Origin of the sequence: Halomonas sp. DQ26W (genome assembly GCF_003339685.1) — a bacterium.
In the GTDB taxonomy this organism is placed as follows: domain Bacteria; phylum Pseudomonadota; class Gammaproteobacteria; order Pseudomonadales; family Halomonadaceae; genus Halomonas.
Genome location: NZ_QPKI01000010.1, coordinates 1 through 112,116 on the forward strand (window position 1 = coordinate 1; position 112,116 = coordinate 112,116).

The following is a 112,116-nucleotide window of genomic DNA, read 5'->3' on the forward strand; positions in this document are numbered from 1 at the left end:
TCTACCACCAAGTCCAGGCCAGCGGTCATGACTGCGAGGTAGTGGCTCCGTCCTTGATCCCCCAGCGTGCCGGGGATCGCGTCAAGACCGACTGGCGAGACGCGAAGATGTTGGCACGCCTATCGAGTTCCGGTGAGCTGACACCGGTGTGGGTACCCTCCCTGGAGCAGGAGGCAGTTCGCGACCTGACACGGGCCCGTGAGGACATGAAGGCTGTCGAGCTTAAGGCCCGGCAACGCCTGGGCGCCTTCCTGTTGCGTCATGGCCAGCCTGAGTGATTTTCTCGAGAATTCACTTCGGCTCACGGTCAATCGCACCAAGAGCGCGGTGGACCGGCCCTGGCACCGTGGGTAACTGGGCTACACACTGACCCGGCACAAGCTGCCAAAGCTGACACTGGCCAAGGCTAGTCTGCAGCGCTTGCTGCAGCGTGTCCGTGAGATCCTCAGGCGCGAAAGAGGGCGCCACATACGGCGAGTTATCGACGAGCTGATCCCGGTCCTGCGGGGCTGGGCCAGCGACTTCGCCCTCGTTGATGTAAAGCGCCCGCTGGAAGCGCTGGATCAATGGATGCGCCGCCGACTGCGCTATGTAATCTGGCGGCAATGGAAACGTCCAGCGACTCGGCACCGCAAGTTGAGGGCGCTGGGCCTGGACGCATACCGTGCTTGGAAATCAGCGGGGAATGGACGAGGGGCCTGGTGGAATGCGGGTGCCTCGCACATGAATCAGGACCTGCCGCGGAAGTGGTTTGATCAGTTAGGTCTGATCTCGGTACTCGATACGGTAAGAAGGCTTACCCGTTCTTTATGAACCGCCGTGGTACGGAACCGTATGCCCGGTGGTGTGGGAGGGCGCCGGGGGTGACCCCGGCCCCTACCCGATTTCAGCCAACGCTGGCGATGTGCGATGAGAGTGTGATTTCAGCCCGCTATCAGCTCCTTCTTGCGTGCCTGCATCTTTTCACCAAGCTCTTCGAACTCACTCTCCGACATGGTCTTGCGCGCCAGGGGGAACATTTCCTCTTCTTCCCCAGCGTGGTGCTCGATCAGTTTCTTGAGCACCTTGGTATGGTCTTTCTTGAGCAACTCGAGAGCATTTATGATGTTACCTCCCGTAGACATCGGGTGTTCGCCAGCTCAGCATAGGCCGGAAGGTATCGGTGTCAAACTCTCGGTTGGTCTGGATATGCTGGTATTTGTTACGACATGTCTGAAGCGACTCTTCGGGCTTCGGCTCATGTCGCAGTGGGGGTGCAAAATGCCCGACGAGCTACTCTGGTCAAAGGTGTATGGTCAAGACGTGACGGCAGGTGTTGGCCAAGCACTGTTGATGGTTCAGGCTGAAGGATTGCCTCGGATCGAGTGATTGTTGACAAATATGGCCAGGTGCTTGGGAAAGCCTTGGCGCATGGGGTAACATGCTGTTATTGATTTGAGCCCAGTGTGTCGGCCCTTGGCCCACTGCTCAAGGAACCGGAGGAGAATCCATGGCGTTTGCCCAGAAATTCATCGTTGCTGATGATCATCCGCTGTTCCGTGCAGCCCTGACCCAGGCGCTGCGCCAACTGGCGCCCCAGGCCGAGATCGTCGAGTCAGACACCATGGCGGCAACCAACGAGGTGGTGACGCGCCACCCTGATGCCGATCTGATTCTACTGGACTTGCATATGCCTGGCGCTCATGGTTTCTCGGGACTGATCCAATTGCGCGGACAGACTCCCGATATCCCGGTGGCAGTGGTATCCGGCAGCGACGAACCCTACGTGGTGCGTCGCGCCATAGACTACGGCGCTTCCGGCTTCATCCCCAAATCATCCTCCCTGGCGCTGATCGCAGAGGCGGTGAGTGAGATTCTTGACGGCGAAGTGTGGCTGCCCAAGGACCTGGCCGATGCCATGGGCGATTCCAACGAAGAGGAGACGCGTTTCGCCGAGGCCATCGCTTCACTGACGCCGCAGCAGTTCCGGGTTCTCAACATGCTTACCGAGGGCCTGCTCAACAAGCAGATCGCCTATGAGCTGAGCGTCTCCGAGGCGACTATCAAGGCCCATGTCACGGCCATTCTGCGCAAACTTGGTGTTCATTCACGTACCCAGGCCGTCATTGCCGCCCAGAAGCTCGAGGTGGAGCCGCCCAAGGTCGAGTCCTGAGCGACCCGCGCCAAACGTCGATGCAAAACAAAACCGCCGGATGGCAACATCAAGCGGTTTTTTGTGTTCGGGAGGTCTTGCTGACCATGGCCGGGGAGGGCGAAACGGAGGTCATTCGCCATTGATGGCGAATGTGGCGCCCAGGGATTGGTTTACAGCGCCTCTGTGGAGCCTCCTCCGGTCATGGTAATTGCGCCATGACTAACTCTCCTGCCGGGCGGCACGGCTGGCCTGCAGGGTGCGAGTCAGCAGGGCGCGCAGGGCGGCAGGGCGCACTGGCTTTTGCAACAGGTGATAGCCCGAGCGGCGGATCACTTCGGCCACCTCTTCGGTGCGATCGGCGGTGATCACGATTCCCGGCACAGCGCCCTCGAGGCGTTCGCTCAATGCTTCCAGTGCCATCAGACCGGTGACTTCATTATCCAGGTGGTAATCCGCCAGAATGGCATCCGGCTCGCCGTCTAGATTACGCAGGACCGACTTGGCACCGCTGATGCTGGTTGCGGTGAGCACGTCACAGCCCCAACCTGATAGCATCGCCTTCATGCCTTCCAGAATGAGTGTCTCGTTGTCGATACACAGGATTCGAGTACCTGCGAGCTTATTGCCTGCACGCCGCGCTACGGCCTGCTCCGATATTGCCTCCAGAGGGCGTGCCTCCACCATCGGAACACTGACGGAGAAGACCGTGCCGTGGCCCTCCCGTGAGCGGACCCGTATCGGGTGATCAAGCACCCGGCTCATGCGGTCGGCAATGGAGAGACCAAGTCCTAGTCCCTTCTCGCTTTCCTTGTGTCGGGTGGTCTGGTCGAGGCGACGAAACTCCTGGAAAATTTCCGACTGTTTGGACTCGGGGATGCCGGGGCCGCTGTCCCACACTTCGATGGAGAGTCGATCTCCCTGACGCCGGCAGCCGAGTAGTACCCGACCCTCCTGAGTGTAGCGAATGGCATTCGACAGGAAATTCTGGACGATGCGTCGCAGCATCTGAGGATCGCTGTCGACCCAGAGGTTCGTCGGTACCATCAAAAGGTCGAGGCCGCGGTCCTCGGCCATGACCGCGAACTCGGCATAAAGCGGCTGGACGATATCGGCCAGAGCAAAGTGGCTGCGGCGAGGCGTCAGCGCGCCGGCATCGAGCTTTGAAATATCCAGCAGGGTACCCAGCAGTTCTTCGGCTGCTTGTAGTGAGTTGTCGATATGACCGATGGTGCGGCGCATGTCCTCGGCCACGTCCTCCTGGGATAGCGCCGAGGTGAACAGGCGGGCGGCATTCAGAGGCTGCAGCAGGTCATGGCTGGCCGCTGCCAGGAAGCGTGTCTTGGAGGCGTTGGCGTCTTCGGCTACCTGTTTGGCCTGACGCAAAGCCAGTTCGGCCTCGGCGCGTACCCGGTTTTCCTGACGCAGGGCGGCATTGGCTTCCGACAGTGCCTGGGTACGTTCGCGGACCCGCTCCTCGAGTGTTTCGTTGGTCTCCTTTAGAGCGATTTCCGCTACTCGGCGCTCGGTGATGTCCTGGTAGAGGGCGAAGAAACCGAGTATCGAGCCGCTGTCGCCGAAGTGTGGTGTATAGGTGACCAGCATATAGCGGATGCCGCCGTTTCCTTGCATCGATACCTCGAAGCTGACCCGCTCCCCGGCCAGTGCCCGGCGAATCCAGGGTGCTCGCTCGCGTGCCATATCGTCGGTGATCACCGTGTCCACCGGTTGTCCGATGACCTCATTGCGGTCGATGCCGAAGGCTTGCTCGTAGGCGCGGTTGGTAAAGAGGTAGCGGCACTCCTTGTCGAAGTAGGCGATCAGTGCCGGAACGTTATCGGTATAGATACGGATATTGTTTTCGGAGCGAATCAGCGCTTCCTCGATACGCTTTTGCTGAGTGATGTCCTGATAGGTGTAGACGAAGCCGCCCCCCGGCATGGGGTTGCCCTGTACCTCCAGTACACTGCCGTCCTGCCGGTAGCGGACGTAGCGATGGGGTTGGCCTTCGCGGATGTTGTCGATCAGCAGTTGGACGTGCTCTTCCGGGTCGCCGGGCCCGTATTCGCCGTTGTGGGCGTTGTAGCGGAAGATCTTGTCGATGGGGGCGCCGACCCGTATCAGGTGGTCGGGGAAGCGGAACAGCTCAAGGTAGCGCTGATTCCAGACCACCAGGCGCAGGTTCTGGTCGACCACGCTGATACCCTGGTTGATGTTCTCGATGGTGGCCTGAAGCAGGGCTCGGTTGAATTCGAGTACTTGAGACGCTTCATCGACGATGGAAATTACATCCGAAATGCCGATACCGCGTCCCTGAAGCGCCGAATTGACCACGATTCGCGCCGACGATGCTCCGAGCACCGACGCAAGTAAGCGCTCAGTGAACTGGATCACGTCGATGGAGGCCCGTGAGCTATCTTCCAGCGGCTTATTGCTACGCCGGGCATAATCATCGAAAGCTCGTTGTACCTGCTTGGCGCCGAGGAAGCGTTCGCACAGGACCTTGAGATCACCTATGGTGGTGGCGCCGGTCCAGGGGCGGTTGACCGAGGTCTGGCGGGTCTCGACGCTGTCGACGAACAGCGAAGCCTGGATCCGTTCGACCACACGCTGTGAGGTGACCTGTGAGATGAAGATATAACAGAACAGGTTGACCCCGAGCGATAGCATCACGCCGTGTGTGAAGGCGTCACCGAAGTTGAGTCCGAACAGCGCGGTTGGCGTCAACCAGGCGTGTCCGAAGGGGCCGCCATCGATCCAGTGGGCCGGCAGCACGCCGCCCTGAATCATGGCAGGCATCAACAGGCTGTAGGCCCAGATGGCGAAGCCAGCATTCATGCCTACGACAACCCCTAGCCGGTTGCCGCGTTTCCAGTAGAGGCCACCGAGCAGGGCGGGGGCGAACTGGCCTGCGGCGGCAAAGGAGAGCATGCCGATCGAGGCCAGAGAGCTGAACTCACCGATCAGGTGATAGAAGCCATAGGCCAGCGCCAGGATCACGCAGATGGTAATGCGCCGGGCCTGGAGTACCAGGCGGCCGTAGTCTCTGGGCCGTGCGTCCAGCCAGCGCAGCCTGAACAACAGCGGAATCACGATTTCGTTGGAGATCATGATCGATACCGCCACCGTGGCCACGATGACCATCCCGGTGGCCGCCGAGAAGCCACCGATATAGGTAAGCAGGGTCAGCCACTGGTTGTCTGCGGCCATGGGTAGCGCCAGCACGAAGGTGTCGGGTTCCACTGAACCGTCTGGGAACATGGCCAGGCCGGCGGCGGCGATCGGCAGGATGAAGAAAGCGAAGGCCACCAGGTAGAGCGGAAACAACCAGCGTGCCTTGGAGGCGTCGTCTGGGTGGGTGTTCTCCACCACCGCGACATGGAATTGCCGGGGCAGGCAGAAAATCGCCAGCATCGCCAGTAGAGTCTGTGCCCAGAAGCTTCGGCCGAAGTCCTGGTCGGCCAACTGGCGCTGCAGCTCCATCTGGTCGTCGGCCCGGCTGAGCAGGTCACCGAGGCCGCCGAACATCCCCCAGGTCACGTAGGCGCCAAGAATCAGGAACGCCAGCAGTTTGACCAGGGACTCGAAGGCCACAGCATGGATCAGGCCTTCGTGGTGCTCCGTGGCGTCGGTATGCCGGGTGCCGAAAAGAATGGCGAAGGCCGCCATGACGATAGCCACGAAGAAGGCCGTATCGGCGAACAGCGGGGTATGCGTAATGTCCGTGGCATCGGTCAGGACGGCAAAGGAGGTGGAGACCGCCTTCAGCTGCAGGGCGATATAGGGCAGTGTGCCGACCAGGGCCACCAGGCTGGCGAAGGCGGCCAGCGACTGTGCCTTGCCGTAGCGCGAGGCGATGAAGTCGGCGATAGACGTGATGTTCTGTCGCTTGGCGACACGGATCATCTTGGCCAGCACCGGCCAGAACAGCAGGAAGGTCAGTATCGGTCCGACATAGATGCTGGCGAAGGACCAGCCTGCCGTGGCGGCCTGACCGACCGCCCCATAGAAGCTCCACGAGGTGCAGTAAATGGCCAGCGCCAGGATGTAGATGATGGGCCTGCGTCGGCTCGCACCATGCTTGCGAGCATGGCGGTCTCCGCGCCAGGCGATGGCGAATAGTATCGCGATATAGAGCAGTGAAACGGCAATCAGTAGCCAACCGGCGAACATGCAATCTCTCCCTCGGATCTGGACCCATTCTATGGCAATGGTGGCCGGTAGGGCAGTCGGTCGATGGACGAGGCGTGGACAGGTGTCGATCGGCAAGGCGGAGGCGGCCGGTTGCACAAAGGCAAACCGGCGCAAGATAGGTTATCGTCAAGCAGGTTCAGGTGTTGCCACATACCGCCTGGTACAGAGCAGAGTCGCTATCGACGCTGCGCAGGGCAGACAGGCGGGGCTGGCGCTCTTCACCAACGAGCGGCAGCTGCTCTTGTGTCGTGCAATTCATCAGGAACGCCTGGTGCGTCAAGCGGTCCACATAATCCTTTTCAAAGCGATAGAGGATGAACTCGACCAACTGTTGGCCGTCGGCCTCGCTAGGTACCATGCTGTTGCCATCGACCACACTGAAGGCCGTAGTCATGGGAAAGAAATAGGTCCAAGGGCGCCAGAATGCCTCCCCTTCCTCGGTAGCGACCACCTGAGTCGTGGCCGGCAGTTGGCTCTGCTTGTGATCGATCCAGGAGTACTCGTAGTGAATCTGGTAACCCAGCATGCCCAGTCCTGCACAGGCCGGAACGATCCAGCGTGGCAGTCGCTTGCCGCTGATCACCCGCAGTAACAGGCCAATTCCTGCGGCCCCCAGGCCGGCAAATATTGCTGCAACCAGATGCCATATCATAATGTTGCCTTCTGAAAGCAGTCGGGCTTCCCGATGGAAGCCCGACTGGGTTTTGATTCCACAACAGCCTTGCTGTGTCAGGAATCCATTATGGCTTAGTGGTCAACCGCACCGCCAGCGCCTTTGGGGAAGCGAACGCTTTCCACCAGGTCCTGGATTTCCTGCGGAGGCTCTTCGGTTGCAGAAGAGACCGCGAAGGCAACGGCGAAGTTGAATATCGCCCCGATCGCCCCGAAGGAGAGCGGCGAGATGCCCATGATCCAGTTGTCCGGCGTATTGGCCAGCATGTTGGTGCCGGGAATGAACAGCCAGCCCAGGTAGGTGAAGATGTACAGCAGGGTGGAGATCAGGCCCGCCAGCATGCCGGCTACGGCGCCCTTGCTGTTGATCCGCTTGGAGAAGATACCCATCATCAGTGCTGGGAAGAGCGAGGCGCCGGCAATACCGAAGGCCAATGCCACCGTCTGTGCCGCGAATCCTGGCGGATTCAGGCCGAGGTAGGTGGCCAGCAGTATGGCGCCGCCCATGGAGATCCGCGCCGCCAGCATTTCGCCTTTTTCGCTGATGTTGGGGTTGATGGTCTTCTTGATAAGGTCGTGGCTGATGGCAGAAGAGATTGCCAGCAGCAGGCCCGCTGCGGTGGAAAGCGCCGCCGCGATGCCGCCGGCCGCGACCAGACCGATGACCCAGCCCGGCAGGTTGGCGATTTCGGGGTTGGCCAGTACCAGGATGTCGTTGTTGACCTGCAACTCGTTGCCCGCCCAGCCACGCTCTGCGGCCGTATCGGCGAAGTCGGGGTTGGCGTCGTTGTAGAACTGGATGCGACCGTCATCGTTCAAGTCGTTGAAGGTGATCAGGCCAGTATCTTCCCAGGTGCGGAACCACTCGGGACGATTCTCGTAGAGAATCGGTTCGGCCATTGCCTCTTCATAGTTCTCGACCTGGCCGGCTGCTTCCGGGTAGACGGTGGTCAGCAGGTTGAGACGTGCCATGGAGGCCACGGCCGGAGCGGTCAGGTAGAGCAAGGCGATGAAGACCAGTGCCCAGCCGGCCGACCAGCGTGCATCGGCAACTTTCGGTACGGTGAAGAAGCGGATGATGACGTGGGGCAGACCGGCGGTACCGATCATCAGCGACAGGGTAAACAGCACCATGTTCAGCTTGTTGTCCACGTCAGCGGTGTAGTCCCGGAAGCCTAGTTCCACCAGCACCTCGCTCAGCTTGGCCAGCAGCGGAACGCCAGATTCACTGTGTGTGCTGAACATGCCGAACATGGGAATCGGGTTGCCGGTCAACTGCATGGCGATGAACACGGCCGGAATGGTATAGGCGATGATCAGCACCACATACTGCGCCACCTGGGTGTAGGTGATGCCCTTCATGCCGCCGAATACGGCATACAGGAAGACGATGGTGGCGGCGATCCAGATGCCCCAGGTGTTGCTGACCTCCAGAAAGCGGGAGAAGGCGACGCCGGCGCCGGTCATCTGCCCGATAACGTAGGTCACCGAGGCCACGACCAGGCAGACGACAGCCACCAGGCGCGCGGTACTGCTGTAGAAACGATCGCCGATAAAGTCGGGAACGGTGAACTTGCCGAACTTGCGCAGATAAGGTGCCAGCAGCATGGCCAGAATGACGTAGCCACCGGTCCAGCCCATCAGGAATGATGAGTTGGCGTAGCCGCCGCTGGCCAGCAGGCCGGCCATAGAGATGAAGGACGCGGCCGACATCCAGTCTGCGGCCGTCGCCATGCCGTTGGTGATCGGGTGGACACCGCCGCCGGCGACATAGAAGTCCTTTGTCGAGCCGGCCCGTGACCAGATCGCAATGCCGATATAGAGGGCAAACGAGCCACCCACGAATAAGAGGTTGATTGCAAATTGACTCATGCCGACTTACTCCCCAAGGCCGTATTTTTCATCAAGCCTGTTCATTTTCCACGCATAGAAGAAAATGAGCACGATGAAGGTCAACATGGAGCCCTGCTGGGCAAACCAGAAACCGAGGTCCGTGCCGCCGATAGGAATGCCAGACAGCAGGGGGCGCAGGAGGATGGCAAAGCCATAGGAGACCAAGGCCCATACAAACAGGCACCCGGCAATCAGGCGAACGTTCGCTTTCCAGTACGCAGCAGCATTGGATTTATCATCTGCCATAGTGTTGCTCTCCACTTGTTTTTGAGGTTGGGAAGTTGCACAGAGAGATTTCAGGGTTCATCAGGTTCGTTCCACGAGGCCTATCTTTCGTTGATTACCGCGACAACAGTGCCGGCTAGCACCTCATTTATCGTTACCCTGCGCAGCCAAGCCAGTCTTCCCACTATTCTTCCCACTATGTCTCTTGCCGGTTGTCGAAGTACTTTGCCGACATGGAATTACCTTGCATGACTCATCGGCAATACTGGTCAAGAAATGAGAAAAATAAAATCCCAGACTTTGGTATCATGAGTAAACTGTGATTGAACGATGCGGTATCTTGTCGTTTTATATCAGTCTGTTGAGGGATTATTATGCTTCGCCATCGAAAGTGTGTCCCATGGGCATAGGACGATTGTCTAGTCTCGAGGTGTATGACCTTTTGTCTAGTTTTTTACCCAATAGACTATTGTCTAAGGCGTGCGCCCTGGATTGTTTCGACCAGTAGGACGATGGTCTAGGTTATGCCTGAAAAGATCTTGTTGTTATTCTGCCTGGAGACCTCTTCACGTCGAGGGTGGCCATAGTCCCAATTCATACTGAGAATAACGGCCGCAAAACGAGGGCAGCTGCATGGTCGATGTCGATCTCTCCCAACCCCCTTTTTCCTTTCTTGATGACGAGGGACGCGAGCGCGTTCGCAACGGCATTGACCTGGCCTATTTCGATCGCGATGAAATTATTCTCGAGACCGGTCAGCCTGGTGAATACGTCTTCATCATTCACAAGGGTGAAGTTGCCGAATTGGACACGACCCTGCCCGGTGCTCGTGAACGTATCGGCCATTACACAGCCGGCGATCTCTTCGGCGCCATCAGTATCCTCAACGGCAAGAGCCGCTATCGTTTTCGCGCCGAGCAGGAGAGCCTGTGCTACCTGCTACCCAAGTCACTATTCCTGCAGCTGTGCGACGAATTCTCGCCCTTCGCCGAATTCTTCCGCCAGACTTTGTCTCACAAGGCACGCCTACTGACCGAACAGCGTGCAGAAGGCGGCGTGACCATGGCCGGCTTCATGCTCGCCAAGGTCAGCGAATGTATGCGCACGCCGCTCTGCGTGAGTCGTGAATCGACCATCGCCGATGCGGTGGCCACCTTGCACGACAGCCATGCCGACAGCCTGCTGGTCGAGGGTGACCAGGGAGCCGGCATGGTGACCAAGACCGATCTCCTCAATGCCCTGGTATTGGAGGGACGTGAGAAGGCTAGCCCTGTACGTGAGGTCGCCAGCTTCGAACTGGTCACGGTCAGGCCCGACCAGTACCTGTTCGAAGTGCTGGTCAAGATGACACGGTTCAAGGTGGAGCGGGTCGTGGTCACCGAAGCAGAGGCACCGGTTGGCGTGGTGGAACTGACGGATGTGCTCAGCTACTTCTCTAGTCGCAGCTATGTGGTCAGCCTCCAAGTGGAGCAGGCTGACAGCCTAGATACGCTATTTCGTGCCAGCCGCCGCACGCCGGAACTGGTCAAGGCGTTGATGGCTCAGGGAGTCAAACTCCGCTTCGCCATGGGCCTGCTGTCGGCTCTCAACGGACGCATCATGTCCAAGGCCTGGAGCTTCCTCATCGATGAGTGCTACCACGAGGGCAGCTGCCTGATGGTGATGGGTAGCGAAGGGCGTGGCGAGCAGATACTCAAGACCGACCAGGACAACGGCCTGATACTCGCCGATGATTTCGACTGGCCGGATGTCCATGACCAGATGCAGCGCCTCACGGAGACCCTGATCGAACTGGGCTATCCGCCATGTCCCGGCAACATCATGGTCTCCAATCCCGAATGGGTGGGCAGCGTATCCCAATGGCGTGAGCGCATTGCTCATTGGGCCCGGGTCCGCGATGGCGACAGTCTGATGAAACTTGCCATCATGCTCGATTCCCATGCCGTGGCAGGCAACCCGGCGCTCCTCGACAGAGTCCGCGACTCGCTGTTCGAGGCGTGCTCCCGGGACGAGATATTTCTCTCCTACTTCGCTCGCACCGCGCTGCGCTTCTCTACACCGTTGACGCTGTTCGGTTCACTGAAGAAGCCCCAGCATGGCATCGACATCAAGAAGGGGGGGATTTTCCCCATCGTTCATGGCGTGCGGACCATGGCGCTGGAACGGCGAATCAAGCCGACTTCGACCCTGGAGCGCTTGGAGGCGCTGGCTGCCGATGGGCGTCTGGAAGAGCGCGTCGCCGAAGACCTGTCGGAAGCGCTCTCTCTGTTTACCGAACTGCGCCTCAAGCAGCAGCTTGAGCGTCTGGACGGGAGTGCCAGCGAAGCAAGCCCGGACCGGGTCATCGTTCAGCAGCTCTCCTCACTCGAGCGAGACCTGATGAGAGAGGCATTGCATATCGTCAAGGACTTCAAGCAAAGCCTGTCACAACGCTATCACCTAGAATACTCCTGAGGGTTTGCAGGAGCATCGGGGGCGCGGGCCAATAACAGGTCAATAGCCGGTTAATAACAACAGGAGGTTACATGCTTCGAGCATTGAGACGGGTCAAGGATCGTCGCCGTCACGCCAACGGCGAGTATGGCTGGCTGTTCCACCCCTATACCGGCGACGAGCTGGTTGCTATCGATTGTGAAACCACTGGCGTCGATACCCGCACGGCTGAACCGGTTTCCATCGCAGCGGTAAAAGTGCGTGGCGACCGGGTGCTGGCTAGCGAGTCGCTGGACCTGCGACTTTGTCGTCCCGCCTCCCTAACAGGGGACTCCATTCGGATTCATGGCCTGCGCGGCATCGACCTGGATGGCGGCGAGTGCCTCGACGAGGCGCTGGCGAAACTACTGGATTTTATTGGCAACCGGCCGTTGCTGGGCTGGCACCTCGATTTTGACCTTGCCATTATCAATCGCCAGCTACGCCCACGGTTCGGTTTCGAGTTGCCCAATAGTGGTATTGATGTGGCTCAGCTTTACCATCGCCTACTGCGCCGCAGTGCCATGGAGCCGGATCCGACGACGATCCGTTTCGATACGGTGGCACAGATGCTGGATGTCCCGGTGATGGGACGTCACACCGCGCTGGGAGATGCCGTGACCACGGCGCTGATGTACCTGAAGCTGGAGCGCGGGACCATACAGGCCAGGCAGGAGGCATGACCGGGTCGCTCGGGCTGGGCGTCGCCAGTCGCGGGTGGCAATGGTAGGATGTGCCCCGATATCCACCACACGCTCTGGCAGCGCCGTGACCATGCAAGATGCCGTGACATTCGACCCGATCACCTTGGAGGGCCGCAATAAGCCTTCCCGTTCTTCGGCGACACAGCCCCATTCTCCGCTGGACGGCCTGGACGCCAAGGCCCGGCGGGAATTCAACAAGCTGCAAAAGCGCCTGCGTCGCCAGGCAGGTAATGCCATCATCGACTACGGCATGATCCATGAGGGCGACCGTGTGATGGTCTGCCTTTCCGGTGGCAAGGATAGCTACACGCTACTGGAGATATTGCGTAACTTGCAGCGCAACGCGCCGGTGAACTTCTCCCTGGTGGCGGTCAACCTCGACCAGAAGCAGCCCGGCTTTCCTGAGCATGTATTGCCGCGTTATCTGGACGCTATTGGTGTCGACTACCATATCCTGGAGCGTGATACCTATTCGGTGGTCAAGGAAAAAACGCCGGAGGGAAAGACCACTTGTGCGCTGTGCTCGCGGCTTCGGCGCGGTTCGCTCTACGGCTTCGCTGAGCGGATCGGTGCCACCAAGGTCGCTCTGGGGCATCATCGTGAGGACATACTCGAGACGCTGTTTCTCAACCTCTTCTTCGGTGGCAGCCTCAAGGCCATGCCGCCGAAGTTGCTCTCCGATGATGGCAAGAATATCCTCATTCGCCCGCTGGCCTATTGCCGCGAGGCCGATATTGCCGAGTTTGCCCGGCTGATGCAGTTTCCTATCATTCCCTGCAGCCTGTGTGGCTCACAGCCCAATCTTCAGCGCCAGGTAGTCAAGGAGATGCTCGCCGAATGGGAGGTCCAGCATCCAGGTCGGCTAGAAAGCATGTTTAAGGCCGTGACCAATGTGGCGCCTTCACAGCTTGCGGATCGCGATCTGTTCGATTTTTCCGGTCTCGAGGAGGAGCAGGCGAAGCGCCAGGCGGATCGCATCGATGCCTTCGAGTTGACCCACGAAGTCTGAGCGATTCCGGCCCCTTCCGTCCAGGTCGTAACCGTTATCCCACAGATAGGGGGTGAAGCGAGAAGGCCCGATAAAGGTACGGCCCGTCGATTTTCATGACGGGCCGTTCTTGTTACAAAGGCGCAGCGAGCTTTCTGCCAGGCCGTGGTGTTAGGCCCTGGTGTCAGTGTTCTTCCTGGGCCTGGGTGACCAGGGCTTCCAGGTTGAGGATATTCACCTCGCGGCCGGAGACTTCAACCAGCCCCTGCTGCTGGAAACGACCGAGAATGCGGCTGACAGTTTCCACAGCCAGGCCCAGATAGTTGCCGATATCGGCCCGCGACATGGAGAGCCGAAAGCTGTGGGGCGAATAACCGCGACGGCGAAAACGGTCAGACAGGCTGGAGAAGAAGCTGGCCAGGCGCTGGTCGGCTGTCTTGCGCGACAGCAGGCGCATCATGCGACGGTCGTCTCTCAGCTCTTTGCTCATGCTGCGGTAGAGCTGGCCACGCAGCTCGGGCAAAATCTCGGAGAGTGAATCGAGGCGATCAAAAGGGATTTCGCAGACCGTGGTGGTTTCGAGTGCAATCACGCTGCCGGGGTAGGCCTGCTCGTCGATACCGTCGAGCCCGACTAGCTCGCTGGGGAGATAGAAGTTGGTAACCTGGTCGTCGCCGGAACCTTCCGTGGTGATCTGCTTCAGGCTGCCGGAGCGCACCGCATAAACACTGTTGAATGCGTTGCCCTGCCGGAACAGCGACTCGCCCTTCTTGAGGGGCGCTCGGCGGCGAATGATGGCGTCGAACTGCTCCATGTCCTCGACCTCGAGCGCCAACGGCAGGCACAGGGAACTCAGGCTGCAGTTCTGGCAGCGTGTCTCGTGCAGCAAAGAGCGCCGCTTGTCGACCGCATTGGCCGCATGGACAGCCATGGTCACCTCCTTGATCGTGATCATGGCTGCATTATGTCGCATTCTTTGGCTCGGGAAAATGCCCGTTGTGACGATTGGCCGCAGCCCACTGATAATCAGAGCCCGTGCGATGACGTAATTGCCTGTGTCAAGGCGATATCAGGTATGGCGTGAATCCGGATGGTGAGGCAGGCGTGCAGCGAAGGCCGTGGCGAGATGATGAATCAGTAGCCGTCCGATCGGTGTGGCCACGAGACGGTCTTTCTGCCAGACCAGCAACCCATCCCGCTCCGGCGCTTGCAGACGGGCCAGGGTATCCGCCAGATAACGCGGTGCGTCGATTCCGAACATTTCCCCCAACTGGCCCAGGTCCAGCTGCATGTCGCATATCAGCCGCTCGATGGCGTGGTGGCGAATCCGGTCATCGAAGGTCTGGCGTATGCCGCGCGCCGTAGCCAGATGGCTGGCATCCAGGGCCGCCTCGTAAGCGCCAAGGCTGTCGGGGTTCTGGGCGTAGACGCCATCCACATGGGAAATGGCCGATACGCCAAGCCCCACCAGGTCACAGCGACCGTGGCTGGAATAGCCCTGTAAGTTGTGCTGCAGCGTCCCCTTGCGCTGAGCTATGGCCAGGCTGTCCCCGGGGCGGGCGAAGTGTCCCATGCCGATGTGCACGTAGCCGGCCTCGGTCAGCATGACCAGCGAGTTTCGCAGGATGGCCAGTTTCTCTTCCGGGCCGGGAAGGTCCTCGTGACGGATGCGTCGCTGTGAGATGAAGCGGCTGGGCTTGTGGGCGTAGTTGAAAATCGATAATCGGGCCGGCGCCATGGCGATGACCTGCTCCAGGGTGGCGGCGAAGCTGTCGCGGGTCTGGAAGGGTAGGCCATATACAAGGTTCAGCTTCAGCGAACGAAAGCCCAGTCGGTCTGCCTCATCAAGCAGTACTTCGGTCAGAATGCGGGGTTGTACGCGATCGATCGCACGCTGTACCTGGGGGTCGAGATCCTGGACGCCGAGGCTCAGGCGATTGAAACCCAGTGCCTGCAGGTGGCGTAGAGTCAAGACATCGGCCTCGCGCGGGTCGATCTCGATGGCGTAGTCGCGCTCCCGAGAGCTGGAGAGCCCGAAGCGCGCATCGAGCCGGTCGATGAGGTCGCTCAGCTGGTCAAGGCTGAAGAACGTCGGCGTGCCGCCTCCCCAGTGCATCTGGGTGACTTCCCTGCGCGTATCCAGATGCGATCTTACCAAGACCATTTCACGGTCAAGCCGGGAAATATAAGGCTCGGTGACTCGCGTGGCCGTGGTGATGATCCTGTTGCGCACACAGTAGTGGCAGGCCTTGCGGCAGAACGGAAGATGAATATAAAGCGATAGCGGACGCCCGCTGTCATTACTGTTTGCCAGGGCGTTCTGGTACGCCTCTTCGCCGATATCGTCCTGGAAAGAGCTCGAGGTCGGGTACGAGGCGAAATGAGGGCCACGGATATCATACCGGCGCAGTAGAGCATCGTCCCAGGCGAAGGGATCGGTCATCATTCCATGTAGGGCCATCGCGGGGACGGACATGAGGGCGCTCCGGCGTCTCGTGAGATGTCCTTATGCTAGCGGCACTGCATCTGTCGCGGTTTGAGCTGTGTCAAGCGAAACCACAATGAACTGTGGAGTTGCTCGTTTCAGTGCAACATGTCGGGGGCAAGTAGCGATATGAGTTGCCACAGGGCGAAGGCGATGATCGATAGCGCAGCCAGGGTGCGAGTGGCGCGATGGCGAATCAATGCGCCTAACTGGCGCGCGGCGAAGCCGGTGACGAGTAGCGCCGGCAGTGTGCCGAACCCGAAGGCAGCCATCAGCAGTGCGCCATGAACCGGGTCGGCGATGGCCAGGCTCCAGGCGAGCATCGAGTAGACCAGGCCGCAGGGAAGCCAGCCCCAGACCGCACCGAGGCCCACCGCCTGGGGAAGCCTGACCACGGGCATGAGACGTTTGCCAATGGGCTCGAGGTGTCGCCACAGCCGCTTGCCCACGGCCTCCACCCTGAGCAGGCCCTTCCACCAGTTGGCGATGTACAGCGCCATCAGGATCAGCATCACGGCGGCAAACAGCTGCAGGATCACCCGAGCCGTGTTCGATAGGGCGATCACGGTACCCAGTGAGGCTACCAGGGCGCCAGCCGTCATGTAGCTGAGAATTCGTCCCAGGTTGTAGCCGAGCAGGAGTCCGGTGAGTCGCGCTGGGCTACGCATGCTGGGGGGGACCGCGAAGGTCAGGGCACTCATGATTCCGCCACACATACCGATGCAGTGAGCGCCGCCGAGCAGGCCAAAGACGAAGGCTGCCAGCAGAGGTGGCAGGCCAAGCCCGGTAGGATCCATCAGCGGTCTGAGTGCTCGTCGCTGTCGGAATCATGGGGTCTGCGCTCGGCTGCCCTGCGGCGCTGCTTCCGTGCTTCCGGCGTCATGTCGTTCTCATCGTCATCAAACAGGATGCGATGCGCTGGGCCCTCCAGGTCCTCGAACTGATCGTTTTTCACGGCCCAGAAGAAAGCCCAGACCGCTAGCCCGAGCAAGACAAGTGATAGCGGTATGAGCAGGTAGAGAATGGTCATGCGTTCACCAGGCGAGCGGGGTTGGCCGGGTCGGGCGGCGACGCGGTGCGGTAGCGGCTCAGGCGAAGGGCGTTGCCCACCACCACCAGTGAGCTGGCCGACATCCCCAGGGCGGCCACCCAGGGTGGCACGATGCCGATGGCGGCGAGGGGGAGCGCAGAAAAGTTGTAGCATACCGACCAGATCATGTTCTGGCGCATGACGCGTCGTGTGGCGTTGGCGATCTCGATGGATTCGACGATACGCATCAGTCGGGGGCTCAGCAACACGGCATCGGCGCTGGTGCGTGCCAGGTCGGTAGCGCCGTTCATGGCAAGCGATACGTCGGCACCGGCGAGCACCGGCACGTCGTTTACGCCGTCACCGATCATCGCTACTTTCTCGCCTCTCTCCTGGCACTTACGGATGTGGGCCAGCTTGTCCTCGGGGCTGGCACCGGCCCGCCAGGACACGATGCCGAGGGCGTGGGCGAGACTTTCCACGGCGCCGGCATTGTCGCCGGAGAGCAGTTCCACCGACAGCCCGCGTGCCTTGAGTGCTGCCACGGTAGCGGCGGCGTCTTCGCGAATCCGGTCATGCAGTGCGAACCAGGCGCGGGGCTCTCCGCCTTCGGCGAGCAGCAACCACTGGCCCGGCCCCGGGAGCGCGGGGGTCTGCCCGGGTGCGGCGAACTCTGGACGGCCCAGACGCCAGGGCTGGCCATCGATAGTGCCCTCGACGCCCTGTCCGGTTCGACTCGTGCGCTGGTTGGCATCGACGGTGGCCTGACGCCAGGGGCGAAAGGCGCGGGCAATGGGGTGTTCGGAGTGAGCCTCCAGGGCCGCGGCGACGATACGGGCTCGCTGCGCAGAAATGTCGCCGAGCGGGCGGGTCTCGAACAATTGCATTTCGCCGCTGGTCAAGGTGCCAGTCTTGTCGAAGATCACTCGGTCGACCTGGGACAGTGACTCGATGGCGTCGGCGCGGGTGATCAGCACGCCGCGACGACGCAACTGGCCATGTCCGGCGGTCAGTGCCGTAGGTGTGGCCAGTGCCAGGGCGCAGGGACAGGTGACCACCAGCACCGAAAGGGTGACCCACAGCACCCGGGAGGGGTCGATGAACCACCAGGCAATGGCGACACAGGTAGTCACCAGCAGCAGCCGCAGTACGAACAGGTGGGACATGCGGGCGGCCATCTGGGCCAGGCGGGGTCGGCTGGCGAAGGCGCGGTCGGTGAGGTCGACGATGCCCGCCACGCGCGCCTGCTTGCCGGCATGGGTAACTCTAACCGTCAATGGGCTCTCGATGTTCTGGCTGCCGCCGACGACGCTGTCGCCCACGCGGCGGGTCACCGGCAGGTACTCCCCGGTGAGCATCGATTCATCGAGGCTGGATTCGCCCTCCTCGATCACGCCATCGGCGGGAACGCCATGTCCGGGCTTGATCAAGATCCGGTCGCCGGTGGTGAGTTCGCTGGCCGGAAGGATGCGTTCGTCGCCATCAGCGGTGAGTCGCGTCGCTGACAACGGCAAGGCGCCGGCCATGGCATTGCCGGTATGCCCGCTGCGTCGCCGGGCACGGGCCTCGACGTAGCGGCCAAACAGCAGGAAAAAGGTGAACATGGCCACCGAGTCGAAATAGACCTCGCCGGTATCGGTGATCACCGCATAGCCGCTGGCCAGGTAGGCGCCGCCAATGGCGATGGAGACCGGTACGTCCATGCCCAATACGCGGGTGCGTAAATCGCGCACGGCATTGCGGAAGAACGGCATGGCCGAAAAGAATACCACCGGCGTGGCCAGGGCAAAGGAGAGCCAGTGAAACAGGGCGTAGAAGTCCTCGCTGATCTCGCCGGGGCTGGTCATATAGATGGGAATCGAGAACATCATCACCTGCGCCATGCCCACCGCGGCCACGATCAGCCGGCGGATGTTCATGCGCTCCTCGAACTGTAGTCGCTGTTGGGCGGCGTCAGGCTCGTAGGGCTGGGCACCATAGCCGATGGCGGCCATTTCGGCGAGGATGCGTGACAGATTGAGTCGGGCCGGATCCCAGGTCACGCGGACCCGGTGGTGGCTGAGGTTGACGGCGCTGACGCCGACGCCTTCCAGCGCATTGAGCCGATGCTCGATCAGCCAGGCACAGGCTGCACAGGTGATGCCGTCCACTGCCAGGGTGGCGTGCACCAGGTCGCTATCGGCTTCGGGGTGGACGAATTCCCGCTGCAGCCCCGGGTCGTCGAAGACGGCCCAGGTCTCGGCCTTGATCTTCTGGCGATCGTCCGGGCGCTCGGGCAGCTCGGTACGAAAGCGGTAGTAGCTCTCGAGCCCGCCGTTGACGATGGCGTGCGCCACGGCCTCGCAGCCGGGGCAGCAGAGCGGGTGTGCCTGGTCGTCGAGGGTAATCGACCAGGGCGCTCCCGCCGAAACCTGGCTGCCGCAGTGATAGCAGTCTGGCGTCGCGAATTCAGCCGTGGCGGCGTGCTGATTCATGGCCGCTCGGTTGAGTATGTCGATACGCAAGCCATCAGCCGCGGTCCGCGATGCCAGGCGTCAGGTCGAATTCGTCCTCGCTGGGAAAGCTGCCTTCGCCCACCAGGCGCCAGGCTGGTTCGATCTCGCTGGGGTGAAGCTGCATATACCAGCGATAGCGCAGGTTGTCGGGTGCCTGGCCGAGATAACGTCCATCGCGCACGTGCTCCAGAACGATATCCTGGTCGCGGCCGCCCACGGTAGGGAAGATTAGCGTCAGATAGAGCCGCTCGGGGCGTTCTCCACCTTCGAGCTGAACGATGATATCGCTGGTGATGGGATCGATGCGCAGATCGGCAGCCAGGTCGAGTTCATGGGCCCGCTGTTGTTTCGCCAGCACCATGTTGATGGCACGTCCGTGCTCATAATAGTCCTGCTGTACCAGGCCGTCGGCGGTTCGCACGGCCATGACGGCCAGGGTCGAGCTGCCGAAGATAGAGGTAAACAGCAGACCGAGCAGGAACCAGGGCCAGAATTGCTTGTACCAGGGGGTGGGGGTCGTCATGGTCATCTCCGGGCTGCGCCGATGAAGCGGGCTTCACGTTCAAGGACGATGCGTTCGTTCTGTTGGGATTGCACGTGCAACTGAATCGGGTGGCTAGGCATATCCAGCACCTCCGGGTCGGCGGTGACCTGTACCGCGAACCTGCGCGAGGCTCCGGCAGGGACCCGCAGCGTGTCGGTATCGAACTCCAACCCGGGCAAGCCGCTCACTTCAAGGCGAAACTCATGGTCCTCGCGATCCTGGTTACGCAGGGTCAGGGTAAAGACATTGCTGATGCGTCCTTCGCGGGTCATCTGATAGAGCTGGCCGCGTTCTCGCTCGACTTCGAAATCCAGCGGCATGCGGTCGCTCAGAGCCCAGACGAATAGGCCGATCATCACCAGTAGTGCCGCCAGGTAGCCCATCAGTCGAGGCCGCAGGATATGCGACGGCTTGCCTTCCAGGGCGTTCTCCGTGGTGTAGCGGATCAGCCCCCGCGGATAGTTCATCTTGTCCATCACGCTGTCGCAGGCATCAATGCAGGCGGCGCAGGTGATGCATTCGTATTGTAGGCCGTCGCGGATATCTATGCCGGTGGGGCAGACCTGCACGCAAAGGTCGCAGTCGATGCAGTCGCCGTAACCGGCCTCCCGTGCCGTTTCATGGCTGAGACTTCGCTTGCGGGCGCCGCGAGGCTCTCCCCGATCAGCGTCGTAAGAAACGATCAGGGTATCTGCATCGAACATCACCCCCTGGAAGCGGGCGTAGGGGCACATGTAAATGCACACCTGCTCGCGCAGCCAGCCGGCATTGAGATAGGTGAATACCAAAAAGAAGCCGGACCAGAAGTACGCCCAGCCGTGGGCCTGGAGGGTAGCCAGCTCCACTACCAGTTCCCGAATCGGCGTGAAGAACCCGACGAACGTGACTCCAGTGGTCAGGGCGATCACGAGCCAGATGAGGTGTTTGGACCCCTTGCGCCATGCCTTGTCCAGGCTCATGGGTTGCTTGTCGAGTTTTATGCGCCGGTTACGGGGGCCCTCCAGGCGATGCTCGACCCAGATATAGAGAAAGGTCCAGACGCTCTGAGGACAGGTATAGCCACACCACACGCGTCCCGCAAAGACGGTGATGAAGAACAAGCCGAAAGCGCAGATGATCAGCACCCACGACAGTAGGATAAACTCCTGTGGGTAGAAGGTGGCGGCGAAGATATGAAACTCCCGCCCCGGCAGGTCGAACCAGATCATCGGGCGGCCGTCCCATTGGACCCAGGGCAGGATGAAGAAGGCCAGCATCAGTAGCCAGTTGGCAAGGCGACGCAGGCGCTGGAAAAACCCCTTGATCTCACGGACATAGATGTGTCGCCGACTGGCGTACATCTCCTGTTGGACGGTAACTCGCGGTTGGTGGTGGCCCACGGGGTCCGGGGTCACGTCGCGGGCGGGTATCTTCTCACTCATGGCGGACTCGTGGCGGGCAGGGATGACCGCAGAAGGGAGGCAGCGAAACGGGTTCATTGTATCGAGGCCTCGTCACCAAGCGAAAGGGTGCGACCCCAGGCCGCACCCTTGTCGTGCCGCTCAATTTCATCCTCAGTCGCGAAAGCGCAGGCTGTAGACGTAGGCGGCAACCAGGTGGACGCGTTCCTCGCCGATGTAGGCTGCCTGTGCGGGCATATGACCATTGCGGCCGTTGCGCAGGGTCTGACGAACCGAGTCGGCAACGCTCTGGCCGGGCGCCTGGTAGAGCCAGATGTCGTTGGTCAGGTTCGGTGCGCCCAGCGCCTGATTGCCGGTGCCGTCCGGCATGTGGCAGGCCGCGCAGACCGAGGCATAGACCGAGGCCCCCTGCTCGGCACGTTCGGTCTCATGCTCGAGATCCGACAAAGACAACACGTACTGTGTCACGTTTTCGATGTTGTTCGCGCCGAGGGTCTGGAACGAGGGCATCAGCCCATTACGCCCTCTGACCAGGGACGTCATGATCTGCTCCGGCTCACCGCCGTAGAGCCAGTCGTCGTTGGTCAGGTCGGGGAAGCCGTAGCCACCCTGGGCGTTGGCGCCGTGACACACCGCACAGTTGTTCTGGTAGATACGGTCGGCGACCTGCATGGCCTCCTCGTCCCGGGCGAGTTCGGGGATCGGGATCTCCTGGTACTGGGCGAAGATCGGCGTGAATCGCTCCTCGGCCCGGGCCACTTCCTCTTCCCACTGCCCTTCCTGGGTCCAGCCGAGCAGGCCGGCGAAGTTGCCCAGGCCCGGATAGAGCAGCAGGTAGCCCAGCGAGAACACCACAGTCGCTACATATAGCTGAAACCACCAGCGCGGCAGCGGGTTGTCGTACTCCTCGATCTCGTCGGCGGCGTGACCGGTGGTTTCGACGTTGCCATCGGCGTCCGGCACCTTGTCGGTCTTGCGGTTGGCGTAGAGGATCCAGAAGGCGAAGGCAATGGAGCCCAGCGTGAGGACGATGATCCAGGCGCTCCAGAACCCGGAAAGGGAGTCATCCCAAAGATTGTTCATGCGTTTCTGTCTCCCTGGTTCGTACGGGAATCGCCGTTGCTGTCCTGCTCTCGGCTCGAGCGGGGCGAGGCGCTGCTGTCACGTGTTGTCTGCTCATCGTCATCGACGAAGGGCAGGTTGGCCGCCTCGTCGAAGTCCGGCTTGCGCCGCCGGGAGTAGGCCCACCAGGTGATGCCGAGGAAGGCGACGATCAGCAGAAAGGTGATGATGCCGCGAAAGGTTCCGGTATCCATGGTCAACGCGTGCCCTCTAGCACGGTGCCCAGCTGCTGAAGATAGGCGACCAGTGCGGTGATCTCCTGCTGGCCGCGCACCTCGCGGGTGGCGTTCTCGATGTCTTCGTCGGTGTAGGGCACGCCCAGGGTGCGCAGCGCCCGCATCTTGCGCGGCGTATCGTTGCCGTCGAGGGTGCGCTCGAACAACCACGGATAGGCCGGCATGATCGATCCCGGGACCACGTCACGCGGGTTGTACATGTGGGCACGGTGCCAGTCGTCGCTGTAGCGGCCGCCGACGCGGGCCAGGTCAGGGCCGGTGCGCTTGGAACCCCACAGGAAGTTGTGCTCGTAGATGAACTCGCCGGCCACACTGTAGTGGCCATAGCGCTCGGTCTCGGCGCGGAAGGGGCGGATCATCTGGGAGTGACAGCCGACGCAGCCCTCACGACGATAGATGTCCCGTCCCTCCAGCTCCAGGGCGGAGAGCGGGCGCAGGCCTTCGACCGGCTCTGTGGTCTGTTTCTGGAAGAACAGCGGCACGATCTCGGCCAGGCCGCCGAAGCTGATCACCACCAGGATCAACACGGCGAGCAGGCCTACGTTCTTTTCGACAATCTCGTGTTTCATTGGTGTCGGTATCCCCGGTTGCTCAGGCGGTCTGCGGAATCGGATGTTGCACGGCTTCGCTGCGCTGGATTGTCTTGAAGACGTTATAAGCCATGATCAGCATGCCGATGATCCAGAACAGGCCGCCGATCAGGCGTACGATATAGCCTGGGCCGCTGGCCTCGACGGACTCCATGAAGGTGTACATCAGGGTGCCGTCGGGATTGATCGCGCGCCACATCAGGCCTTGCAGGATGCCATTGACCCACATGGAGGCGATGTAGAGCACCGTGCCGATGGTGGCCAGCCAGAAGTGCACCGCGATCATGCCCACGGAGTACATTTCGGTCTGACCGAACAGGCGCGGAATCAGGTGGTACATGGAGCCGATGGTGATCATGGCCACCCAGCCGAGCGCGCCGGCATGGACGTGGCCGATGGTCCAGTCGGTGTAGTGTGACAGAGCGTTGACAGTCTTGATCGCCATCATCGGCCCTTCGAAGGTGGACATGCCGTAGAATGACAGGGCAACCACCAGGAAGCGCAGGGTCGGGTCGGTACGCAGCTTATGCCAGGCGCCGGAGAGCGTCATCATGCCGTTGATCATGCCACCCCAGGAGGGCGCCAGCAGGATGATCGACATGACCATGCCCAGCGACTGGGCCCAGTCGGGCAGGGCGGTGTAATGCAGGTGGTGCGGGCCGGCCCACATGTAGATCATGATCAGCGCCCAGAAGTGGACGATGGACAGCCGATAGGAATAGATCGGGCGTTCGGCCTGCTTGGGCACGAAGTAGTACATCATGCCCAGGAAGCCGGCGGTGAGGAAGAAACCGACCGCGTTGTGCCCGTACCACCACTGAACCATGGCGTCGATGGTGCCGGAATAGATGGAGATCGAGTACATTGCGGTGACCGGGATCGCTGCATTGTTGACGATATGCAGCACGGCCACGGTCAGGATGAAGGCGGCGAAGAACCAGTTGGCCACGTAGATGTGGGAGGTCTTGCGCTGCTTGATGGTCATCAGGAAGACGATGGCATAGCTGACCCAGACCACGGCGATCAGGATGTTGATCGGCCACTCCAGCTCGGCGTATTCCTTGGTGGTGGTGTAGCCCAACGGCAGGGTAATCACCGCCGACACGATCACCGCCTGCCAGCCCCAGAACGTGAACGCCGCGAGCTTGTCAGAGAATAAGCGTGCCTGACAGGTACGCTGGACGACATAGTAGGAGGTCGCCATCAGGGCCGAGCCACCGAAGGCGAAGACCACGGCATTGGTGTGTAGCGGCCGCAGGCGGCCGAAGCTGGTCCAAGGCAGGTCGAGATTGAGTTGCGGCCAAACCAGCTGTGCGGCAAGGATGACACCGAGGAGCATGCCCACGATGCCCCACACGACCGTCATGATCGCGAACTGCCGAACTACCTTGTAATTGTAGGTCGGGTGCTCTAGTGCTGTGCTCATGTCAGGTTCCCATCGAACGCGTATCGAGAGCCGGCTGTGACGGATACTGCGGCCGACGCTCACGGTTGGGTGAAGCAGGTCAGAAAACAGCATGGATTCTATCGCAGCAGCATCGCAGACTGAAACACGCCCAAGGGCGAAACTCACACAGGAGCTTGACCGGTGTCGTACTTTGCACGACTTGATCGGGTAGCAATTTCTTCGGTACGCCTTCGTGAGCGCCTTCTCGCAGGGGAAGTGGGCCGATGGCGTGTCGAAGGGCTGGGGCCGCTGGAAGTCGAAGGCGACGGGAGTGCCGGTCGGCTGCTGATCGCCCATGGGGCGGGGGCTGGGCAGGGGTCGCCATTCATGAGCCAGCTGCGTGCCGGCCTGGCGGAGCATGGGGTGCAGACCTTGGCTGTCGAGTTCGCCTACATGCAGCGTATGCAGAAAGAGGCCAAGCGTTTTCCGCCCCCACGTATCGATCGGCTGGTAGAAGAATTGAGCGCCTGGTGCGACATTCTGACACACCCTGAGCTGGGTGGTTTCTGGCTGGGTGGAAAGTCGATGGGTGGACGAGCGGCGAGTCTGCTGGCGGCCCGTGATCAGGCCGCCGGCCTGATACTTTGCGGCTACCCCTTCCATCCGCCGGGCAAGCCGGAAAGCCTGCGGTTGTCTCACTGGCCGCTGCTCGCCTGTCCTACCCTGGTGCTGCAGGGCAGTCGCGACCCTTTCGGTAACGCCGAGGAGATCGAAGGCTATCGGCTGGGCGATAACGTCGCGGTGCATCTGCTGGAAGATGGCGATCACGATTGGAAGCCGCGTCGTGCCTCTGGGCTCACCCAGGAGGGGCTGATCGCGCAAGCGGCAGGTGCGATTGCCGCCTTCATGCTGCGGCACCCTCAAAGTCATTGACAACCAAACGGATCCCTGTAGAATTCAGCGCCACGTGACCGGGGGTGGTTAGCTCAGTTGGGAGAGCACCAGCCTTACAAGCTGGGGGTCACAGGTTCGAACCCTGTACCACCCACCATTGCTCGCCAGAGCGATACCGATCATGTAGGAAGCACGCAGCGGACCGGTAGTTCAGTTGGTTAGAATGCCGGCCTGTCACGCCGGAGGTCGCGGGTTCGAGTCCCGTCCGGTCCGCCAACTGTTTCTGATGTCATGTCGTCTTGTGGACCGGTAGTTCAGTTGGTTAGAATGCCGGCCTGTCACGCCGGAGGTCGCGGGTTCGAGTCCCGTCCGGTCCGCCACGATGACTGGCGCGCTGTATTGAGTAGAAGCTGTGAAGCTGTATTGAGTAGAAGAAATGCGGTATCCGTGGGTGATTAGCTCAGTTGGTTAGAGCACCAGCCTCACATGCTGGGGGTCACTGGTTCGAATCCGGTATCACCCACCACACGGACCGGTAGTTCAGTTGGTTAGAATGCCGGCCTGTCACGCCGGAGGTCGCGGGTTCGAGTCCCGTCCGGTCCGCCAACACGATATTCCAGACCCTGAGCCGAATGGCTTGGGGTCTTTCGTATGTGCTTGGTTTCCCTCCCCTTTCTCTTTCCCTCTCCCGTTGGTCTATGCGGCTTTCGCCACATGGTGCATCATTCTCTTTGCGCATCTTGACCGGCTATCATACAGTTGTTTGAAACCTTGATCCGTAGGAGGAGTTCGGCGTGCGCTACCCTCATCTCTTTCGTCCGCTCGACGTGGGCCACTTGACGTTGCCCAACCGGGTGCTGATGGGCTCCATGCACACCAACCTTGAGGAGGCGCCCAACGGCTTTGTCCGTTTGGCGGCCTTCTATGCCGAACGGGCCCGTGAAGGAGTTGGGCTGATCGTCACGGGCGGTATCGCTCCCAACCCCGAAGGTGCTGTGTTCCAGGGTGCCGCCACGCTGGAGCGTAACGAACAGGTGGCGAACCATCGTGGCGTGGTCGAGGCGGTTCATGCCGAGGGCGGTCATATCTGCATGCAGATCCTGCATGCCGGCCGTTACGCCTACTCACCGGAGTTGGTGGCGCCGTCACCGATCCAGGCACCCATCAACCCGTTTGCCCCCCGGGAACTCACCGGTGACGAAGTCGAGAGACAGATCGCCGACTACGTGCGCTGCGCCAACCTAGCCCGTGAAGCCGGGTACGACGGCGTCGAGGTGATGGGGTCAGAAGGCTACCTGATCAACCAGTTTCTCTGCCTGCGTACCAACCAGCGCAGCGACGAGTGGGGCGGTGCGTTCGAGAATCGCATGCGCTTTGCCGTCGATATCGTCAAGGGGATCCGCGAGGCGGTGGGCGAGGACTTTCTCATCATCTTCCGCTTGTCGATGATCGACCTGGTGGAGGAGGGCAGCACCTGGGAAGAAGTCGTCACCCTGGGGCGTGCCCTCGAGACCGCTGGTGTCAATCTGATCAATACCGGTATCGGCTGGCACGAGGCGCGTGTGCCGACCATCGTCACTAGCGTGCCGCGGGCGGCCTTCACCGAAGTGACACGCCGCATGAAGGCTGAGCTCAACGTGCCGCTGATCACCACCAATCGCATCAATATGCCCGAGGTGGCCGAACGGGTGCTGGCGGATGGCCACGCGGACATGGTTTCCATGGCGCGGCCCTTCCTCGCCGACCCGGCCTGGATCACCAAGGCGGCGGAAGGGCGTAGCGAGGAGATCAATACCTGTATCGCCTGCAACCAGGCGTGCCTCGATCACACCTTCCAGGGCAAGCTGACCTCCTGTCTGGTCAACCCCCAGGCCTGCCACGAAACCGAGCTGGAGATCCTTCCGGCAAAGACAGCGCGCGACATCGCCGTGGTAGGTGGCGGGCCGGCGGGCCTGTCGGCCGCTGTCACCGCGGCAAGGCGGGGGCATCGCGTGGTGCTGTTCGAGCGGACCGGCGAACTGGGCGGACAGTTCAATCTGGCTCGCAAGATCCCCGGCAAGGAGGAGTTCGACGAGACCCTGCGCTACTTCAAGGTCATGCTCGACAAGCACGGTGTCTCGGTGCGGCTCAACTGTGAGGCTGATATCCAGGCGCTGAAGGGCTTCGATGCCGTGGTCCTGGCCAGCGGTGTCCAGCCTCGCCAGCTGACGCTGCCGGGTCATGACCACCCCAAGGTGCTGAGTTACCCCATGGCCATTCATCATCCCGAGCGCGTGGGGCGTCGGGTGGCGATCATCGGCGCTGGGGGGATCGGCTTCGATGTGGCTGAGCTGCTCACCCACGTGGGACATCCCGCCATGGATCGAGAGGCCTGGTGCGCCGAATGGGGGGTGGATCTCAATGTCTCCGAACGGGGCGGCATCGTCCCGCCTCAGCGACCGGATTCACCGCGGCAGGTCTTTCTGCTGCAGCGCAAGTCCTCCAAACCGGGCAAGGGGCTAGGCAAGACCACTGGCTGGGTCCACCGTGCCTCGCTGAAGCATCGGGGTGTCGAATCCCTGTCAGGCTGCGAATACATGGGCATCGATGATGATGGACTCCACATCCGCCAGGATGGCGAGCCCAGGCTGCTCGAGGTGGACAGTGTCGTCGTCTGCGCCGGGCAGAACCCGGTGCGCGAAATGCTCGAACCGCTGCAGGCGTCTGGCGTCGAGGTCCACATGATCGGCGGTGCCGACGAGGCGGCTGAGCTGGACGCCAAGCGCGCCATCGAGCAGGGCACTCGGGTCTCGGCCAGTCTGTAAACGACAGTGCCCCTCGGGGCCGGCCACACTTGCGTTGAATGGAAGGTTCAAGACTTTCTGTTGTCTCAACCAGAGGGCACTCTGGCCAGACACTATGTGACTTGAGAGCATTGCGTCCATGCATCGTTAAATCAGCATATATTTCCGTATCGAACCCTCTGCGGCCCCTGCGTTCTCATGGGTAGTCATTCACTGCGTTGACAGTTCCCCGGCCGCCCTGTCGGAAGCTGACTAGGCTGATGGTTAACCCGATGAGGTCATCGGCTGTGTCGATGGCCGGCGGGGTGGGCAAACAGGAGGCTTCGATGAGTATCTTCGATCATGTGCAGAACCGCTTCTCTCGCGTCCAGCAGGAAGAGATGTCCCTGCAGGAATACCTTGAGCTGTGTCGCGAAGACCCCATGGGTTATGCCAGTGCTGCTGAGCGCATGTTGCAGGCAATCGGCGAACCCGAGGTGATCGACACCGCCAAGGATTCAAGGCTCTCGAGGATATTCTCCAACAAGGTGATTCGCCGCTATCCTGCCTTTGCCGAATTCTACGGCATGGAAGAGGCGATCGAGCAGATCGTTGCCTACTTCCGCCATGCGGCGCAGGGGCTCGAGGAGCGCAAGCAGATTCTCTATCTGCTGGGGCCAGTGGGGGGCGGTAAATCATCGCTTGCCGAGCGCCTCAAGCTGCTGATGGAACACATCCCCTTCTATGCCATCAAGGGCTCGCCGGTGTTCGAGTCGCCCCTGGGGTTGTTTTCGCCCGAGGAGGACGGCGAGCTGCTTGAGAAGGAGTACGGCATTCCCCGGCGCTATGTGAAGAGCGTGATGTCGCCCTGGGCCTCCAAGCGGCTCCGGGAGTATGGCGGCGACATCTCCGAATTCAAGGTGGTCAGGCTCTACCCATCGCGGCTCAACCAGATCGCCATCTCCAAGACCGAACCCGGCGACGAGAACAACCAGGACATCTCCTCGCTGGTGGGTAAGGTGGATATTCGTCAGCTTGAGCTCTACTCCCAGGACGACCCGGATGCGTACAGCTTTTCCGGTGGCCTGTGCAAGGCCAACCAGGGGCTGATGGAGTTCATCGAGATGTTCAAGGCACCGATCAAGGTGCTGCACCCGCTGCTGACCGCCACCCAGGAAGGCAACTACAACCCCACCGAGGGCATGGGGGCAATTCCCTTTGAAGGTGTCGTGCTGGCCCACTCCAACGAAAGCGAGTGGACGGCCTTCCGCAACAACCGCAATAACGAGGCCTTCCTCGACCGGGTCTACATCGTCAAGGTTCCCTACTGTCTTCGCGTTACCGAAGAGATCAATATCTACAAGAAGCTACTCGAGCATTCGTCGCTCGACCAGGCGCCCTGTGCACCGGATACCCTGCGCATGCTGGCGCAGTTCTCGGTGCTTTCGCGGCTCAAGGAGCCGGAGAATTCCAGCGTCTATTCCAAGATGCGGGTCTACGACGGTGAGAACCTCAAGGACACAGACCCCAAGGCCAAGTCGATCCAGGAGTACCGCGATTCGGCGGGTGTCGACGAAGGCATGGATGGGCTTTCCACGCGCTTTGCTTTCAAGATCCTCTCCAAGGTATTCAACTTCGACAACCATGAGATCGCCGCCAACCCTGTGCACCTGCTGTACGTGCTCGAACAGCGCCTCGAGCAGGAGCAGTTGCCCAAGGAGACCTTCGAGCGCTATCTGAGGTTCATCAAGGAGTTCCTGGCGCCGCGCTACGTGGATTTCATCGGCAAGGAGATCCAGACCGCCTACCTGGAGTCCTACTCCGAGTATGGTCAGAACATCTTCGACCGCTACGTGACCTACGCCGACTTCTGGATTCAGGACCAGGAGTATCGCGACCCGGAGACCGGAGAGCTCTTCAATCGGCAGTCACTCAACGAGGAGCTCGAGAAGATCGAGAAGCCGGCGGGTATCTCCAACCCCAAGGACTTTCGCCACGAGGTGGTCAACTTCGTGCTGCGCGCGCGGGCCCAGAACAACGGTATGAATCCCAGCTGGCAGTCCTACGAGAAACTCAGAGGTGTCATCGAGCACAAGATGTTCGCCAACACCGAGGAGCTGTTGCCTGTGATCTCCTTCAATGCCAAGGCGTCCACGGCAGATCAGAAGAAACATGAGGACTTCGTCGAACGCATGAAGGATCGCGGTTATACCGAGAAGCAGGTGAGGCTGCTTTCAGAGTGGTATCTGCGCGTGCGTAAATCGCAGTAACCGGCGCTGGCCTGGGAGGTCACCATGACCTATTTCATTGATCGACGCGCCAATGCCAAGCACAAGAGTGCGGTCAATCGGCAACGTTTTCTCGACCGCTACCGGACGCATATCAAGCGTTCGGTGGAAGAGGCGGTCAATCGCCGCTCGATCACCGATATGGAGCGCGGCGAAAAGGTGTCAATTCCCGCTCGTGACATTTCCGAGCCGGTTTTCCAGCACGGGCCGGGCGGCAAGCGAACGATCGTCAGCCCCGGCAACAAGGAGTTCGTCGAAGGCGACCGCTTACGTCGTCCCGGTGGCGGCGGTGGCGGCAGCGGGGCCGGCGAAGGGGGCGCCTCCAACCAGGGTGAGGGCATGGATGAATTCGCCTTTACCCTGAGCCGAGAGGAGTTCCTGGACTTCGTCTTCGATGGCTTGGAGTTGCCGCATCTGGAGCGCAAGGCGCTGGTAGACCTTGATGAAGTGCGACCGGTGCGTGCAGGTGTATCCCGAGATGGCGTGCCGGCACGAATGAATATCGTGCGTTCCATGCGCGAGGCTTATGCCCGGCGGATTGCCATGCGTGCGCCTATCCGACGGGCGCTGCGTGAGGCACGCGAAGCGCTTGACATGGAGGAGGCCAAGGATCCGGTGCTGCGCAACCCGGCGCGCATCGCTGAGCTTCGCGCCGAGATCAAGCGCCTGGAGAAGCGTCTGGAGTCGGTGCCGTTCATCGACACCTACGACCTGCGCTACAACAACCTGGTCAATCAGCCCCAACCTTCGAGCAAGGCGGTGATGTTCTGCGTCATGGATGTCTCGGGCTCCATGACGCAGGCCCACAAAGACATCGCCAAACGCTTCTTCCTGCTGCTGTATCTGTTCCTGGAGCGCAACTACGAGAAGGTCGAGCTGGTCTTCGTGCGTCACCACACCGCCGCCAAGGAGGTCGACGAGGAGGAGTTCTTTTATTCGCGAGAAACCGGCGGCACCATCGTGTCGAGCGCCCTGACGCTGGTCGACGAGATCATTACCGACCGCTATCCGCCGGGCCAGTGGAATCTCTATGTTGCCCAGGCTTCGGATGGTGACAACTGGGACGACGACTCCGTCAACTGTCGGGAGCAGCTGGTGAAGTCCCTCATGCCGCGGCTGCAATATTACACCTATGTGGAAATCACGCCCCATGCCCACCAGGCTCTGTGGGAGGAGTACGAAGCGGTGGCCGACGCGTTCCCCGATCGCTTTGCCATGCGCCAGATCGTCGAGGCCGGCGATATCTACCCGGTTTTCCGCGAGTTGTTCAAGCGCCGCGCCGCCCACTGATGCGGACAGGAGGCACCATGACCCGACGCAAGCCCATTGCTACCGGCTCCGATTGGAACTTCGAGGTGTTGGAAGCCTATGAGCGGGAGCTGGCGCGTCTGGCCGATGAATATCGGCTGGACACCTACCCCAATCAGATCGAGATCATCACCACGGAACAGATGATGGATGCCTATGCCAGCGTGGGTATGCCGGTGGGCTATCATCACTGGTCGTTCGGCAAGCAGTTCCTGGCGGTGGAGCAGGCCTATCGGCGCGGTCAGATGGGGCTGGCCTATGAACTGGTGATTAACTCCGACCCTTGCATCGCCTATCTGATGGAGGAGAACACCCTGATGATGCAGGTGCTGGTCATGGCCCACGCCTGCTACGGCCACAACTCCTTCTTCAAGGGTAACTACCTGTTCCGGACCTGGACCGATGCCAGCTCGATCGTCGACTATCTGGTGTTTGCCCGCAAGTACGTGGCCGAGTGCGAGCAGCGTCACGGTGTCACCGCAGTGGAGCAACTTCTGGACGCCTGCCATGCGCTGCAGAACTATGGCGTTGATCGCTACAAGCGCCCCTCGCCGATCTCCGCCGAAGAGGAGGCCCGCCGCCAGACCGAACGCGAGGAGTATCTGCAGGCCCAGGTCAACACGCTCTGGCGTACCATTCCAGAGCGCCCAGCCGGGGAGGCCCTGCCTGGCTTGCTGCTCGACGGCGAGGATCCGCTGGGCCTGCGGGGAGGGGGCCGTTACCCACCGGAACCCCAGGAGAACCTGCTCTACTTCATCGAGAAGAATGCGCCGCTGCTGGCTCCCTGGCAGCGCGAAATCGTGCGCATCGTGCGCAAGCTGGCCCAGTACTTCTATCCCCAGCGCCAGACCCAGGTAATGAACGAAGGCTGGGCATCATTCTGGCACTACACATTGATGAATCGCCTTTACGACGATGGCTTGGTGGATGAAGGCTTGATACTGGAGTTCCTGCAGTCGCATACGGCGGTGGTCAACCAGCCGGCATTCGACAGTCCGTTCTACAGTGGCATCAACCCCTATGCACTGGGATTCGCCATGTTCAGTGACATCAAGCGCATGTGCGAGGCACCCACCGACGAGGATCGCGAGTGGTTTCCCGATACAGCGGGTGCGAATTGGCTGGATACCGTGCATTTCGCCATGCGCAACTTCAAGGACGAATCCTTCATCCAGCAGTTCTTATCACCCAAGGTCATTCGCGACCTCAAACTCTTCACCATCATCGATGACGACCAGGACGAGATGCTGGAAGTGGCGGCGATACACGATGAGCGTGGCTATCGGCGCGTGAGGGACGCCCTGGCCACTCAGTATGCGCTCTCGGTTCGCGAGCCAAACATACAGGTCTATGCTGCGGATATTCGCGGCGATCGCTCGTTGACACTTCATCATGTGCAGGATAGCCGCCGCCCGCTGGGGCGCAGCGTCTACCCGGTACTACGCCATCTGCATCAACTATGGGGATTTCCCGTGCGAATGGAGTCCATCATGGATGACGACTCCTTGGGGCGCCGCATTCAATGGCCGCTTCCGGACGAGGAGACGAAGTGACGGCGGCTCAGCCCATCGGCGCCCAGGATTGGCACCAGCCCCGGGGCTCGACACTGTTCTGCGGAAACAGCTGACAGCCTTCGGTAGCCGGTTCATAGAACATGCAGTTGTCGCAGTATTCGTCCGCCTCGTAGGCTGGGTGGTCGCTGGCCTCTTCTGCTACTTCAACGTAATTCAGCGCCTGGGCCTGTTCGTTGTTGGGGTCCAGGCGGGGAAGTGTCTGGGCAAAGGCCTGTTTCGACAGGATCCCAGCGCCCAGCGGCAGGGCGGCGACGCCGAGCAGGCTGTTGCGCATGAAGTCACGACGGCTTTGATGGGGCATGGGGTCTCCTTTTCGTCATGGTCCGGATGTTGCGGATCTGGCAATGATATGACTGTCTGCCGAGCATCTTGCCACCTCACTAAGGGGTGGACCAAGTGGTCGTCAACTTAGAGTTCCGACAGGATCGAGTCCGCCGAGTTCGCTATGATCATACAGTCTGCACGCCTTTCATGACCGACCGAGGGAATGCCATGCCGATCTTTACCCGATTCTCCTCGCCCATGGGCGATATTCTGATGGAAGCCGACGAGCAGCACGCGGTCAGCCGCCTGGTTCTGGGGGGCGAAGATGAACCCGATCCGGAGGCGGCGCGACGGGATGACACGGCGCTGGAAGAGGCCCGCAGGCAGGTCGAGGGGTATCTGGCCGGCCGTCGGCGCAGCTTCAGTCTCCCCCTGGCGCCGGGGGGCAGCGATTTTCAGCGGGACGTCTGGTCGGCGCTGCTGCGCATTCCCTATGGCGAAAGCCGCACCTATGGCGAACTGGCGCACCGGTTGAGGCATGAGGGTGCGGCGCGGGCGGTGTCGGCGGCGGCGCTTGCCAATCCCGTCCCGCTGCTCATTCCTTGCCACCGGGTCGTGGCAGCCGACGGGCTTGGCAGCTACAGCGGTGGACAGGCACTCAAGGACTCGCTGTTATCGATAGAGCACTCGGCGATGGTGGATTCTTCTTCCTGCCGTAGGTAGGGTGAAGTGGGCAATGCAACTGCAAGGATGCTGTCATGCCGTGGATAAAGATCCTGCATATCGCCACTCTGCTCTGCTGGTGTGGCGCACTGCTTTACCTGCCGGCACTGCTGCTTGGCAGCGTCAAGCCTCGAGGGGCCTCGTCCTTCCATGTTTCCGCGCCGGTTATTCTGCGTTTCCTCTTTACTCATGTCGCAACGCCATTCGCCCTTCTGGCGATCATGAGCGGAACGCTGCTGTTCATTGTCGGGCAGCTCACCGGAGGCTGGCTGGTGCTCAAGCTCGCCGCGGTGACGGGCATGGTTTTCTGTCACGTCTTGTGCGGTGGGTTGATCGTGCGCCTTGAGCAGGAGCGCCTGCGAGGACTGGTCCCGGCAAGTGCGCTGGTGGCAGTCGTGGCGGCATCACTGATGCTTGCCGTGCTGGTGCTTGTTCTCGGCAAGCCATTCGATTGAGGCATGACAAGGAGTGTCACGATGCGCCATTCGACCCGCCATGCACGATCTGCATCATTTATCGTCGATTTCGACGCCCACCGCTTCGTCGTAGACGAGCATGCCGCCGAGGATGCCGGCCAGGGCGATCAGCGCTGCCGTCAGCAATGTCAGCGCCACGGCCCAGGGCAGCAGGTCGACTGGGTCCTTGAAGCGCCACAGCCAGTTGAGCGACGCCAGCGACAGCATCATTACCGCCAGGATGGCGTGGCACCAGCCGAGGACCATCTGGCGTATACGCCTCACCGTGACCAGGTCGATCAGGCCGGCAATGCTGGCGATCCAGCCACCCAGCGCCCCGACTCCGGCCAGCCACAGGCTGACACGAGCCCAGAACAGGTCTGCCGTATAGAGGAAAGCGCCATCGCTGGCTACGACCAGCATCAGGCAGGCGATGGGGAAGTGGATCATGACCGGGTGCAGGGGGTGCCCCGCGATGGCGGCTCGGCTCTTGATCGAGCGTTTCGGGTTGTCAGCCATGTTCGCGTCCTTTGCGATCGATTCAGTTCTCTCTCTGGCATTCAACGCCTTGGGCGCCATCGGGTCAACCGCTCCCGCCGACCCTCATGGTGCGGCTTGCCGCTGCCGTTGCCGTTGTTGGGGCTGCTGGCAGGCTGTGCCGGCGAGATGTCGATCATGGATCCGGCCGGGCCGGCGGCAAGTCACCAGTTCTGGGTGTGGTGGGCCATGCTGTTCTTCAGCGTGGTGGTTGCCCTCGTAGTTTTCGCACTTTGGCTTTATACCTTCCGGCGCCGCGAGCAGCCGCAGCGAACGCCGCGTGAGGAGCAACGCATCATGCTGCGCTGGGTGCTCGGTGGCGGCGTCTTGCTGCCTGTGGTCAGCATCGTAGCACTCCTCGTATTTGCTGCGCCGACCGGTCGCGGCATGCTGCCCTTGCCGCTGCCCGAGGGTGAGGCCGAACGCATCGAGGTGGTCGGCCACCAGTGGTGGTGGGAGATACGCTACCCCGGCGAGGAGGACGAGCCCGATGTGGTCACCGCCAATCGACTGGTGATGCCGGCCGGCGAGCCCGTCGACTTTCGCCTTACCAGCGCGGATGTGATCCACTCCTTCTGGATCCCCCGTCTCGGCGGCAAGCGCGACATGGTGCCGGGGCGTCACTCCACCATACGGCTCGAAGCCAGTGAACCCGGGGTCTTCGGGGCCCAGTGTGCCGAATTCTGCGGCGCCCAGCACACCGGCATGCTACTGCATGTCGAGGCGCTGGAGCGCGACGACTACGATGCCTGGCTGGCCGAGCGGCGTTCACCGCCCGAGCCGATCGGTGATGAAGCCGATGCGGTTCGCGCCTTCGGCGAGCACTGTGCGGCCTGTCATACGGTTGCAGGTTTCCCCGAGGCGCTCGTCGACGATGGCGTGGCTCACGACATCGTTGGTCCCGACCTGACCGACATCGGTTCCCGCCCCACCCTGGGGGCCGGTGTGTTGCCCATGGAGGAGGGTGCCATCGCTTACTGGCTGCAGCACCACCAGACACTCAAGCCCGGCAACCGGATGCCGCCTCATAACCATATCGATACCGAGACACTTCAGGATATCGGAGCCTGGCTGGAGACGATGGAACCATGAGCGATATCAAGGATGCGACCCTGACGCCTGAGGTCCAGCGGTTACACAAGGGAATGCAGGAGGTCTGGGGTAACCCGAAAGGGCTCAGGGCGCTGACCGTGGTGAACCACACTACCGTTGGCCTGCGTTTCATGGTGACCGGGGCGATCTTCTTCTTGATTGGTGGCCTGCTGGCCATGCTGATTCGTACTCAGTTGGCCTTCCCCGACAACAATTTCATGTCGCCCGAGGTTTATAACCAGGTCTTCACCATGCACGGCACGGTGATGATGTTCCTTTTCGCCATCCCCATCCTCGAGGGGCTGGCGATCTACATGATCCCCAAGATGCTCGGCGCCCGCGACCTGGTCTGTCCTCGCCTGACCGCCTTTGGCTATTTCTGCTACCTGTTCGGCGGCATCATCCTGTTTTCCAGTCTGATTCTGGAGATGGCGCCGGCCAGCGGCTGGTTCATGTATACCCCGCTTAGCAGCGGCGAATACTCGCCCGGGCCGGGTTCGGATTTCTGGTTGCTGGGCATCACCTTCGTCGAGATATCGGCGCTCTCCGCCGGGGTGGAGTTGGTGGTATCGATCTTGCGTACCCGCACCCAGGGCATGGCATTGCACAAGATGCCGCTGTTTGCCTGGTACATCCTGGCCATGGCGCTGATGATCGTGGTCGGTTTCCCACCGCTGATTCTTGGCAGCATCCTGCTAGAGCTGGAGCGCGCCACCGGGATGCCATTTTTCGATGTGGCCGGCGGGGGCGATCCGGTGCTCTGGGCGCACCTGTTCTGGCTGTTCGGCCATCCCGAGGTCTATATCATTTTCCTGCCTGGGGCGGGCATCGTCTCGACATTGATTCCGGTTTTCGCCGGTCGCCCCATCGTCGGCTACGGCTGGGTAGTGGCGGCGATCATCATCATGGGCTTCGTTAGCTTCGGCCTGTGGGTGCACCACATGTTTACCCTGGGCATCCCTCAGCTGGCGTTGGCCTTCTTCTCGGCGGCAAGCATGCTGGTGGCGATTCCCACCGCCATACAGATATTCGTCTGGCTTTCCACGCTGTGGCTGGGCAGGCCGAGAATGACGCTGCCCATGCTATGGATCGTCGGCTTCCTGGTGATCTTCGTACTGGGCGGGCTGACCGGGGTGATGCTGGCCCTGGTGCCGTTCAACTGGCAGGTACACGATACGCATTTCGTGGTGGCCCACATGCACTACGTGCTGGTGGGGGGCATGCTGTTCCCGTTGATGGCTGGTCTCTATTACTGGCTACCCCAGGTATCGGGGCGCATGCCTTCGGAGCGACTGGGCAAGTGGAGCTTCTGGCTGATCTTTCTCGGCTTCAATGTCACGTTCCTAGTCATGCACTGGACCGGGCTGCTGGGCATGCGGCGGCGTGTCTTCACTTATGACACGGCCATGGGCTGGGATATCTACAACCTGATTTCCTCGGTGGGCGGGTTCATCATGTCCGCCGGGGTGGCGCTGCTGATCCTGGATATCGCGCTGCACTTCCGCTTCGGCAAGAAGGCGCCGCAGAACCCATGGGGCGCCGACACCCTGGAGTGGGCCATGCCGAAACCGCCCACACCCTACAACTTCGTCAGCCTGCCCAAGGTCGAGACGCGTCATCCGCTATGGGAGGAGCCTGAGCTTTCGCGCACCATTTATGAAGGGCAGCATGGCTTGGCGAATATCGAGCATGGCCGGCGCGAGACCTGGGGCAGCGATGCGCTGACCGGCAAGCTGCGCGAGACCATCCATCTCCCCAGCAACTCCTGGTGGCCGTTGTTCTCTTCACTGGCTCTGGCGGTGGTGTGCATCAGCCTGCTGGTGCGGGTCTATTGGGTTGCAGCATTGGCGGCTCTGGTGGCCGTCGTGCTGTTGCTGCGCTGGTCGTGGGAAAACGGCGCGCATCCCAAGGTGGCGCCCGATGCTACGTTGGAGCCCAGTGAGCCGCCGTTGCACTTTCACACCATGAACGGGCCTGGCGTATGGACCATGTCGGTTTCCCATCTGGCCAATGGCTCTCTTTATCTCTCATTGCTGTTCGGCTGGTTCTATCTGTGGACCGTGGCTCCGGAGTGGCAGATGCCGGAATCATCGCCGCTCTCGATGCCGCTGCTGGTACTGGCGGGCGCGGCCCTGACCCTGGGGGCGTTCGTGCTCTCGAAGCTGGTGCGGCGATTGCGTCGACGCAACGATGTGGGGCTCGGCGGTGGTATGTATCTGATCGGCGTACTCGGGGTGCTGCAATCGGCACTGATCGGTATTGTGATCTGGCAGGCGGAGTTGGCTCCCATCGAGAGTGCTCACGACGCCACGCTGCTGGTGGCGCTGGTCTACGTTCTGATCCATGCGTTGCTTGGCGCCATCCTGTGCCTGTTGCAAGGGCTGCGGGTCGGCTATGGTTTCGTCAGCGCCGAGATGCCCATGGAGCCGGTCGTGGTGCTGCGCCTGTGGCACTACAATCTGGTGGTCTACTGGACCCTGTTCGTGGCCATCTGGGTCATGCCGACCCTGCTGGGAGGGGCGTCATGAAGCACTTGCTGAGTCTGACCCACCCCATTCAGCTGGTAGGCGGCCTGACCATCTGGAGCATCTGGTTCGTGGCAATCTATGGCGGGCTGTCGGTGGCCTGCGCGGTGGCGCCCCCCGACCCCTTGCGCGACATGTGGACCGGCATCAACCTCGCAGTGGGATTGGCGACGCTAGGCGCCATGGCTTTACTACTATTGTTGAGCTGGGCCGCGGTGTTGGCAGCGCGCAGGACATCGGTTCGGCGTGAGTGCTACTTCGGTAATGTCTCCGCGGGCATCTACCTGTTCTCGGCAGGCGCCACGCTGTTCGTTGGCTATCCGGTGATATTCCTGCCCCCCTGTCTGTGAGCGGGCATGGCGTTCGATGCCTGCGCCGATTCTGTCGACACCGCTAGCCTGCTATACTCGCGCCAGGTCGCGGCGATGCGCTTGCCGCAGGACGTTCCAGTTCCAGGGGGAGTTCCCGATGCAGAATGCCGTGATCCTGATCAACACCGACAAGGGCCAGGTCAAGGCGGTGGCAGAGCGTCTTGCCGATGTCGAGGGTATCAGCGAGGTCTATTCGACCTGCGGCCGCTATGATCTGGTGGCAATCGCCCGTACGCGCGATTTCGAAAGCCTGGCGGAGCTGGTCACCGAGCGCCTCAATGCCGTCGAAGGCATTCGCGATACGGAAACCCTCAATGCCATGCAGGTTCATTCCCGGCACGATCTCGAAACGATGTTTTCGCTGGGCTGGTAACCCGGGATCGCCCTCCTGCTGCGCGAACACCCAAGTAACTGAACACCCAAGTACCTGAACACTAAGTGCCGGTGCCGATGCGTGCCGGCAGTGGCACCTTTCGGATCGACTCATGGCCCTAGCACGTTCCCGCAGGCGGCGCCGCTCGTCGTTGTCAGGTTGGCGTTCACGCACCCGCCAGTTTGGTATTACGCTTGTCTTCGTGCTGGTTGGCAGCGGACTCTGGTACAGCCAGGAGCAGGGATACCGCGACCAGCTGAGCTGGATGGGTGTGCCCACCTGGGAAAGCCTCACCCCCTTGACCGTCCATCGTGTCCTGCGCAACGACGGCTTTCTCGTCGGTTGGTCCGACATCCGGGTCAATCCGCTGTGGGTAAGCTACCTGCTGCATGAGATGGACGACCCGCTCGCCGGCCCCAGGCCCGGTTTCCGTCGCGACTGGCGCACGCTCTGGCCGGTTGCTGCGAATAGTTACTCCGGCAGCGGCTACGACCGGGGGCACCTGGCACCCAACCATGCCATTGCAGTGGTGCATGGTCGCGACGCGCAACAGCAGTCCTTCCTGATGAGTAATATTTCGCCCCAGAGGCCGGACCTCAATCGTCGTCTCTGGCAACGCCTGGAAGAGGTGGTGATCGATCACTTTGTGCCGCGCTTCGGTGTCGTGCAGGTGATCACCGGACCGGTATTCCCTGAGCGATTTCTCGACAACGTGACCAACCGGGTCGGTCTGGTGGAAATTCCCGAGGCGTTTTACAAGATCATCGTGGTGCCGGCAGAGGAGCCACGGGCACTGGCCTTCATCATGCCCCAGGAGGTGCGCGGCGACGAGCCGCTGGACGATTACCTGGTGAGTATCGACGAGGTAGAGGTGCGCACCGGTCTGAACTTCTTCCCACGCCTGCCCGAAGAGGTCGCCGAGGTGCTGGAGGGGGAGGTGGTGGCCGAGGGATGGGCGTTGGAAGAGGTGGCGCGGCTGCCGGGGCGGTTCCAGTAAGCCGGCAGTGATTGGCAGGCACAAAAAAACCGCGATTCGTCGCGGTCTCTTGGGTCACTCTCGTGCATCGTTCTCGATAACGATGCAACCTGCATGACGCGGCGTGCTTGTGAAAAGCAGTGGTGCCCAGGAGAGGACTTGAACCTCCACATCCTTACGGATACTAGCACCTGAAGCTAGCGCGTCTACCAATTCCGCCACCTGGGCGCATCATGCTGTCGTCGTGTTCGCGAGCCCTGGGATGGTGCCCAGGAGAGGACTTGAACCTCCACATCCTTACGGATACTAGCACCTGAAGCTAGCGCGTCTACCAATTCCGCCACCTGGGCGAACACGGGACTTTTGAAGTGACAAACAGCTTGGGCGCCTACCCGACCACATTCTCCGGAGATAGCGATGGTGCCCAGAAGAGGACTTGAACCTCCACGTCCTTACGGACACTAGCACCTGAAGCTAGCGCGTCTACCAATTCCGCCATCTGGGCAGGCGAGGCGTATCTTACCCAAACTGTGGCTCAATGCAAGAGTAGCGGTCAAATTTTCGCCCGGCGCCTGGGGGGGGGCATGAACGGCGTCTGTGGTGGCTGCCGGTGCCGATCCCTAGTCAGCCGAGGCGCCAACAATGATATGGATCAGGCCGCGGGGCTTTATAAGCACAAAGTATTAATCAGGCGGCGTGCCATATAGCGGTTTAATCAGGCAGGATGAATTCAACTTATGCGCTGATACTCCCACGGTTACCAGAGGGGCTCAATGTGCTCAAGTACGCCCTCAGCCTGACAGGCATCATGGCCGTTATCTGGTTGCTTCTCTCCGGGCAGTTGACCCATGCCATTCTGGTCCCGCTGGGCGCTGTATCCGTTGCCCTCACGGTGTACCTGGCATATCGCATGCGCATACTGGATCGGGAGGGGCATCCCATCCATCTGATGATTCCCATCGTCAAGTACCTGCCCTGGCTGCTGAAGGAGGTGGTGAAGGCCAATCTGGTGGTGGCCCGTCACATTGTCCTGGGCCGCAAGAGCCTGAGCCCTCGAATCTGTCGCCTGGACACCACTCAGGAAACCGATCTGGGCAGGGTGTTCCTCGCAAACTCCATCACGCTGACACCTGGCACGGTGGCCGTCTATGTCCGCGAGCGGGAGGTCTGGTTCTACGCCTTGACCGAAGAGCTGGAGCAGGGCGTTCTGAGCGGTGAAATGGACCGGCGGGTGACGCGGCTCGAGGGGGACCCCTGATGCTGGTTGCCATCGCACTGGCCGTTCTCTTCAGCCTGGGCTGTGCGCTGATCCGCGCCTACATCGGACCGACGCTCTTCGACCGGCTGCTTGCGGTGAACGTCGTCGGCAGCCTTACGGTGCTGCTCATTGCCCTGCTTGGCTTCATCGTCGGTCGTCCCGAGTTTATCGACATTGCCATTGTCTATGCGCTGCTTAACTACATCGGCGTCGTGGCTGTCCTGCGGTTCTTCGAGTCCGGTCGTTTCGGTGCGTCGCGCAGACACGGAGAGGAGGAGCCGCCATGAGCCTGGTCCTGGACCTGATTAGCGGACTGATGCTGCTCTGTGGCGCCATACTGGTGGTGATAAGCGGCGTTGGCCTGCTGCGCTTTCCCGATTTCTACTCCCGCATCCAGGCGGCCGGGATGACCGATACCCTCTGCATGATCCTGATTCTCGGCGGCCTGATGCTGCAAGCTGATTCCTTTGGGGTGGTCGCCAAGCTGCTGTTCACCCTGGTGTTTTTGTTCTTCACGGCGCCTGCCGCCAGCCATGCACTGACCAAGACAGCGCGCCAATGCAAGTTATCCCCCTGGCGGTCCGACAAGGAGGGTGACTCATCGAAGCCCTGATCGACCTCTTGCTGCTTGCCTTCATGGCCCTGGTGGCGATTGCCGTGGTGAGGATTCGCAACCTCTTCGCGGCGATCATGCTTACTGGCATTTACAGTCTGCTGGCGGCTTCGCTGTTCGTGATGCTCGACGCCGTTGATGTTGCTCTGACGGAAGCGGCCGTCGGAGCCGGGATCATGATAATTCTCATGTTGGCCACTCTGGCGTTGACCACCAGTGAAGAAAAAGTCCGCATTACGCGCCAGAACTTGCTGGCTCTGGTGGTAGTGGTGATCACGGGTGGGGCTCTCATCTACGGCACCCTGGACATGCCAAAGGTCGGTGATCCGCGGGCTCCCGCTCATACCTACCTGGCGCCGCATTTCACCCAGTACTCGGTGGAGGAAATTGGCATCCCCAATATGGTGACCTCCGTGCTGGCCAGCTATCGGGGTCTGGACACCCTGGGCGAAGCCGTGGTCGTGCTCACCGCCGCCGTGGCGGTGATCCTGGTAATCGGCAGCGGCCGGGCCCGACAGCGCAAGCGACGCCAGAAGAACCCCAGCAGCAGGGAGAGCCGTTCGTGAAACATCACATCGTGCTGCGGGTCGTTACCAAGATCATGATTCCGCTGATCGTGATCTACGCGCTGTATATCCAGTTTCATGGCGAGTACGGCCCTGGAGGCGGCTTCCAGGCAGGCATCATCTTCTCCGCAGGCTTCATCATCTTCAGCCTCATATTCGGTCTGGATGTGGCGCAGGAGGCCATACCGCCTGAAGCAACTCGCCTTCTGGCCGCTTTCGGCGTGCTGCTCTATATCGGTATCGGTCTGGCCTGCATCCTGCTGGGCGGGCAGTTCCTGGAATACAAGGTCTTGCTGGCGAACGATCAGGCGGGCGAAACCCTTGGGATCATCGGTATCGAACTGGGCGTGGGCATTACCGTTGCTGCCGTTGCCCTCACCCTGTTTTACGCCTTTGCCGGCCGGGAGCGGGAATAATGGAGTGGATCGGCTTCTATAATTACTGGGTGGTTGTGGTTCTCATGATGGTGGGATTCTACATCGTCATTGCCCAGGGCAACCTGATCAAGAAGATCGTTGGGCTGAATATCTTCCAGACCTCTGTGTTCATCTTCTTCATCAGTCTGGCCAAGCTGGATGGCGGTACCGCACCGATTTATGTTGAGGGCGTAAGCGACTATTCCAACCCTCTGCCGCATGTGCTCATCCTGACCGCCATCGTGGTCGGCGTGGCCCTGACCGCCGTAGGCCTCGCCTTGGTGGTGCGCATTCAAGAGCTCTACGGCACCATCGAAGAAGACGAGATCCACGCACAGGACGAGGCCGAGTGATGGGGCTGGTTCAGCTTCATCTGCCGGCTTTTCAGGTCATTTTGCCCATGCTGGCGGCACCGCTGGTGATGCTCATGGCGCGCTCGCCACGCGCTGCCTGGGCAACTGCTACCCTGGTCAGCTGGCTCAGTCTGGCCATTTCTCTGATGCTATTGGTCCGCGTCCAGGCGGAAGGAGTCGTGACCTACCACATGGGCGGCTGGCTGCCGCCGGTGGGGATCGAATACAGGGTGGACTCGGTCAATATTCTGGTGCTGCTGGTGATCAGCTTCATCAGCGCGGTGGTCATGCCCTTTGCACGGCAGAGCGTGGCGAGCGAGGTCCGGGAAGACAAGCATGGCTACTTCTATGCCGCCTTCCTGCTGGCCAATTGCGGGCTGCTGGGGATCGCCATCACCGGTGACGCCTTCAATATTTTCGTCTTCTTCGAGATTGCCGCTCTGGCATCCTACTCGCTCATCGCCACGGGTCGCGAGCGACAGGCCGTGATGGCTTCCTATCAGTATTTGATGATGGGGACGATCGGGACGACCTTCCTGCTCATCGGCATCGGCTTTCTCTACATCATGACCGGCACCCTGAACCTGATGGACCTGGCCGCGAGGCTGCCGGAAGTCAACGACACCAGGACGGTGCGTGCTGCGCTGGCCTTTATCGTGGTGGGCATCTCGTTGAAGCTGGCACTCTTTCCCCTGCACCTGTGGCTGCCCAATGCCTATGCCTATGCGCCATCCATGGTCACCGTGTTCCTTTCCGCCACGGCAACCAAGGTGGCCATCTATGTGCTGATGCGCTTCATCTTCGGCGTGTTTGGCCATGAGCTGAGCTTCAATGAGCTCGAAATGAATCTGCTGCTGATGCCGCTGGCGATGCTTGGCATCCTGATTCCCTCCATCGTGGCCATCTTCCACACCAATATAAAGCGCATGTTCGCCTACTCCAGCGTGGCCCAGGTGGGTTACATCATCCTGGGCATCAGCTTTGCCAGCACCCTGGGGCTGATGGCATCGGTATTGCATCTTTTCAATCATGCGATCACCAAGGCGGCGCTGTTCATGGCGCTGGGCTGCATCGCCTATCGGCTCGGCGGTGTGTCGCTGATTCACATGACGGGGGCCGGGCAGCGGATGCCGTGGACCATGACGGCATTTGTCATTGCCGGGCTGTCGCTGATCGGTGTACCGCTGACAGCGGGCTTCGTCACCAAGTGGCATCTGATTCTTGCGGCCCTGGACGGCGGGCTATGGCCGATAGCCGTGTTCCTGCTGGGGACCTCGGTGCTGGCGCTGCTCTACGTCTGGCGGGTGGTGGAAGTGGCTTTTTTCCGCCCTCCGCTCAGGCGCATCAAGGTTCGTGAAGCGCCTCTGTCGCTTCTTCTTCCCACCTGGTTTCTCACGCTGGCCTGCCTTTACTTCGGTATCGAGACATCCCTGCCGGTGGGCCTGGCCGAGCGTGCCGCCGAGGCATTGATGGGAGGTTACCCGTGAGTCCGTTCCCGCTCATGGAAGCCGCAGTGGCCATTCCGCTCACCCTGGCCATCCCGGCCCTGGGGGCAGTGCTGATTGCGCTGTGCGGCCGCCGCCCGAATCTTCGTGATGGCTTGATGGTGGCCATCGCCGCGCTGCTTTTCATCACGGTGCTGCAGATATTGCCGGCCGTGCTGGCGGGCGAGCGACCCGCCATTACGCTGATCGAGCTGCTGCCGGGCCTGAGCATGGCCTTCGAGGTCGAGCCCCTCGGCATGATCTTCGCTCTGGTGGCCTCCAGTCTCTGGATCATCACCTCGCTGTACGCCATCGGTTACATGCGTGGCGCCAACGAGAGCAAGCAGACGCGCTTTCATGCCTGTTTCGCTGTGGCCCTGTTCTCGGTAATGGGCGTTGCCTTTGCCGAGAACATGTTCACGCTTTTCATTTTCTACGAGGTGCTGACGCTTTCCACCTATCCGCTGGTAGCCCACAAGGGCAATCGCGAAGCCCAGCAAGGGGCGCGCACCTATCTGGGCCTGCTGCTGGGCACGTCCATTGGTTTCCAGCTGGTGGCCATCGTCGCTACCTGGTGGCTGACCGGCTCCTTGAGCTTTTCCGAAGGCGGGATCATGGAAGGTCACGTCGGCCATGGCCTGGGGGGGCTGCTGCTGCTGCTCTATGTCTACGGTATCGGCAAGGCTGCCTTGATGCCGTTTCATCGCTGGCTGCCTGCCGCCATGGTGGCGCCGACGCCCGTGTCCGCCTTGCTGCACGCCGTGGCGGTGGTCAAGGCCGGGGTTTTCACCATACTCAAGGTGAGCACCTACATCTTCGGGCAGGATTACCTCCGCGAGCTCTGGAGTGCGGATCTGCTGATGTATATCGCTGCCTTCTCCCTGCTGGCGGCGTCTCTGGTGGCGATCCAGAAGGACAATCTCAAGGCCCGGCTGGCTTACTCCACGGTCAGTCAGCTCTCCTATATCACGCTCGGTGCGATGCTGGCCCATGAGTTTGCGGCCATCGGGGGCGGCATGCATATCGTCATGCACGCCTTTGGCAAGATCACCCTGTTCTTCTGTGCCGGCGCGATTTATGTGGCCAGCAAGAAGACCAATGTCAGCGAGATGGACGGCCTCGGGCGACGCATGCCTTTCACCATGGGCGCCTTCCTGCTCGGGGCGCTGGCGGTAATCGGCGCACCTCCCATGGGCGGGCTGTGGAGCAAATGGCATCTGGTGCTGGGGGCGGCCGACAGTGGGCAGCTCCTCATGGTCCTGGTGATCATGCTGAGTACGCTGCTCAATATCGCCTATCTCTTGAGGCCGGTAGTGAGGGCGTTTCTGATGCCCCCAAAGGATGCGATCGCGGGGCAGGGCGGCATCCGGGAGGCACCATTGCTGTGCGTGGTGTCTCTGTGCATCACGGCGCTGGGCTGCATGGCGCTGTTCCTGGCGGCGGACCCGCTTCGCGCCATGCTGGGCAACCTTTTCGTCAACTGATACGGATCCACAGGGGGGACACATGCTTGTCAAACTGCTCGACCTGCTGGTGCGCCATGCCAGATGGCTGAAAAGGGTGGTACTGGCCGCCATGGCGGGGCTGGTTATCGCCGACCTGCTTTCCCCTGCCGGCTATGACCGCTTTGTCTGGGAGTCCTGGGGGGGGGGCGGCGCCCTGTTCGGGGTGCTGGCATGCCTGAGTCTCATCGGCCTGGCCAAGGCACTGGGCCTGGGGCTGGTCTATCGCCGGGAGGCGTATTACGACGACGAGCTGGCGCCCTACCGGGCGCTCGAAGATGCTGCTGAGGAACGCAGTAGATCCGACCTCTCTTGAGCCGACCTCTCTTGAGCCGAGCTGGATTTAGCCAACCATTGAGGGAGCAGCTGTCATGCATGAGTGGTTCGTGATCAACTGGCCTTTCATCGAGTGGCTACCCCCCTCCCTGGTGCTGATCCTGGGTGGCTTGCTGGTGTCGTTTCTACGTGGGGTGGTGCAGAAGCTGATGCTGCTTGCCGCGCCCACGCTGGCCCTCGTCGCAGTGCTCGGCAGCGCTCCAGGAGCCTATGCCAGCTTTGAATTCCTGAACATGCAGATGACCCTGGGGCGGGTGGACCCGCTGAGCCTGGTCTTTGCCCATGTATTCGCCATCATGGCCCTGGTCGGTGCCATCTATGCTCTGCATGTGCGCGACACCATCCAGCACGTGGCCGCCTTGATCTATGCCGGCTCGGCTATGGGAGTCGTGTTTGCCGGCGACCTGGTCACCCTGTATGTCTTCTGGGAGCTGATGATGCTCTCCTCGGTCTGGCTGATCTGGCGCAACCGCCGGGCCGCTTCGCTGGCGGCCGGCTTTCGCTACCTGCTGGTGCACGCGGTGAGCGGAGTGCTGCTGCTGGCCGGCATTGTGATTTATTACACTCAGACCGGGAGCCTGAGTTTCGACGCCATCGAGACCGGGAGCCCCGCATTCTGGCTGATTCTGCTTGGCTTCATGATCAACGCCGCCGTGCCGCCCCTGCACGCCTGGCTCACCGATGCCTATCCGGAGGCCACGGTGACCGGAGCGGTGTTCCTGTGTGCTTTTACCACCAAGACGGCGGTCTACACCCTGATACGGGGGTTTCCCGAAGCCGAAGTGCTGGTCTGGCTGGGGACGCTCATGACCCTATGGGGGGTAACCTATGCGGTGCTGGCCAACAACATCCGTCGGCTGCTCGCCTACCACATTGTCAGCCAGGTCGGTTTCATGGTGGCCGGCATCGGCCTTGGCACCGCCATGGCCCTCAACGGCTCCGCGGCCCATGCCTTCACCCATATTCTTTACAAGGCGCTGCTGTTCATGAGTGCCGGGGCCATCATCCAGATGACCGGACGCGCGAAGCTGACCGAGTTGGGCGGGCTGTATCGCCACATGCCGCTGACCTTCGTCTTCTACATGATCGCGGCATTCTCGATTTCTGCGCTGCCGCTGACCAGCGGCTTCGTCAGCAAGACGATGATCCTCGAGGCCTATGCCGACCATCAGGCGGCATTTGTCTGGCTGGTACTCTCGCTGGCATCGGCAGGCACCTTCCTGAGCGTGGGCCTCAAGCTGCCCTGGTTCGTCTTCATGGGGCGCGACAGTGGGCTGCGCCCCCGTGAAGCGCCGGCCAACATGCTGGTTGCCATGGGGATCGTGGCTTTCTTCTGCATTTTCATCGGCGTGTATCCGCAGTGGCTGTACCAGATGCTGCCGCATCAGCCGGTCGGCTATAACGCCTATACGCTAGCCCATGTGTTCTGGGATCTGCAGCTGCTCTCCTTCGTCGGCCTGGTCTTTTTCGTCCTGCTGAAATTCATGGCGCCCAAGGACAAGATCACCCTCGACACGGACTGGTTCTATCGTGTGGCAGCCCCGCACGCCGTCGGGTTAATCCACCGCCACGGCACGAGCGCATGGCGCAACCTGCTAGCTGCCATGCGTTGGCCGCTGGGCCGCATCTTCGCCCAGGCGTTGCGCTATCACGGCCCCAAGGGCATTCTGGCGCGCACCTCGCCTACCGGTAGCATGGTGCTCTGGGTGGCCGTATTGCTTACCGCTACGCTGCTGCTCTACTACATCTGACCCGTATGAAACCATCTGCGATTGCGTCGCGGGTTTCCGATGTATGACCGGATCGCACCACCATGGTTGGGTAGTTACCTCGCCGGCGCTATACTGCGCGCATGACAATAGACCCTAATAGCAACACCCTACACCCGCGGCGCATTGCCTGCGCCCTCTCGAGAACGCCGTCCCCGACGTTGCCAAGGATGCCCCACGCATGAATCACTGGACGCTCAGCGACGACCCGCACGCCAGCCGCGAGGCCCATAAGTACGACAACCCCGCACCCAGTCGCGAATACCTGCTGGCCAGAATGGAAGAGCACGGCAAGCCGGTCACCCATGAAACCATGAGCCGCATGCTGGGCCTCGACGACGAGGATCTCCAGGAGGCGGTGCGACGTCGGCTGGCCGCCATGGAGCGCGACGGCCAGTTGCTGCGCAACCGTGCCGGTGCCTATGCGCTGATAGACAAGCTGGACCTGATCAAGGGTAAGGTGCTTGGCCACCGTGACGGCTTCGGCTTTCTGCTGCGCGACGACGGCAAGAAGCCGGACCTGGTGCTGCCGCCCCGACAGATGCGTCGTGTATTTCATGGTGACGCCGTGTTGGCAAGGGTCAGTGGTCGCGACCGTCGAGGGCGCGACGAGGCGACGATCGCAGAGGTGCTCTCCCGCAACACTCAGACCATCGTCGGCGTCTACCGCGCCAATACCACTGAGTTCGGCGTGTTGATTCCGGAGAACCCGCGCATCACCCAGGAAGTGATCATCCCCCACAGCGCCTGCGGCGGCGCCAAGGATGGTCAGGTGATCTCGGCGAAGATCGTCCAGCAGCCCGAGACCCGGGTGCAGCCGGTCGGTGAGGTGGTCGAGGTGCTCGGTGAGCGCATGGATCCGGGGATGGAGATCGATATCGCCATCCGCAGTTACGAGATCCCCTCGGAGTTCCCGCCGGACGTGCAGGACCAGATCGCCGGAATGTCGGCCGAGGTGGTAGACGCCGACAAGCAGCATCGCATCGACCTGCGCGACGTACCGTTCGTTACCATCGACGACGAGTCAGCCAAGGATTTCGACGACGCCGTCTGTGCCTGGAAGACCAAGTCGGGCAGTTGGAAGCTGCTCGTCGCCATTGCCGACGTGTCCCACTACGTGCGCCCCGGCAGCGCCCTGGACGAGGAGGCGATTACCCGTGGCAACTCGGTCTATTTCCCCGGCCAGGTCGTGCCCATGCTGCCTGAGCTGCTCTCCAACGGCCTCTGCTCGCTGAATCCCAGCGTCGATCGGCTGGCGCTGGTCTGCGAAATGAATATCTCCCAGTCCGGCGCCATCAGTCGCTATCGGTTCTACGAGGCGGTCTTCCAGTCGCATGCACGGCTGACCTATAACAAGGTCGCCGCCATCCTCGACGAGGAGAACGACGACGGAGATGCGCTGCGCGAAGAGTACCGCGCCCTGGTGCCCTCGCTGCAGAACCTGCATTCGCTCTATCGGCTGCTGCGTGAAGCCCGCGTGGCCCGTGGCGCCATCGATTTCGAGACCACCGAGACGGCGATACTCTTCAACGATGAGCGCAAGATCGAGAAGATCGTGCCGCGTTCGCGCAACGATGCCCACAAGATCATTGAGGAGTGCATGCTGGCGGCCAACGTGGCCACCGCCCGTTTCCTCGACAAGCATGATCTGCCGGCGCTGTACCGTATCCACGAGAAGCCCTCGCCGGAGCGCCTGGACAAGCTGCGCCTGTTCCTTAACGAACTGGGGCTCTCTCTGGGCGGCGGAGACGACCCGAGCCCCGAGGATTACCGCGACCTGGCCGAGGTGATCAAGGATCGCCCCGATTCCGACGTAATCCAGACCGTGATGCTGCGCTCTATGAGCCGGGCGGTTTATTCGCCTCACAATGAAGGCCACTTTGGCCTGGCCTATCCGGCCTATGCCCACTTCACCTCACCAATCCGCCGCTATCCGGACCTGCTGGTCCACCGGGCCATCCGCTCGGTGATTCGCGGGCCGCGCCAGACCGCCACGGTGCTGCGCGCCGAAGGCGGCAAGGTGGAGCCGCCCAGCAAGTGGTGTCCCTATACCTTTGAGCAGATGCTGGGGTTGGGGGAACACTGCTCCATGACCGAGCGTCGCGCCGATGACGCCACCCGCGACGTCGAGGACTGGCTAAAGTGCGAGTTCATGTCCGACAAGCTGGGCGAGGTCTATGAGGGAACCATCGCCTCGGTGACCCAGTTCGGCATTTTTGTGCGTCTCGATGAGGTGTATGTGGAAGGCCTGGTGCACGTCACCTCGCTGCCCTCTGATTATTACCACTACGAGCCGGAAAAGCACCGCCTCAAGGGCGAGCGTACCGGCATGAGCTACCGGCTCGGCGATGGCGTCACCGTGCAGGTGGCACGTGTCGACCTTGATGATCGCAAGATCGATTTCGCCCTGGAGGACGAAAAGCCGCGCCCCAAGCGACAGCCGCGCAAGCGGCGGGGTGCCAGCGAGCCGGACAGCGCCACAGCGTCGGCTGGCGGCAGCGGTAAAGGTGATGTCAAGATTGGCAAGGATGATGCCAAGGGCGGCAAGGGCAAAGGCGGTAAGCGTCGCCGCGGTCCGCGCAAGCCCAAGGCGCGTAGCTGATGGGCAGGCGCCAGGGCTCTCGACAAGAGGGCAGGGGGTGGCGCCCCGATACCCGGGAGCGCCACGGCAGCAAGCGGCCTGCTCAGCGTGGGGGTGGGGTGCCGGGTGGCCTCGATGCCGTCTTTGGTGTGCATGCGGTTCGGGCGCTGCTTGACCGCGGTGAGACGCCCAGAGAGCTCTGGGTGCAGGAGGGTGATGCCGAACAGCGCCTGGCCGAGCTTGTCGAGTTGGCTCGCCGGGGAGGCGCACGCGTCATGGTGCGGCCTCGCGATGACTTCGAGCGCCTGGCGCAGGGCGCGGCTCATCAGGGGTTCGTCGCGTTCTGTCCACCGCTGAGTGCCGAGAGCGAAGCCTCGCTGTGGTTCAAGCTGGAAGCCTGGCCGCTAGAGGAGCCGCCGCTGCTGTTGGTGCTGGACGGGGTGACCGATGTGCACAACTTCGGTGCCTGCCTGCGCAGTGCCGATGCCGCTGGCGCTCACGGCGTGATCGTGCCCAAGGACAAGTCGGCGCCCCTGAACGCCACGGTACGCAAGGTTGCCAGCGGCGCGGCGGAAAGTGTCCCGGTCTACCAGGTAACCAACCTGGCACGCGCCCTGGCTAAGCTCAAGGTGCTTGGTGTCTGGGTATTGGGCACCGCTGGCGAGGCTGAAACGGGACTGTTCGATGTCGATTTCACCGGCCCGGTTGCGCTGGTCATGGGGGCCGAGGGAAAAGGCATGCGTCGTCTGACCCGAGAAGCCTGCGATGCGTTGATCAAGTTGCCCATGGCCGGTAGCGTTTCAAGTCTGAACGTCTCCGTGGCGGCGGGGATCGGCTTGTTCGAAGCCGTGCGTCAGCGACGTGGCAGCCGGGCCTGAGCGCATCCTGGCAGTAGCGTCCTTGCAAGTGGCGCTGTAGCTCTCTAGAATGCATGCGCCCGTTCCTGTGTGAGCGGGCGCTTCCATTTGACTATCACTCCTTGCTTCCCCTGAAGGCCTGAAGTTGCCTCACGCGGAAGCTGCCAACCCGCAAGGAGACCCCATGCGTCATTACGAAATCGTGGTTATGGTCCATCCGGATCAAAGCGAGCAAGTGCCGTCCATGGTCGAGCGCTACTCCAGCATCGTCACCGAAAGTGGTGGCACTGTGCATCGTCTGGAGGACTGGGGCCGTCGTCACCTGGCCTACCCGATCAACAAGATCCACAAGGCTCACTACGTGCTGATGAACGTCGAGTGCAGCGGCGAGACCCTCGATGAGATCGAGAACATCTTCCGTTTCAACGACGCCATCATTCGCAGCCTGGTGGTGCGCTGCAAGGAAGCCATCACTGAAGCTTCGCCAATGATGAAACCGGCAGACGACAAGCGTGTTCGTCGTGACGATAGGTCACGTGACACCGAAGAAACTGCCGAAGCTAACTGATCCGCACCGTCTGAAGGAGTCTTTACATGGCACGCTTTTTCCGCCGTCGCAAGTTTTGCCGTTTCACCGCCGAAGGTGTGAAGCAGATCGATTACAAGGATCTGGACACGCTCAAGGCCTATGTCACCGAGACCGGCAAGATCGTTCCCAGCCGGATTACTGGCACCAAGGCCCGCTATCAGCGCCAGCTGGCGACTGCCATCAAGCGCTCGCGTTACCTGGCACTGCTGCCTTTCACCGATAGCCACCAGTAAGTCACGTAACCGATGCTACCGATTGCTCGCTGGTTGATGCGCGCCACGCCCTATGCCGCTGGCGGGGCTGCCTTGGCCGCTATCATTCCCTGGCTGTTCTGGTTCAGTGGCGCCATCGTGGCGCTGGCGACCCTGCGCGGGGGGCTCGTTCCGGCACTGCCCGTGCTGGTGGCGGCTGCTATCCCGGCCGGATGGTGGTGGACCCAGGGGGATGCCATACCACTGGCCAGCGTATTGCTGGTCACGCTGATGGCGGTGGTGCTGCGAGAGCGCATGCGCTGGAGTGAAGCGCTTATCGTCGGCACGCTTGCCGGGGCGATGATGATCCAGTTGGGCATCTTTGTCCCACCGGGTGGCACCGAATCGTTGCTGGAACAGTTACGGCAGGGCTCGGTCGAGATCGATCGTATGCTCACCGAGCTGGCCCGTCAGGGATATGACACCCAGGAACTGGCCACCTTGCTGATCGGTGGTATCACCGGTCTGGTGGTGCTAGTGGCCGCAATCGGCTGTTTGGCTCTGGCACGAGCCTGGCAGGCGGGACTCTACAATCCCGGCGGTTTCCGGGAGGAGTTTCACGCCCTGCGGCTCACGCTGCGTGAGCTGATCGTGCTGGTCGTGCTGGGCGTAGTGGGCATGGTGTTGGGCATTCCGTCGCTGAGCATGCTGGCCTGGGTGCCGCTGCTGGTGGCGGGTATCGCGCTGGTGCATGGTTTCATCGGTATGAAGGGCATGAACGGGCTGTGGCTGATCGCTTTCTATCTACTGCTGATCACCACCTGGCCCATGATTCTGATCGTGCTGCTGGTGGCTTTTGTCGATGTGTTCGCGGATTTCCGCGGCCGTCTGGCCCCCCGTGGCGACTGACAAGAGGTTGACGAGATGGAAGTAATTCTGCTCGATAATATTGGCAAGCTCGGCGGTCTGGGCGACAAGGTAGCCGTCAAGCCTGGCTATGGCCGCAACTACCTGGTTCCCTACGGCCTGGCCGTGCCGGCAACCAAGGACAACGTCGAAGCCTTTCAAGCGCAGCGCGCCGAGCTCGAAGCCCAGGCCGCCGAGCGCAAGGCAGAAGCTGAAGCCCGTGCAGCCCAGCTCAATGAGATCGAGCTGTCGCTGGTTTCCAAGGCCGGTGACGAGGGCAAGTTGTTCGGTTCCATCGGCCCACGCGACCTGGCCGAAGCGCTGGGCCAGGCAGGTATCGACGTCGCCAAGAGCGAAGTTCGCATGCCGCAGGGCCCGATCCGCCAGACCGGCGAGTACGACATCGACCTGCACCTGCATGCCGAAGTCGACGCGACCGTGCGTGTCGTGGTGGTAGCCGAGTAAGGCCCGCCTAGTCACGTCGTTCGCCAAGGGGCGCGGGGATGATCTCCCCGCGCCCCTTGTTCTTGGCGCAGTGTTTTTGTTTTGACGGTTTCGTTGCGAGCGGCCGGGCGTCGCGTTAATTGTCGCTTCGAGAGGTAGGGTGGACCACGGGCATCGGGTAGAATGGCACGGCCCGTTTTTACGTAGGTGGCCATGCCATGAACGACACTCTCGAGCTGGATCAGGAAACTGCCGCCCTGAAGATACCACCTCACTCGCTTGAGGCGGAACAGTCGGTGCTGGGCGGCCTGATGCTCGACAATCAGGCGTGGGACAACGTGTCGGAGCGGCTGGTGGCGGATGACTTTTACCGCTACGAGCATCGTCTGATTTTCAACGCCATGACCGGCCTGGCTGAAGCCAGTCAGCCACTGGATGTGGTGACGCTGTCCGAGGCGCTGGAAGGGCGTGACCAGCTAGGTACTATTGGTGGCCTGGCCTATCTGGCCGAACTGGCACGCAATACGCCCTCGGCCAGCAATATCCGCGCCTATGCAGATATCGTTCGCGAGCGAGCCACCCTGCGCAAGCTGATCCGGGCAGCCAGCCAGATCGCCGATAGTGCCTTCAGTCCACAGGGAAGGCCAGCCGACGAACTGCTCGACGAGGCCGAGCGGCTGGTGTTCCAGATCAGCGAAGAGCGGCCCAAGTCGGGCGGACCCATCGGCATGAGCGAACTGCTGGCCAAGGCGGTGGACCGCATCGACGAGCTGTTCAACATGAAGGGCGAGATGACGGGGCTATCCACCGGCTTTCGCGACCTCGACGAGATGACCTCTGGCCTGCAGCCCTCTGACCTGGTGATCATCGCCGGGCGCCCCTCCATGGGCAAGACAACCTTCGCCATGAACGTGGTGGAGCATGCCGTGATATCAAGCGACAAGCCGGTGATGGTGTTCTCCATGGAGATGCCGGCGGACGCCCTGATGTTGAGGATGCTGTCGTCGCTGGGACGCATCGATCAGACCCGGGTTCGCACCGGCCAGCTCGAGGACGAAGACTGGCCGCGGCTGACATCGGCGGTGAACCTGCTCAAGGACAAGCAGCTGTTCATCGACGACACCGCGGCACTATCGCCCAACGAGATGCGCGCGCGAATGCGCCGACTGGTGCGTGAGCACGGCAACCTGGCGCTGGTGATGATCGATTACCTGCAGTTAATGCAGATCCCCGGCTTCTCCGAAAACCGCACTGGTGAGATCTCCGAGATATCGCGCTCGCTGAAGGGTCTTGCCAAGGAGTTCGGCTGCCCGGTGGTGGCGCTGTCGCAGCTCAACCGCTCGTTGGAGCAGCGCCCCAACAAGCGTCCTGTGATGTCGGACCTGCGCGAATCGGGCGCCATCGAGCAGGACGCCGATGTCATCGCTTTCGTCTACCGCGACGAGGTCTATAATCCGGACAATCCCGACAACCAGGGCCTGGCCGAGCTGGTCATAGGAAAGCAGCGTAACGGTCCCATCGGTACGGTGCACATGGCCTTCATCGGCAGGTACACTCGCTTCGAGGACCTGGCCCCGGACAGCTATGGTGAGTCGTTCGGAAATTGATCGTCTTCCCCGGCCTTGAGCCTGTGGGTGGGCACCGTATAATGCCGACCCCCGATAGATCACCAGGAGGCAGCATGGCAAGCGGATTCAGACGTGGCAAACAGCAGCGTACCCCGAAACTCGAGGCGCGTGGCGAGCTTGAATCGCTGGAGCGGGAAGGACCTTTCAAGGAGTGGCTGGGGATGCCTGATCTCTACCGTTTTCATCTGCTCGTGGATGGCGAGGCGTACAGTTATCAGACCGAGGATGCCGAACTCGCGGTGGCTGTCGGTGATCGTGTGATATTCCGCTACAAGGAAACCAAGGCGGGCAAGTGGGTGGATCGGCGCTCGTTGGCCAAGGCTATCGACCCCTCCGATTACCAGTAGACGTTTCTCCAACCACCTGCTGACAATAACTGTCTTTTCGCGATTCTCCCGTAATAACGACTGCCGGATCCCGTTTCAAGGAACCTTCCGGCTGTCGCATGGTCATAATATAAATATGCTACTGTCATGCTAATGCTATCGGGCACAGTCATGCTGTGCCCGAGCAGTATTTGTTTCATGCCACTAATGTTCGTCACATGGAGGGAGCCATGGACTTCGATGACCTCAAGGCTTTTGCGGCCAGTCACGATAACTACGAAATTCGCGTCATTACCCACTCTGGTAGCCATTGTTACCAAGTGGAGTTGGAGGATATGGAAGGCGCCAGGCACATGCTGACCCGACGCGGCAAGCCAGTCGTGTTTCGCTCTCTGGAGGATGTCTATCTTGAGCTGCGGCGGGCCGGCATCCATCGCGCCTTCCTGGTACAGCATGTGCCTCAGGATGAGGTGGTCGGCCGCGAGGCTCACTATCGGGACCCACTCACGTCGCGCATGCCGCTGGTGTTCTAAGCGACGCCATCTTCAACGTACGCGCTACAGCGGTAGCGCCCCCCCCCCGGCTTCCCGCTTCAGCCCCGCAACTTCCCGAGATGGGCGCCATACTGTTGTGAAGCGGCGACATGACTTCTCCTTGAGCTATACAAAATAAAATAATGGTACAACTCTATTCTGTCAGGGTGGCGTTATGCTGGTAAACTGGCCGGCGTTGCCAGACGATGATCAGAAGGAAGGCCTTGCATGATAGAAGTCAACGCGCCGCATGACAGCTCGGATAACCGCCATCCCGAACACGCTCCGGCTGACCACCCCAGGGTATCGCAGCGCAAGGTGGGGGTGGTATTGGCCAACCTGGGCACGCCGGATGCCACCGACTACTGGTCGATGCGTCGCTATCTCAATGAATTTCTCTCCGACAAGCGAGTGGTGGACTACCCGGACTGGAAGTGGCAGCCGCTATTGCAGCTGATCATTCTTACCAAGCGGCCCTTCAGCTCTGGTCAGGCTTATCGCGGGATCTGGAATACCGAGAAGAACGAGAGTCCACTCCTTACCATCACCCGCGATCAGACGCACAAGATTGCCGATGGGCTCGAGGCCCTATATGGCGACCAAGTGGTGGTCGATTTCAGCATGCGCTATGGCAACCCCTCAACCGACAGCGTATTGCGGCGCATGCAGGCACGGGGCTGTGATCGTATCCTGTTCTTTCCGCTCTATCCCCAGTACGCCTCGCCGACCACTGCCACGGCCAACGACCAGGCGTTTCGTACACTGATGAAGCTCAAGTGGCAGCCTGCGTTCCGCACAGTGCCGGCCTATTTCGAAGAACCGGCCTATCTTGACGCCCTGTCGGCCTCGGTGAAAGAGGCCTACGCTGTCGCCGAAACGCCGCCGGAGGTGCTGGTGGCTTCCTATCATGGCGTGCCGAAGCGCTATCTTCTTGAAGGAGACCCTTACCATTGCCAGTGTCAGAAGACGACGCGACTGCTCAAGGAGCGCCTGGGGTGGGATGACGAAGCCATCGTGACCGCATTCCAGTCGAAATTCGGTCCGGAGGAGTGGGTGGGGCCGGCCACGGTAGAGCACGTGGCCGAGCTGGCCCGTCGGGGCCACAAGCATATCGCAGTGGTATCGCCGGCCTTTTCCGCCGACTGCGTAGAGACCCTCGAGGAGATCGAGGAGGAAATCAAGCAGAGCTTTCTTGCCGCTGGGGGTGAACGGTTCACCTATATTCCGTGCCTTAACGACCGCGATGACCATATCGCCGCGCTGCTTGCGGTCATCAGCCGCGAATTGTCTGGATGGTGCTGAGAGTGCCTTTTGTTTGGCAACTCAGTCAATGAATAACAAAGCGGGCTGCCTATTGGCAGCCCGTTTTGTTCATGTCTTGAGTAACAGTGGCTCAGCGGCGCATGCGCGAGCGTTTGGCCTTGCGATACTTCCACGGGTGCTTGGCGCGAGCAGGGCGCGCCACGCGGCTCTGGCCGACGTCCTCGTCGCGGAATTCAGGAATCGAACCGCGGGTGCTGGTGATGAATCTCAGGTGCATGTGCAACCCGGTCTTGGCCAGCATATGGCCGGTCACCGGTGCTGTAATAAACAGGAACAGGGTGATCAGTAGCTCCTGTACATGCAGTTCGCGCTGGGTGATGGTGAAGTAGAGCATCGAAGCGATCAGGATGCAGCCGATCCCCAGGGTGGTGCCCTTGGTGGGGCCGTGGAGGCGCATGAAGAAGTCCTTGAACTGCAGCATGCCCAATGAGCCGGTGAAGGCGAAGATGCCACCGGCAACCAGCAGGAAGGCGATCACGCCTTCGGCAATGACGTAAAAGGTCATGGCGTCTTCCTCATTCGATGATATCGCCGCGTAGTAGATAGCGACAGATCGCCATGGTACTAACGAAGCCGAGCATGGCAATCAATATCGCCGCCTCGAAGTAGGTCTTGGTGTTGAGCCAAAGTCCTAGCAGGACGATCAACGCGATGGAGTTCACGTACAGGGTGTCCAGTGCCAGCAGGCGGTCCGGGATGTCCGGGCCGATGGCGAGCCGGTAGACGTTCATCAACATGGCCAGCACGATGAGCGCCAGGCTGATCAGCAGGGCGGTATCTAGCATTCGAAGATCTCCTTGAGCGGCCGCTCGTAGCGTTCGCGGATCTCGCGCACCAGCTCCTGCTCTTCGTTCATGTCCAGAACATGGATCAGCAAGGAGGAGCCATCCAGGCGGATATTGGTGGATACGGTGCCAGGTGTCATGGTGATGGTATTGGCTAGCAGTGTGATCACCAGCCGGTCCTGGACCTCAAGCGGGTACTCGACGAAGCCTGGATGCGGCTCGCGCCGAGGCAACAATATCAACAGGCTGACGTGTGCGTTCGCCTTGACGATATCCCACATGACGTAGGTGACGAACCAGGCCAGCTTTAGTGGGTGCTTGACCCGGGGCAGTGGCTCCCAGAAGCCTTGGGTCAGTAGCGGAATCACCACGGCCAGAAAGGCACCCAGCAACAGCTGTCCTGGCTCGATGCTGCGTACCATTAGCAGCCATACCACCAACAGGACCAGGGAGAGGGTGGGGGTGGGCAGGTAGCGTCCCAGTGCTCTCATGGTGTTTCTCCGGTGGCGTCCTGAATCTGCGCGATCTGTCGGGCCGTGTCATCTCCCAGCAATTGGCGAATCGGCTCCTGGGGGTTGGCCAGTTGCTCGGCTGTTGCTTGGGTGTAGGTACTCACCGGCCCGCCGAAGACAACCAGTAGCGGGGCACTTGCCAGCAGCCATATCACCCCGGCCAGTTGGGCCCGGCTGATCCTGCCGGTGGCAACCTCACCCTTGTAGCTGGCCCAGAAGAAGACCGAGCCTGCCCGGGACATGGCGATAAGGGAGCACAGCCCTGCCAGTAGCAGCAGTGGCCAGAGCCAGAGTCGTGCGCTGCCTTCTGCGGCCTGCATCAGCATCAGCTTGCCCAGTGCGCCGGCAAGCGGCGGCAAGCCGGCGACGGCCACGGCGGCTACCAGGAATAGGCCGCCAAGCAGGTGGCGCTGATGCAGGCGACGGGCACGAACCAGGCGGGTGCCTGCCTTGCCGCGCTGCTGACCGATCATTTCGGCGATCAGGAAGAGGGCGCCGCAGATCAGGGTGGTGTGGGGCAAGTAGTAGAGAAGGGCGGTGGTCGCCTCTGTTGTGCCCAGAGCCGCACCGGCGAGCAGGGTGCCCACCGAGACGAGTACCAGGTAGGCAATCAGCGGGCGCAGATCGCGGGCGGCGAGTATGCCAACCCCTGCCAGTACGATAGTGGCCAGTCCGGACCACCAAAGCCAGGCGGTGATGCCGCCTGCCGCAGGGCTGTCGATGAAGATCATTGTCTGCACTCGCAGAATCGCGTAGAGCCCCACCTTGGTCATGATGGCGAATAGCGCAGCGACCGGAGCGGGTGCCGCCGAGTAGGTGCGTGGCAGCCAGAAATAGAGCGGCAGCAGCGCTGCCTTGAGGCTGAACACCACCACCAGCAGTAGAGCACCGGCGGTGACCAGGGCCGCTTGATCGCCCGTCATGGTGGCAACGCGGCGCGCCATGTCAGCCATGTTCAAGGTGCCCGTGGCACCGTAGAGCACCCCTAGCGCAATGAGGAACAGTGCCGATCCCGCTAGGTTCAGAATGACGTAGTGGAGTCCGGCGCCCACCCGTGCCTTGCCGCCGCCATGCATCAGCAGTGCATAGGAGGCGAGCAGCAGGATCTCGAAGAAGACGAAGAGGTTGAACAGGTCGCCGGTGAGGAAGGCGCCATTGAGGCCCACCAATTGGAGCTGGAAAAGGCCGTGAAAATTGCTGCCCTTGGTATCGTCACCGGCACTGGCAAAGAGGGCGCAACCCAGCGCCAGTACGGCGGTGAGCGTCAGCATCAGGGCCGAGAGTCGGTCGAGCATCAGCACGATGCCGTAGGGCGCCTGCCAGTTGCCCAGGCCATAGAAGGTCAGTTCGCCGCTGGCGGCGCGGCTCAGCAGCAATAGGCTGATGAGGACCAGCGCTGCAGTGAGTGACACACTGATACGGCGATGGGTGGTGAAGCTCGCCTTGCCCATCAGCAGGAGAGCCAATGCCCCTATCATCGGCAGCAGAATGGGGAAAATGATGAGGTGCTGGTTCATTGGCCCACGTCTCCCTCTTCACCCTGCTGGCCGTCCACATGATCGCTACCTAGCTCGCTGCGGGCGCGAATGGCCAGTATCACCACGAAAGCGGTCATGGCAAAACCGATGACGATTGCGGTCAGCACCAGGGCCTGGGGCAGGGGGTCGGTGGGTGAGATCGACTCGCCGATGACCGCTGCCGCATGGGTGTTGAGACCGCCTGTGGAAAACAGGAAGAGATTGACGGCGTAGCCGAGCAGGGCCAGGCCGACGATGACCGGAAAGGTCCGCCCGCGCAGCAGAAGATAGAGGCCGCTGGCGGAGAGTGCACCGACCACGAGCGAAAACAGGGCTTCCATCAGCGTTCCTCCAGCGTCGGGCGGTCCACGGTGGTGACCCGGCCCAGGTTGATCAGGATCATCAGGGTGGCGCCGACCACCGCCAGGTAGACCCCCAGGTCGAAGAGCATGGCAGTGGCCAGCTCGATCTCGCCGATTAGCGGAATATTGAAATGGCCGAACGCTGAGGTCAGGAAGGGATAGCCAAATAGCCAGCTGCCTAGACCCGTGGCCGTAGCGATGGCCAGGCCGGACACTGCCACCACAGGATAGGAGACCGGCAGGCGTTGCCGCGTCCAGTCGTGGCCTCGGGCCATGTACTGGAGGATCAAGGCCACGGAGGTGATCAGTCCGGCAATGAAGCCTCCGCCCGGCTGGTTGTGACCGCGCAAGAAGATATACACCGACACCAGCAGTGCCAGCGGCAGTAGTATCTGCGCCACTACCGCCAGGATCATCGGATAGCGGTGCCTTGACCAGCGGATGCCTTCCAGGTTGCCTGATGGCATGAACAGGCGCATGCGGTTGAGCAGCTTGAAGGTGGCAAGGCCAGCCAGGGTCAGCACGGTAATCTCACCCAGAGTATCGAAGCCGCGGAAATCCACCAGGATCACGTTGACCACATTGGTGCCGCCGCCGCCAGGCAGGCTCTCCCGCAGGAAGTAGTCGGCGATGGTCAGTGTTTCACGGGTGAGCAAGGCGTAGCTGAGCATTGCCACCACCACGCCCAGGGAGGCCGCCAGGATCAGGTCGCGCAGGATCCTCCTGCCCGAGACGAGCAGGGGAGGGCGTTGGGGCAGGAAGAACAGTGCCAGAATCATCAGGATCATCGAGGCGACTTCTACCGACAGTTGGGTCAGGGCCAGGTCCGGGGCAGAGAAGCGCACGAAAGTGAGTGAGACGGCGAGGCCCACTACCGATAACATCAGCAGCGATACCAGCCGCCAGCGGTGGCTCAGGGCGCTGCCGATGGCGCCGAAGATGATAAGCCCTGCCCCCAGGATCATCATACCGTCCAGGGGCTGCTGTCCCAATTCGCCGGTAAGGGAGTCGAGCTGGGTCAGGCCGATACTGGTCATGACCAGGGCGCAGAGAATCAGCAAGGCCTGATAGCGCTGCAGCGAGCCGTTTTCCAGGCGCAGGGTCAGCCATAGTGTGATCTTGATTGCTCGCTGCATGGCCGCCTCGAAGACCAGGCCGGCGTCACGGGAGGGGAAAAGTGCCGCAATCCCGGCAAAGTAGCGTTGATGGCGAAGCACCAGAATGCCGCCCGCAACTGCCGCCAGACTCATCAGCAGAGGGGCGTTGATGCCATGCCACAGTGCCAGGCTGAAGAGCGGCGTGGTTTCGCCTTGCACAGCCAGGCTGGCTGCATTGACCAGCGGAGCGGCTAGCGTCATTGGGAACAGGCCTACCAGCAGGCTCATCGCTGCCAGAAACAACCCTGGGGCCAGCATGCCGCGCGACGGGTCGTGGACATGCATCGGTGGCTGCGTCTTCTGCTCACGGGTGAGCTTGGGCTCGGCGAAGAACAGGCTATAGATCAGTCGTAGCGAATAAGCGACCGAGAGCATGGCGGCCACCACCACCAGCAGCGGGATGACGACGCTGAGCGCTCCCAGCAGATTGTTGAGCAGGCTCTGTTCGAACAGCAACTCCTTGGAGAGGAAGCCGTTGAACGGAGGAAAGCCGGCCATGGCAGACCCGGCGAGGATCGTCATGGTGCCGGTGAGTGGCATCATTGACCACAGTGCCCCGAGACGGTCGATATCCCGGGTGCCGGTTTCATGATCGATGATGCCCACCATCATGAACAGTGCTGCTTTGAAGGTGGCGTGGTTGAGGATATGAAAGACTGCAGCGACGATGGCCAGCGGACTGCCCAGCCCCAGCAGCAGGGTGATCAGGCCCAGATGACTGACGGTGGAAAAGGCCAGGATACCCTTTAGATCGCGCTCGAGCAGGGCGAACCAGGCGGCATAGAGCATGGTGGCGAGACCTACCAGCGACAGTGCCACGGCCCAGAGCGCCGTATCGCCCAGTGCCGGATTGAGGCGCGCCATCAGGAAGACGCCGGCCTTGACCATGGTCGCCGAATGGAGAAAGGCCGATACCGGCGTCGGTGCGGCCATGGCATGGGGCAGCCAGAAGTGGAACGGAAACTGGGCCGACTTGGTGAAGGCGCCGAACAGCACCAGCACCAGGATCAGCGGATAGTGCGCTGAGGCGCGTATCGTGTCGCCGGCAGCCAGCACATCGCTCATGGCAAAACTGCCGACTGACTGGCCGATCAGCAGGATGCCGGCCAGCAGTGCCAGCCCCCCTGCACCGGTGACGGTGAGCGCCATGCGTGCGCCGCGGCGAGCATCGCTGCGATGGCCCCAGAAGCCGATCAGCAGGAATGACGAGATGCTGGTCAGCTCCCAGAACAGCCAAAGCAGCAGCAGGTTGTCGGCCATGGCAATGCCCAGCATTGCCGTCATGAACAGCATCATGTAGGAGAGGAAGCGGCCATCGTCCTCGGCGGCACTCAGGTAATAACCGGCATAGAGCAGGATCAGACTACCGATACCCAGGATCAACAGAGCGAACAGTAGCGTAAGACCGTCGATTCGCAGTGCCAGGTCGAGTCCCAGCAAGGGCATCCAGGGTATCTGTAGGCTGACCACGTTGCCATCGAGCACGGTAGGCGCATGCATCAACACCAGGCCCAGCGCCAGCAGGGGGGCGGCCAGGGTGGCTGCGACACAAGCCTTGCGACCATAGCGAGAGGTCATTACTGGCACCAGCGTGCCGATAATGGTGAGAAGAGGAATCCACAGCAATGACATTGATGGCTCATCCATTCTGGCGGCGGATCGGTGACATTGCGCCACGTTAAGGGATAGTGAGGCGTGAGGTCGTATCTGCCGGTTGCCACGTGGCTCATCGGGGCTATCGATGATCGCTTGGCTGGTGCGTTGGGAGCGACGCATGAAGAAACGGAGGGAAATCGCTATACTACCAGGCCGTTTCGCTGAGAGTTCTGTGCCAATTGCAGCCAGCCGCGGCGCAGAGTTTATAGCTTTTGCGGTGCAATAAACAGCCTGGAAAGGTCGTATGGGGCTTATCCATTGGATGTAATTTCATGCTCTACGATGGCGGCAAAGAGCCTATCAGGCGGCGTGCATTTGCAGGTTCGATGAACGCTTGTCAAAGTGGCAGCGGCACGCCATGCGCCTTCCTTTGCGCCTAGTGCTTCAAATAGCCTGCTGATTGTTGAGACAGGCACCGGCAAGGTAGCGAAGATGCCGATTCCCCCTGACGGAAGAACGACTATGAAGAGAGCTGCATGATGCAACTAGCCGTGCTATCGGGTTTCGTACTGGCCGCTTTCGCCCCGCTGCTGCACCGCTGGTTCGGTGCGCGTACCAGCTTCGTGCTGGCCGCTTTCCCGGCTGCCCTGGCGCTGGGCTTCATGAACCTCATGCCCGCTGTGATGGGTGGTGAGGCGGTGACGTTTGCCATGAAGTGGGTGCCTTCGCTGGGCATGAGCCTGACCTTCGTCATTGATGGCCTTTCGCTGCTGTTCGCTCTGCTGATCACGGTGATCGGCACCTTCGTGTTGATCTATGCTGGCGGCTATCTCAAGGGCCATCCCGACCTGGTGCGTTTCCATATCGTTCTTGTCGCCTTCATGGTGTCGATGCTTGGTCTGGTGCTGGCTGATGGCCTGATTACGCTGTTCGTCTTCTGGGAACTGACCAGTATCACCTCCTATCTGCTTATCGGCTTCAATCACGCCGACCTGGAGGCGCGCAAGTCGGCCCGCCAGGGTCTGTTCGTCACCGTCGGCGGCGGACTGGCGCTGATGGCCGGGTTGGTGATGCTCGGCACTGCCGGCGGCAGCTGGTCGCTCGCCGAGCTCGGCACCATGGGCGATGCTCTGCGTGAACACGATCTCTATGCACCGCTGCTGATCTGCCTGCTGCTGGGCGCTTTCACCAAGTCGGCCCAGTTTCCGTTCCACTTCTGGCTGCCCAACGCCATGGCGGCGCCCACCCCGGTGTCGGCCTATCTGCATTCGGCGACCATGGTCAAGGCCGGGATCTACCTCATGGCACGACTGCAGCCGAGCTTGGGCGGCACCGAGATGTGGGTTGGTATCCTCTCGGTGGTGGGGGCGGTCACCATGTTCACCGGTGCCTTCCTGGCCATCCGCCACACCAATATCAAGAAGCTGCTGGCTTACTCCACGATCATGGCGCTAGGCACCCTGACCATGCTGCTGGGTCTCGGCACCGAAGGGGCGCTCATCGCCTTCGTCACCTTCCTGCTGGCTCACTCCCTCTACAAGGGAGCGCTGTTCATGGTGGCGGGCATACTCGATCATGAGACCGGCACCAAGGACGTGACCGCCATGGGGGGGCTGCGCTCGCTGATGCCGGCTACGGCGCTGGTAGCCATAATTGCTGCTCTGTCGCTGGCCGGTGCGCCGCCGCTGTTCGGCTTCATTGCCAAGGAGTTGATGTTCGAATCGGTTCTCGAGGCGGGAGCCTTCCGCTGGCTGATTCTGCTGCTGGCCTTTTCGGCGGCTTTTCTGACCATTGCCGTGGCTGCCATCGTGGCGCTGAGACCCTTCTTCGGAGAGCGGCGCGCCACCCCGCGTGTGGCCCACGAGGCGCCGGTCTCGATGCTGATCGGCCCTGCCGTGCTGGCGGTGCTATCGCTGCTGCTCGGACTCGTCCCGGTGCTTGCCGGCACGGGCTTGCTGACGGCGGCCGCCTCGGCGGTGATGGGCCAGCCGGTCACCGTCTCGTTGTCGCTGTGGCACGGCGTCAACCTGCCGCTGGTCATGTCGCTGGCCAGCCTGGCCCTGGGCTATGTGCTGTTCCGGCGTTGGGATCGGGTACGTGCGCGCCTGGCGAGGCTCGACCCCCTGATCGCGCGAGGTCCCGAGGCGGGGTATGACGCCTGCATGCACTGGATCACCGTTGTCTCCGACTGGCAGACCCGTATCCTGCAGAATGGCTATATGCGCAATTACCTGATGGTGATGGTGCTGACCCTGATCGCACTGATCGGCAACTCTCTGCTGCTTCGCCACTCCCCGGACATCGCCTTCCATCTCGACGTGCGCTTTCACGAGGTGGTTGTGGTTTCGTTGATGGTGATGGGGGCGCTGTTCGCCGCCATGACTCGGTCGCGGCTGAGTGCGGTGGTGTCGGTGGGCATCATGGGCTTCTCCATCGCCCTGGTTTTCATACTTTTCAGTGCTCCCGACCTGGGCATCACCCAGCTCCTGGTGGAAACGCTGACCGTGATCCTGCTGGTGCTGGTGCTCTTCCGGTTGCCTCGCTTCGCCACCCTGTCGACCCCCCTGGAACGGGTGCGCGACTTTCTGGTCGCGGGCTGCGTCGGTGTGCTGATTACCCTGCTGGTACTGACGGCCTGGGGAATCGACCAATTCGTGCCCATTTCAGGCTACATGATTGAAAACAGCGTACCGCTGGCCCATGGGCGCAACATCGTCAATGTGATTCTGGTGGACTATCGGGCTCTCGATACCCTGGGGGAAATCTTCGTACTGGCCCTTGCCGCGATTGGGGTCATCGCCATGCTCAAGCTGCGTGCGACGGAGAAACCCAAGCCAGCGTCGAAGGAGAAGGAGCCTGCCGATGGTTAAGTCCGGTACCCTGATACTGCATACCGCCGCTCGGATCCTGATGCCGCTGCAGCTGCTGTTTTCCGTGTTCCTGCTGCTGCGAGGACACGATGAGCCGGGCGGGGGCTTCATCGCCGGGCTGGTGGCCGCCGGTGCCTTTACGCTCTATCTGTTCGCCTTCGGGGTCAGTGCCACCCGGGAAGTGTTGCGCATGGTCGACCCCCGTGACCTGATTGGCATGGGGCTGTTGCTGGGCATGATTTCGGTGTTTCCCGCCTGGTTCATGGATCAGCCGTTCTTGACCGCCCAGTGGTGGGAGATACCCGGGATCGACTTCAAGGCCTCGAGCCCGCTGATATTCGACGTCGGGGTCTACCTGGCGGTATTGGGATCGGTGCTGGCCATGGTCATGACGCTGATGGAGGTGGACAAGGATGAGCCTTGATTTTACCGGCGTCGCCGACGTCGCTCCGTCAATTCGTGCTGGAGGTGCGTTATGGAGCCGGTAATGGCGGTGGCCATTGGCCTGCTGTATGCGTCAGCGATCTTTCTGATCCTGCGTCGCTCAATCGTCAAGCTGGTAATAGGTCTGATCCTGCTCTCCAATGCGGCCAATCTATTGATCTTTACCTCGGCGGGCATGACACGGGGGGCGCCGCCCCTGATCCCCGAGGGACTCACGGCGCCACTCGGCCCGGTGGCGGACCCCTTGCCCCAGGCGGTGGTGCTCACCGCTATCGTGATCGCCTTCGGCGTGCTCGCCTTTGCCGTGGTATTGATCCGTCGTGCCTACGAGATCGTCAAGGCCGATGACCTGGACAAGATGAAGGAAACCGATACGTGAGGCCTGAAGTTGCACTGCCCGTTCTCCTGCCCTTGCTGTCGGGTGCCTTGTCGCTGTTGTTCTGGCGCTCGCGATCCACGCAGCGCTTCATCGCCGTGGCCGGAAATATCGCGCTGCTGGGCGTGGCACTCTGGCTGCTGGTATCGGTGAGCCTCGATGATTATGTGGTGATCCAGATGGGCGGCTGGGAGGCCCCCATCGGGATCACCCTGGTCGCTGATATGCTCAGTGCGGTGATGATCGTGCTGACCGGCATCATCGGGCTGGCGCTGGCGGTCTATTCGCTGGCTTCCACCGGTCCCGGCCACGAGAAGTTCGGCTATTACCCCTTGATGCACCTGCTGCTGGCCGGTGTCGCCGGTGCCTTTCTCACCGGTGACATCTTCAACCTCTATGTCTGGTTCGAAGTGATGCTGGTGGCCTCCTTCGCGCTGCTGATTCTGGGCGGCGAGAAGGCGCAGATGGAGGGGGCGATCAAGTACGTGACCCTCAACCTGCTGGCGTCGGTGATCTTTCTCACCGCCATCGGGCTGACCTACGGTATGGTCGGCACGCTCAATATGGCCGATATCGCCCAGCGCCTGGCCGCGGCCGAGAACCAGGGCATGGTCGAAGTGCTGGCGGTCATGTTCATGATCGCCTTCGGCATCAAGGCGGCGGCCTTTCCGCTGTTCTTCTGGCTGCCGGCCTCCTACCACACGCCACCGGTGGCGGTTTCGGCCCTGTTCGCGGGGCTGCTGACCAAGGTTGGGGTCTACTCCCTGTATCGGGTCTTTACCTTGATGTTCGACCAGACCCTGGGCTATACCCAGGATCTGCTGCTGTGGGGAGCGGCGCTGACCATGGTGACCGGCGTGCTCGGGGCCGCTGCGCAATTCGAGTTCCGGCGCATTCTCTCCTTCCATATCGTCAGTCAGATCGGCTACATGATCCTCGGGCTTGCGCTGTTCACACCGCTCGCCATTGCCGGGGGTATTTTCGCGGTGATGCACAACATCATCGTCAAGACGAATCTATTTTTGATCAGCGGTATCACCCGGCGGCTCCAGGGTACCTATGAGCTGAAGAAGATGGGCGGGCTCTATCGCGAACGTCCCTGGCTGGCCGTGGCCTTCTTCCTGTCGGCCTTTTCCCTGGCTGGCATACCGCCACTTTCCGGTTTCTTTGCCAAGTTCGTCCTCATACGCGCCGGTATCGAGGCCGGAGCCTATGTCGTCACTGGTGTCGCTCTGGCGGTCGGCCTGATGACGCTCTATTCCATGGTCAAGATATGGAACGAGGTGTTCTGGAAGACCCTGCCCGAGGACAATCTGGTGCCGGTGGAGGAGACTGTTGTGGGTGACGACAGCCGCTTGGTGCCGGCGAGCATGTGGCTGATGTATCTGCCGGTGGCGGTGTTGGCACTCTTTGCCCTGTTGATTGGTCTGTTTGCCGAACCGCTGATGGTTGCCATGAACCAGATCGGTGACCAGCTGATGAACCCTCAGGGCTACATCGAGGCCGTGCTGGGGGGCGAGGTTGGTATCGAGGATGTTCTGGTCGAGGGGCCTGATGAGGAGGTGACGCCATGACGGGGGCAATATGGAACCTGCTGCTGGCCCTGGCCTGGGTCATCCTCAGCGGCGATTTCTCGGGGCCGAACCTGGTGATCGGTCTGGTGTTCGGCTATTTCACGCTGGTGCTGATTGAGCCCCAGGTGCCAGCTCTCAAGGGCTACCCGGGCCGGATTCCGCGAATTCTGCGTTTCATGGGCTTCTTCATCAAGGAGCTGGTCCAGGCCAACCTGCGTGTCGGTTTCGACATTCTGACGCCACCCTGGCACATGAAGCCGGGTGTGATCGCCATGCCGCTGGAGGCGCGGACCGAGCTTGAGATCACCATGGTCGCCAACCTGATATCCCTGACACCGGGCACACTGAGCCTGGATGTCTCCGATGACCGCAAGGTGCTTTACATTCATGCCATGTTCCTCGACGACGAGGAGGAGCTGCGCCGTAATATCAAGGAAATGGAATGTCGTGCCCTGGAGCTGTTCCGATGAGTTCGATGATGGTGAGGTGGTGATGTGGATACCGTAATCCTGCTCAGCCAGGTGATCATGAGCTTTGCCCTGATCCTGGCCTTCGTGAGGGTGGTGCGAGGCCCCAGCCTGCCTGACCGGGTGGTGGCGCTGGAACTGTTTGCCAGCATCGTGGTGGGCATGGTGGGTGTCTATGCCATCAAGATGGACGTTTCCAGCTTTCTGGATGCCGCCATCGTTATCGCGCTGATGGGCTTTCTGGCTGCCATCGGCTTCGCCCGTTTTCTGGAGCGTGGAGGTCCTCGGGATGATTGAGATGATCAAAGGGCTCCTGATTCTCACCGGGGCACTGTTCATGTTGCTGGCGGCGCTGGGTATCCTGCGCCTACCCGACCTGCTCACCCGCATGCATGCCACGACCAAGGCAGCGGCCCTGGGTGTGATCCTGATCATGCTCTCGGTTGCCGTGCATTTTGGCGAGGTGGCGGTAGTGGCCCGCGCCTTTGCCATCATCGTCTTCGTGGTCATGACGGCGCCGGTGGCGGCACACGTGATCGGCCGTGCCGGCTATTTCGTGGGTTCGAAGCTCTGGTCCGGCACCGTGAAGGATGAGCTGCGACCCAACTATGACCCGCTGACCCATGAGCTTAAAAGCGGACTGGAGACCGAAGCCAACGCGGTGCATCAGCCCCGGGAGAGTGATCCTTCCTGACGATGGCGGGTCCTGGCAGGGGTTACAGAAATCGACGATATGAGAGCGAAAGAGACTGGTCTCGCCTGTGCTTCTACGCCATCATCATGGCGTTCATTGCCAAGGAATGCCGATATGCGTCAGATATTTCCTGCCACTCTGTTGATGGCGCTTCTCGCCGGCTGCCAGAGCGGCCCGGTACAGGAGGCGACAGCTGACAATCGTTCGCTTGATGCTGCCGACGAACAGGCTGCCAGCGGGCAGGAGGCCGAGCCCACTCATGAGCCGGTGTCGACTGAGCGTGGTGAGTCCGAAGCCACGCCGGCCGACTTCAATGCGTGGTTGGCAAGCTTTCGCCGCGAGGCCCGCTCAGCGGGCATCAGCGAGACGACGCTGACCCAGGCACTGGATGGGGTACGCTATCGGCCTCGGGTGATCGAGTTGGACCGCTCACAGCCGGAGTTTGTGCGGCCCATCTGGCAGTATCTCGATAGCGCCGTTTCATCGACTCGTATCCAGCAGGGGCGTGACAAGCTTGCCGAGCATCGTGATACTGCACGCCGCATGGAGGAACACTACGGCGTACCGGCAGAAATCATCGTCGCGATCTGGGGGATCGAGAGCAACTATGGCGGTAACTTTGGGGACTTCTCGACCCTGGAGGCCCTGGCGACCCTGGCCTTCGATGGGCGTCGCAGCGACTTCGCCCGCGGCGAACTGTTGGCTGCGTTGCGTATCATCGAGGCCGGTGATATCCGTCCTGAGCGCATGGTCGGCTCCTGGGCCGGAGCCATGGGCCATACCCAGTTCATTCCCTCGAGTTTCGAAGCCTATGCCGTTGATGGCGATGGCGACGGCCGACGCGATATCTGGGGCAGCATTCCCGATGTCATGGCCTCGACCGCGAACTATCTCGCCCGGGCCGGCTGGCAGACGGGGCAGCCCTGGGGAGTGGAGGTTCGGCTGCCTGACAATTTCGACTATGCCCAGACCGAGCTGAGCACCCGCCGTGCCAGTCGTGAATGGTCTGCCCAGGGGGTGCGCGGCATCGGTGGCGAGAGTTTGCCCGATTTCGCCGAGGCCTCGGTCATTGCGCCGGCCGGTGCCGATGGGCCGGCATTTCTGGTGGGCCCCAACTTCCGGGCCATCCTGCGCTACAACAATGCGACCAGCTATGCCTTGGCGGTGGGTGCGCTGGCCGACGAAATTGACGGTCGTTCGGGCATCCACTCAAGCTGGCCTCGGGAGGAGCAGCCGCTGACGCGCAGCCAGGTTCGCGAGATGCAGCAGGCACTTAATGCTCGTGGCTTCGATGTCGGTACCCCGGACGGCATCCTGGGGCCCAATACGCGTCGTGGCCTGCGCAACTATCAACGTTCGCTTGGCGTCACACCCGACGGTTTCGCCACGGTCAGCCTGTTGCAGCGGCTGCAGCGCTGATAAGGAAAGACCCCACCCGTGCAGGGTGAGGCCCTTCCTCATGCGCCGTTGAGGAATGGAGGTGGTTCAATAGGGAGGTTAAAGCTGGATCGGCTCAATCATTGTTGGTCCAGTTGTTAAGCAAGTCGCTGACGGCGCGGCCGGCTCTCTCGGCCCCTTCCTGAGTGCGTTCCCAGGCACGTTCGGCACCTTCGCCGATCGTATCGGCGCCTTCACGCGTCTGGTGCCAGGCACTTTCGGCTCCCTCGCCAGCGGTTTGCCAGGCATCCCGAGTCCGTTGCCGTGCCATATCCCACCAGTCCTGATCGTAGCGTGGCAGAGCCCCCAGGACGTCTTCGTTGGCATTGACGAGTACGTCATGGGTGGTTTCGCCATCCTCTTCATGGGTTACCAGTTGGTAGTGGGCGTTGGTGATTACCAGGTAGTCACCATCCTGCCCCACATCCTCATGGGAGCGTATGATCAGGGCATGGACCTGCATATCGTCACCGAGCAGCATATCGACGACTTCGCTGGGCTGGCTATCCGGGGCGGCTTCGAAATACACCTCCGCATCGAGAATCGCTCTGTTTGAGTAGAGTCCCTGAGGTTCGAACTGAGCGTGTGCTCCAGTAACGGCGAGGCCGGCAACCAGCAGGCCAATCGAAGTGGCAAGTGTCGTCCTTGCAAAGCGTCGCTGAGTCATACAGTGTGCTCCTTTTCCTAGATGGCACTTCCAGTATGGCACTTTACATCTAGTAGCTGCACATCACGTGTGCTGGCGAGTAACCGCATGCCGGGCAAGAAGCTGCCTGGCCGGCTGGCATTCGAGGGAAACGACGCTATTCTGTGAGCTTTGACAGGAAGATAGCATGCAAGCAGATTCATTGCCGCGCCGGGCGGCGTGGCTCAGGGTCGCTCTGGCACTGGGCGCATGGCTGGTGATTGCTTTCGCGCCTGCTGCGATGGCTGAAAAGGGAGTCTTTGGCTGGGTCGAGAAGGCAACTCTGGAGCCCTGGGGGGTGGAGGTCAAGGCCAAGCTCGATAGTGGTGCTCTCACTTCATCGCTCGATGCCCGCGATATCGAACGCTTCGAGAAGCATGACGAGGAGTGGGTGCGTTTTCGGCTGGAGCTCATGGACGAGGCAAGTGGTGAGACGTTCTCCGAAACGCTGGAGCGGCCGCTCTATCGCGATATCCGCGTGCGTGGAGCGGGTGGACGAGACGAACGCCTGGTGGTGTTGATGAAGGTATGCATGGGCAATACCGTCTATGAAGAACAGGTCGGGCTACGCAACCGTGAAGAGATGCACTATCCACTGCTTCTCGGGCGGCGCACCATTGGGCATCTGGGCCTGCTCGACGTGACCCGCACCTTTCTCAATGCACCCGAATGCAACGAAGATACCGAGGTGAAGCGTTACGAGAGCGATGACGCAGGGAATGTGGACGTCGACAAGACGGATTGAGACTCGTTCCTGGGGCGTTTATCAGAACAACCGGGCCAGCAGGGCGGTCACTGCGGTTTCCACCCGCAGGATACGCGGCCCCAGGTGGATGCCTTCACAGCCGGCTTCTACCAGACGTTCTACCTCGAAGGGAATGAAGCCTCCTTCGGGGCCCACCAACAGGGCGACCGGCTCTTCGATGCCCCGGGGGCAGGCCTGCACCATCCCGGGGTGTGCCAGCAGGCCACGCCGTGTCTCGAGCAGTTGCGGCAACACATTTTCGACGAAGGGACGAAAACCCTTGGCCAGACTTACCGTGGGTATCACGGTGTCGCGGGCCTGCTCCAGTCCCAGCACGAGATGGGTGTGAATCTTGTCGGGATCGAGTTCCGGTGACTGCCAGTAGCTCTTTTCCACCCGTTGCGAATGCAACAGCGTGACCTTTTTCACTCCGAGGGCCGTGGCGTGCTCAAGACTCCTGGCCAGCATCCGTGGGCGCGGCAGCGCGAGCACGAGATGCACCGGCAACGGGGGTGGCGGTGGGGTGTCGAGGTTGCCGAGGGCAAAACGTGCCTCGTGCTCGTCGATCGCCAGCAGCTCGCCGCGGCCGATGCCCCCGCCTGCTACGCCCAGGGTCATGCAATCGCCGATGCGGGCGCGGTGGACCTCCTTGAGGTGGTGCAGCCGGCGAGGGTCGCGGATGCATGCCAGGTGGTCGTGTTCAATGTCGTCGGGGGCGAGCAGGATCAGGTTCATCGGGTCTCGTTAATTGGCTTCGATTTGCAAGGGCGGTGGCGCGGTGCACAATAGCAGCAAAGGGCAAGCCTGCCTTTCATGACAAGGAGTGCCACCGTGCGCGTGATTCGCAAGTATGCCAACCGTAGGCTCTATGATACCCAACAGAGTCGCTATGTGACGCTCGAGGATCTGCGGCGCCTGATTCTCGACGAAGAACCCTTCCGGGTCGAGGATGCCAAAAGCGGAGAGGACCTTACCCGCACCATTCTGTTGTCGATCATTATCGAGCAGGAGCAGGCGGATGGTGACTCCGAGGTCTTCTCCAACGACCTGCTGGCCCAGTTCATTCGTGTCTATGACATGGCTCAGCCGCTTCCCCTGGCTCGTTACCTGGAGCAGGGCACCCAACTGATGCTCGAGCAGCAGAAGCGCATGAAGGACCAGTGGCAACAGGCTATGCGCCATTCGCCCATGGAATTGATGCGCGAGATGGCAGAAGAGAACATGCGTTTCTGGCAGCAGACCATCGGTCAGGGCCAGGCCAATAACGATGACAAGCACGATGATGACAAGCACGATGACAAGGACGACAAGCCCAAGAAATCCTGAGCGGGGCGCGTTGGCGGCGGCTTTCTGACATAATGCCGCGACGTTTTCCACGCCGGTTTTCACGACGCCCGGCATTTCGCGGCAAGGCGTCGTCAAAGCCCAGTTTAACCAGTCAGAGATAGGTACTATAGCGGATGAAGGTTCTGATCATCGGCGGCGGCGGCCGCGAACATGCCCTGGCCTGGAAGGTCGCCCAGTCGCCATGCGTCGAACGCGTCTTCGTGGCCCCCGGCAACGCCGGTACCGCCCGGGAAGAGGGCGTGGCCAATGTCGCCATCGATGTGGCCGACCTGGATGGGCTGGTGGCGTTTGCACGGGAGGAAGCCATCGACCTGACCATTGTCGGCCCGGAGGCGCCGCTGGTCGCGGGCGTCGTCGATCGCTTCCGCGAGGCGGGGCTGGCGATTTTCGGACCCTCTGCAGGAGCGGCACAGCTTGAAGGATCGAAGTCCTTCACCAAGGACTTCCTGGCACGTCACGCCATTCCCAGCGCTGCTTACCGCACCTTCACCGAGGTCGAGCCCGCACTCGGCTATCTCACCGAGCAGGGGGCACCCATCGTGATCAAGGCCGACGGCCTGGCGGCGGGCAAGGGTGTCATCGTCGCCATGACCCTCGATGAGGCCGAGTCGGCCGTGCGGGACATGCTGGAGGCCAACGCCTTCGGCGATGCCGGTGCACGTGTAGTGATTGAAGAGTTCCTCGAGGGCGAGGAGGCGAGTTTCATTGTCATGGTCGATGGAAGCAATGTGCTGCCCATGGCCACCAGTCAGGATCATAAGCGGGCGCTGGACGGTGACGAAGGGCCCAATACCGGTGGCATGGGCGCCTACTCGCCAGCACCGGTCGTGACCGAATCAGTCCACGAGCGAATCATGCAGGAAGTGATCATGCCCACGGTTCACGGCATGGCGGCGGAGGGACATCCGTACAGCGGCTTCCTCTATGCCGGCCTGATGATCGATACTGAAGGCAATCCCAAGGTCATCGAATACAACTGTCGCTTTGGCGACCCGGAAACTCAGCCAATCATGTTGCGCCTGCGGTCCGACCTGGCTGAGCTCTGCCTCGCTGGGGCGAACGGGGAGCTGGCGGGCCAGACCTGCGACTGGGATGGACGAGCCGCGGTGGGCGTGGTGCTGGCGGCCGGTGGCTACCCAGGCGACTACCGCAGGGGCGATCTCATTGAAGGTCTCGCGGCGGCGGAAAATACCGGCTGCAAGGTTTTTCATGCCGGCACCGCCGAAGACGACCAGGGCCGTGCCGTGACAAGCGGTGGACGCGTGCTGTGCGTCACCGCGCTGGGGCAGGGTGTCTCCCAGGCGCGTGACCTGGCCTACCAGGGAGTTGCGGCAATTCACTGGGACAGTGTCCAGCTCCGTCGGGACATCGCCTACCGCGCCATTGCCCGCGAGCAGCAGGCAGGCTGATCGTCACCAATGCGCTGACCGACAACAACAAGCAGGGGGTGAGGATGGAGCGTATCAAGCTGGAATTTCCTGAAGCGGCTATCGTGCATCGCCAGCCATTGTCGGTGCGCATCACCGACATGAACTATGGCCGTCATCTTGGACACGACACCTTGGTATCGCTGCTCCACGAAGCGCGCATTCAGGCGTTCGGAGCCCTCGGGCTCACCGAGTGGGACATGGGCGGCTATCCCTGCGTGGTGGCCGATCTCGCCGTGCAATATCAGTCTGAAGCACGCTGGCCCGATGCCCTGGTGGTGGAGACCGCCATCCCGGCGCCGTTGGGCAAGGCAATTGTCGTCTATCATCGTGTGTGCCATGCCGAAGGAGGCCGGCCGGTGGCCATCGCCCGCCTCAATACCGTCCTGGTCGACCCTGCCCAGGGGCGGAGCGTTGCGATACCCGATGTCGTGACACAGGCCATTACCGGTGCGGAGAGCACCTGATGTCACGCGAGTATCCGATCATTGCCGTGACCGGCTCCTCCGGGGCCGGCACCACTACGGTGAAACGCACCTTCGAGCGGATGTTTGCCCGGGAGGACGTGCATGCCGCCATCGTCGACGGCGATGCCTTCCATCGCTACACTCGGGATGAGCTGTCACGCATCTTCCGCGAAGAGCCCGAGCGCAAGGATGAGCTGTCCCACTTCGCGGTGGAAGCCAATTTGCTGGATCGACTCGAGGCGCTGTTCCTGGAGTATGGCGAGCACGGCACTGGCACCTTCCGGCACTATATCCATGCGGAAGACAAGCAGATGATCGAGGCCGGCTATCGAGTCGGTACGTTTACCGAGTGGCAGCCGTTGCCCTGCGGTACCGACCTGCTCTTCTACGAAGGGTTGCACGGCGGCCTGGTCACGGCGGAGCATGACATCGCCCGGCACGTGGACCTGCTGGTGGGTGTCGCACCGACCATGAATCTGGAGTGGATCCAGAAGATCGATCGCGACATAAAGATGCGTGGCTACTCCCAGGAGGCAGTTATCGACACCATCCTGGGTCGCATGGGCGACTACGTGCGCTATATACAGCCGCAGTTCTCTCGCACCCATATCAACTTCCAGCGCGTGCCCACGGTAGATACCTCAAACCCTTTCGAGGTGCAGGATATCCCCAACGACGCCGAGTCTTTCGTGGTGATCCGTTTTCGTGATCCCTCCACCGTGGATTTCCCGTGGCTGTTGGCGATGATCCAGGACGCTTTCATGAGTCGCCCGCACACTCTGGTGGTGCCCGGCGCCAGGATGTCACTGGCCATCGAATTGATACTGGCGCCGCTGGTGCGCCATCTGCTGGGACAGCGGCGCTTTCGCTGAGCGCCGTGTGGCTCTTATCTTAACGACAACAGGAGAATAGCATCGATGGACTGCCTGTTCTGCAAGATCATCAAGCGCGAGATTCCCGCCAATATCGTCTTCGAAGACGAGCATGTCCTGGCGTTCAATGACATCAACCCCCAGGCGCCAACCCACATCCTGATCATTCCCAAGCAGCATATTGCCACCTTGAACGATATCGAGGAGGCTGACCTGGCCTTGATCGGCCGATTGCAGTACACCGCCGCACGGCTGGCACAGGAGCATGGCTTCGCCGAGGATGGCTATCGCGTGGTGATGAACTGCAATGACTACGGCGGACAAACGGTCTACCATATTCATATGCACCTGATGGGCGGTCGACGCTTTACTTGGCCGGCTGGCTAGCCGGCGCACTGCGGTGAAAATCGCGCGCGTCGAGGCGTGCGACGCATCAGGTGCATACCCGCAAACGCCACCCGTGAGGGTGGCGTTTGCGGTATTCGATGTCGGCGCTTCCGGGCTATGAACGCCTTTGTTGGGCCAATGGATAGATTCGTCTGTGCTGAAACGGGGGTTCCATGAGCCGCAAGCTGTCCCATGCCGATACGCTGATCCATCAGTTCGATACCGTACTGCGCACCCTGGTGCCCCATGCCGCACAGTCGTCGCGTCCCTCCCCGGTTACTGCCGATATCGACGATGATCCCATGACGCTGGATGAGCGTCGCCATGCCGCGGGGCTGATGCGCGTCAATCATACCGGCGAAGTATGTGCTCAGGCGCTCTATCAAGGGCAGGGATGTACCGCCAAGCTGCCCGAGGTGCGTGGGCAGATGGAGCAGTCCGCGCAGGAGGAAATCGACCACCTGGCTTGGTGCGACGAGCGTTTGCAGGAACTGGGAGGCCGTACCAGCCTGCTCAATCCGCTATTCTATGCCGCTTCCTTCGGGCTCGGTGCCGTGGCCGGTGCGGTGGGTGACCGGGTCAGTCTCGGTTTCGTGGCGGCAACCGAAGAGCAGGTGGGCAAGCATCTGAACGAACACATGGAAACGCTGCCGCCGGGCGACCACCGCTCCCGGGCGGTGCTGCGCCAGATGGCCATCGACGAAGCGCACCATGCCCAACTCGCGCTGGAAGCCGGCGGGGCACGCTTTCCCGCGCCGGTGAAGTATGGTATGTCGCTGATGTCCAAGGTCATGACCAAGAGCGTCTATCGGATCTGAGCACTACTACCATGGACCCGGTGGCGTTTCAGGCATCCACGATGGTGTAGGAGTGGGTGATCTCGACGCCGCCCTTGGCCAGCATGATGGAGGCGCTGCAATACTTCTCGGCTGAGAGTTCCACGGCGCGCTTCACCTGGCTCTCCTTCAGGCTATGGCCTGCTACGGTGAAGTGGACGTGGATCTTGGTGAAGACCGCCGGCACGGCATCGGCACGCTCGGCCTCGACCTGGGCTACGCAGTCGGTCACCGCTGCGCGCGATTTGTCGAGGATCTCCAGCACATCGAACGAGGCACAGGCGCCCATGCCCATCAGCAGCATCTCCATGGGGCGTGGCCCGGTGTTGCGGCCGCCATGGTCGGGGGGGCCATCGATGACCACGCTATGGCCGCTGCCGGATTCGGTCACGAACTGGCGACCATCGGTCCATTTTACACTGGCTTTCATGATGCGGGATTCCTTCTCGGATGTTGGGAAATGGCGGCAGCATAGCAGCCGGCGTCAAGCCCTGCAGCTTCGCGGCAGTATCGCTCGAGGCTTCTCCGGCGACAGGCCTGCGAGGGGGCGCTGTAAACCCTTCCCTGGGCGCTACCGACGCCATCCATGGCGTAGGACCCCTCTCCGACCTATCCCCGGCGCCACTCGCTTTGGATGACCTGTCTTGAGCGGAGTCGTTGGTCCAGCCTGGCGAGTCGTTCCGGGGTGCCTACATCGACCCAGGCGCCGCGATGATGGCTGCCGCCCACGCGGTCGTTGGCCATCGCCTGGCGCAACAGCGGGGCCAGGGCGAAGGCGCCTGGCTCATGGTCGGCCACCAGGGCCGGGTCGAGCAGGCTGATCCCGGCGAAGGTCAGCCGGGGTTGGCCCTGAGCGAGCACGCGTCCGGCGGAGGTAAGGTGGAAATCGCCTCGCGGATGATGGTCAGGGTTGTCGACCAGTATCAGATGGGCGAAATCGTCTTCGAGGGAAGGCAGGTTGGTTGGGTCGAAGTCGCACCAGATGTCGCCGTTGACCAGCAGGAAGGGCGACTCACCCAGCAGCGGCAGTGCCTGGCGAATACCGCCGCCGGTCTCGAGCGGTGTCTCCTCTTGGCTCCAGGCGATGGCGACGCCGAACTCCGAGCCATCGCCCAGGGCATCGATGATCTGTTCGGCCCGGTAGCTGACATTGACCACCACCTCGCCGATACCGGCCGCCGCCAGGCGCTCCAGGTGGTGAACGATGAGTGGCTTGCCGGCCACCGGTAGCAGCGGCTTGGGGCAGCGGTCGGTAAGCGGGCGCATGCGCGTGCCGAGCCCGGCGGCCAGGATCATCGCCTTCATGGCCGGGCTCCGGAGGCGATGCTCTCGGCCTGGAGCCTTGCCTCGAGCGCAGGGCGAAAGGTGGCCGCGAGCCAGCCGCGAAAGGCCTCGTGACCGGGCAGTCCGGCCAGGCTCTCCTCCAGGTGGCAAAGGAAATGTGGCAGGCGCTGCAGGTAGCCCTCGCGCCCGTCGCGCAGCGTCAGGCGGCAGAAGATGCCGAGCACCTTGAACGACCGCTGGGCCGCCATGGCCTGGGCCTGATGAAGGAACGCCTCGGCAGAGACGGTACCGGAAAGGCGCCCATCGGCGACCGCCCTCTGGCGGAAAGCCTCGACCCAGGCGGCAAAGCGTTCCGGCGTGAAACGGCAGTAGCGGCCGCGTAGCAGCGAAATCGCGTCGTAGCTGATGGGGCCGGCCACGGCGTCCTGGAAGTCGATCAGATAGAGTCGTTCATCGTGCACCATCAGGTTCATGGCATCGAAGTCGCGATGCACCGTGACCACAGGCTGGGCCAGGGCGGACTCGATCAGCGCCCCGCGCAGTTCGTTCCAGCCGTGAGGCGGGTCGGCCATGCCGAGCCACTCGACAAGACACCAGTCGGGAAAGAGGTCCAGCTCTCGCCCGAGCAGAGCGGCATCATAGGCCGGCAGGTCCTGGGGGCCGGCGCGATTCTGCAGCTCGTGGATCATGTCGAGGGCGCGGTCGTGCCAGGCCAGGGTGGCGGCAGGACGGTCGTTGGCGAAGCAGTTTTGCAGCGGGGTGTCGCCCAGGTCGTCGAGTTCCAGGAAGCCGGCATCGAGATTTACCGCATGCAGTGCTGGCACCGGCAGGCCGCCGGCCCGCCAGCGTCGGGCGATCTCGACGAAGGGGCGACTGTCTTCCTGGGCAGGCGGAGCATCCATCAGTATCCGCGTGGTACCGTCGGGCAGAGTGAGGCGGAAGTAGCGACGAAAGCTGGCGTCGCCTGCGGCCAGTTGCAGATCGAGCGCATCGACGGGGAGACTGTGGCTCTCGGCCACCCAGCGGCGCAGGGCGTCGAATCGCTTCGCGGTGGCGGCCTGGGTCATGCGGGCTCCTTGCTGATGTCGGGCGGTGCCGGTTGACGCCCGTTGGGCACCGCCGCATGCTCGGTCATTGACATACGACAGGCCGGGTTCGGTCTGTATAATACCGATTCTCTCCGGCAAGGACATCGTGGACCATGGGCAAGGGACAAGCAGGGGCAGCGCTCGCTGGCCTGATCACTTATGGCCTGACCTGCGGTGCGCTGTCGGCGGTGGCGCTGGAGCCCCTGCCGGCCGCGCAGCTCGATTGGCACGCCTGGGGCGACGACCGACCGGCGGGAGCGTTGTGCCGCGGAACCTATGTGATGCCGGAGTATCGCCTGCCGGCGACAGATGACCCAGAGCAGGTGAGCACCGAGTCCGACAGCGCCTTCTATGGCGAAGAGGGTGAGACGATTCTTGGCGGCGAGGTGATTCTGCGGCGTGGTGACAGCCAGTTGGAGTCACCCCAGGTTAGTGTGCCGTCTTCTCGGCAACAGGCTTTTGCCGATGGGCCACTGGCGCTGCGCGATCGCAACCTGCTGGTACGGGGGCAGGCTGCCGATGTATCGCTGACAAGCGATGCTGCCAATATCGATTCGGCCCACTACGTCATCCATGACCAGCGCTTGCGCGGAAATGCGTTGCAATTGGAACGTCTGGAGGATGGGCGCTATCGCCTGACGTCGGCGAACTTCACCACGTGCGACCCGGGCGATGAAATGTGGCGCCTGGTGACTGGCGACCTGGTGCTCGACCGCGAGGCGGGCTTTGGTACTGCGCGTCATGCTCGCCTGGAAATGGGAAAGGTGCCGGTCTTCTACTGGCCGTGGGTGCGCTTTCCCATCGATGATCGTCGCCAAACCGGATTTCTGTGGCCGGAGATCGGCCTCTCAGGTGGCGCCCTGGACTATGCCCAGCCGTTCTACTGGAATATCGCGCCCAATCATGACGCGACACTGACTCCGCGCCTGATTTCCGACCGCGGCCTGCTGCTGGGCGGCGAGTATCGCTACCTCTTCCCCTCCGATGCCGGCCAGGTCGAAGGCGCCTACTTGTCGAGCGACGCTGGAGGCTCCGACGACGATCCCAACGCCCCCTCACGCCGCTTCGAGGGCGAAGATCGCTGGTACATCGACTACCGTCATGGCGGCCGCGTCGATGCGAGAACGCGATATAACCTGCGTTACGGGGCCGCCAGCGATGGCCGCTACTTCGACGACTACGGCAGCATCTTCGGCGACGATCCTACCAACATGCCCCGTTTGGCCCAGCTCAACTATCGTGGAGACGTCTGGAATCTCGATGCCCGTGCCCAGGGCTTTCAGCGCCTGGAGGACCCGCTGCATGACCGTGACAAGCCGTTTTATCGTCTACCCAGCCTGACGGCGAACGCGCGCTGGACTCAGCAGGGTGGCTTTTATCAGCAGTGGCGCTCCAACCTCACCTACTTCTGGCGCGATGTGGATCGCAACGCCGTACCATTGCGAGAATCCGCGACCGGCGGCCGGGTACATCTCTCGCCAGTGACGGGCTGGCGCTTCGATGAGAGCTGGGGCCATCTCGAGCCACGGGTGGAGTGGCTCTATACCGCCTATTCCCTCGAGTATGGGGAGCGCGATACCGATCGAGACACCTCATTGCAGCGGGCCGTACCAGTATCGTCCATTGACGGAGGCCTTGTCTTCGAACGTGAACTGGAGCTCGGCGGTCGTGACTACCGTCACACCCTCGAGCCCCGGCTCAATTACGCCTATGTGCCATCCAGTGACCAGAGTGAGTTCCCTGATTTCGATACCAGCGAGCGCGCGTTCTCCTGGAACCAGCTTTGGTCGCCGCACCGTTTCTCCGGCGCCGACCGGGTTGGTGACCTCAACCGACTCTCTATCGGCCTCGATTCGCATCTGCTGGAGGACGCTAGTGGGCGTGAGCGCCTTTCGCTGGGTCTGGGACAGACGTTCTATCTCGACGATCGATATGTCGACATCAACGGCGATCCCGATACACTGCCGCGTGCGCCCGAAGAGGGTGGAAATTTCTTGCGTTACTACAATGCCACTCGTGACCGCTCACCCCTGGTGGCACGCCTTGATTGGCAGATGACGGACCGTTGGCATAGCCGCTGGGAGTGGCTCTACGATGATCACCTGCAGCGTACCGAGCGAAGCTCTGTTTATCTGCAATACCGTGCCGATGCGGGGCACGTGTTGAACCTTGGCTATCGCTGGGAACTCCAAGGCTTCGATCCTTCAGTTGAGCCGGATGACGACGAGTTCCGCAACTTCGACCGCGAGGAGTTCGACATGTCGTTTGCTTGGAAGGCTTCGCCGCGAGTCGACCTGATTGGTCGGGCTCTCTACGACTACACCAACGATCGCTTTCTTGACCGTTTGGCGGGTGTGCAGTGGAACGACTGCTGCTATGGTCTGCAGCTGGTCTGGCGCCGCTGGATTGACGACGGTGGAACCGCCCAGGTCGATATCAACGACGTCACCGAGCACGGGGTCTTCCTGCGTTTTGTGTTCAAGGGGCTGGGTGGCGTCGGCGGCGATGCCGGTGACTATTTCGAACGGGCCGTTCCGGGTTATCGTGCTACCGCATTTTGAGGTGGCCCCGGCAGGTTTTCTATCAGAGATACCATGAGAGGAAAGAACGTTATGCGCATCCCGCGAATCGCCACCCTGGGCGCGACCCTGGCGCTGGCCCTGTGCCTTGGTACCTTGTCTCTGATGGCTACGGCCCAGGACTTCCAGCCGGTGGAGCGTCAATCGCTGGACCGCATTGTGGCGGTGGTCAATCAACATGCCATCATGGAGAGTGACCTGAGCGAGCGAGTGGAACTGGTGCGCAGCCAGGTGGCAGGCCAGGACCACAGGCTGCCCCCCGAGTCAATGCTGCGTGAGCAGGTGCTCGAGAGCATCATCGTCGAGGAAATCCAGTTGCAGAGGGCGAGGAGTGCCGGGCTCGGCATCGACGACACCGAGCTCAATCGCCAGATGCGGGCCATAGCCGAAAGCAACGGCATGACGCTTGAAGAGATGGCCGATGCCCTGGAGGCCGATGGACTGACCATGGCCGCCGTTCGAGAGGAGATTCGCCGGGAGATGCTGATTCGCGAACTCCACCAGCGCCAGGTGGGGGCTCGTATCAATGTCAGCGAGCGGGAAGTGGAACGCTTCATCGAGCAGCGTGGTGGTGGCGTAAGCCGTGACCAGGCGCGCCAGGTGGTCTTTCAGCAGAAAGCCGAAGAGGCCTTGGATGTCTGGATACAGGAGATTCGTGCCGAGGCTTTCGTCGACAACCGCCTGTCCAATTCCCGCTGATGGCAGCAACGGCTCAGGCGCCTGTCCTGGCACTGACCACCGGCGAGCCTGCCGGCATCGGGCCGGAACTGTTGGTACAACTCGTGTCGGGTCGTGCGTTGTCGGCACGGGTCGTGGCGGTGGGCGACCCATCACTGCTGGCCGAGCGGGCTGCCATGGTAAACGCCCGGGTTGAGATCGTGACGCTGGCGCCGGATGAACCTGTACCGGCCCCCAGGGCTGGCGTGCTGCCGGTCTGGCCGGTGACTCTGCGCGAGCCCAGCCTGCCAGGTCGGCTGGCGGCCGCCAACGCTGGCTATGTGCTGGATACCTTGGACCTGGCGGTTCGTGCATGTCTCTCGGGTGAGGCCGCCGGCATGGTCACCGCTCCCCTGCACAAAGAGGTCATTATCGATGCCGGCCACCCGGCCTTCAGCGGTCATACCGAATACCTGCGCGATGCCTGCGGCGTCGACGAAGTGGTGATGCTATTGGCCACCGACCTGGCGTTGCATGCTCGCGAGGCGGGCTGGCAGGGTGGGTCGGCCCTGCGAGTGGCGCTAGCGACCACCCATCTGCCGCTGAAGGATGTGGCCGGCGCCATTACCGATGAGCGCTTGGCGCGTATCCTGCGTATCTTGCAGGCGGATCTCGGGCGCTGGTTCGGCCTGGACGATCCACGCATCGCCGTCTGCGGTCTCAATCCCCATGCCGGTGAAGGAGGCTACCTGGGCCGCGAGGAAATCGAGGTCATCGTACCTTGCCTCCAACGGTTGCGTGGTGAGGGCCTGCGTCTCGATGGGCCACTGCCGGCCGACACCCTGTTCACGCCGCGACACCTGGCAGGCGTGGATGCCGTATTGGCGATGTATCATGACCAGGGCCTGCCGGTGCTCAAGTATGCCGGCTTCGGCCGTGCCGCCAATATCACCCTGGGCCTCCCGCTGGTGCGGACCTCGGTGGATCACGGCACGGCGCTCGACCTGGCTGGCCGTGGCGTTGCCGACCTGGGTAGCCTGCGTGTGGCCGTCGCGCTTGCCGCCGACATGGCCCGCCGCGGTACGGCTGTTTCTCCCTTCTGACGAACGACAGACAAGGACTTATTCATGGCATCGCGCCCGCCGGCCCACCGCGCTCGCAAGCGCTTCGGCCAGAATTTCCTGCGTGACCCCGGCATCATCTCGCGCATCGTGCGCGCCATAGCGCCTCGGCCCGGTGATCGCCTGGTCGAGATCGGGCCCGGTCAAGGGGCCCTGACGGAGCCCCTGGTGGAGGCGGCCGATGGCCGGCTCGAGGTGATCGAGCTGGACCGTGACCTGATTCCCGGGCTGCGGGTGCAGTTCTTCAACTATCCCAATTTCATCATCCACGAGGGTGATGCGCTCAAATTCGATTTTCGCGCCCTGCATGGCGATGGTGAACCGCTGCGGGTGGTGGGAAACCTGCCCTATAACATCTCCACGCCGTTGATTGGACATCTGCTCGAGGCGGGCGATGCGATTGCCGACATGCACTTCATGTTGCAGAAGGAAGTGGTCGAACGCCTGGCCGCGGAACCGGGCGGGCCCGACTGGGGGCGGCTGTCGGTCATGGCGCAATACCGCTGTCGGGTCGATGCGCTGTTTAGCGTGCCCCCGGAAGCCTTCGTGCCGCGACCCAAGGTCGAGTCTGCCATTGTGCGGCTGACGCCTCATGCGCGCTTGCCGCATCCGGCTCACGACGAGTCGCTGCTCTTCCATCTAGTGCGACAGGCCTTCGGTCAGCGCCGCAAGACGCTGCGCAACAACCTCAAGGGGCGTATCGAGGCCGATGCCCTCGAAGCCCTGGGCATCGAGCCATCGCGTCGCCCCCAGACACTCACGATCGAAGAGTTCGTTCGTATCGCCAACCATCTGACCGCTTCGGAGGCGACGACATGAATCGGGCACCCAATACGCCACAGGAAAGTGAAGTGCTCGTTGACGTCGAGCCCGCCTTTCGTGACGACGAATCCTCCAGTGACGAAGCGCGCTATGTCTTCAGCTATACCGTGACCATCCACAATCATTCCGCGCGCAGCATGCAGTTGCTGGCCCGCCACTGGAAGATCACCCAGGGCAGTGGCAAGGTGCAGGAGGTGCGCGGCAAAGGGGTGGTCGGGCAGCAGCCGATGATCGGCCCGGGGCAGACCTTTCGTTATACCAGTCGCGCCATCCTCGATGGGCCGGTAGGGGTCATGGAAGGCGCCTACACTTGTGTCGATACCGCAAGTCAACGGCCCTTCGAAGTCGTCATTCCCCCCTTCCGACTGGCCGGTCCCAACCAGATACACTGAAGCGACGACGGAAGGCAAGGAGGCAAGGAGACGACATGACGATCTACGCCATCGGAGACTTGCAGGGCTGTCACGCCGAATTCGTCGAGCTGCTCGAACGGCTCGCCTTCGACCCTTGCCGTGACCGGTTGTGGTTGGCCGGCGACCTGGTCAACCGTGGCCCGGCGTCACTGGCCTGCCTGCGCGAAGTGCGTGCGCTCGGCGAGGCCGTCGTCACGGTGCTCGGCAACCACGACCTGCATCTGTTGGCGGTGGCGCGTGGTGGGGGGGCGCTCAACCGCAAGGATACCCTCGAGCGTATTCTCGGCGCTCCGGATCGTGAGGAACTGCTCGACTGGTTACAGTCGCGTCCGCTGCTGGTGCGTGAGGCCTTCGAGGACCAGGGCGATACCCTGATGACCCATGCCGGTCTCCTTCCTCAGTGGTCCCCGGCGAAAGCGGCCAGCCTTGCCCGCGAGGTCGAGCAGCGGCTCGGTAGCGAGCACAGCGGCGCCTTCCTTAAGCGGATGTACGGCAATCAGCCCGCCTGCTGGGATGACGCGCTCGATGGCATCGATCGGCTGCGTGCCGTCGTCAATGTGCTGACCCGGATGCGCTTCATCGATGCCGAAGGCTGCCTCGACTTCTCTGCCAAGGAGGGGCTGGACAGCGCACCAGCAGGCTTCGCCCCCTGGTTTTGCTACCCTCGCCAGGATGATGCCCGGCTGGTGTTCGGTCACTGGGCGGCACTCGAGGGAAAGGTGCCCGGTGCGTGTATACGGGTCGAGGCGCTGGATACCGGCTGCGTCTGGGGTGGTGTGCTGACGGCATTGAATCTCTCCACCGGCGAGCGTGTCGGTGTGCCCAGCCATCAGCGCCGTTGACCTTTTCCTCCGACTCAGGAGCTTGCCATGGCAATACGACGTGACCGCTACCTCGATGGGCTCGAGGTCTATCAGGTGGGAGGGGCCGTGCGTGATGCCAGGCTGGGCTGGCCGGTCAAAGACACCGACTGGGTGGTGGTGGGGGCCACGCCGGAACAGATGCGGCAGCGGGGTTTTCGGCCGGTAGGCCGCGATTTTCCGGTTTTCCTTCACCCGGAGACCCATGAGGAATATGCCCTGGCCCGTACCGAGCGCAAGTCTGGCCATGGCTATACCGGCTTCGACGTACATGCCAGCCCCGAGGTGACCCTGGAGGAGGACCTGGCTCGCAGGGACCTGACCATCAATGCCATGGCAGAGACGCCGGAAGGGGCTCTTGTCGATCCTTATGGTGGTCTCGGCGACCTTGAGGCCAGAGTGCTGCGCCACGTGTCGCCGGCCTTCGTCGAGGATCCGCTTCGGGTGCTGCGTACCGCCCGCTTTCTGGCCCGCTATGCCGGGCTCGGCTTCACCATCGCCGATGAAACCCTGGCACTGATGCGGGCGCTGTCGGAGAGTGGCGAACTGGCCCACCTGGTGGCCGAGCGGGTCTGGACCGAGACCGAGAAGGCGCTGGGCGAGCCCCGGCCGGCGGTCTATTTTCGGGTATTGGATGAGTGCGGCGCCCTGGCTGTGCTGCTGCCGGAACTGGCGTGGGATTCCAAAGCACTGGAAGCGGCGTTGAAGCGCCTGGACCGCCTGCCGGAAGGGTTCGCAGACGACCAGCGCTGGCGCTGGGCGCGGCTGGTGGAGCATCTCCATGCCGACTGCCGTGAGGCGATCGCTGAGCGCCTTAGGTTGCCGCGGCCCTATCGCGATCTGGCGCGACAGGCGGCGCTGACGCGGTGGCTGCGCGCTCAGCCCGGCCCGACCCCGGCAGCGGTGAACGATTGGCTGGATGGTATCGACGCTTGGCGACGCAGCGAGCGGGTTGCACCCTTGCTGGCACTTCTCGAACTGGAGACGCCAAGGCTTGCCGACACTCTGAAGCACGCCTGGCAAGAGGCCTCTCGGCTGTCGCCCCGAAGCCTGATCGAGGAGGGGTTCAAGGGGGGAGCGCTCGGTGAGGAGCTGGCCCGGCGGCGTCGAGCCATTCTCGGGCAGGTTCTGGATCGGGGGTAAGTTGATGGCGCCCGATAGTCACATCGCTCAGTCGTCGGCAGATTATGGCTGCATTTCCTGCCGAACCGCCGGAGGGTGCCAACTAAATACGACCGGCCAGAGACGTTGATCGGGTGAGTCGAAAGCGGCCCAGAGTTCGCGGTAGGTTCTCCCATCGCGGGGGTGGTGCACCTCCGGCAGCAGCTCGGCCAGCGGCTGCAGCACGAAGGCGTGCTCAAGAATTTCTCCCCGCGGCAGTTCTACCCCATCATGGCTTCCGACCAGGTCGCCTACCGTCAGCAGGTCGATGTCCAGAGTGCGGGGGCTGAACTTGGGACTCTCCTTGCGTCGGCCGTTGGCGAACTCCAGGCGCTTGCACCAGGCCTGAAGCTCCCCGACCGGCCAGTCGCTCTCGAAGGCGACGACAAGATTGAAGAAGTTGCGTCCATCCTCGAACCCCACCGGCTCGCTTTCGAAGACACGTGAGACCGCCAGGCTGCCGAAGGTGCCCGTCAAAGCATCCAGGCAGGCACGGACATGACGCTCACGGTCGATGTTGCTGCCGATGCTGGCGCTGACCAGAGCCATCACGCACCCTCCGGGCGAGTGCCGCGCTCGATGCGCACACCGACCGCGTTGGCGGCTGGCACAGCGCCGGGCTTGCGTACCGTCAGGCGCAGCCAGGGAATGGCGAACTCATCACGTAGCGTCGCCGCGAGTCGCTCACTGAAGGTTTCCACCAGGGCGAAGTCGTGGTCGCTGGCAAAGCGTGCGACCCTCTGGCTGACGGCGGCATAGTCAAGGGTGAAGGCGATATCGTCACTGGCGGCGGCGGGGCGAATGTCGGTGGCCAGCTCCAGATCGAGCAGCAATCGCTGCGTCACGGTGCGCTCCCAGTCGTAGACGCCGATCACGGTTTCCACAGCGAGCGATTCGATCAGTACACGGTCCATTGCGTCTCCCCTTGGGCGCAGGATGTTCCGGGCATCCGGTTTGGCGCCCGATTGTACGTGAGCCGATAGGGGGATGACAGGGACCCGTGCTGTCTTAACGGTGCTGCGGCTGGCAGAATTCGCCCACGAGAATGACAGGAGACGAACTCAGGTGACATCGATGGAGTGGCTGCTGACGCTACTGGGGTTGGGCTATCTCAGCGGGTCCTGGCTGGGTGCTCTGAGCGTTTGCCGAATAGCGGGCGTGGAGGACCCGCGTTTGGTGGGTTCCTGCAACCCGGGTTTCTCCAACGTACTGCGCGTGCATGGCCGCCGGCTGGCGATAGCGACCCTGATGCTGGACGCGGCCAAGGGCATGCCGGCACTCTGGCTGGCCCTGTGGCTTGGGCTGGCGCCCTGGGCTCAGGGCATGGTCGGCCTGGCGGTGCTGCTGGGGCATAGCTACCCCCTCTGGCACCGTTTCCGTGGTGGCAAGGCCGTCGCCAGTGCCTTCGGCGTGATGCTTGTCCTGACGCCCTGGGTGGCGCTGTGCTGTGCCCTGCTCTGGGCGGTCCTGGCCTGGCGCGTGCGCACCGCCGCGGTGGCCTCCCTGGCCAGTGCCGGCCTGGCGCCGCTGGTCAGCGTCTGGCTGGCGCCGGACTATGTCATCGTGGTGACGGCCTTTACCGCGCTGGTGCTGGCACGACATGTACTGAATATCCGGCGCCTTAGGCGTGGCGATGAGCAGGGGCTCTAGGAGCCTGGGCCTGGACAGGTTGCCAGGACAAGCAGCGCCGAGGGCAGGTTCGAGTGGAGGTCATTTGCCAGGGATGGCAAATGTAGCGCCCAGGGAAGGGTTCACAGCGCCTACACGAAGGCCTGCCCTCGGAGACGCTGCAGGAGAGAGAGCGTCGCCAGCCATCAGTTGCCGGTTGGTGCTCGCAGGATATCCATCGGCCAGCGTGGCACGGCCTTCATGATACCGATCTCGTCGCGCTCACCCGCCGCTAGCCGCTGAGCACCCACATAGGCGATCATTGCCCCGTTGTCGGTGCAGAAGCGGCCGCGGGGATAGTAGGCGCGGGCGCTGCGCTTTTCGGTCTCCCGCTCCAGCCGTTCCCGTAGGCGTACATTGGCGCTGACGCCGCCCGCCACCACCAGCCGCTTGAGGTCGGTGGCATCCAGCGCACGGCGGCACTTGATCACCAGCGTGTCGACCACCGCCTCCTCGAAGGCTCGGGCTACGTCGGCCCGGGCCTGGTCGTCGAGCGTGCCATCCTGCTTCAGCCGTTTCAGGGTGGTCAGGGTGTGGGTCTTCAGCCCCGAGAAGCTGAAGTCGAGCCCCGGACGATCAGTCATGGGGCGCGGGAAGCGAAAGCGCCCAGGATCGCCCCGTTCGGCGAGCTGTGCCACCTGGGGTCCCCCCGGGTAGGATAGCCCCAGCATTTTTGCCGCCTTGTCGAAGGCTTCGCCGGCGGCATCGTCCACTGATTCCCCCAGCAGTCGGTAGCTGCCCAGCCCCTGGACCTCGACCAGCTGAGTGTGCCCACCCGATACCAGCAGCGCCACAAAGGGGAAGGCCGGTGGCGACGTTTCCAGCATCGGTGCCAGCAGGTGCCCCTCCATGTGATGGACCCCCAGTACGGGTATGCCCAGTGCGCGTGCCATGCCATGAGCAGTGCTGGCACCCACCATCAGGGCACCGACCAGCCCTGGGCCCGCGGTGTAGGCAATCGCATCCAGTTCGGTGCGTGATGCCCCCGCCTCGTCGAGTACCTGCTGTATCAGCGGCAACAGCCGGCGGGTGTGGTCCCGCGAAGCGAGCTCGGGTACCACGCCACCGTATTCGGCGTGCATGGCGACCTGGCTGTAGAGCGCGTCGGCGACCAGGCCTCGTTCGGTGTCGTAAAGCGCGACGCCGGTTTCGTCGCAGGAGGTTTCGATGCCGAGTACTAGCATGGGGTGGGCTCGCGGAAGGGATAAAGCAGCATTCTAGCAAATCGGACGCTGGTTGACCGCGGCCTGCCTTAACGGCAGGTGTCGTGCCGTTAACGTCTCTGCCATGGTCATTGATGCAGTGCCAAGAATTTGCAAAGACTCGGTCTGGCGTCTAGAATACTGTGCGCTGTAGGACTGGGTCGTGCATCCAGCAGGAGAGCTTTCGCTTTTTCATGGGGTCTTGGCATTGGCGGCTTGCTGTCGATCGGGATTGCGTGATGACGGGAGTCGTCCGGAGAGGGTGTGCGTACAAACCGAACTCAAGAAATTTTAAGGTAGGTGAGTGCTTAATGCCTTCTGTAAAAGTACGTGATAATGAGCCGTTTGACGTAGCGCTGCGTCGTTTCAAGCGTTCCTGCGAAAAAGCCGGCATTCTGTCCGAGGTTCGCCGTCGCGAGCACTACGAGAAGCCGACTGCAGAGCGCAAGCGCAAGGCAGCCGCCGCGGTGAAGCGTCACGCCAAGAAGCTCCAGCGTGAGCGGAAGCGTTTCGAAAGGCTCTATTGATCCGTACGATGGGGTAGTCGAGGAGCTTTGCTTCGGCTGTTCCGGAAGGATGACCAAGCGGCCGCCGGCGGGTGGCCGTTTGTTTTTACGCTGAGCCCGCCGCGCCCTTTATCCGCCTGTCCAGTCTGGAGGAGGCGATATCCCCATGGCCGGTCAGATACCGCAACGTTTCATCGATGACTTGTTGGCTCGCGTCGACGTGGTCGAAGTGGTGGGTGAGCGGGTGCAACTGAAGAAGGCCGGGCGCAATCATGCTGGGCTTTGCCCGTTTCATCAGGAAAAGACGCCGTCGTTTACCGTCAGTGCCGACAAGCAGTTCTACCACTGTTTCGGCTGCGGCGCTCACGGCAACGCCCTGCGCTTTCTGATGGAGTACGACAATCTGCCCTTCCCCGAGGCCGTCGAGCAGTTGGCTTCCCGGCTTGGCCTGGACGTGCCGCGTGAAGGTGCCGACGACCCTCGTGCCCAGGCTCGGGAGCGCAGGCGCCAGGAGGGCATCAACCTGCTGGAGATTTCGGCAAGCTTCTTTCGGGAGCGCCTGAAAATGCCGGAAGGGCAGGGCGCTCGCCACTATCTGGCAGAGCGCGGCCTCTCGCCGGAGATTCAGGCGGCGTTCGGGATCGGCTATGCACCTGACGAGTGGGGGTCGCTGAAGCGCCACCTGTCGGCGCGGGAGATTCCCGAGGCCGTTCAGATCGAGTACGGGCTGCTGGTTCACCGCGAAGAGAATGGGCGAACCTACGATCGCTTCCGCGACCGGGTGATATTCCCGATTCGCGACGTTCGAGGTCGAACTATCGCCTTCGGCGGGCGGGTGCTGGGCGATGCCAAGCCCAAGTACCTGAACTCGCCCGAGACGCCGGTGTTTCACAAGGGGCGCGAGCTCTACGGGCTGTTCGAGGCGCGCCAGGCCAATACGCGCCTGGAGCGGCTGGTGATCGTCGAAGGCTACATGGACGTGGTAGCCCTGGCTCAGTTCGGGATTCGCAATGTCGTGGCTACCCTGGGTACCTCGACCAGCGAGGATCACCTGTCGCGGCTGTTCCGCATGGTCGACGAGGTGGTGTTCTGCTTCGACGGGGACCGCGCCGGCCGCCAGGCGGCTAGTCGTGCGCTGGAAGTCGTCTTGCCGTTGATGATCGATGGCCGGCAGGCGCGCTTCCTGTTCCTGCCCGAGGGGGAAGATCCGGATACTCTGGTGCGGCGCGAGGGGGCAGAGGCCTTTGTTGACCGAATCACCTGCGCCAGCCCGCTTTCGGAGTTGCTTTTCGACCAGGCAGCGCGGGGGCGTGATCTGGCGCGCATTGAGGACCGCGAGCGCTATGCCAGCCAGGTTCTGGCGGCCATCGGCGAACTTCCGGAGGGTCTGCTGAAATCAATGATGCTCAATGAGCTTTCGCGGCGCACCGGTGTCGAACGATCACGCTTCGAGGCGTTGATGGCGCGGGCCGAGCAAGGTGCGGGACAGCCTGTCGAGTCGGCAGTGCTACCCGCCTCGAAGGCGTCGCCGGTCGTGAAGGGGGCGGGCGCTGTGACGCGCCCCGGCCGAGTGGGGCTGGTGGCACGAATACTACAGTTGTTGCTGCATGAGCCGATATTGGTAGAGCGCTTGCCGGAAGCGGACGACTGGTACCCCGGGGGTGACCCGGACGTTCCTCTCTGTCGCGAGGTGGTACGGCTGTTGCGGGCCGGTCGTTACCGCAGCGGGCAGGTCTTGCTGGCACATTTCCACGGCAGCGACCAGGGGCGGCGGTTGGCGACACTGGTCAAGCGTGAAATGCTTATTCCTCGTGACGCCAGGGCCCGGGAGCTCGATGGCCTGGTCGAGCATTTTCGTCGCCACCAGATGCGGCCGTCGTGCCAGGAACAGATCGATGCGCTGCTGGCAAGGCAGCGGTCGGGAGAACGGCTTTCACCCGAGGAGCGGCAGCGCCTCATGGCGCTGCTGACCGAGCTGGGAAGTTGAAAGCAAGCATCACGGATGGCGAAGGATGTTGGCGGTGGGGTTGAATTCTTGTCCACCATCACCACATAGGGAGCATGGATTCGCCCCCCGCGATAGCACAACCGAACAAATTAACACACCTGAGTGACCGAGCAAATGGGTCGAACTGGCGGAAAGACATGATTAACCGCTATACTGTTCGGCTTGATGAGTTTTCTCCACCCAGTGCTTCAGGTGTTTCATTCTTCTTCGTCGAGATAGGGTTTCTATGGCTGGAAATGCGCAGCAGCAGTCACGTCTGAAGGAGTTGATCGCGCGCGGCAAGGAGCAGGGTTACCTGACCTATGCCGAGGTCAACGACCACCTTCCCGAAGATATCGCCGACCCCGATCAGGTGGAAGATATCATCGGCATGATCAATGACATGGGCATCAGTGTCGTCGAGGAAGCCCCCGATGAAGATACCCTGATGATGTCTGATCACTCCACCGACGAATCGGCCGCCGAAGAGGCAGTGGCCGCGCTGGCTGCGGTGGAGAGTGACGTGGGGCGGACCACCGACCCGGTGCGCATGTACATGCGCGAAATGGGCACCGTCGAACTGCTGACTCGTGAAGGCGAAATCGAGATCGCCAAGCGCATCGAGGAGGGCACTCGAGAAGTCATGTCGGCGTTGGCCTGGCTGCCCGGTGCTGTGGAGTCGATTCTCGACGCCTACGATGCTACTCAGGACGAGGAAGCACCCGGTCGGCTGTCGGACCTGTTCTCCGGTTTCATCGACCCCGACGAAGGCATCCCCGGTGTCGCCGAGGCCGAAGTGCCTGAGGAAGAGTCGAGCGACGAAGCGGCGAGCGAAGACGACGAGGATGGCGAGGCTGAGGAAGAGACCACTAGTGGCCCCGATCCCGAGGAGGCCAAGGCGCGGTTCGAGCAGATACGCCAACAGAACGAGTTGGTGCGTGTCGCCATGGAGGCACGCGGTCGTCACTCCGCGGAAGCCAGGGCCGAGCTGACGCGGCTCGCCGAGCTGTTCTCACCGATCAAGCTGGTGCCGAAGCACTTCGAACGCCTGGTCAATCAGGTGCGGATCAGCGTCGAGCAGGTGAGGGCCCAGGAAAAGGCGGTCATGCAGATGTTCGTCAAGAAGGCGCGTGTGCCGCGCAAGACGTTCATCAAGGCATTTCCGGGCAACGAGTCGCGTCAGGATTGGCTTGATGACTTCATCGGCAAGCATGCCAAGTATACTGACCGTCTCGAGGCCATGCGCGGTGATATTCAGCGCTCCCAGCGGCGAATCGCCTTCGAGGAGGACATGGTCCAGTTGGCTGTGCCGGAGCTCAAGGAGATCAATCGTCGGCTCTCCATCGGCGAGGCCAAGGCACGTCGGGCGAAGAAGGAAATGGTCGAGGCCAACCTGCGCCTGGTTATCTCGATCGCCAAAAAGTATACCAATCGTGGGCTGCAGTTCCTGGATCTGATCCAGGAGGGCAACATTGGCCTGATGAAGGCGGTGGACAAATTCGAGTACCGGCGTGGCTACAAGTTCTCGACTTACGCCACCTGGTGGATTCGCCAGGCGATCACCCGCTCGATCGCCGACCAGGCGCGAACCATCCGTATCCCGGTGCACATGATCGAGACCATCAACAAGCTCAATCGCGTATCGCGGCAGATGCTCCAGGAGATGGGGCGCGAGCCGACGCCGGAGGAGCTCGGCGAGCGCCTCGAGATGCCCGAGGACAAGGTGCGCAAGGTGCTCAAGATCGCCAAGGAGCCGATCTCCATGGAGACGCCCATCGGCGACGACGACGACTCGCACCTCGGTGACTTCATCGAGGACGGCACCATGCTGCTGCCTGTCGACCTGGCCACCGGCGAAGGCCTGATCGAGGCTACTCGCAACGTGCTGGGTGGGTTAACCGCCCGCGAGGCCAAGGTGCTGCGCATGCGTTTCGGCATCGACATGAACACAGATCACACCCTCGAGGAGGTCGGCAAGCAGTTCGATGTCACCCGTGAGCGGATTCGCCAGATCGAGGCCAAGGCATTGCGCAAGCTGCGTCACCCGAGCCGCTCGGAGCCGCTGCGCTCGTTCCTCGACGAATAAATTCTCTCACCGGTTTGCAATGATCGGTTTGCAATGAGTGTGCAACGACAACGCCCGCTGCCTTGGCAGCGGGCGTTGTCGTTGGGATGTGCCCCGCACCTTGCGCGGGCATGCAAGGGTATTCAGCCGCTTTGTGCGTTGTGCCAGCGCCGCGCCAGCAGCATAAGCTCGATCACGGCGATCAGGATCAGTGCGTAGCCCAGCAGTTCCACCACCTCCTCGGCGGCATCCTTGAAGGTGCGTACGTAGTTCTCCTCCAGGATAGCCTTCCAGAACGCACCGCGTCCGTAGAGCCGAGAAAAGACGTAGGTGGTCAGTACGCCGGCGGCGAAGAGGCCGAAGGAGAGGCTGTTGGCATAGCCGGCGAACTCCTCGACGAAACGGTGACGACGGCGAATGACCCAGTAGAGGATGGGGACGATGACCAGTGTAACCAGTACCTGCCAGGTGTGATCGGCCACCCACAGGTCCAGCCAGTAATCCTGCTCGCGAATCAGTGAACTGAACACGAAGGCAAAGATCAGCAGTGTCACATTGGGCATTACCCTCAGCACTTGGCGCGTGTAGAGCAGCAGCGCCGAAGCGATAGCCAGCAGCGCACTCTGGGCCAGCTCGGTGAAGCCATGCTCCGAGAAGCGTACCTCCGGAAAGTAGAGGGCCTCGTAGTAGGCTCCCTGGGCCAGGGCAGCGATGAGCAAGATATACAGTGCCGCGCGGACACAGGTGGCGCGAAAGCCGATCGGCCAGGGTTGGCCGGGAGGTGTGTCTTGGGACATCGAAAGCATCCGGGACAGTGAGTAGGCAAAGCCGCGCGTCATTGTATCGTCATCAATTCATGTTGCCTACGCTGTTACCGGCATCAGGGGTTGTCCGGTTTGCCTCCTCGACGATCCAGTCGTGGACTGCGGCCACACGGCGGTCGTCCAGTGCGCCGCTGGTGTGCACGATGCCGTAGCGCTTGCCGGTAGGAATCCGATGGGGGAGGGGCGCAATTAGTGCGCCCGTGCTGAGCTCATTGGTGAGCAGCGCCTGGCGGGCGATGGCGACACCCATGCCGGCAACTGCCGCCTCCATGGTCAAGCGATGTCGATTGAAGGTATAGCCGCGACGGGCATTAAGCGGTGGCGCTTCCACCGCTTCAAGGTAGTGCTCCCATTCGGCGTAGGGGTGCCCACCACGCCAGGCGGTGACGTCGTGCAGCAGCGGGTACCAGGCCAGCTCCTCAGGGCGCGACAGGGATGGCCGGTGGCGCAACAGGGCCGGCGCGCAGACAGGAAAGATCACCTCCTCCATCAGCGGCGTGATGGCCAGGCCGGGGTAGTGGCCGTCATTGAGGTCAATGGCCAGGTCGAAGTCGCCCTCGCGCAGCGACAGGCTGCTGTCCTCGGCGATGATCTGCAGCTCGATGTCGGGAAGGCGCGCCTGCAGTCGCGGCAGGCGTGGCATCAGCCACTTGCTGAGGAAGGCAGGTACGCTGCGCACCCGGATGATGCCGCTCATCACGCCGCTACGCAGGCGCTTAACTTCGAGGCCGACCGACTGGTAGGCCTCTTCCACCACATCGGCCAGTCGGCGTCCCTCCTCGGTTAGCTCCAGGCGACGCGGCAGGCGACGGAATAGCTTGAAGCCCAGGCGCTCTTCCAACTGCTTGATCTGCTGGCTTACGGCCCCGGTGGTCACGTGCAGCTCATCGGCGGCGCGAGTGAAGGAGAGGTGGCGTGCACTGATGGCGAAGACCTTGAGCCAGGCATGGGTCTGAGCGTGAAGTAGGCGGCTCATGGTTTAGTCAATCTATACTCAGTAGGGAGATATTCTCGTTTGCCCGAGGGCGTTCATAGCACCACCATAGAATCCAACGGGCTTGGATGGCAATAGCGTTTAGTTAGACTCATCCATTATGGCCCTTTCGGAACGGATACGATCGGCAGCCGCCGACCAGACAAGGTGATTACATGGCACTCAGCGTCTTCGATCTGTTCAAGATCGGCATCGGCCCCTCCAGCTCACACACCGTTGGTCCGATGCGCGCCGCCTGCGACTTCGTTCAGGCGCTGCGCGAACAGGACATGCTGGAGCGAGTTGCGCGCATCGAGGTGCGGTTGTTCGGCTCGCTTTGCGCCACCGGCAAGGGCCATGGTACCGACAGGGCAGTGATCATGGGCCTGATGGGCGAGCGCCCCGACCGCATCGACCCGTCTATTGTCGGCCCCTGTCTCGAGGAGCTCTTCGAGTCCAGTACACTCCAACTCGATGGCCGTTTGTCGATTCCCTTTCTCTGGACCCGCGACATGCAGTGGTACGAGGAGTGCCTGCGCTATCACCCCAACGCCATGACTCTGGTCGCTCATGGCCATAGCGATGAGTTGTGGCGCAACACCTATTATTCAGTGGGTGGCGGCTTCGTGGTCGACGAAACACAGGCCGCCCGTGGTGAACTCGACGCCGATAGCACGGCGCTGCCCTACGACTTCAACTCCGCTGCCGAACTCATGGCGCTGTGCCGTATGCACGACCTGCGCATCAGTGAGCTGATGATGGAGAACGAGAAGGCCTGGCGTAGCGAAGCGGAAGTGCGCGCCGAGCTGTGGAAAGTGTGGGAGGCGATGCAGGTCTGTGTCGAGACTGGCCTGAACAATGAGGGGGTGTTGCCCGGCGGGCTCAACGTACGTCGTCGTGCAGCGGCCCTGCATCGCCACCTGTTGGCAGCGGAAGATGATGCCTGCGTGATCGCCTCGACATTTTCGGCAATGGACTGGGTCAATGTCTTCGCCCTGGCGGTCAACGAGGAAAATGCCGCCGGGGGGCGCATGGTCACCGCACCTACCAACGGTGCGGCGGGTATCATCCCTGCAGTGCTGCACTACTATATGAAGTTCAAGGCCGGAGCCAGCGAGAAAGACGTGGTCGACTTCCTGCTCGCCGCGGGTGCCGTGGGCATGCTGTGCAAGAAGAACGCCTCCATCTCCGGCGCCGAAGTCGGCTGCCAGGGCGAGGTGGGTTCGGCCTGTGCCATGGCGGCTGCCGGTCTTGCCGAGGTCATGGGGGGCAGCGTGGCACAGGTCGAGAATGCGGCAGAGATCGGCCTGGAACACAATCTTGGCCTGACCTGCGATCCGGTGGGTGGGTTGGTCCAGGTTCCCTGCATCGAGCGCAACGCCATCGCCTCGGTCAAGGCGATCAATGCCGCTCAGATGGCGCTGCGGGGGGATGGTGAGCACTTCATCTCGCTGGATAAGGTGATTCGCACCATGCGCGATACCGGTCGTGATATGCAGGAAAAGTACAAGGAGACATCCCGCGGCGGACTGGCGGTGAACGCCATCGAATGCTGAACGATAAAGACGCTTGCGTATCAACCGACTATGCTGATTCCACGCGATGCCCTCTGCGGCATCGCGTTTTTGTTTGCAAGCTATTGAAGTCGCGGCCTTCTACGCCATTGGTCGAGTTCGACGCTTCAGGAGTTGCCCTGCGGGTGTCTCTCCTCTAGCTTACGTTAACGTAAAGGTTAGAAAGCCCCGGCTGGTTCATCGCAGCCACTGCTTTCACGACAAAGACAACAAATCAGCGCGAATCGCCAGCGGCGATCCAAAGAGGACGTCACATGACCCAGGAGTTCATACTGGAGACTCGAGGGTTGACCAAGCAGTTTCGCGGCTTCACCGCCGTGGACGATGTCAACCTGCAGGTCCGGGAAGGACATATCCACGCCTTGATCGGGCCCAACGGCGCCGGCAAGACGACCGTCTTCAACCTCCTCACCAAATTCCTGCCGCCGACCCGCGGTGAGATTCTCTATCGCGACAAGTCGATCACGAAGATGAAGGCCAACGAGATCGCCCGGTTGGGCCTCGTGCGCTCCTTTCAGATATCAGCCGTGTTCGCCCACATGACAGCGCTGGAAAACGTCCGTGTGGCCCTGCAGCGGCCTATCGGTACCTCTTTTCACTTCTGGAAGTCCGAACGTACACTCGACCATCTCAATGACCGTGCCATGGATCTGCTGGAACAGGTGGGGCTGGCCGAATACGCCGATGTCCTTACCGTGGAGATGCCCTATGGGCGCAAGCGGGCATTGGAGGTTGCCACCACGATGGCCCTGGAACCAACACTCATGCTTCTTGACGAACCCACCCAGGGCATGGGGGCAGAGGATGTCGACCGCATCGTCGAACTGATTCGCCAGGTGGCCAAGGGCCGTACCATCTTGATGGTGGAGCACAACCTCAGCGTGGTGAGCCGGCTTTGCGATCGGATCACCGTGTTGGCCCGCGGCGCGGTGTTGGCCGAAGGTGACTACAAGGCGGTTTCGGCAAACCCGCTGGTCAAGGAAGCCTATATGGGCACCGAGGTAGAGGAAGAGGAGGCCAGCGCATGAACCAACTAGCCGAGCAGCCCAGCAAGGCACAGTACCGGGACCATGACGGTGCCGAAATGCTGCGGGTCAGTGACCTGCACGCCTTCTACGGCGAGTCGCATATCCTTCACGGTGTCGATTTCGACGTGAAACGCGGTGAACTGGTCACCCTTCTCGGTCGAAACGGTGCCGGGCGAAGCACTACGCTCAAGGCGATCATGAACATGGTTGGCCGGCGTACCGGCTCGATCATGATTAACGGTACCGAGACCCTCGACATGAAGCCACACCGTATCCCGCGGCTGGGTGTGGGCTACTGTCCGGAAGAGCGCGGCATCTTCGCCAGCCTTGATGTCGAGGAGAACCTGCTGTTGCCGCCCACGGTACGCTCCGGCGGCATGAGTCTCGACGAAATCTACGAGATGTTTCCCAATCTCTACGAGCGTCGCCGCAGCCAGGGAACCCGCCTTTCCGGCGGTGAGCAGCAGATGCTGGCCATGGCGCGCATCCTGCGCACCGGTGCTCGCATGCTGCTGCTCGATGAAATCACCGAAGGCCTGGCGCCGGTCATCGTGCAGACGCTGGGTGAGGTGCTGGTCAAGCTCAGGGATAGGGGCATGACCATCGTGTTGGTGGAGCAAAACTTCCGCTTTGCCGCACCACTTGCCGACCGCCATTACGTGATGGAGCACGGGCGAATCATCGAGGAGATCTCGGCGGCCGAGCTGCCTTCGAAGCGTGATCATCTCCATACTTTGCTGGGGGTCTGAGCCACCGCGCTCAACCATCGGCTTAACACAACGATAACTGTCGTCAAGAACCGGAGCAGCGACGCAGCTACCAGCAGCGTTCGCCACAACAAGTCACAACAACAAGCAGTCCCGATGGGACTACGGAGACGTAAATGACCTTCATCAAGAAGACTCTTGCCAGCAGTATCGCCATTGCCGCCGCCGCCGCACTGGCAGCAACTAGCGCCCAGGCAGAAATCAGCGACGGGGAAGTGCGAATCGGCTACCTGGCCGATATGTCCGGCACCTACCGTGACCTGGCCGGACCGGGTGGTCTGGAGGCGCTGCGCATGGCCGTCGAGGATTTCGGTGGCAGCGTCAACGGGGCGCCGATCGAAGTCTTCAGTGCCGACGACCGCAACAGCGCCGATGTCGGTGCCAATACCGTGCGTGAGTGGGTCGATACCCGCAACGTCGATATGGTCGCCGGCATGGTGGCGTCTTCCGTGACCATCGCGGTCACCAATGTGCTCGAGGCCAATGACAAGCTTGGAATCATCTCGGGCTCCGCTGCCTCAAGCATCACCAACGAGCACTGCACGCCCAATCATATTCACTGGGTCTATGACACCTATCCGCTGGCCAACGGCACTGCCAAGGCCATCGTCGACCAGGGCGGCGACAGCTGGTTCATGCTGACTGCCGACTACGCGTTCGGTCATGCCCTGGAAGGTGATGTGACCCGGGTCGTGGAAGAGAGCGGCGGTGAAGTGGTCGGCGGCGTGCGCCACCCGTTCCCGACCGATGACTTTTCCTCCTATATCCTTCAGGCCCAGGGCTCCGGTGCCAAGATCATCGGTCTGGCCAACGCCGGGGCGGACACCGTCAACGCCATCAGCACCGCAGCCCAGTTCGGTGTGGTGGAAGCGGGCCAACAACTCGCCGGCCTGCTGGTCTTCTTGAATGACGTCCATGCCATGGGCCTCGAGACCACACAGGGTCTGCTGCTGACCACCGGTTGGTACTGGAACATGGATGACGAGGCGCGCGAATGGTCCGAGCGCTACTACGAGCGCATGAACCGTATGCCGACCATGGTCCAGGCGGGCGTCTATTCCAGCACCATGCACTACCTGAAGGCCGTCGAGGCAACCGGCAGCGATGATGCAACCACCGTGCGCGAGTACATGATGGAGCAGCCGATCAACGACTTCTTCGCCCGCAATGGACGCCTGCGTGAAGATGGACGCATGATCCACGACATGTACCTGGCCGAGGTGAAGTCGCCGGCGGACTCGACTGGCGAGTGGGACCTCTATGAGATCCTTGCCACCATTCCTGCCGAAGAAGCCTACCGTCCGCTTTCCGAAAGCCAGTGCAAGCTGGTCCAGAACTGAGCGGTGCAAGACACGGCGGCGGCCATTGGCCGTCGCCCCTCTGACGGCGAGGAGAACCTAACATGACGATGATATTTGGGGTGCCGTTGGCGGTGTTCATGGGCCAGCTGCTGCTGGGCCTGATCAACGGTGCCTTTTACGCCTTGCTGAGTCTGGGCCTGGCGGTGATCTTCGGCCTGCTGAAGATCGTCAATTTCGCCCACGGGGCGATGTATATGCTGGGTGCCTTCGCCACCCTGCTGGGGATGCGCTACCTGGGTATCAACTACTGGGCGGCTCTGCTGTTGGCGCCACTGGTCGTTGGCCTGTTCGGTATGGTGCTCGAGCGGCTTATGCTGCGGCGTATCGGCCATCTGGACCATCTCTATGGCTTGCTGCTGACCTTCGGTCTGGCACTGATTTTCGAAGGCACGCTGGTCAATTTCTTCGGGGTGTCGGGCGCGCGATATCCGACACCGGAAGCCCTGCAGGGCGGCTTCCAGACGGGCTTCATGTTCCTGCCCGTCTATCGGGCCTGGGTACTGCTGGCGGCGCTGGTCGTCTGCCTCGGTACCTGGTTCATCATCGAGCGTACACGGCTCGGTGCCTACCTGCGGGCCGGAACCGAGAACCCCGCGCTGATGCAGTCATTCGGCGTCAACGTGCCGCTGTTGATCACGCTCACCTATGGTTTCGGCGTGGCGCTGGCCGCCTTTGCCGGCGTGCTGGCGGCACCGCTCTATCCGGTCTCTCCGACCATGGGCTCCAATCTGTTGATCGTGGTGTTCGCCGTGGTGGTCATCGGGGGCATGGGCTCGATTCTGGGGGCCATCCTGACCGGCCTGGGCATGGGCCTGATCGAGGGCCTGACCAAGGTGTACTATCCCGAGGCAGCCAACACCGTGATCTTCCTGGTCATGATCCTGGTGTTGATGCTTAGACCCGCCGGACTCTTCGGCAAGGAGGCATGACATCATGGCCACGACTCAAACCTTGACCCCTGTCATGGAGCGCCAGCGTCGAGCAAACATGAGACGCAATGCCTTTTATCTGGCGCTGATCGTGGTGGGGCTGCTGGCACCCTTCGTCGCCTATCCGGTCTTCCTGATGAAGGTGCTGACCTTCGCGCTGTTTGCCTGCGCCTTCAACCTACTGCTCGGCTATGCCGGTCTCCTCTCCTTCGGTCATGCCGCCTTCCTGGCTACTGGTGGTTACGTTACCGGTTACCTGCTGTCGAGCTATCCGGGGCTGACGCCGGAACTGGGCATTCTCGTCGGCACCGGTGCCGCGGTGCTGCTGGGAGTCGCCTTTGGCGCGCTGGCGATCCGTCGGCAGGGCATCTACTTCGCCATGGTGACACTGGCGCTGGCGCAGCTCATGTTCTTCTTCTACATACAGGCGCCGTTTACCGGCGGTGAAGATGGCCTGCACGGTGTGCCGCGGGGAGACCTGTTCGGTTTCATCAGCCTGCGCAGTAACCTGGCGATGTACTATTTCGTCTTCGCGATCTTCCTGATCGGCTTTGCCATCGTGCAGCGCGCCGTGCACTCACCCTTCGGCCAAGTGCTCAAGGCGATTCGTGAGAACGAGCCACGGGCGGTATCGCTGGGCTACAACGTCGATGCCTACAAGCTTCTGGCCTTCGTGATCTCCGCTGGCCTGGCAGGCCTGGCTGGCTCCACCAAGACCATCGTCTTCCAGCTGGCTTCGCTGACCGATGCCCACTGGCATATGTCGGGTGAAGTCATCCTGATGACGCTGCTCGGCGGTGTGGGCACCCTGTTCGGTCCAGTGGTCGGCGCCAGCCTGGTTGTCAGTCTGCAGCATATGCTGGCGCAGTCGCCAATGGGCAACTGGGTCAACGTCATCCTGGGCCTGATCTTCGTGATTTGCGTACTCAGTTTCCGCAGCGGTATCGTCGGTGAGATCATCAAGATGTATCGCAAGAACTTCAGGTAGCATAGCGGGACGGGACTTGCCATGCCATCGGGCGCCTCACGGGGCGCCCGATGGCGTTTAAGCCGGTACAGGAGTGCGCTGCCGATCTCGCCTGGCAATTTGGACGATCGATCCATGGTCGTTACCTCTCTAGGATGGTGCTGCGGTCATCTGCTCTTCGGTGAGGCGGATCTGGCGAGTGGTGGGATAGAACAGGGTGGTGCCCAGTTGGTTCTTCAGCTGCTGACGAGACAACTGACATGGGAGTTGGAAACCTTGGGATGCCGGACGGTAGCGGCAAAGGTTTCCGCGTGAACCACGTCGATGAAGGCTTCGATCCTGTCCCGGCGTTGCATGGGTCACCTCTCGCATGGATTGTTGTTGTTGAGCGATAATGTCGTGTGTTTAATGCACTTTATCCCAAGACGTCGCATTGCCTAGACTAATCGATGGAAAAAACATAATCGAATGAGGTCACCTCTATGAAATCACGCGCTGCCATTGCCATGGCTGCCGGCAAGCCGCTGGAGCTGGTTGAAATTGACGTCGAGGGGCCCAAGGCCGGCGAGGTGCTGGTGCGCATTGCGGCCACCAGCGTCTGCCACACCGACGCTTTCACACTCTCAGGCGCCGACCCGGAAGGACTCTTCCCCTCGGTGCTGGGCCATGAGGGAGCAGGGGTCGTCGAGGAAGTGGGCGACGGCGTCACCAGCCTCAAGCCCGGTGATCATGTCATTCCGCTCTATACCGCCGAGTGTGGCAAGTGCAAGTTCTGCCTTTCCGGGAAGACCAACCTGTGCCAGGCGGTGCGCGCCACCCAGGGCCAGGGCCTGATGCCCGATGGCACCTCGCGCTTCTCGCTGGATGGCAAGATGCTGCATCACTACATGGGCTGTTCCACCTTCTCGGAGTATACCGTGGTGCCCGAGGTGTCGCTGGCGGTGGTCTCCAAGGAGGCGCCACTGGACAAGATCTGCCTGCTCGGCTGCGGCGTGACCACCGGCATTGGCGCGGTGCTCAATACCGCCAAGGTGGAGCCGGGCTCGACTGTCGCCGTGTTCGGCCTGGGTGCCATCGGCCTGGCGGTGATCCAGGGCGCACAGATGGCCAAGGCCAGCCGCATCATCGCCATCGACGTCAACCCGGACAAGTTCGAACTGGCACGCCAGTTCGGTGCCACCGATTTCGTCAATCCCAAGGAGCACAGCGACCCGATCCAGCAGGTGATCGTCGACCTGACCGACGGCGGGGTCGACTACTCCTTCGAGTGCATCGGCAACGTCAACGTGATGCGCTCGGCGCTGGAGTGCTGCCACAAAGGCTGGGGCGAGTCGGTGATCATCGGCGTGGCCGGGGCCGGCGAGGAGATATCCACGCGGCCGTTCCAGCTGGTCACTGGGCGAGTATGGCGCGGCTCGGCGTTCGGCGGCGTGAAGGGCAGAAGCGAATTGCCGGGCTACGTCGAGCGCTACATGAACGGCGAGATCAATATCGACGACTTCATCACCCACGACATGCCGTTCGAGAAGATCAACGAGGCTTTTGAGCTGCTGCATGCGGGGAAGAGCATTCGTACCGTGCTTCGCTATTGATTCGTGCCCGAAGCCGCACGATGGGCGTGATACGTGCCGAAGCGCGAGGATGTTATGTTACAGGGGCTGTGCATAAGGATCTGCCACCCATTAGCCGTTCCGGTCGTTGCCTGTTGGGGCGACCGTGAGGAGAACGAACGATGAGCATGACCGAAAAGCTTGAACTGGTATCGGCAAACAAGAGTTTCGGTGGCTGGCACAAGCGTTACCGGCACCATTCGCGGGCGCTTGATTGTGAGATGGTATTCGCCATTTACCTGCCGCCCCAGGCCGAGACCGAGCGGGTGCCGCTGCTCTGGTGGCTGTCAGGGTTGACCTGCAGTGACGAGAATTTCATGCAGAAAGCCGGCGCGCATCGTGTGGCCGCCGAACTTGGCATTGCCATCATTTGCCCCGACACCAGCCCGCGAGGCACCGACCTGCCGGGTGAGCATGATAGCTACGATCTCGGCTCCGGTGCAGGATTCTACGTCAATGCTTCCCGGGAGCCCTGGAAGAAGCATTACCGGATGTATGACTACGTGACCGAGGAGCTGCCCTCCGTGGTTCGGCAGCACTTTCCGGTCAATGGCCGCGAAGCCATCAGCGGACACTCCATGGGCGGTCACGGGGCTTTGATCATGGCGCTGCGTCGTCCCGGCCACTACCGCTCGGTCTCGGCATTTGCACCGGTCGTCAATCCCAGCCAGTGCCCCTGGGGGCGCAAGGCCTTCCACGAATACCTGGGCGAAGACCCTGGCAGTTGGACCCAGTATGATGCCTGCGAACTGGTGGCCAAGGGGGCGTCGAGCCAGCCCCTGTTCATCGATCAGGGTGAGGAAGACGATTTTCTTGTCGAGCAATTGAAGCCTGAACGCCTCGAGGCGGTATGCCGTACTCATGACCACCCACTGACGCTGCGCCGTCAGCCTGGGTATGATCACAGCTACTACTTCATTGCCAGCTTCATTGAGGAACACCTGCGCTATCATGCTGAGTATCTATTCAAACGCTGATCAACTACTGCTGTCAGGCGTGACATGATTCGCGCTGTTCTCTTCCGTGTATTGCGCTGGGCTGCCCTGGTCGGGGTCGCCTTCGTCGTGTTGTCGCTGGTGCTGGTGCTGATGATGCGCTACGTGCCGGCTTACGGCTCGATGGTGATGCTGGAACGCAAGATCGAGGCCTGGCTCTCCGGCGAGTCGTTGCCAATCCAGCATCAGTGGCGCCCGTGGGAGGAACTCTCCGACCACGCCAAGTTGGCGGTGATAGCCGCCGAGGACCAGCGCTTTCCCGATCATCGCGGCTTCGATGTCTCTGAGATGCGCCGCGCCTGGGAAGCCAGCCGCTCTGGTGCTCGCCTGCGCGGTGCCAGCACCATCAGCCAGCAGACCGCCAAGAATCTGTTCCTCTGGACCGGGCGTAGCTGGCTCCGCAAGGGGTTCGAGGCCTGGTTTACCCTGCTGATCGAGACGCTGTGGCCAAAGGAGCGAATTCTCGAGGTCTACCTGAATATCGTCGAGTGGGACAATGGTGTGTTTGGTCTTGAAGCGGCCGGGCAGCACTACTTCGGCGTATCAGCCAGTCAACTGAACGAGGTACAGGCGAGTCGACTGGCAGCCATACTGCCCAATCCCCGAGCTTGGGATGCCGCGCGGCCGGGCCCACAGACGGAGCGGCGCAGCCAGTGGATACGCCAGCAGATGCGCAACCTCGGTGGTTCGCGCTACCTGGAACGGCTGGCCGCCGATTGAGCCACTGTTTATATCAGGCCTGTCCCTGCGGCTTATAGCGAACGGCCAGCACGACGCCGACAATGGTGACGACCATGCCCACCAGGCCGATCCATGGCAGCCGCTCATCGAACAGCCACCAGGCCTGCAGCGCCGTGACCGGTGGTACCAGGTAGAACAGGCTCGCTACACGTGAGGCCTCTCCACGCCGAATCAGTGCCATCAGCAGCAGGATTGCACTGATCGACAACACCAGTACCAGCCAAGCCATGGTCATTACGAAGGTGGGGCTCCAGTCGATGCTGCGCTCCTCGAACAGCAGGGCGCCGATTCCCAGAAGGCAGCCTGCTGCCAGGTATTGCACCACGGTGCCGGAAAGCAAAGGCATGCCGGTGCAGAACCGCTTCTGGTAGAGCGTGCCCAGGGTTATGCCCGCCAATGCGGCCAGGATGCAGGCCAGGGCGCCCAGGCCGAATCCTTGAAACAGCGCCGTCCCCGGGTCGAGCTTGCTGCCCAGCACCATGACGATGCCGGCAAGGCCCAGCAATAGCCCCAGCCACTGAATCGCAGTGATTCTCTCGCCCAGCAGCGGGCTTGCCAGTGTGGCCGTCAGCAATGGTTGAAGACCCACTAGCAGAGCAGCCAGGCCTGCCGGCATTCCCAGGTAGATACCGTAGAAGACACCGCCCAGGTAGGCGCCGTGCACCAGCATCCCGGAAACGCCGATGTGCGCCCATAGTCGGCCCCCTTGTGGCCAGCCGCCCTTGAACAGCTTGACCATCGGCACCAGCAGCATGAGTGTCAGCATGAAGCGCACGAAAAGGAAGGTGAAGGGTTCGGCATGAGGCAAACCGAACTTGGCGCCGATGAAGCCGGTGCTCCAGAGGGCGACGAACAGCACCGGCATGCCGGCCAGCAGTGCTGTATCGAGCCGTGAGGGTGCAGGTGCGTTCATTGACAGACAGCATCCATATCTGAGTAGAAGAGTAGGGACGATACTTTGTCTCGAGGCGCGGGAAAAGCTAGCAGGATAAGTTTTTCATGACGAGCTTGTTGCATTCCGTTACATTAAAATTTTGAACCCAAGCTCCTCACCCTCGTCTTAGTTCCACGTACAGCAACACACCCACGCAATACGTTTGGAGGTATTTCATGCAACGGATGACTGCACTCTTCTCGGCCGCCCTGCTCACAGTCGGTCTCATGGCCGTTCAGGCACACGCCCAGGATGCAACGCAAGATCCGACTGCCGACCCGCAGCAGCCGCAGGCAATCGCTCCGGCGCAAGATTTTTCGGACGACCAACTGCAGCAGTTTGCCGATGCGTCTCAGGACATCGCGGTGATTTCCCAGGAGTATACCGAGCGTTTGCATGCCGCTGAGGATGAGCAGACTCAGCAGGAAGTGCGAATGGAAGCCAACGACATGATGGTGGAGGTTGTTGAGGATAGCGGTCTCGACGTAGATACCTTCAACGCTATCGGGCACGCCATCCAGCAGGATCCCGAGCTGATGCAGCGTGTGCAGCAGATGGCCGAGCAAACCTGATGTGACGGCGCAATGCCAGCATGTCATCGAAAGGCCACCCTTGGGTGGCCTTTCTGCTGTTGAGTGAATCGTCTCTTGGTGCTTTACAGCCTGGAGAGAGCCTTACACACTGACTGCCAACCAATCTTGCGCTGACAGCGGGGTGACGCATGGAAGTGGAACTGCTGGAAATTCGCCAGCACATGAGTCGCTTTTCTCCTTTCGAGGGTCTCTCCGACGACCTGCTCGACGCATTGGCCGGACAGGTAGAGGTGGCTTACTTCAAGGCGGGCAGCGATATCCTGGTGCTCGATCAGGGGCTGCATGAGCTGTGCTATATCCGCAGCGGTGCCGTGGAGGTCTATCGTCGCAACGGCGATCTCTACAATCGCCTGGGCGAAGGAGACATATTCGGCCACTTCAGTCTGCTACGGAATCATCGGGTGCGTTTCCCGGCGCGGGCGCTGGAAGACACCCTGGTCTATTTTATCCCCGAGCCGTTGTTTCATCAGCTCTGTGAGTTCGACGAGCATTTCGCCGACTTCGTGGAGCTGGGCCGGCCACGTATGGAGGCCGCGGTGGAACAGCACAAGCAAGCCAACGACATGATGATCACTCGGGTGCGCAAGCTGCTGACGCGCTATCCCGTCATGATCGAGGCCACCACGACAGTTCAGGAGGCGGCGCGCCTGATAGGAGACGCCCAGGCGTCGGCCGCGTTGGTACTGGATGCACCGGATGACAATCCACGCTGCACCTTCACCGATAGCGAAGACCGCCCCTGGAAGGTCCGTGGCATCTTGACCGACAGTGACTTTCGCACCCGGGTCGTGGCCGAGGGGCTTTCGCCTGGCACCCCGGTCGGTGAGCTGCTCGGGGAGGGTCTGATCACCATTCAGTCTGACGAATCGGTGCATGAGGCCATGTTGTGCATGCTGCGCAACAACATCCATCATCTCCCGGTTCTGCATCGCCGACGCCCGGTGGGTATCGTGCATCTCTCGGATATCATCCGCTACGAAACCCATAGCAGCCTCTACCTGGTTAGCAATATCTTCAACCAGTCCAGCGCCGTGGGATTGGCCAAGCTGGCCCCCGATGTGCGCGCTGCCTTCGTTCGCATGGTGGAAGAGGGCGCCAACTCACAGATGGTGGGTAGTGCCCTGTCGACCATCGGCCGCAGCTTCACCCGTCGCTTGCTGGAGCTGGCCGAAGAGGAGCTGGGTCCGCCACCGGTTCCCTACTGCTTCATGGTCAACGGCTCCATGGCGCGCAACGAGCAGTCGCTCGTCACCGACCAGGACCACGCCCTGGTCCTCTCCGACAATTTCGATGCCAAACGCCACGATGCCTACTTCCTGGCCTTGGCAAAGCGTGTCAGCGATGGCCTCGATGCCTGCGGCTACCCGTATTGCAAGGGGGAAGTGATGGCAACCAACGGCAAGTGGCGCCAGCCCCTCTCGGTGTGGAAACGCTACTTCAGCGACTGGATCGACGATCCCACCCCGGAGCGACTGCTACACAGTTCGATCTTCTTCGACCTGGACAGCAGCTACGGCGAAGAGGCGTATGTCGAACAGCTACAGGACCTGGTGGCGCAGAAGGCGCCGAAGAGCCCCTTGTTCCTGGCGGCCCTGGCTCGCAATGCCTTGAACCGCACACCTCCGCTGGGTTTTTTTCGGACCTTCGTGATGGAAAAGGATGGCAAGCACAACAATTCCATTAACCTCAAGCGACGCGGTACGGCACCCATGGTCGACCTGGTCCGAGTGCATGCGCTGGCCTGCGGCTCTCAAGCGCAGAACAGCTTCGAGCGACTCGACGCTATCGGCAATACCCAGCTGTTGGCACCGGGAGCCGGCGAGAAGCTGCGTTATGCGCTGGAACTGATTGCCATGGCACGAATACGCCACCAGGTCATTGATATCCAGAATGACCAAGTCCCGGACAACAACATCGAGCCGGAGAACGTCGAGGATAGCGAGCGCCATAACCTGAAGGACGCTTTTCAGGTCCTGAGTAACGCACAAAAATTTCTCAAGTATCGTTATCCGTTGCCGGTGCGCATCGGCCGGGCTCGCTAGGCTATGCTCTCACATCACCTGTCTCCAACGCGTGCTCTGCCCAGTTGGCCGGCGTATCTTGCCGCGCGAGCTGGCGAAGTCTCGCCGCCAGAACTGGTCAGCTACTTTGCCGCCGGCTGCCCGGCCCCCGACACCCCCATCGGCGAGGTATCGTTGGTGGCGCTTGACCTGGAAACCACCGGGCTCGATGCGCGTCGTCACGATATTGTCAGCATCGGCCTGGTGCCTTTCACCCTCGGTCGCATTCGCTGGGCTGAACGTCGCTATTGGGTGGTGCGTCCAATCCGGCCCCTGTCCAGTGAATCGATCACCTTCCATCGCATCACTCATTCGGAAATCGCCGAGGCGCCAGATCTGTCGACGGTGTTACCCGAACTGCTCGAGGTCATGGCTGGCCGTCTCGCCGTGGTGCACTTTCGTCAT

The 112,116-nt window shown here is 61.6% G+C and carries 111 protein-coding genes and 8 tRNA genes (1 of these 119 only partly in view); 81 read left to right on the top strand and 38 right to left on the bottom strand.

The features are described 5' to 3' along the window. The coding region (locus DU490_RS06970; RefSeq protein ID WP_220270465.1) for a transposase at window positions 1-278 on the top strand (278 nt) is incomplete at its 5' end. Window positions 279-420: 142 nt separating this feature from the next. Continuing rightward, window positions 421-813, top strand: a complete 393-nt coding sequence (locus DU490_RS06975) for a group II intron maturase-specific domain-containing protein (protein WP_258801432.1) — start codon at window positions 421-423, stop codon at window positions 811-813. A gap of 110 nt (window positions 814-923) precedes the next feature. On the opposite strand, the gene DU490_RS06980 is transcribed toward DU490_RS06975, so the two are convergent. Beyond that, entirely contained in the window at window positions 924-1,124 is a 201-nt protein-coding gene (locus DU490_RS06980; protein WP_181869991.1) for a hypothetical protein, read from the bottom strand. A 365-nt stretch (window positions 1,125-1,489) separates the two neighbouring features. Between DU490_RS06980 and DU490_RS06990 the strand changes: the two genes are divergently transcribed. Then, the gene (locus DU490_RS06990) at window positions 1,490-2,152 is read left to right on the top strand and encodes a response regulator transcription factor (protein ID WP_114573612.1); all 663 of its coding nucleotides are present in this window, start codon (window positions 1,490-1,492) and stop codon (window positions 2,150-2,152) included. Window positions 2,153-2,353: 201 nt separating this feature from the next. On the opposite strand, the gene DU490_RS06995 is transcribed toward DU490_RS06990, so the two are convergent. The 4 genes from DU490_RS06995 to DU490_RS07010 all read right to left on the bottom strand — a co-directional run bounded on the left by DU490_RS06995 (window position 2,354) and on the right by DU490_RS07010 (window position 9,136). Next, entirely contained in the window at window positions 2,354-6,304 is a 3,951-nt protein-coding gene (locus DU490_RS06995; protein WP_114573613.1) for a PAS domain-containing hybrid sensor histidine kinase/response regulator, read from the bottom strand. A gap of 157 nt (window positions 6,305-6,461) precedes the next feature. Further along, a complete protein-coding gene (locus DU490_RS07000; protein ID WP_114573614.1) occupies window positions 6,462-6,977 on the bottom strand; it encodes a hypothetical protein in 516 nt (171 codons plus the stop codon). A 95-nt stretch (window positions 6,978-7,072) separates the two neighbouring features. Further along, window positions 7,073-8,869, bottom strand: a complete 1,797-nt coding sequence (locus DU490_RS07005; RefSeq protein WP_114573615.1) for a sodium:solute symporter family protein — start codon at window positions 8,867-8,869, stop codon at window positions 7,073-7,075. Window positions 8,870-8,875: 6 nt separating this feature from the next. Next, on the bottom strand, window positions 8,876-9,136 hold the full coding sequence (locus DU490_RS07010; RefSeq protein WP_114573616.1) for a DUF4212 domain-containing protein: 261 nt from the start codon (window positions 9,134-9,136) through the stop codon (window positions 8,876-8,878). Window positions 9,137-9,748: 612 nt separating this feature from the next. Here DU490_RS07010 and DU490_RS07015 point away from each other — a divergent pair. From DU490_RS07015 to ttcA, 3 genes are all read left to right on the top strand, one after another. After that, a complete protein-coding gene (locus DU490_RS07015) occupies window positions 9,749-11,569 on the top strand; it encodes a DUF294 nucleotidyltransferase-like domain-containing protein (protein WP_114573617.1) in 1,821 nt (606 codons plus the stop codon). Window positions 11,570-11,640: 71 nt separating this feature from the next. Beyond that, window positions 11,641-12,270: a 3'-5' exonuclease gene (locus tag DU490_RS07020; protein WP_114573618.1), complete on the top strand. Its 630-nt coding sequence runs from the start codon at window positions 11,641-11,643 to the stop codon at window positions 12,268-12,270. A gap of 91 nt (window positions 12,271-12,361) precedes the next feature. Next, complete coding sequence (gene ttcA, locus DU490_RS07025; RefSeq protein ID WP_114573708.1) at window positions 12,362-13,300, top strand: tRNA 2-thiocytidine(32) synthetase TtcA; 939 nt, start codon at window positions 12,362-12,364, stop codon at window positions 13,298-13,300. A 163-nt stretch (window positions 13,301-13,463) separates the two neighbouring features. Here the strand turns inward: ttcA and fnr are convergent, their stop codons facing one another. The 11 genes from fnr to ccoN form a co-directional block, all read right to left on the bottom strand. Beyond that, entirely contained in the window at window positions 13,464-14,210 is a 747-nt protein-coding gene (gene fnr / locus DU490_RS07030; RefSeq protein WP_114573709.1) for a fumarate/nitrate reduction transcriptional regulator Fnr, read from the bottom strand. 138 nt (window positions 14,211-14,348) lie between these two features. Beyond that, window positions 14,349-15,755 carry an oxygen-independent coproporphyrinogen III oxidase gene (gene hemN, locus DU490_RS07035; RefSeq protein ID WP_258801433.1) on the bottom strand — a complete coding sequence of 469 codons (1,407 nt, stop codon included), beginning with the start codon at window positions 15,753-15,755 and terminating at the stop codon, window positions 14,349-14,351. Between the two features lie 107 nt (window positions 15,756-15,862). Continuing rightward, window positions 15,863-16,561 carry a sulfite exporter TauE/SafE family protein gene (locus DU490_RS07040; protein WP_114573619.1) on the bottom strand — a complete coding sequence of 233 codons (699 nt, stop codon included), beginning with the start codon at window positions 16,559-16,561 and terminating at the stop codon, window positions 15,863-15,865. Beyond that, window positions 16,561-16,794, bottom strand: a complete 234-nt coding sequence (gene ccoS / locus DU490_RS07045) for a cbb3-type cytochrome oxidase assembly protein CcoS (RefSeq protein ID WP_114573620.1) — start codon at window positions 16,792-16,794, stop codon at window positions 16,561-16,563. The genes DU490_RS07040 and ccoS overlap by 1 nt, the downstream gene beginning before the upstream one ends. Then, window positions 16,791-19,268: a heavy metal translocating P-type ATPase gene (locus tag DU490_RS07050; RefSeq protein ID WP_114573621.1), complete on the bottom strand. Its 2,478-nt coding sequence runs from the start codon at window positions 19,266-19,268 to the stop codon at window positions 16,791-16,793. The genes ccoS and DU490_RS07050 overlap by 4 nt, the downstream gene beginning before the upstream one ends. Window positions 19,269-19,302: 34 nt before the next feature. Beyond that, window positions 19,303-19,818: a FixH family protein gene (locus tag DU490_RS07055; RefSeq protein WP_114573622.1), complete on the bottom strand. Its 516-nt coding sequence runs from the start codon at window positions 19,816-19,818 to the stop codon at window positions 19,303-19,305. After that, a complete protein-coding gene (gene ccoG, locus DU490_RS07060; RefSeq protein WP_114573623.1) occupies window positions 19,815-21,254 on the bottom strand; it encodes a cytochrome c oxidase accessory protein CcoG in 1,440 nt (479 codons plus the stop codon). The genes DU490_RS07055 and ccoG overlap by 4 nt, the downstream gene beginning before the upstream one ends. 132 nt (window positions 21,255-21,386) lie before the next feature. Continuing rightward, a complete protein-coding gene (gene ccoP / locus DU490_RS07065; RefSeq protein WP_114573624.1) occupies window positions 21,387-22,316 on the bottom strand; it encodes a cytochrome-c oxidase, cbb3-type subunit III in 930 nt (309 codons plus the stop codon). Next, window positions 22,313-22,549, bottom strand: a complete 237-nt coding sequence (locus tag DU490_RS07070) for a cbb3-type cytochrome c oxidase subunit 3 (RefSeq protein ID WP_114573625.1) — start codon at window positions 22,547-22,549, stop codon at window positions 22,313-22,315. Before DU490_RS07070 ends, ccoP begins: the two co-directional genes overlap by 4 nt. Window positions 22,550-22,551: 2 nt before the next feature. Next, on the bottom strand, window positions 22,552-23,160 hold the full coding sequence (gene ccoO / locus DU490_RS07075) for a cytochrome-c oxidase, cbb3-type subunit II (RefSeq protein WP_066445025.1): 609 nt from the start codon (window positions 23,158-23,160) through the stop codon (window positions 22,552-22,554). Between the two features lie 22 nt (window positions 23,161-23,182). Continuing rightward, window positions 23,183-24,607, bottom strand: coding sequence for a cytochrome-c oxidase, cbb3-type subunit I (ccoN, locus tag DU490_RS07080; protein ID WP_114573626.1), 1,425 nt, complete (start codon window positions 24,605-24,607; stop codon window positions 23,183-23,185). Window positions 24,608-24,769: 162 nt separating this feature from the next. Between ccoN and DU490_RS07085 the strand changes: the two genes are divergently transcribed. The 10 genes from DU490_RS07085 (at window position 24,770) to DU490_RS07130 (ending at window position 33,373) form a co-directional block, all read left to right on the top strand. Beyond that, entirely contained in the window at window positions 24,770-25,501 is a 732-nt protein-coding gene (locus DU490_RS07085) for an alpha/beta family hydrolase (protein ID WP_309485733.1), read from the top strand. 42 nt (window positions 25,502-25,543) lie between these two features. Beyond that, window positions 25,544-25,619: transfer RNA gene (locus tag DU490_RS07090), tRNA-Val, on the top strand. A 42-nt stretch (window positions 25,620-25,661) separates the two neighbouring features. Then, window positions 25,662-25,738, top strand: a tRNA-Asp gene (locus DU490_RS07095). A gap of 27 nt (window positions 25,739-25,765) precedes the next feature. Continuing rightward, window positions 25,766-25,842: transfer RNA gene (locus tag DU490_RS07100), tRNA-Asp, on the top strand. A gap of 69 nt (window positions 25,843-25,911) precedes the next feature. Continuing rightward, window positions 25,912-25,988, top strand: a tRNA-Val gene (locus tag DU490_RS07105). Between the two features lie 3 nt (window positions 25,989-25,991). Further along, a tRNA-Asp gene (locus tag DU490_RS07110) sits at window positions 25,992-26,068 on the top strand. A gap of 188 nt (window positions 26,069-26,256) precedes the next feature. Beyond that, window positions 26,257-28,266, top strand: a complete 2,010-nt coding sequence (locus DU490_RS07115) for an NADPH-dependent 2,4-dienoyl-CoA reductase (RefSeq protein ID WP_114573627.1) — start codon at window positions 26,257-26,259, stop codon at window positions 28,264-28,266. 305 nt (window positions 28,267-28,571) lie between these two features. Continuing rightward, the gene (locus tag DU490_RS07120) at window positions 28,572-30,494 is read left to right on the top strand and encodes a PrkA family serine protein kinase (protein ID WP_114573628.1); all 1,923 of its coding nucleotides are present in this window, start codon (window positions 28,572-28,574) and stop codon (window positions 30,492-30,494) included. Between the two features lie 24 nt (window positions 30,495-30,518). Then, window positions 30,519-31,802, top strand: a complete 1,284-nt coding sequence (locus DU490_RS07125; RefSeq protein ID WP_114573629.1) for a YeaH/YhbH family protein — start codon at window positions 30,519-30,521, stop codon at window positions 31,800-31,802. A 17-nt stretch (window positions 31,803-31,819) separates the two neighbouring features. After that, window positions 31,820-33,373 carry a SpoVR family protein gene (locus tag DU490_RS07130; protein ID WP_114573630.1) on the top strand — a complete coding sequence of 518 codons (1,554 nt, stop codon included), beginning with the start codon at window positions 31,820-31,822 and terminating at the stop codon, window positions 33,371-33,373. 7 nt (window positions 33,374-33,380) lie between these two features. On the opposite strand, the gene DU490_RS07135 is transcribed toward DU490_RS07130, so the two are convergent. Continuing rightward, on the bottom strand, window positions 33,381-33,695 hold the full coding sequence (locus DU490_RS07135) for a high-potential iron-sulfur protein (protein ID WP_114573631.1): 315 nt from the start codon (window positions 33,693-33,695) through the stop codon (window positions 33,381-33,383). A gap of 191 nt (window positions 33,696-33,886) precedes the next feature. On the opposite strand from DU490_RS07135, the gene DU490_RS07140 reads away from it, so the two are divergent. Further along, entirely contained in the window at window positions 33,887-34,381 is a 495-nt protein-coding gene (locus DU490_RS07140; RefSeq protein WP_181869992.1) for a methylated-DNA--[protein]-cysteine S-methyltransferase, read from the top strand. Window positions 34,382-34,416: 35 nt separating this feature from the next. Next, complete coding sequence (locus DU490_RS07145) at window positions 34,417-34,836, top strand: CopD family protein (protein ID WP_114573633.1); 420 nt, start codon at window positions 34,417-34,419, stop codon at window positions 34,834-34,836. A 54-nt stretch (window positions 34,837-34,890) separates the two neighbouring features. Here DU490_RS07145 and DU490_RS07150 read toward each other — a convergent pair whose 3' ends face one another. Beyond that, window positions 34,891-35,355, bottom strand: a complete 465-nt coding sequence (locus tag DU490_RS07150) for a DUF2231 domain-containing protein (RefSeq protein ID WP_114573634.1) — start codon at window positions 35,353-35,355, stop codon at window positions 34,891-34,893. Window positions 35,356-35,451: 96 nt separating this feature from the next. On the opposite strand from DU490_RS07150, the gene coxB reads away from it, so the two are divergent. From coxB to DU490_RS07175, 5 genes are all read left to right on the top strand, one after another. Continuing rightward, a complete protein-coding gene (coxB, locus tag DU490_RS07155) occupies window positions 35,452-36,465 on the top strand; it encodes a cytochrome c oxidase subunit II (RefSeq protein ID WP_258801440.1) in 1,014 nt (337 codons plus the stop codon). Then, complete coding sequence (gene ctaD / locus DU490_RS07160; RefSeq protein WP_114573635.1) at window positions 36,462-38,993, top strand: cytochrome c oxidase subunit I; 2,532 nt, start codon at window positions 36,462-36,464, stop codon at window positions 38,991-38,993. Before coxB ends, ctaD begins: the two co-directional genes overlap by 4 nt. After that, window positions 38,990-39,340 carry a hypothetical protein gene (locus tag DU490_RS07165; RefSeq protein ID WP_114573636.1) on the top strand — a complete coding sequence of 117 codons (351 nt, stop codon included), beginning with the start codon at window positions 38,990-38,992 and terminating at the stop codon, window positions 39,338-39,340. Before ctaD ends, DU490_RS07165 begins: the two co-directional genes overlap by 4 nt. A 118-nt stretch (window positions 39,341-39,458) precedes the next feature. Next, window positions 39,459-39,734, top strand: coding sequence for an Lrp/AsnC family transcriptional regulator (locus DU490_RS07170; protein ID WP_043510462.1), 276 nt, complete (start codon window positions 39,459-39,461; stop codon window positions 39,732-39,734). 112 nt (window positions 39,735-39,846) lie between these two features. Continuing rightward, complete coding sequence (locus DU490_RS07175) at window positions 39,847-40,731, top strand: DNA/RNA non-specific endonuclease (RefSeq protein WP_114573637.1); 885 nt, start codon at window positions 39,847-39,849, stop codon at window positions 40,729-40,731. 120 nt (window positions 40,732-40,851) lie between these two features. On the opposite strand, the gene DU490_RS07180 is transcribed toward DU490_RS07175, so the two are convergent. The 3 genes from DU490_RS07180 to DU490_RS07190 all read right to left on the bottom strand — a co-directional run bounded on the left by DU490_RS07180 (window position 40,852) and on the right by DU490_RS07190 (window position 41,215). Then, window positions 40,852-40,938 (bottom strand) — tRNA-Leu (locus DU490_RS07180). 35 nt (window positions 40,939-40,973) lie between these two features. Continuing rightward, window positions 40,974-41,060, bottom strand: a tRNA-Leu gene (locus tag DU490_RS07185). Window positions 41,061-41,128: 68 nt separating this feature from the next. Beyond that, window positions 41,129-41,215, bottom strand: a tRNA-Leu gene (locus DU490_RS07190). 219 nt (window positions 41,216-41,434) lie between these two features. Here DU490_RS07190 and DU490_RS07195 point away from each other — a divergent pair. The 20 genes from DU490_RS07195 to hemH all read left to right on the top strand — a co-directional run bounded on the left by DU490_RS07195 (window position 41,435) and on the right by hemH (window position 58,364). Further along, complete coding sequence (locus DU490_RS07195) at window positions 41,435-41,968, top strand: Na+/H+ antiporter subunit E (protein ID WP_114573638.1); 534 nt, start codon at window positions 41,435-41,437, stop codon at window positions 41,966-41,968. Further along, on the top strand, window positions 41,968-42,255 hold the full coding sequence (locus DU490_RS07200) for a monovalent cation/H+ antiporter complex subunit F (RefSeq protein ID WP_114573639.1): 288 nt from the start codon (window positions 41,968-41,970) through the stop codon (window positions 42,253-42,255). The genes DU490_RS07195 and DU490_RS07200 overlap by 1 nt, the downstream gene beginning before the upstream one ends. Continuing rightward, window positions 42,252-42,581 (top strand): monovalent cation/H(+) antiporter subunit G, encoded by a 330-nt coding sequence (gene mnhG / locus DU490_RS07205; RefSeq protein ID WP_114573640.1) that lies wholly within the window; start codon window positions 42,252-42,254, stop codon window positions 42,579-42,581. Before DU490_RS07200 ends, mnhG (DU490_RS07205) begins: the two co-directional genes overlap by 4 nt. Window positions 42,582-42,589: 8 nt before the next feature. After that, window positions 42,590-43,147, top strand: a complete 558-nt coding sequence (locus DU490_RS07210; protein ID WP_220270466.1) for a DUF4040 domain-containing protein — start codon at window positions 42,590-42,592, stop codon at window positions 43,145-43,147. After that, window positions 43,144-43,563 (top strand): Na(+)/H(+) antiporter subunit B, encoded by a 420-nt coding sequence (locus DU490_RS07215; RefSeq protein ID WP_114573641.1) that lies wholly within the window; start codon window positions 43,144-43,146, stop codon window positions 43,561-43,563. Before DU490_RS07210 ends, DU490_RS07215 begins: the two co-directional genes overlap by 4 nt. Continuing rightward, window positions 43,563-43,916 (top strand): cation:proton antiporter subunit C, encoded by a 354-nt coding sequence (locus DU490_RS07220; RefSeq protein WP_114573642.1) that lies wholly within the window; start codon window positions 43,563-43,565, stop codon window positions 43,914-43,916. The genes DU490_RS07215 and DU490_RS07220 overlap by 1 nt, the downstream gene beginning before the upstream one ends. Further along, window positions 43,916-45,403, top strand: coding sequence for a monovalent cation/H+ antiporter subunit D family protein (locus tag DU490_RS07225; RefSeq protein ID WP_114573643.1), 1,488 nt, complete (start codon window positions 43,916-43,918; stop codon window positions 45,401-45,403). The genes DU490_RS07220 and DU490_RS07225 overlap by 1 nt, the downstream gene beginning before the upstream one ends. Beyond that, the gene (locus DU490_RS07230; protein ID WP_258801444.1) at window positions 45,400-46,884 is read left to right on the top strand and encodes a proton-conducting transporter membrane subunit; all 1,485 of its coding nucleotides are present in this window, start codon (window positions 45,400-45,402) and stop codon (window positions 46,882-46,884) included. The genes DU490_RS07225 and DU490_RS07230 overlap by 4 nt, the downstream gene beginning before the upstream one ends. A 22-nt stretch (window positions 46,885-46,906) precedes the next feature. Beyond that, on the top strand, window positions 46,907-47,218 hold the full coding sequence (locus DU490_RS07235; protein WP_114573645.1) for a hypothetical protein: 312 nt from the start codon (window positions 46,907-46,909) through the stop codon (window positions 47,216-47,218). 55 nt (window positions 47,219-47,273) lie between these two features. Next, window positions 47,274-48,989: a Na(+)/H(+) antiporter subunit D gene (locus DU490_RS07240; protein WP_114573646.1), complete on the top strand. Its 1,716-nt coding sequence runs from the start codon at window positions 47,274-47,276 to the stop codon at window positions 48,987-48,989. A 199-nt stretch (window positions 48,990-49,188) separates the two neighbouring features. After that, window positions 49,189-51,609: a ribonuclease R gene (gene rnr / locus DU490_RS07245; protein ID WP_114573647.1), complete on the top strand. Its 2,421-nt coding sequence runs from the start codon at window positions 49,189-49,191 to the stop codon at window positions 51,607-51,609. After that, window positions 51,609-52,466 (top strand): 23S rRNA (guanosine(2251)-2'-O)-methyltransferase RlmB, encoded by an 858-nt coding sequence (gene rlmB, locus DU490_RS07250; RefSeq protein ID WP_114573648.1) that lies wholly within the window; start codon window positions 51,609-51,611, stop codon window positions 52,464-52,466. The genes rnr and rlmB overlap by 1 nt, the downstream gene beginning before the upstream one ends. A 163-nt stretch (window positions 52,467-52,629) precedes the next feature. After that, on the top strand, window positions 52,630-53,013 hold the full coding sequence (gene rpsF / locus DU490_RS07255; protein ID WP_114573649.1) for a 30S ribosomal protein S6: 384 nt from the start codon (window positions 52,630-52,632) through the stop codon (window positions 53,011-53,013). A 26-nt stretch (window positions 53,014-53,039) separates the two neighbouring features. Then, on the top strand, window positions 53,040-53,267 hold the full coding sequence (gene rpsR / locus DU490_RS07260; RefSeq protein WP_114573650.1) for a 30S ribosomal protein S18: 228 nt from the start codon (window positions 53,040-53,042) through the stop codon (window positions 53,265-53,267). A 12-nt stretch (window positions 53,268-53,279) separates the two neighbouring features. Further along, window positions 53,280-54,134, top strand: a complete 855-nt coding sequence (locus DU490_RS07265; protein ID WP_114573651.1) for a hypothetical protein — start codon at window positions 53,280-53,282, stop codon at window positions 54,132-54,134. A 15-nt stretch (window positions 54,135-54,149) separates the two neighbouring features. Then, window positions 54,150-54,596 carry a 50S ribosomal protein L9 gene (gene rplI, locus DU490_RS07270; protein WP_114573652.1) on the top strand — a complete coding sequence of 149 codons (447 nt, stop codon included), beginning with the start codon at window positions 54,150-54,152 and terminating at the stop codon, window positions 54,594-54,596. 197 nt (window positions 54,597-54,793) lie between these two features. Then, on the top strand, window positions 54,794-56,182 hold the full coding sequence (dnaB, locus tag DU490_RS07275; protein ID WP_114573653.1) for a replicative DNA helicase: 1,389 nt from the start codon (window positions 54,794-54,796) through the stop codon (window positions 56,180-56,182). 74 nt (window positions 56,183-56,256) lie between these two features. Continuing rightward, the gene (locus DU490_RS07280) at window positions 56,257-56,550 is read left to right on the top strand and encodes a hypothetical protein (RefSeq protein WP_114573654.1); all 294 of its coding nucleotides are present in this window, start codon (window positions 56,257-56,259) and stop codon (window positions 56,548-56,550) included. Window positions 56,551-56,759: 209 nt separating this feature from the next. After that, entirely contained in the window at window positions 56,760-57,062 is a 303-nt protein-coding gene (locus DU490_RS07285) for a DUF6482 family protein (protein WP_114573655.1), read from the top strand. Window positions 57,063-57,290: 228 nt separating this feature from the next. Continuing rightward, complete coding sequence (gene hemH / locus DU490_RS07290; protein WP_114573656.1) at window positions 57,291-58,364, top strand: ferrochelatase; 1,074 nt, start codon at window positions 57,291-57,293, stop codon at window positions 58,362-58,364. Between the two features lie 91 nt (window positions 58,365-58,455). On the opposite strand, the gene DU490_RS07295 is transcribed toward hemH, so the two are convergent. Genes DU490_RS07295 through DU490_RS07320 form a run of 6 tightly spaced genes read right to left on the bottom strand, consistent with a single transcriptional unit; the run spans window position 58,456 to window position 64,350 of the window. Continuing rightward, window positions 58,456-58,890, bottom strand: a complete 435-nt coding sequence (locus DU490_RS07295) for a Na+/H+ antiporter subunit G (RefSeq protein WP_114573657.1) — start codon at window positions 58,888-58,890, stop codon at window positions 58,456-58,458. A 10-nt stretch (window positions 58,891-58,900) separates the two neighbouring features. Then, window positions 58,901-59,170 carry a K+/H+ antiporter subunit F gene (locus DU490_RS07300; RefSeq protein ID WP_114573658.1) on the bottom strand — a complete coding sequence of 90 codons (270 nt, stop codon included), beginning with the start codon at window positions 59,168-59,170 and terminating at the stop codon, window positions 58,901-58,903. Next, window positions 59,164-59,661 (bottom strand): Na+/H+ antiporter subunit E, encoded by a 498-nt coding sequence (locus DU490_RS07305; protein ID WP_114573659.1) that lies wholly within the window; start codon window positions 59,659-59,661, stop codon window positions 59,164-59,166. Before DU490_RS07305 ends, DU490_RS07300 begins: the two co-directional genes overlap by 7 nt. Further along, a complete protein-coding gene (locus DU490_RS07310; RefSeq protein ID WP_114573660.1) occupies window positions 59,658-61,199 on the bottom strand; it encodes a monovalent cation/H+ antiporter subunit D in 1,542 nt (513 codons plus the stop codon). Before DU490_RS07310 ends, DU490_RS07305 begins: the two co-directional genes overlap by 4 nt. Further along, window positions 61,196-61,540 carry a Na+/H+ antiporter subunit C gene (locus DU490_RS07315; protein WP_114573661.1) on the bottom strand — a complete coding sequence of 115 codons (345 nt, stop codon included), beginning with the start codon at window positions 61,538-61,540 and terminating at the stop codon, window positions 61,196-61,198. Before DU490_RS07315 ends, DU490_RS07310 begins: the two co-directional genes overlap by 4 nt. Then, window positions 61,540-64,350: a monovalent cation/H+ antiporter subunit A gene (locus tag DU490_RS07320; protein WP_114573662.1), complete on the bottom strand. Its 2,811-nt coding sequence runs from the start codon at window positions 64,348-64,350 to the stop codon at window positions 61,540-61,542. The genes DU490_RS07315 and DU490_RS07320 overlap by 1 nt, the downstream gene beginning before the upstream one ends. Window positions 64,351-64,853: 503 nt before the next feature. Here DU490_RS07320 and DU490_RS07325 point away from each other — a divergent pair. The 8 genes from DU490_RS07325 to DU490_RS07360 all read left to right on the top strand — a co-directional run bounded on the left by DU490_RS07325 (window position 64,854) and on the right by DU490_RS07360 (window position 72,158). After that, window positions 64,854-67,184, top strand: a complete 2,331-nt coding sequence (locus DU490_RS07325) for a putative monovalent cation/H+ antiporter subunit A (RefSeq protein WP_114573714.1) — start codon at window positions 64,854-64,856, stop codon at window positions 67,182-67,184. Further along, window positions 67,177-67,608: a Na+/H+ antiporter subunit B gene (locus DU490_RS07330; protein ID WP_114573663.1), complete on the top strand. Its 432-nt coding sequence runs from the start codon at window positions 67,177-67,179 to the stop codon at window positions 67,606-67,608. The genes DU490_RS07325 and DU490_RS07330 overlap by 8 nt, the downstream gene beginning before the upstream one ends. Before the next feature lie 51 nt (window positions 67,609-67,659). After that, window positions 67,660-68,007, top strand: coding sequence for a Na+/H+ antiporter subunit C (locus DU490_RS07335; RefSeq protein ID WP_114573664.1), 348 nt, complete (start codon window positions 67,660-67,662; stop codon window positions 68,005-68,007). After that, entirely contained in the window at window positions 68,004-69,578 is a 1,575-nt protein-coding gene (locus DU490_RS07340) for a Na+/H+ antiporter subunit D (RefSeq protein WP_114573665.1), read from the top strand. The genes DU490_RS07335 and DU490_RS07340 overlap by 4 nt, the downstream gene beginning before the upstream one ends. Further along, entirely contained in the window at window positions 69,575-70,048 is a 474-nt protein-coding gene (locus tag DU490_RS07345) for a Na+/H+ antiporter subunit E (protein WP_114573666.1), read from the top strand. Before DU490_RS07340 ends, DU490_RS07345 begins: the two co-directional genes overlap by 4 nt. Window positions 70,049-70,072: 24 nt before the next feature. Further along, window positions 70,073-70,342, top strand: a complete 270-nt coding sequence (locus DU490_RS07350) for a monovalent cation/H+ antiporter complex subunit F (RefSeq protein WP_114573667.1) — start codon at window positions 70,073-70,075, stop codon at window positions 70,340-70,342. Further along, on the top strand, window positions 70,335-70,739 hold the full coding sequence (mnhG, locus tag DU490_RS07355; protein WP_114573668.1) for a monovalent cation/H(+) antiporter subunit G: 405 nt from the start codon (window positions 70,335-70,337) through the stop codon (window positions 70,737-70,739). The genes DU490_RS07350 and mnhG (DU490_RS07355) overlap by 8 nt, the downstream gene beginning before the upstream one ends. 114 nt (window positions 70,740-70,853) lie before the next feature. Then, window positions 70,854-72,158, top strand: coding sequence for a lytic murein transglycosylase (locus DU490_RS07360; protein WP_258801448.1), 1,305 nt, complete (start codon window positions 70,854-70,856; stop codon window positions 72,156-72,158). Window positions 72,159-72,252: 94 nt separating this feature from the next. Here the strand turns inward: DU490_RS07360 and DU490_RS07365 are convergent, their stop codons facing one another. After that, window positions 72,253-72,843: a PRC-barrel domain containing protein gene (locus DU490_RS07365; RefSeq protein WP_114573669.1), complete on the bottom strand. Its 591-nt coding sequence runs from the start codon at window positions 72,841-72,843 to the stop codon at window positions 72,253-72,255. Between the two features lie 166 nt (window positions 72,844-73,009). Between DU490_RS07365 and DU490_RS07370 the strand changes: the two genes are divergently transcribed. Beyond that, the gene (locus tag DU490_RS07370) at window positions 73,010-73,606 is read left to right on the top strand and encodes an ATP-dependent zinc protease (RefSeq protein ID WP_114573670.1); all 597 of its coding nucleotides are present in this window, start codon (window positions 73,010-73,012) and stop codon (window positions 73,604-73,606) included. A gap of 21 nt (window positions 73,607-73,627) precedes the next feature. Here the strand turns inward: DU490_RS07370 and DU490_RS07375 are convergent, their stop codons facing one another. Further along, entirely contained in the window at window positions 73,628-74,341 is a 714-nt protein-coding gene (locus DU490_RS07375; protein ID WP_114573671.1) for a 16S rRNA (uracil(1498)-N(3))-methyltransferase, read from the bottom strand. Window positions 74,342-74,437: 96 nt separating this feature from the next. Here DU490_RS07375 and phaR point away from each other — a divergent pair, with 96 nt between their 5' ends. From phaR to coq7, 6 genes are all read left to right on the top strand, one after another. Further along, window positions 74,438-74,932: a polyhydroxyalkanoate synthesis repressor PhaR gene (gene phaR, locus DU490_RS07380; protein WP_114573672.1), complete on the top strand. Its 495-nt coding sequence runs from the start codon at window positions 74,438-74,440 to the stop codon at window positions 74,930-74,932. Between the two features lie 134 nt (window positions 74,933-75,066). After that, a complete protein-coding gene (gene purD / locus DU490_RS07385; RefSeq protein ID WP_114573673.1) occupies window positions 75,067-76,362 on the top strand; it encodes a phosphoribosylamine--glycine ligase in 1,296 nt (431 codons plus the stop codon). A gap of 44 nt (window positions 76,363-76,406) precedes the next feature. Beyond that, window positions 76,407-76,847, top strand: a complete 441-nt coding sequence (locus DU490_RS07390; protein WP_114573674.1) for a thioesterase family protein — start codon at window positions 76,407-76,409, stop codon at window positions 76,845-76,847. Further along, window positions 76,847-77,719: a phosphoribulokinase gene (locus DU490_RS07395; protein ID WP_114573675.1), complete on the top strand. Its 873-nt coding sequence runs from the start codon at window positions 76,847-76,849 to the stop codon at window positions 77,717-77,719. Before DU490_RS07390 ends, DU490_RS07395 begins: the two co-directional genes overlap by 1 nt. 45 nt (window positions 77,720-77,764) lie before the next feature. Then, complete coding sequence (locus DU490_RS07400; protein WP_114573676.1) at window positions 77,765-78,106, top strand: histidine triad nucleotide-binding protein; 342 nt, start codon at window positions 77,765-77,767, stop codon at window positions 78,104-78,106. 173 nt (window positions 78,107-78,279) lie between these two features. Beyond that, on the top strand, window positions 78,280-78,924 hold the full coding sequence (gene coq7 / locus DU490_RS07405; protein WP_114573677.1) for a 2-polyprenyl-3-methyl-6-methoxy-1,4-benzoquinone monooxygenase: 645 nt from the start codon (window positions 78,280-78,282) through the stop codon (window positions 78,922-78,924). A 28-nt stretch (window positions 78,925-78,952) separates the two neighbouring features. Here the strand turns inward: coq7 and DU490_RS07410 are convergent, their stop codons facing one another. The 3 genes from DU490_RS07410 to DU490_RS07425 form a co-directional block, all read right to left on the bottom strand. Continuing rightward, window positions 78,953-79,372 (bottom strand): OsmC family protein, encoded by a 420-nt coding sequence (locus tag DU490_RS07410; protein WP_114573678.1) that lies wholly within the window; start codon window positions 79,370-79,372, stop codon window positions 78,953-78,955. Between the two features lie 179 nt (window positions 79,373-79,551). Then, window positions 79,552-80,247, bottom strand: coding sequence for an N-acetylmuramate alpha-1-phosphate uridylyltransferase MurU (gene murU, locus DU490_RS07420; protein ID WP_114573680.1), 696 nt, complete (start codon window positions 80,245-80,247; stop codon window positions 79,552-79,554). Continuing rightward, on the bottom strand, window positions 80,244-81,293 hold the full coding sequence (locus DU490_RS07425) for an aminoglycoside phosphotransferase family protein (RefSeq protein ID WP_114573681.1): 1,050 nt from the start codon (window positions 81,291-81,293) through the stop codon (window positions 80,244-80,246). Before DU490_RS07425 ends, murU begins: the two co-directional genes overlap by 4 nt. Window positions 81,294-81,427: 134 nt before the next feature. On the opposite strand from DU490_RS07425, the gene DU490_RS07430 reads away from it, so the two are divergent. From DU490_RS07430 to DU490_RS07460, 7 genes are read left to right on the top strand one after another with little or no spacing between them, the layout of a single operon-like run. Continuing rightward, on the top strand, window positions 81,428-83,875 hold the full coding sequence (locus tag DU490_RS07430; protein ID WP_114573682.1) for an LPS-assembly protein LptD: 2,448 nt from the start codon (window positions 81,428-81,430) through the stop codon (window positions 83,873-83,875). A 51-nt stretch (window positions 83,876-83,926) separates the two neighbouring features. Beyond that, the gene (locus DU490_RS07435; protein WP_114573683.1) at window positions 83,927-84,592 is read left to right on the top strand and encodes a SurA N-terminal domain-containing protein; all 666 of its coding nucleotides are present in this window, start codon (window positions 83,927-83,929) and stop codon (window positions 84,590-84,592) included. Then, window positions 84,592-85,653 carry a 4-hydroxythreonine-4-phosphate dehydrogenase PdxA gene (gene pdxA, locus DU490_RS07440; protein ID WP_114573684.1) on the top strand — a complete coding sequence of 354 codons (1,062 nt, stop codon included), beginning with the start codon at window positions 84,592-84,594 and terminating at the stop codon, window positions 85,651-85,653. The genes DU490_RS07435 and pdxA overlap by 1 nt, the downstream gene beginning before the upstream one ends. Window positions 85,654-85,677: 24 nt before the next feature. After that, window positions 85,678-86,490 carry a 16S rRNA (adenine(1518)-N(6)/adenine(1519)-N(6))-dimethyltransferase RsmA gene (gene rsmA, locus DU490_RS07445; protein WP_114573685.1) on the top strand — a complete coding sequence of 271 codons (813 nt, stop codon included), beginning with the start codon at window positions 85,678-85,680 and terminating at the stop codon, window positions 86,488-86,490. Further along, on the top strand, window positions 86,487-86,885 hold the full coding sequence (gene apaG, locus DU490_RS07450) for a Co2+/Mg2+ efflux protein ApaG (RefSeq protein WP_114573686.1): 399 nt from the start codon (window positions 86,487-86,489) through the stop codon (window positions 86,883-86,885). The genes rsmA and apaG overlap by 4 nt, the downstream gene beginning before the upstream one ends. Window positions 86,886-86,920: 35 nt before the next feature. Then, window positions 86,921-87,748 carry a symmetrical bis(5'-nucleosyl)-tetraphosphatase gene (locus DU490_RS07455; protein WP_114573687.1) on the top strand — a complete coding sequence of 276 codons (828 nt, stop codon included), beginning with the start codon at window positions 86,921-86,923 and terminating at the stop codon, window positions 87,746-87,748. A gap of 27 nt (window positions 87,749-87,775) precedes the next feature. Then, the gene (locus DU490_RS07460; RefSeq protein WP_114573688.1) at window positions 87,776-88,909 is read left to right on the top strand and encodes a polynucleotide adenylyltransferase; all 1,134 of its coding nucleotides are present in this window, start codon (window positions 87,776-87,778) and stop codon (window positions 88,907-88,909) included. A gap of 42 nt (window positions 88,910-88,951) precedes the next feature. On the opposite strand, the gene folK is transcribed toward DU490_RS07460, so the two are convergent. Together folK and folB are read right to left on the bottom strand one after the other, a co-directional pair. Beyond that, window positions 88,952-89,476, bottom strand: coding sequence for a 2-amino-4-hydroxy-6-hydroxymethyldihydropteridine diphosphokinase (gene folK / locus DU490_RS07465; protein ID WP_114573689.1), 525 nt, complete (start codon window positions 89,474-89,476; stop codon window positions 88,952-88,954). Further along, window positions 89,476-89,841 carry a dihydroneopterin aldolase gene (gene folB / locus DU490_RS07470; protein WP_114573690.1) on the bottom strand — a complete coding sequence of 122 codons (366 nt, stop codon included), beginning with the start codon at window positions 89,839-89,841 and terminating at the stop codon, window positions 89,476-89,478. Before folB ends, folK begins: the two co-directional genes overlap by 1 nt. Window positions 89,842-90,001: 160 nt before the next feature. Here folB and plsY point away from each other — a divergent pair, with 160 nt between their 5' ends. Then, window positions 90,002-90,577, top strand: a complete 576-nt coding sequence (gene plsY / locus DU490_RS07475) for a glycerol-3-phosphate 1-O-acyltransferase PlsY (RefSeq protein WP_114573691.1) — start codon at window positions 90,002-90,004, stop codon at window positions 90,575-90,577. Window positions 90,578-90,741: 164 nt separating this feature from the next. Here the strand turns inward: plsY and tsaD are convergent, their stop codons facing one another. After that, window positions 90,742-91,779, bottom strand: coding sequence for a tRNA (adenosine(37)-N6)-threonylcarbamoyltransferase complex transferase subunit TsaD (gene tsaD, locus DU490_RS07480; protein WP_114573692.1), 1,038 nt, complete (start codon window positions 91,777-91,779; stop codon window positions 90,742-90,744). Window positions 91,780-92,108: 329 nt separating this feature from the next. Here tsaD and rpsU point away from each other — a divergent pair, with 329 nt between their 5' ends. From rpsU to rpoD, 3 genes are all read left to right on the top strand, one after another. Further along, complete coding sequence (gene rpsU / locus DU490_RS07485) at window positions 92,109-92,324, top strand: 30S ribosomal protein S21 (RefSeq protein ID WP_010629611.1); 216 nt, start codon at window positions 92,109-92,111, stop codon at window positions 92,322-92,324. 145 nt (window positions 92,325-92,469) lie between these two features. Next, a complete protein-coding gene (dnaG, locus tag DU490_RS07490) occupies window positions 92,470-94,290 on the top strand; it encodes a DNA primase (RefSeq protein ID WP_114573693.1) in 1,821 nt (606 codons plus the stop codon). A gap of 247 nt (window positions 94,291-94,537) precedes the next feature. Further along, complete coding sequence (gene rpoD, locus DU490_RS07495; protein ID WP_114573694.1) at window positions 94,538-96,376, top strand: RNA polymerase sigma factor RpoD; 1,839 nt, start codon at window positions 94,538-94,540, stop codon at window positions 96,374-96,376. A gap of 122 nt (window positions 96,377-96,498) precedes the next feature. On the opposite strand, the gene DU490_RS07500 is transcribed toward rpoD, so the two are convergent. Both DU490_RS07500 and DU490_RS07505 read right to left on the bottom strand, forming a co-directional pair. Next, entirely contained in the window at window positions 96,499-97,152 is a 654-nt protein-coding gene (locus DU490_RS07500) for a hypothetical protein (RefSeq protein ID WP_114573716.1), read from the bottom strand. A gap of 52 nt (window positions 97,153-97,204) precedes the next feature. Next, window positions 97,205-98,155, bottom strand: coding sequence for a LysR substrate-binding domain-containing protein (locus DU490_RS07505; RefSeq protein ID WP_114573695.1), 951 nt, complete (start codon window positions 98,153-98,155; stop codon window positions 97,205-97,207). Between the two features lie 173 nt (window positions 98,156-98,328). On the opposite strand from DU490_RS07505, the gene DU490_RS07510 reads away from it, so the two are divergent. From DU490_RS07510 to mtgA, 9 genes are all read left to right on the top strand, one after another. Continuing rightward, window positions 98,329-99,708 carry an L-serine ammonia-lyase gene (locus tag DU490_RS07510; RefSeq protein WP_114573696.1) on the top strand — a complete coding sequence of 460 codons (1,380 nt, stop codon included), beginning with the start codon at window positions 98,329-98,331 and terminating at the stop codon, window positions 99,706-99,708. Window positions 99,709-99,980: 272 nt separating this feature from the next. Then, on the top strand, window positions 99,981-100,754 hold the full coding sequence (locus DU490_RS07515; RefSeq protein WP_043517073.1) for an ABC transporter ATP-binding protein: 774 nt from the start codon (window positions 99,981-99,983) through the stop codon (window positions 100,752-100,754). Next, window positions 100,751-101,503 carry an ABC transporter ATP-binding protein gene (locus DU490_RS07520; RefSeq protein ID WP_220270467.1) on the top strand — a complete coding sequence of 251 codons (753 nt, stop codon included), beginning with the start codon at window positions 100,751-100,753 and terminating at the stop codon, window positions 101,501-101,503. Before DU490_RS07515 ends, DU490_RS07520 begins: the two co-directional genes overlap by 4 nt. 134 nt (window positions 101,504-101,637) lie before the next feature. Next, window positions 101,638-102,861, top strand: coding sequence for an ABC transporter substrate-binding protein (locus DU490_RS07525; protein ID WP_114573697.1), 1,224 nt, complete (start codon window positions 101,638-101,640; stop codon window positions 102,859-102,861). A 62-nt stretch (window positions 102,862-102,923) separates the two neighbouring features. Then, on the top strand, window positions 102,924-103,811 hold the full coding sequence (locus tag DU490_RS07530) for a branched-chain amino acid ABC transporter permease (protein WP_114573698.1): 888 nt from the start codon (window positions 102,924-102,926) through the stop codon (window positions 103,809-103,811). A 4-nt stretch (window positions 103,812-103,815) separates the two neighbouring features. Further along, a complete protein-coding gene (locus tag DU490_RS07535; RefSeq protein WP_114573699.1) occupies window positions 103,816-104,799 on the top strand; it encodes a branched-chain amino acid ABC transporter permease in 984 nt (327 codons plus the stop codon). Between the two features lie 461 nt (window positions 104,800-105,260). Then, entirely contained in the window at window positions 105,261-106,370 is a 1,110-nt protein-coding gene (locus tag DU490_RS07540; protein ID WP_114573700.1) for an S-(hydroxymethyl)glutathione dehydrogenase/class III alcohol dehydrogenase, read from the top strand. Between the two features lie 140 nt (window positions 106,371-106,510). Continuing rightward, on the top strand, window positions 106,511-107,365 hold the full coding sequence (gene fghA / locus DU490_RS07545) for an S-formylglutathione hydrolase (RefSeq protein ID WP_114573701.1): 855 nt from the start codon (window positions 106,511-106,513) through the stop codon (window positions 107,363-107,365). A gap of 24 nt (window positions 107,366-107,389) precedes the next feature. Continuing rightward, the gene (mtgA, locus tag DU490_RS07550) at window positions 107,390-108,103 is read left to right on the top strand and encodes a monofunctional biosynthetic peptidoglycan transglycosylase (protein WP_114573702.1); all 714 of its coding nucleotides are present in this window, start codon (window positions 107,390-107,392) and stop codon (window positions 108,101-108,103) included. Between the two features lie 13 nt (window positions 108,104-108,116). Here mtgA and DU490_RS07555 read toward each other — a convergent pair whose 3' ends face one another. Continuing rightward, a complete protein-coding gene (locus tag DU490_RS07555; RefSeq protein ID WP_114573703.1) occupies window positions 108,117-109,037 on the bottom strand; it encodes a DMT family transporter in 921 nt (306 codons plus the stop codon). A gap of 197 nt (window positions 109,038-109,234) precedes the next feature. On the opposite strand from DU490_RS07555, the gene DU490_RS07560 reads away from it, so the two are divergent. The 3 genes from DU490_RS07560 to DU490_RS07570 form a co-directional block, all read left to right on the top strand. After that, on the top strand, window positions 109,235-109,630 hold the full coding sequence (locus DU490_RS07560; RefSeq protein WP_114573704.1) for a DUF4168 domain-containing protein: 396 nt from the start codon (window positions 109,235-109,237) through the stop codon (window positions 109,628-109,630). A gap of 149 nt (window positions 109,631-109,779) precedes the next feature. Further along, the gene (locus DU490_RS07565; protein WP_114573705.1) at window positions 109,780-111,693 is read left to right on the top strand and encodes a DUF294 nucleotidyltransferase-like domain-containing protein; all 1,914 of its coding nucleotides are present in this window, start codon (window positions 109,780-109,782) and stop codon (window positions 111,691-111,693) included. A gap of 3 nt (window positions 111,694-111,696) precedes the next feature. Further along, on the top strand, window positions 111,697-112,116 hold the 5' portion of the coding sequence (locus DU490_RS07570) for a 3'-5' exonuclease (RefSeq protein ID WP_114573706.1). It continues 306 nt past the right edge of the window; only the first 420 of its 726 coding nucleotides appear in the window; its start codon is at window positions 111,697-111,699; its stop codon lies off the right edge, out of view.

Excerpts from the sequence above, each read along its gene's own strand:
- mnhG (WP_114573640.1), top strand. The coding sequence starts at position 42,252 with ATGAGCCTGGTCCTGGACCTGATTAGCGGACTGATGCTGCTCTGTGGC.
- DU490_RS07525 (WP_114573697.1), top strand. The coding sequence starts at position 101,638 with ATGACCTTCATCAAGAAGACTCTTGCCAGCAGTATCGCCATTGCCGCC.
- ccoN (WP_114573626.1), bottom strand. The coding sequence starts at position 24,607 with ATGAGCACAGCACTAGAGCACCCGACCTACAATTACAAGGTAGTTCGG.
- DU490_RS07000 (WP_114573614.1), bottom strand. The coding sequence starts at position 6,977 with ATGATATGGCATCTGGTTGCAGCAATATTTGCCGGCCTGGGGGCCGCA.
- rpoD (WP_114573694.1), top strand. The coding sequence starts at position 94,538 with ATGGCTGGAAATGCGCAGCAGCAGTCACGTCTGAAGGAGTTGATCGCG.
- DU490_RS07520 (WP_220270467.1), top strand. The coding sequence starts at position 100,751 with ATGAACCAACTAGCCGAGCAGCCCAGCAAGGCACAGTACCGGGACCAT.
- DU490_RS07170 (WP_043510462.1), top strand. The coding sequence starts at position 39,459 with ATGCAGAATGCCGTGATCCTGATCAACACCGACAAGGGCCAGGTCAAG.
- hemH (WP_114573656.1), top strand. The coding sequence starts at position 57,291 with ATGATAGAAGTCAACGCGCCGCATGACAGCTCGGATAACCGCCATCCC.
- DU490_RS07120 (WP_114573628.1), top strand. The coding sequence starts at position 28,572 with ATGAGTATCTTCGATCATGTGCAGAACCGCTTCTCTCGCGTCCAGCAG.
- ttcA (WP_114573708.1), top strand. The coding sequence starts at position 12,362 with ATGCAAGATGCCGTGACATTCGACCCGATCACCTTGGAGGGCCGCAAT.
- plsY (WP_114573691.1), top strand. The coding sequence starts at position 90,002 with ATGGAGTGGCTGCTGACGCTACTGGGGTTGGGCTATCTCAGCGGGTCC.
- tsaD (WP_114573692.1), bottom strand. The coding sequence starts at position 91,779 with ATGCTAGTACTCGGCATCGAAACCTCCTGCGACGAAACCGGCGTCGCG.
- DU490_RS07410 (WP_114573678.1), bottom strand. The coding sequence starts at position 79,372 with ATGAAAGCCAGTGTAAAATGGACCGATGGTCGCCAGTTCGTGACCGAA.
- DU490_RS07070 (WP_114573625.1), bottom strand. The coding sequence starts at position 22,549 with ATGGATACCGGAACCTTTCGCGGCATCATCACCTTTCTGCTGATCGTC.
- DU490_RS07360 (WP_258801448.1), top strand. The coding sequence starts at position 70,854 with ATGCGTCAGATATTTCCTGCCACTCTGTTGATGGCGCTTCTCGCCGGC.
- DU490_RS07460 (WP_114573688.1), top strand. The coding sequence starts at position 87,776 with ATGGCAATACGACGTGACCGCTACCTCGATGGGCTCGAGGTCTATCAG.
- dnaG (WP_114573693.1), top strand. The coding sequence starts at position 92,470 with ATGGCCGGTCAGATACCGCAACGTTTCATCGATGACTTGTTGGCTCGC.
- DU490_RS07150 (WP_114573634.1), bottom strand. The coding sequence starts at position 35,355 with ATGGCTGACAACCCGAAACGCTCGATCAAGAGCCGAGCCGCCATCGCG.
- DU490_RS07320 (WP_114573662.1), bottom strand. The coding sequence starts at position 64,350 with ATGTCATTGCTGTGGATTCCTCTTCTCACCATTATCGGCACGCTGGTG.
- DU490_RS07500 (WP_114573716.1), bottom strand. The coding sequence starts at position 97,152 with ATGTCCCAAGACACACCTCCCGGCCAACCCTGGCCGATCGGCTTTCGC.
- DU490_RS07055 (WP_114573622.1), bottom strand. The coding sequence starts at position 19,818 with ATGACCATGACGACCCCCACCCCCTGGTACAAGCAATTCTGGCCCTGG.
- DU490_RS07315 (WP_114573661.1), bottom strand. The coding sequence starts at position 61,540 with ATGGAAGCCCTGTTTTCGCTCGTGGTCGGTGCACTCTCCGCCAGCGGC.
- DU490_RS07145 (WP_114573633.1), top strand. The coding sequence starts at position 34,417 with ATGCCGTGGATAAAGATCCTGCATATCGCCACTCTGCTCTGCTGGTGT.
- folK (WP_114573689.1), bottom strand. The coding sequence starts at position 89,476 with ATGGCTCTGGTCAGCGCCAGCATCGGCAGCAACATCGACCGTGAGCGT.
- DU490_RS07310 (WP_114573660.1), bottom strand. The coding sequence starts at position 61,199 with ATGAACCAGCACCTCATCATTTTCCCCATTCTGCTGCCGATGATAGGG.
- coq7 (WP_114573677.1), top strand. The coding sequence starts at position 78,280 with ATGAGCCGCAAGCTGTCCCATGCCGATACGCTGATCCATCAGTTCGAT.
- DU490_RS07395 (WP_114573675.1), top strand. The coding sequence starts at position 76,847 with ATGTCACGCGAGTATCCGATCATTGCCGTGACCGGCTCCTCCGGGGCC.
- DU490_RS07050 (WP_114573621.1), bottom strand. The coding sequence starts at position 19,268 with ATGAATCAGCACGCCGCCACGGCTGAATTCGCGACGCCAGACTGCTAT.
- rpsF (WP_114573649.1), top strand. The coding sequence starts at position 52,630 with ATGCGTCATTACGAAATCGTGGTTATGGTCCATCCGGATCAAAGCGAG.
- DU490_RS07040 (WP_114573619.1), bottom strand. The coding sequence starts at position 16,561 with ATGGATCCTACCGGGCTTGGCCTGCCACCTCTGCTGGCAGCCTTCGTC.
- DU490_RS07330 (WP_114573663.1), top strand. The coding sequence starts at position 67,177 with ATGGTTAAGTCCGGTACCCTGATACTGCATACCGCCGCTCGGATCCTG.
- DU490_RS07325 (WP_114573714.1), top strand. The coding sequence starts at position 64,854 with ATGCAACTAGCCGTGCTATCGGGTTTCGTACTGGCCGCTTTCGCCCCG.
- DU490_RS07285 (WP_114573655.1), top strand. The coding sequence starts at position 56,760 with ATGGACTTCGATGACCTCAAGGCTTTTGCGGCCAGTCACGATAACTAC.
- DU490_RS07265 (WP_114573651.1), top strand. The coding sequence starts at position 53,280 with ATGCTACCGATTGCTCGCTGGTTGATGCGCGCCACGCCCTATGCCGCT.
- DU490_RS07240 (WP_114573646.1), top strand. The coding sequence starts at position 47,274 with ATGCATGAGTGGTTCGTGATCAACTGGCCTTTCATCGAGTGGCTACCC.
- folB (WP_114573690.1), bottom strand. The coding sequence starts at position 89,841 with ATGGACCGTGTACTGATCGAATCGCTCGCTGTGGAAACCGTGATCGGC.
- fnr (WP_114573709.1), bottom strand. The coding sequence starts at position 14,210 with ATGGCTGTCCATGCGGCCAATGCGGTCGACAAGCGGCGCTCTTTGCTG.
- ccoO (WP_066445025.1), bottom strand. The coding sequence starts at position 23,160 with ATGAAACACGAGATTGTCGAAAAGAACGTAGGCCTGCTCGCCGTGTTG.
- DU490_RS07400 (WP_114573676.1), top strand. The coding sequence starts at position 77,765 with ATGGACTGCCTGTTCTGCAAGATCATCAAGCGCGAGATTCCCGCCAAT.
- DU490_RS07140 (WP_181869992.1), top strand. The coding sequence starts at position 33,887 with ATGCCGATCTTTACCCGATTCTCCTCGCCCATGGGCGATATTCTGATG.
- DU490_RS07220 (WP_114573642.1), top strand. The coding sequence starts at position 43,563 with ATGGAGTGGATCGGCTTCTATAATTACTGGGTGGTTGTGGTTCTCATG.
- DU490_RS07565 (WP_114573705.1), top strand. The coding sequence starts at position 109,780 with ATGGAAGTGGAACTGCTGGAAATTCGCCAGCACATGAGTCGCTTTTCT.
- DU490_RS07130 (WP_114573630.1), top strand. The coding sequence starts at position 31,820 with ATGACCCGACGCAAGCCCATTGCTACCGGCTCCGATTGGAACTTCGAG.
- rpsU (WP_010629611.1), top strand. The coding sequence starts at position 92,109 with ATGCCTTCTGTAAAAGTACGTGATAATGAGCCGTTTGACGTAGCGCTG.
- DU490_RS07015 (WP_114573617.1), top strand. The coding sequence starts at position 9,749 with ATGGTCGATGTCGATCTCTCCCAACCCCCTTTTTCCTTTCTTGATGAC.
- DU490_RS07390 (WP_114573674.1), top strand. The coding sequence starts at position 76,407 with ATGGAGCGTATCAAGCTGGAATTTCCTGAAGCGGCTATCGTGCATCGC.
- DU490_RS07430 (WP_114573682.1), top strand. The coding sequence starts at position 81,428 with ATGGGCAAGGGACAAGCAGGGGCAGCGCTCGCTGGCCTGATCACTTAT.
- DU490_RS07555 (WP_114573703.1), bottom strand. The coding sequence starts at position 109,037 with ATGAACGCACCTGCACCCTCACGGCTCGATACAGCACTGCTGGCCGGC.
- fghA (WP_114573701.1), top strand. The coding sequence starts at position 106,511 with ATGAGCATGACCGAAAAGCTTGAACTGGTATCGGCAAACAAGAGTTTC.
- ccoP (WP_114573624.1), bottom strand. The coding sequence starts at position 22,316 with ATGAACAATCTTTGGGATGACTCCCTTTCCGGGTTCTGGAGCGCCTGG.
- DU490_RS07515 (WP_043517073.1), top strand. The coding sequence starts at position 99,981 with ATGACCCAGGAGTTCATACTGGAGACTCGAGGGTTGACCAAGCAGTTT.
- DU490_RS07435 (WP_114573683.1), top strand. The coding sequence starts at position 83,927 with ATGCGCATCCCGCGAATCGCCACCCTGGGCGCGACCCTGGCGCTGGCC.
- rnr (WP_114573647.1), top strand. The coding sequence starts at position 49,189 with ATGAATCACTGGACGCTCAGCGACGACCCGCACGCCAGCCGCGAGGCC.
- DU490_RS07535 (WP_114573699.1), top strand. The coding sequence starts at position 103,816 with ATGGCCACGACTCAAACCTTGACCCCTGTCATGGAGCGCCAGCGTCGA.
- DU490_RS07235 (WP_114573645.1), top strand. The coding sequence starts at position 46,907 with ATGCTTGTCAAACTGCTCGACCTGCTGGTGCGCCATGCCAGATGGCTG.
- DU490_RS07295 (WP_114573657.1), bottom strand. The coding sequence starts at position 58,890 with ATGACCTTTTACGTCATTGCCGAAGGCGTGATCGCCTTCCTGCTGGTT.
- ccoS (WP_114573620.1), bottom strand. The coding sequence starts at position 16,794 with ATGACCATTCTCTACCTGCTCATACCGCTATCACTTGTCTTGCTCGGG.
- DU490_RS07005 (WP_114573615.1), bottom strand. The coding sequence starts at position 8,869 with ATGAGTCAATTTGCAATCAACCTCTTATTCGTGGGTGGCTCGTTTGCC.
- pdxA (WP_114573684.1), top strand. The coding sequence starts at position 84,592 with ATGGCAGCAACGGCTCAGGCGCCTGTCCTGGCACTGACCACCGGCGAG.
- DU490_RS07175 (WP_114573637.1), top strand. The coding sequence starts at position 39,847 with ATGGCCCTAGCACGTTCCCGCAGGCGGCGCCGCTCGTCGTTGTCAGGT.
- ccoG (WP_114573623.1), bottom strand. The coding sequence starts at position 21,254 with ATGAGTGAGAAGATACCCGCCCGCGACGTGACCCCGGACCCCGTGGGC.
- DU490_RS06980 (WP_181869991.1), bottom strand. The coding sequence starts at position 1,124 with ATGTCTACGGGAGGTAACATCATAAATGCTCTCGAGTTGCTCAAGAAA.
- rsmA (WP_114573685.1), top strand. The coding sequence starts at position 85,678 with ATGGCATCGCGCCCGCCGGCCCACCGCGCTCGCAAGCGCTTCGGCCAG.
- rplI (WP_114573652.1), top strand. The coding sequence starts at position 54,150 with ATGGAAGTAATTCTGCTCGATAATATTGGCAAGCTCGGCGGTCTGGGC.
- DU490_RS06995 (WP_114573613.1), bottom strand. The coding sequence starts at position 6,304 with ATGTTCGCCGGTTGGCTACTGATTGCCGTTTCACTGCTCTATATCGCG.
- DU490_RS07345 (WP_114573666.1), top strand. The coding sequence starts at position 69,575 with ATGACGGGGGCAATATGGAACCTGCTGCTGGCCCTGGCCTGGGTCATC.
- DU490_RS07365 (WP_114573669.1), bottom strand. The coding sequence starts at position 72,843 with ATGACTCAGCGACGCTTTGCAAGGACGACACTTGCCACTTCGATTGGC.
- DU490_RS07305 (WP_114573659.1), bottom strand. The coding sequence starts at position 59,661 with ATGAGAGCACTGGGACGCTACCTGCCCACCCCCACCCTCTCCCTGGTC.
- DU490_RS07370 (WP_114573670.1), top strand. The coding sequence starts at position 73,010 with ATGCAAGCAGATTCATTGCCGCGCCGGGCGGCGTGGCTCAGGGTCGCT.
- DU490_RS07540 (WP_114573700.1), top strand. The coding sequence starts at position 105,261 with ATGAAATCACGCGCTGCCATTGCCATGGCTGCCGGCAAGCCGCTGGAG.
- DU490_RS07125 (WP_114573629.1), top strand. The coding sequence starts at position 30,519 with ATGACCTATTTCATTGATCGACGCGCCAATGCCAAGCACAAGAGTGCG.
- DU490_RS07280 (WP_114573654.1), top strand. The coding sequence starts at position 56,257 with ATGGCAAGCGGATTCAGACGTGGCAAACAGCAGCGTACCCCGAAACTC.
- DU490_RS07375 (WP_114573671.1), bottom strand. The coding sequence starts at position 74,341 with ATGAACCTGATCCTGCTCGCCCCCGACGACATTGAACACGACCACCTG.
- purD (WP_114573673.1), top strand. The coding sequence starts at position 75,067 with ATGAAGGTTCTGATCATCGGCGGCGGCGGCCGCGAACATGCCCTGGCC.
- rpsR (WP_114573650.1), top strand. The coding sequence starts at position 53,040 with ATGGCACGCTTTTTCCGCCGTCGCAAGTTTTGCCGTTTCACCGCCGAA.
- DU490_RS07020 (WP_114573618.1), top strand. The coding sequence starts at position 11,641 with ATGCTTCGAGCATTGAGACGGGTCAAGGATCGTCGCCGTCACGCCAAC.
- DU490_RS06990 (WP_114573612.1), top strand. The coding sequence starts at position 1,490 with ATGGCGTTTGCCCAGAAATTCATCGTTGCTGATGATCATCCGCTGTTC.
- DU490_RS07530 (WP_114573698.1), top strand. The coding sequence starts at position 102,924 with ATGACGATGATATTTGGGGTGCCGTTGGCGGTGTTCATGGGCCAGCTG.
- hemN (WP_258801433.1), bottom strand. The coding sequence starts at position 15,755 with ATGTCCGTCCCCGCGATGGCCCTACATGGAATGATGACCGATCCCTTC.
- DU490_RS07195 (WP_114573638.1), top strand. The coding sequence starts at position 41,435 with ATGAATTCAACTTATGCGCTGATACTCCCACGGTTACCAGAGGGGCTC.
- ctaD (WP_114573635.1), top strand. The coding sequence starts at position 36,462 with ATGAGCGATATCAAGGATGCGACCCTGACGCCTGAGGTCCAGCGGTTA.
- DU490_RS07510 (WP_114573696.1), top strand. The coding sequence starts at position 98,329 with ATGGCACTCAGCGTCTTCGATCTGTTCAAGATCGGCATCGGCCCCTCC.
- mnhG (WP_114573668.1), top strand. The coding sequence starts at position 70,335 with ATGATTGAGATGATCAAAGGGCTCCTGATTCTCACCGGGGCACTGTTC.
- rlmB (WP_114573648.1), top strand. The coding sequence starts at position 51,609 with ATGGGCAGGCGCCAGGGCTCTCGACAAGAGGGCAGGGGGTGGCGCCCC.
- DU490_RS07335 (WP_114573664.1), top strand. The coding sequence starts at position 67,660 with ATGGAGCCGGTAATGGCGGTGGCCATTGGCCTGCTGTATGCGTCAGCG.
- DU490_RS07010 (WP_114573616.1), bottom strand. The coding sequence starts at position 9,136 with ATGGCAGATGATAAATCCAATGCTGCTGCGTACTGGAAAGCGAACGTT.
- DU490_RS07225 (WP_114573643.1), top strand. The coding sequence starts at position 43,916 with ATGGGGCTGGTTCAGCTTCATCTGCCGGCTTTTCAGGTCATTTTGCCC.
- DU490_RS07165 (WP_114573636.1), top strand. The coding sequence starts at position 38,990 with ATGAAGCACTTGCTGAGTCTGACCCACCCCATTCAGCTGGTAGGCGGC.
- DU490_RS07425 (WP_114573681.1), bottom strand. The coding sequence starts at position 81,293 with ATGACCCAGGCCGCCACCGCGAAGCGATTCGACGCCCTGCGCCGCTGG.
- DU490_RS07300 (WP_114573658.1), bottom strand. The coding sequence starts at position 59,170 with ATGCTAGATACCGCCCTGCTGATCAGCCTGGCGCTCATCGTGCTGGCC.
- mtgA (WP_114573702.1), top strand. The coding sequence starts at position 107,390 with ATGATTCGCGCTGTTCTCTTCCGTGTATTGCGCTGGGCTGCCCTGGTC.
- apaG (WP_114573686.1), top strand. The coding sequence starts at position 86,487 with ATGAATCGGGCACCCAATACGCCACAGGAAAGTGAAGTGCTCGTTGAC.
- DU490_RS07455 (WP_114573687.1), top strand. The coding sequence starts at position 86,921 with ATGACGATCTACGCCATCGGAGACTTGCAGGGCTGTCACGCCGAATTC.
- DU490_RS07505 (WP_114573695.1), bottom strand. The coding sequence starts at position 98,155 with ATGAGCCGCCTACTTCACGCTCAGACCCATGCCTGGCTCAAGGTCTTC.
- DU490_RS07200 (WP_114573639.1), top strand. The coding sequence starts at position 41,968 with ATGCTGGTTGCCATCGCACTGGCCGTTCTCTTCAGCCTGGGCTGTGCG.
- dnaB (WP_114573653.1), top strand. The coding sequence starts at position 54,794 with ATGAACGACACTCTCGAGCTGGATCAGGAAACTGCCGCCCTGAAGATA.
- murU (WP_114573680.1), bottom strand. The coding sequence starts at position 80,247 with ATGAAGGCGATGATCCTGGCCGCCGGGCTCGGCACGCGCATGCGCCCG.
- DU490_RS07560 (WP_114573704.1), top strand. The coding sequence starts at position 109,235 with ATGCAACGGATGACTGCACTCTTCTCGGCCGCCCTGCTCACAGTCGGT.
- DU490_RS07135 (WP_114573631.1), bottom strand. The coding sequence starts at position 33,695 with ATGCCCCATCAAAGCCGTCGTGACTTCATGCGCAACAGCCTGCTCGGC.